Raw genomic sequence first — 113,844 nt, 5'->3', positions numbered from 1 at the left:
GCCCCAATGATTTCGCGTTCTACCGTGGGTACCTGCAGGGGCTGGACCTCGGGCGTCTGGCCGACCGCTATCTGGACAACGGTCTCGATCTGCGCCTGGTCCGTTCCCAGCTTCTCTGGATCGAAGAAGCGCTGGCGCGAGGCGTCAGGCGTCTGGCTACCCGTCCGCGATCCGGTGGCAGCGGCCAGGAGCGGATGCTCACCGAGTCGGCGTGGCTGGCCCTGATTCATGCACCGGCCGGGGAATCCGTCACAGCCAGGCAGACCCGCCAGCGCAGGCTGCTGCGGGCGCTTGACGCGCTCCAGCCGATGCTGCTGACGCGCCCCACTGCAGCCGATGCGGTGAGTGGCTGGCTCGCCCCGGCCATCGCCGCAAAGCTGGCCGATGCCGGCTGGCAGACACTGGGCGCATTGCAGGCTGCCGTGGGCGCGGGCGGACAAAGCTGGTACCGGCGCGTACCCGGCATCGGCGCGCGGACCGCGCGGCAGGTGGAGAGCTGGTTGCAGGAGCAGGGCGTCCATATCGGCGCGATGGCTGCGGTATTGGCGCCGGGGCCGCTCGAGTCGCTGCGCGCGCCGGGTGCGCGCGCCGATGTCAGGGCGATTCAGGGCTGGCTGGGCGGCTATTAGCCGGAAGGCGGGCACACCTGGCGCGCCTACCGGACGCAGGCCGAGCGGTTCCTGCTATGGACCCTGCACGCGCGAGGCAAGTCCCTGGCGACGGTGACGGCCGAGGATGGCGCCGCCTACATCGCGTTCCTTGCTGATCCGCAACCGTCCGCCCAGTGGGTGGGCCGGCGCGGCACGCCGCGCGATCGCCATGACTGGCGGCCTTTCGAAGGGCCGCTTTCGCCTGCCAGCATCCGTCACGCACGAAAGATCCTCAGCACGCTGTATGGATGTCTGATCGAGCAAGGCCATGCGCGCGCGAACCCGTTCGAGGTGTTGTCCCTCCCGACTGGCGGGGACGCCCCTCGCATCCAGGTTGCCCGCAGCTTCACTGAGCCGCAGTGGCGCTTCCTGCTGCGTCATGTGTCGAGTCTGCCCGCAGACGACCCGCGTGCCGCTCGGTTGACCTTCATGCTGCATCTGGCACATGCCTCGGGGCTGCGTATCTCGGAGCAGGCGGTGGCTACAGTCGGGCATCTGACGTGGAGCGGGCACTGGACGCTTGCGGTGCCGGGCCCCAAGCCGCGCCAGATTCCACTTCCCGAGGCGGTGATCGATGCCCTGCGTGGGCATCTGGCAGCGCGCGGGCTTGGGCGCGGATTCGAAAGCCTGCCGGCTGCGACGCCGCTGATTGGCCGCGTCAAGACTGGTGACGAGGGTGATGCGCTGTCGGTCGCGCAGATCGGCGCGATCTGGAAGCGGTACTTCGCCCAGGCCGCCACCTTGGCGGGGGGCGAGGATGATGCGGCGCAACTGGCCCAGGCCAGCGCGCACTGGATGCGGCACACGGCGGGTGCGCACGCCGTGGCGCGAGGCGTTGCGCTCGAGGTCGTGCAGCAGCAGCTTGGTCATGCGAGCCTGGACACGACGTCAATGTACGTGCTGGCCGCGTGATGGCCGGCAACCCGGCCTTCGTCGATTTCGTTCAGCCCGGCGCTCGAAAAATCTTACTTCGGTCAGCCCCCGACTCAGCGTAACCTGCCCCAATTCCGGGCGATCCGCACGAGAGGGAGCATTCGCATGACACGGGTGGGGCCGTGAACGAACTGATCGATATCGTCACGCCAACGCCGCCGTCGTGGATGCCGCAGACGGTGGGCTGGGCCATGGTTGGCGTCGTGCTGCTTGCCGGGGTGCTCTGGCTGGCCTGGAGGACCGCGCGACGCTGGTACGCCAATCGTTTCCGCCGGGCGGCGCTCAGGGAATTGACTGCCTTGCAGCAGACGGCGGATAGCGCCGAACAGGCCACGCTGCTCTTGTCGCTGGCCGAGCTGCTCAAGCGGCTGGCATTGGTCCAGTGGCCCCGGCACGCCGTGGCGGCCCTGTCTGGCCCGGCGTGGCGCGATTTTCTGCACACCCATGCAGGTGGCGCGGGCGATGCGGTACCGGCTCTCGCGGCGCTGATCGACGATGCCGAGTATCGCGGCGCGGCTACCCTGGCCCAGTGGCCCGAGGCACAGCTTCGGGCAACCCTTGGCGCATGCCGGATCTGGATCGCTGGCTATCGGCACGATGGGCACGATGATCACGTTTGAGTATCCCTGGCTGTTCGCGCTCCTGCCGCTGCCGTTGCTGCTCTGGTGGTGGCTGCCGCCATATCGCGAGGAAAGCGCGTCGGTCCGCTTGCCGTTTTTCGGGGAGGTGGCCAGTGCCGCTGGCCTGAAGCCCGCGCTCGGGGCGCACGTGCCACGGCGCAATCTCGTCCAGTTGCTGCTGGGGCCGATTGCATGGGGGCTGGTAGTCGTCGCGCTGGCCCGTCCGCAGTACCTCGAGCCGCCGCTGCAACGGACCCAGCCCGTGCGCGATCTGCTGCTGGCGCTCGATCTGTCGCAGTCGATGGACACGCGCGACTTCAAGACCCCGTCGGGCGTCCTGGAGCCGCGTGTCGATGCCGTGCGGCAGGTGGTGGCGGATTTCGTGGCGCGCAGGACCGGTGATCGCATCGGGCTGATCGTATTTGGCGATGCCCCGTATCCGCTGGCCCCTTTCACGCTCGACCACGCACTGGTGCGTGAACTGCTGGCCGATATGGTGCCCGGCATGGCCGGGGCCAGTACGTCGCTCGGTGACGCCATCGGCCTCGGTATCAAGATGTTCGACCAGAGTCACGCGCAGGAGAAGGTGATGATTCTGCTGACCGACGGCAATGACACCGCCAGCCGGATGCCGCCGGCTCAGGCGGCCGACATCGCGAAGACGCGCGGCGTGGTGGTCCATACCGTCGGCATCGGGGACCCAGCCACGACCGGCGAGCAGAAGGTCGACCTGGACGCGCTGAAGCACATTGCCAGCACCACCGGCGGCCGGTACTTCTTTGGCGCTGACCAAACCAGCCTGGCCTCCATCTACGCCACGCTGGACCGCGTCACGCCGCACAGGGAGAAGACACTGACCTGGCAGCCGCGCCGCGAATTGTTCATGTGGCCGCTTGGCGCCGCCGTGTTGCTGATGCTGTGCTACCAGTTGGCGATGGCGCTCTACGCGCGCTGGCTGGCGCGGGCGGCTGCGTTGGAATCGACGGCATGAGCGCGTACTTCGAGGCTCTGGCCGAATTCCATTTTCTGCGCCCCTGGTGGCTGCTGGTGCTGCTGGCGGCGATCTGGCTGCCCTGGGCCGTGCGGCGCCGTGGCGATATTCGCCGACGCTGGCGGGGTGTCATCGCGCCCCATCTGCTCAATGCGCTGGTGGTTGGAGAGACCCGCGAGCGCGCGCTGCGCCCGGTACATCTGTCGGCCTTGCTGCTGGCATTGGGCGCCATCGCGCTGGCGGGGCCGACCTGGGAGCGCGAACGGCCGCCGTTTCCGTCAGACAAGGCACCGCTGGTCATTGCCGTCGACCTGTCGCCGACGATGGACGCCATCGACGTGACCCCGACCCGGCTCGAGCGAGCCAAACTCAAGATCAAGGCATTGCTGGCCCGGCGCGACGGCGGGCGCACGGCAATCTATGCGTATGCAGGCTCGACCCATCTGGTACTGCCGCTGACCGATGACCCGACGCTGCTGCAGACGTTCGCCGATGCGCTGCAGACCCGCATCATGCCGGTGCCCGGCAAGGACACCGTGCTGGCCGTGCGGACCATCGACGCAGCGCTGAAGAAGGAGACCGTTCCCGGAACGATCCTGTTGCTGACCGATGGCGTGGAGCCTGCGGCGGTCGAGCCGCTTCATGCCTACGCCCGCTCGGCACGGACGCAAGTAGTGGTGTTGGCCATCGGGACAGCGGATGGCGGTCCGCTGCGCGGTCGCGATGGCACCGCGCCGGGGCTGGACTCAGCCACGCTTCACGCGCTGCGTGCGGCGGACATCGACGTTGCGACGCTGACCCCCGATGGCGATGCCGACGTGGCGTGGGTGCAGCGCCATGTGCGGCAGCACGTGGAACAGGCCGCATCGCCCGACACGGTGCGCTGGCACGACGTGGGCTGGCCCCTGACGATTCCGATCGCGCTGCTGGCGCTGCTGTGGTTCCGCAAGGGCTGGACGATCCGCTGGATCGTCGGCATCGGCGCGGCCGTGGTGCTGGCTGCGCCGCAGGCCGATCTGCGGGCGCAATCCACCACCGCCCCGCGAGCATGGCGCATGGCCGATCTCTGGCTCACGCACGACCAGCAGGGGCGGCGGGCGTTCGAACAGGGCAAGTCCGCGGAGGCCGCGACGCAATTCGACGATCCGATGTGGCGCGGCGTGTCGTGGTACCGCGCAGGCAAGTTTGCCGAGGCCGCGCGCGAGTTCGAGCACATCAGCAGTCCGGACGGGCATTTCAATCTGGGTAACGCGCTGGCGAAGCAGGGCAAGTATCAGGACGCCATCCCGCAGTACCGGCTGGTACTGCAGCAGCGGCCCGGCTGGGCGCCAGCGCAGCGGAACCTGGCGCTGATGCAGGAGTTGATCGAGCGCCAGAAGCAGAACGAGAAGCACGACGAAGAGGCGCCAGACATCAAGCCTGATCAGATCCAGTACGACGCCTCGACGCCACCGCCCCCTCCCGGCGGTGACAAGATGCAGAAAGGCCTCGCGCAGCAAAACGCGGAGATGTGGATGCGCGCGATTCAGACGTCCCCAACGGAACTGCTGGCGCGCAAGTTCGCGCTGCAGAGACAACAGGGGAAGCCATGATCGCGCGCCTGCTTTCCCTGATCGCGTTCTGTATGGCGGCACTGGCCCATGCGGCCGAGCCGGCGCCGATCGTTCGCGTCGAGGTTGGCGGCAACGGTGCCCAGCGTCCCGCCGTGGTTGGGCAGTCCGTCCAGATTTCGGTGACGATCCTGGCGCCGAACTTCTTCATGTCGGCGCCGGTGTTCCCGACGCTTCAGGTGGCTGGCGCCGTGATCACGATGCCCGACGATCGCGCCGTCAACTCGACCGAGACGGTGGGCGGCGTCAGCTATGCGGCGATCACCAAGACCTATGTACTGACTCCGCAAAGCGCCGGCGATTTCACGCTGCCGCAGCCGGAGATCCCGTTTACCTATGCGGGTGGCGACGGCAAGCCGCTCTCCGGCAGCGTCACGTTGCCACCCACGGTGATTCATGCCGGCGGGCAGGTTGGAAGTGGTGCGCCGGGCGCGGCATCCGGCGTGCAGGCAAATGTCGGCACGCTTCCGGCCGGACCGCTCCAGATCACGCAACAGTTCGATCGCCCGGTCACGGGCAAGGATGCTCACCTGCGCGCAGGCGATGCCGTGGTCCGGACGATCACGATCGTCGCGCCCAATGCGCCGGCCATGATGATCCAGCCGCCCGTGCTCGAGGCGCCAGGCGGGGTGAAGCTGTTCAGGGCGGATCCGAAGCTATCCGATGGCGTGGCCGGTGCCGGCGAGACCCCGGGCGGGCGGCGCGTGGAGCGCGTGACCTATGTGTTCGAGTCCAGCGGCACTCACACGCTGCCGGCGGTGACCGTGAAATGGTATGACCCCGCCAGCGGCAAGCCTTCCGAGGCTGTGGCCCCGGCCATTACGGTGGAAGTGGGCCGAGCTGGGGCGGGCCTGGGTCTTGCGCCGACCGGCGACCCGTTCAGTGGGGAGGACTGGTGGCCGGCCTGGCTCGACGGCAGGGTCTTCGCTGGATTGGTGGGGCTGGCCGTGATCGCCCTGGCGGCGTTCGGGCTGCGCAGGCGGATGCCGGCCTGGTGGCATACGCAACGGAAGGCCTGGAAGGCCGCCTGGCGCGAGTTGCGTGGCCCGCTGCCACCGCTCAACCCATAACCGGTCTGAGCGCTATTAAGAATCTTGTAAAAAATCATTCAGATCAGTCAATAAAATATTGCATTCCTTCGCCGAGCCAGGATGCTCATACTGCCCGAGTTCAGGATTGCACCGGGCAAGGAACACTGATGGCACGTAAACAGCAGGAAAGAGCGGCGGCCGCGAGCGCGGCGCCGTCATCGTGGCGGCGGCGCATGTGGCTGGGCACATTGGTCGTAGGGATGGCCGGGGCGGGCGCAGCCGGCACGGTCTGGTATAGCCGGCACAATGGGCAGGGCGTGGACCCCGCGTCGATTCGCGCGGGCGACGGCGTCAGCGGCCCGGCCGGCATGGTGCATGTCCCGGGCGGCGAATTCCTGATGGGTAGTGACCACAAGATGTCCCAGGCCAACGAGCGCCCGGCACACAAGGTACAGGTCAAGGCCTTTTGGATGGATCAGCACCACGTCACCAATGCCGACTTCCGCAAGTTCGTCGAGGCCACGGGCTACCTGACCACGGCGGAGCGCAAGCCGGACTGGGAGACGCTGAGGGTTCAGCTTCCGGCCGGCACGCCACGCCCGCCTGACAGTGCGATGGTCGCGGGCGGGATGGTGTTCGTCGGCACCAACAGCCCGGTGCCGCTGCGCGAATACTGGCGCTGGTGGCGCTTCGTACCTGGCGCGGACTGGCGTCACCCGACCGGCCCGGGCAGTTCCATCGAAGGCAAGGACAATCATCCCGTCGTGCAGGTCTCGTATGAAGACGCGCAGGCGTACGCCAAGTGGGCCGGCAAGCGTCTGCCCACCGAGGCCGAGTGGGAGTTTGCCGCCCGTGGCGGCCTGGAGCAGGCCACCTACGCCTGGGGTGACAAGTTCGCGCCGGATGGCCGGCAGATGGCGAATGTCTGGCAGGGCCAGCAGGTGCAGCCGTTCCCGGTGGTCAGCGCCAAGGCGGGCGGCGCGGCTGGCACCAGTGCTGTCGGCACGTTCCCGGGCAATGGCTATGGGCTCTATGACATGACCGGCAACGCCTGGCAGTGGGTGGCCGACTGGTATCGCGCGGACCAGTTCCGCCGCGAAGCCACGGTGGCGGCAGTGCTGCAGAATCCGACCGGCCCGGCCGATTCGTGGGACCCGACCGAACCTGGCGTGCCGGTGTCGGCGCCCAAGCGGGTCACGCGCGGTGGCTCGTTCCTCTGCAACGAGGACTTCTGCCTCAGCTACCGCCCGAGTGCCCGGCGCGGTACCGACCCGTACACCAGCATGTCGCACCTAGGCTTCCGGCTCGTGATGGATGACGCCCGTTGGGCAGAAGTTCGCAAGCAGCCAGCCGTGGCAATGGCCGCGGGCGGGCAGCAGAACGTGCAGAAATAACGCATCGAAGCGGCAAGCCGCAAAGCAGACATACAAGAGACGCACTGAACCGGAGAGAACCTGATGGAACACGCCCGCGCACCGTGGTTGCGACGCTGGATCAATACCGCGGTCGCGGCCCTTGTCATTGGCGCCACCGCCACCACGCTGGGTGGATGCGCATCCAGCGCGCCGCAGTCTGGCGGCACGCAGGAATCGGCGCAGACCGCCGTCAATGCCGAGGCGGCACTGCCGTCCTGGCGCGATGGGGCCACGCGCAAGACGATCATCAAGTTCGTGGCCGACGTGACGCAGCAGGGCTCGCCGACCTACGTGCCCCCGGCTGAACGGATCGCCGTGTTCGACAACGACGGCACGCTGTGGAGCGAGCAGCCGCTGTATTTCCAGTTCTTCTTCCTGCTCGATCAGGTCAAGGCGGCAGCGCCTTCACATCCGGAATGGAAGAACAATCCGGCGTTCAAGGCGCTGATGGCCAATGACATGGCCGGGCTCATGCGCGAGGAAAAGCGGTTGCTGCCCCTGATCACGGCGGCGAACAGCGGCATGACCGTCGACGAGTATGACCGCACGATTCGCGCATGGATCGATACGGCGCGGCATCCAAAGCTCAACCGGCGCTACACGGACCTCGTCTACCAGCCGCAGTTGGAACTGCTGTCGTACCTGCGGGCCAACGGCTTCAAGACGTATATCGTGTCCGGCGGCACGATCGAGTTCATGCGTCCCTGGACCGAGCGCGTGTACGGGATTCCGCCTGAGCAGGTGGTTGGCTCGACCCAGACAATCACCTATGACGTCCGCGACGGCAAGCCGGTGCTGATGCGTGGTCCGAAACTCGACTTCATCGACGATGGCCCGGGCAAGCCGGTCGGCATCTATCGCCAGATTGGCCGCCAGCCGATCCTGGCGGTGGGCAACTCCGACGGCGACCTGCAGATGCTGCAATACACGATGGCCGGCACCGGCGCGCGCCTGGCCATGCTGGTCCACCACGACGATGCCCAGCGCGAGTTCGCCTACGATCGCCAGTCGAAGATCGGCAAGCTCGACAAGGCGCTTGACGAAGCGACGACGCGTGGCTGGACCGTCATCAGCATGCAGAAGGACTGGGCTCAGATCTATCCCGCCGCGAAGCCGTGAGATGCCCCTTCAGGCTGCCCCCTCCGTTGACCCTTCAGTTGACACTTCAGTTGACCCTTGGGGTTGCCTTGCCAGCGCGGACGGAACAATACAAACCACAACACCAACAATAGCGGAGCCCTCGATTGGCAGACTTCACAGGCAACAAGCGCGGCAAGAAACGTGACGGCAGCCGACCGTAAGCTGGGGCAGGGGATGCGTGCGAAACGGCGGCCAGCCCAAGCATCCGAGCCTGCAGCCGTGCCGCGGTCGACCGCATGGCGATGGCCCGCGTTGCTGCTGATCCTGTCCGGCGCCGCGGGCCTGGTTTATCAGGTGCTGTGGATCAAGCAGCTTTCGCTGGTGGTCGGCGTCGAGGTGCAGGCGGTGACCACCGGTGTCAGCGCGTTCTTCGCGGGCCTGGCGCTTGGCGGCTGGCTGGTTGGCCGTCACGCCGATCGCAGTACCTCCGCCTGGCGGCTATACCTCTGGCTCGAAGTCGCCATTGCCTTGCTGGGCATTGGCGCGACGCTGGCGCTGGCTCATGCGGCGGCGCCGTTCGCATGGCTGCAGTTGCGCGCGGGGGCCGTGGCGTGGGCGCTTCCGGTGCTGCTGGTCGGCCTGCCCGCGGTCGCAATGGGCGGCACGCTGCCGGCGCTGCTCCGGGCGGTGACGCCCGCCGAGCACGAACTCGGTGGCCACGGCGGCCGGTTCTACGCGGCCAACACGGCCGGTGCCATTGCGGGCACGCTGCTCGCGGGGTTTGTGTGGATTCCTGCGTTCGGCGTCACGGGTAGCGCCTGCGCGGCAGCCGCGCTGAACCTGCTGGCCGCACTCGGCGCGTACTGGATGGTCCGCCGCGCCCCCAAAGCGACCACCCAGACCGTGCCACAGGCGCAAGTCGAGGCAACGCCAAGGACTGGGCAGCGCACACTGGCGCTCACGCTTTATGCCTTGGCCGGCGGTATCGCGCTTGGCTACGAGGTGGTCTGGTCGCAAGCCATTGTCCAGTTCCTGAGCACGCGCGCATTCGCGTTCGCGGTGATGCTTGCCACGTATCTGGCGGGCCTCATGCTTGGCAGTGCGCTGGTGGCACGCAAGGTCGATCGAGCCAGGGACCCTTGGGGTGTGTTCGCGGCGCTGGTTGTCGGCGCGGGGCTGGCGGGTCTGGTCGAATTCGCATGGCTGGGTGAATGGCTCCCGGCCGCCCAGTCCGTGGTGTCACAACGCGTGCTCGGCGCCACCGGCAGCCAGCTTGCCGCCATGTGCGCGAGCTTTGGCATGGCGGCATTTTGTATTGTGTTCGTGCCGACGGTGCTGCTTGGCGCGGCGTTTCCGTATGTCGTGCGACTCTCCGTCGATGTCTCGCGCCCCGGTTCAGGGCTCGGCGCCGTGCTTGCAGTGAATACGCTGGGCGGTATTGCTGGCTCGGTGCTGGCCGGCTTCGTGCTGGTGCCGTGGATCGGCGTGGTCCATACGCTCGGCGTGCTGGCCGTGGCGAGCGGCGTCGTGGCGCTGCTGGCTACCGCATTCGGCACCGGCGTGCACCGCTTCGCACGGGTGGCCGTGCCGTTGCTGGCCGTGGTGACCTTGATCGTGGCCGTGGTGACGCCGGCCGATCGGCTTGCCGCATTGCTGGCGCAGACGCGCGGCGGTGAACTTGTTTTCTACGAGGAAAGCCGCGGCGCCACGGTAGCCGTGGTCGAGCAGGGCAAGGCCCGTCAACCGTTCCGGCGGCTCTATATTCAGGGCGTATCGAATTCCGGCGATACGATGACGTCGCTGCGCTATATGCGGCTGCAGGCGCTGCTGCCCCTGCTGATCCACAACGGCGCACCGCGCTCCACCCTGGTGATCGGCCTTGGGACCGGTATTACCGCAGGCGCGCTGCTGCAGTATCCGGGGCTCGAGCATCGGGTAGTGGCCGAGTTGCTGCCCGCCGTGGTGCGTGCCGCGCCGAACTTCCAGGGTAACTACGGCGTGACTGGCGACAAGCGCGTCGACATCCGCTTGCGCGACGGTCGGCGCGAGCTGCTGCAAAGCGCCCAGCGTTACGACCTGATCACGCTGGAACCGCCGCCGCCGTCGGCCAGCGGTGTCGTGAACCTGTATTCGCGCGATTTCTATCGTCTCGCCGCGCAGCGTCTGGAGACGGGCGGCATTGTGGCGCAATGGCTGCCCCTGCCGACGCAGAATCCCGAGGACACCCGCTCGCTGGTGCGTAGCTTCCTCGATGTGTTTCCGCACGCCACGCTCTGGACCACCGAACTGCACGAGATGCTGTTGGTTGGATCATTGCAGCCGGTCACGCTTGACGTGGCGCGTATTCAGTCGCGTTTCGCCGATGCCGGGGTCAGCGCCGCGCTGCGGTCCGTCGGCGTGGCATCGCCCGCCGCCTTGCTGGCCACCTACGTGACCGACCGCACCGGCCTCGACTGGTTTGCCAGCGACGCGCCCGCCGTTACAGACGACCGTCCGCGCATCGAATACTCGGGCTGGGTGCGCAAGCAGTCGTTCCCGCCCGTGCTGGAGGAGTTGCTGAATCTCTCGTCCGAGCCGCAACTGCAAGGCGCGGACGACGCACTGCAAGTCGCCATCCGGCGCGAGCGGGCCAACCTGCATCTGTTCTATCGCGCCGGGCTCGATGCATACCGGGGCGACCGCCAGCAATGGCTGCGCGATATCACGCAGGTGATGCGCGAGGATCCGGGCAATCCGTACTACAACTGGTTCACGGGAGGCGCGCAATGAGCGCTCGCGACGATTTTCTGGCGCTGCAGGCACGTATGGGCGAAACCATTGTCGGCCAGGCACGCATGATCGAGCGGTTGTTGCTTGGGCTGCTTGCCGACGGGCACCTGCTGGTGGAAGGCCTGCCGGGGCTGGCCAAGACCCGTGCCATCAAGAGTCTGGCGAAGCATCTCGACGCGCGGCTGTCGCGCGTGCAGTTCACGCCAGACCTGCTGCCCGCCGACATCACCGGCTCGGACATCTATTACAGCGAAGGCGGCAAGGGCGAATTTCGCTTCCAGCCCGGTCCGCTGTTCGCGAACCTGATTCTGGCGGATGAAGTCAACCGTTCCCCGGCCAAGGTGCAATCGGCGTTGCTCGAAGCCATGGAGGAGCGGCAGGTCACCGTGGGCGGTAATACGCACCCGCTGGAACGGCTGTTCCTGGTCATGGCCACGCAGAACCCGATCGAGCAGGAAGGCACTTATCCGCTGCCAGAAGCGCAGATGGACCGCTTTCTGATGCACGTGAACGTTGACTATCCTGCGGCCGATGCCGAAGCGGAGATCATCCGGCTGGCGCGTGCCGAGGAAGAACCGGACACCCATCAGGGCGATGCCGGGAGTAGCGAAACTCGCATGTCCCCGGCAACAGTGTTCGACGCGCGCCGGCAAATCCACGAGATCAAGGTGAGCGAGCCGGTGGAGCGCTATATCGTCGCGCTTGTGCAGGCCACGCGCGAGCCCGCGCGTCTCGACGACGATCTGAAACGCTGGATCGAGGTGGGTGTGAGCCCGCGTGGTTCGATTGGTCTCGACAAGGTCGCGCGGGCGATGGCCTGGCTGCGCGGGCGCGACTACGTCACCCCCGAGGACGTGCAGGCGGTGGTGCACGACGTGTTCCGGCACCGGCTGATCCTCTCGTACGACGCCCACGCGGCGGGGGTCAGCGCAAACGCGGTCATCGACCGCCTGGTGCAGCGGGTGGCGGTGGCCTGAGGCCATCCGGCTCCGTTATGAAACCCGATACCGCCGCACTCGGCCGCTCGCCGGCCCAGCACAAGACGCTTCCGTCCAGCGCCACGCCCGGCGTCAATGTCGATGCGGCATCGCTGGCCGCGCTTGAGGCTGCTGCGCGGGACTTCCATTTCCTGTCGCGCCAGCCCGTGCACAGCCTGCTGTCGGGGCGCCACGGGTCACGCGTGCGGGGCCGTGGGCTGGCCTTCGAGGAATTGCGCCCCTACCTGCCCGGGGACGACGTTCGGACGATGGACTGGCGCGTGACGGCGCGAACTGGCAAACCACACGTACGGGTCTATGCCGAGGAAAAGGAACGCCCGGCGCTGGTGGTGGTGGATCAGCGCATCAACATGTTCTTCGGCAGCCGCCGTGCGATGAAATCGGTGGCGGCGGCGGAAGTGGCCGCGCTGGCCACGTGGCGAATGGTGGCAGAGGGGGACCGCGTGGGCGGTGTCGTCTTCGGCGACAAGGAAGTGACCGCGCTGACACCGCAGCGCAGCCAGCACGGCGTGCTTCACCTGCTTGGCGAATTGGCACGCCACAATCAGGCGCTGCGCGCGGACGCCCCGGCCAGCCAGGGCGCCAGCCAGTTGAACGCGGCGTTGCAACACGCGCTGCAACTGGCCCGTCACGACTATCTGGTTATCGTCATCAGCGACTTCAGCGGCAACGATGCGCAGACCCGCGACCTGATGCTCGAACTGCGCCGTCGCAACGACATGTTGTCGGTGCTGGTCTATGACCCGTTCCTGCTGAACCTACCCGACTCCGGTCACCTCGTGGTCAGCGACGGCGAACTGCAGGTGGAACTCGGCTTTGGCCGGGAGACGCTCCGGAGTGCGATTCACCGCTTCGCGGACGATCACAATGCGGCGCTGGTCGAGTGGCACAACGGGATTGGCGTGCCGCTGCTCCCGGTATCGGCAGCTGAGGATACGGCGCTGCAACTGCGCCGGCTGCTGGGATACCCTGCCGATGCGTCGCCGCGGCGCGGCAGGGCATAGAACGCAGCTTCGGGCCGGATGTGCAGTCCAAGCACCCTCAATTGGCCGTTATGACGGCGAAGCTCAACTGGCGGCGACTCCTGCCGAAAAACAAGCCGCATCTGGGTCAACGTCTGGGTCAACGTCTGGGTCGATTCCGCTGAGCTAGCAGTTCTCGATCAGCGTGTGGGCGATAACCGCAAACTGCGGCTACACTCGGCTCCAGTTTCCGATGACAATGCCTGCATTCCGAACCCTACACCCCCACGCCCAGCACTCTCATGTACGTCCCTGCCCATTTCGAAGAATCGCGCCCTGAGGCTCTCCATGCGTTGATGACCGCGTATCCATTTGGCACGCTGGTCACGCATGGCAGGAACGGTCTGGATGCGAATCACATTCCCTTCCATCTCGATCCCTCGCAAGGGCCGAATGGGATGCTGAAGGCTCACGTTGCCCGCGCCAACCCGGTCTGGCAGGACGTGGCGGACGGTGATGAGGTACTGGTGATCTTCCGCGCCGCTGATGCGTATATCTCGCCGAACTGGTATCCGAGCAAGCACGAGGCCCACAAGCAGGTGCCCACGTGGAACTACATGGTCGTGCACGCGCACGGTCGCATCACGATTCGCGACGATGAACGCTTCGTGCGCGGCGTCGTGGCCCATCTGACGCGCACGCACGAGGCCACGCAACCGAGGCCGTGGAAGATGTCCGACGCCCCGTCGGATTTCGTCGACACGATGCTCAAGGCGATCGTCGGTATCGAGATCGAGATCACGCGACTGGAAGGCAAGTTGAAGCTGAGTCAGAACAAGGAAGTGCGCGACATCCGTGGCGCGGGCACGGCGCTGGCCGAGCAGGGCAGCACAACGCTCGGCGAAGCGATGCTGGCCCGCGCAGATGCCAAGGAGCGGGGCGAGACCCAGTAATTCCCGGGCCTTCCACCCTTTGCCTTCCGCCTCTCAGCGTCCCGTCGCGTACCGGGGCGCGGGAGTGTTGGTCGATAGCAGGCCCGCCATCGCCTGGCGCGCGCCTTCATACGCATTCCATTGCTCGATCGCGTGCAGCGGTGGAATCGTCACCAGCTCGCCACGATCGAAGCCTACCAGCGCCGCATCGACCATCGCTTCAGCCGGCATGACGATCGCCTTGTCGAGATGTTCGATCGGCAGGCCACCGGTTTCCCAGAAGTCCGTGGCGGTCGCCCCCGGCAGTACCGCCTGCACGCGCAGCCCCTTGGCCGCGAGTTCGTGATGCAGCGACTGGCTGAATGCCAGCACGAACGCCTTGCTGCCGCCGTACACCCCGTTCAGGATTTCGGGCGCGATGCCGACGATCGACGAAATATTGATGATCGCGCCACGGCCGCGCGCGACGAATCCCGGCACGGCGGCATAGGTCAGGCGCGTCAGCGCGGTGACGTTGAGGTCGATCATCCGGTTCATGGCATCGACATCGCTGTCGAGCAGTGGCGTGTGCGTGCCGACGCCTGCGTTGTTGACCAGCAGCGTGATGCTGGCGTCCTGCCGCAGCTTTTCCTCCACCCGTGCGAGCGATTGGCGGTCGTTGAGATCAGCCGGGAAGACTTCGACCACGCGCTGCGTATCGTCAGTGATGCGCCGGGCCAGGGTGTCGAGCTTGTCGCGATTGCGGGCGACGAGGATCAGGTCATAGCCGCGGCGTGCCAGACGGTCTGCGTAGATGGCGCCGATGCCCGAGGATGCGCCGGTAACCAGGGCCGTGCCGAGATGAGTTTGCGTCATGGTGTTCTCCTTGCGATGTCGTGCGATGGGGATTCGAAAATCGGGATGCGTTGAATCCATGCATTGCATCGTAAAGCGACTTGACCATGGCAGAAATGACGATTATGGTCATGTTTTAGGACATGGGTGCGACGAGGCCAATCATGCACAACATCGGCTTCCTGCTGACGGACGGTTTTCAGGTGATGGCGCTGGCGACGCAGAGCGTCTTCGAGTACGCGAATCTCGTGGCCGGCGAGCCTTTCTATCGCATCAGGAATTACTCGATCGACGGTGGTCCGGTCGTGTCTTCGCTGGGGATGACGGTAGAGACGCACGCGGCAAGCGCGCGCGTGGCCGTCGATACCTGGGTGCTGGCCGGCGTTGGCGACCCAGTCGCGCAGCCAACACCCGCACCGGTACTGGCGTTCGTGAGCAAGGCGGTGCCGCGCGCGCGCCGGACGGCGTCGATTTGCACGGGGGCGTTCATTCTGGCGGAAGCCGGTCTGCTCGATGGCCGACGCGCGACCACGCACTGGGCCTTCGCGCGCGACATGAAACGGCTCCATCCGGACATCAAGGTAGAGGACGATCGCATCTACATCGTCGATGGCGCGATCTGGACGTCGGCGGGCATGACGGCCGGCCTGGATCTGGCGCTTGCCATGGTCGAAAAGGATCTGGGCGCGGACATCGCGCGGTCGGTCGCCCACAAGCTGGTGATGCACCAGCGGCGCTCGGGTGGACAGTCACAGCACTCGGAGCTACTGGATATGGCGCCGAAATCCGACCGTATCCAGAGTGCGCTGGATTACGCGCGCAAGAACCTGAGCCAGGCACTGACGGTGGAGGAACTGGCGGAGACGGTGCATCTGAGCCCACGCCAGTTCAGCCGCGTGTTCACCGCGGAGACCGGGCAGTCGCCGGCCAAGGCGATCGAGAATCTGAGGCTGGAAGCGGCGCGGCTGATGATCGAACAGAGTCGCCACCCGTTGGAAGTCGTGGCGCGGGAGGCCGGCTTTCGAGACCGGCGCCATATGCGCGAGGCGTTCCTGCGGGGGTTCGGCGTGCCGCCGCAGGCGGTGCGGCGGGAGGCCCGTGAGTAGCAGGCGCTGGTGCCAGCGGCTCAGATGGCCGCGAGCGCCTCGATATCGAACAGTTCGATGCGCTTCCCATCCACGCGGATCAGGCCTTCGCGCTGGAAGCGGGAGAACGTGCGGCTGACCGTTTCGAGCTTGATGCCGAGGTAGCTGCCGATTTCCTCGCGGGTCATGCGCAGCGTGAAGTCGCGCGAAGCATAGCCGCGTTCCTGCAGGCGACACGACACGTTGATCAGGAATGCCGCTACACGCTGTTCCGAAGTCATGCCCGACAGCAGGATCATCTGCTTGGACTCGCGCAGGATCTCGCGGCTCAGCATCCGGTGGAAATGCTGTTGCACGCTCTTGACGTCGCGGCACAGTCCTTCGAGCGGTGAGAACGGCAGCACGCAGACGGCACTGTCTTCGAGCGCAATCGCGTCGCAGTCATACTCGCCTTCGCCAATCGCCCCAAGGCCGACCGTTTCTCCCGGCAGGAAGAAGCCGGTGACGTGCTCATGGCCGCCAGCGTGGGTGGCCACGGTCTTCAGCGATCCCGACCGGACGGTGTAGAGGTTCTGGAATTTGTCGCCGGAGCGGTACAGGTATTCGCCACGATGCACCATGCGCCAGTGGCTGACCACGGCTTCCAGTTGCGGAAGCTCCTCCGGTTCGAGAGACGAGGCGATGCAGAGGCGGCGCAGGCCGCAATCCATGCAGCGCGCCTGGAAATGCCGCGTCGTGCTCGGCGCGTGCGCATGTCCGGTGCATTCCCCATCCATTCCTGCTTCGACGGTTGACCCCTCTACCACTTCATACATGATGCTCTCCCCTGGGGCCGTCAGGCGTTCACCGCCAAATCAAGGTTCTTTGATCTGAATAACTCCCCATCTGCGCGGAAGTATGCCTTGTGATCGGAAAGGCTGAAATCAGCGTCGGCTGATACCTGTGTCAGGGTCTGGAGTGCGCGTGTAAGGGTTACCTGACAGGTCGGGCTTTGCCTACGCGCAGCACAGGTGCTCCCGATAGCCGAGGCAAGGTAGTTCGCCTTCGATTGAGTCCTCCTTCAGACGGTTGATTGCCGCGACTTGTACCGACAATGTTTGGTTTCCTGGCCGTCATGTATTTGACTTGAGGCAAGCGCGGAGCATCTTTGGCGATTAAAGTGCACAAGACGGTATCCATTCTTGCCGCCCGATCGCCCCCTTGCCTGGAGCCCCCATGGATTTCAAGACCATTCTCGTCGATCTTGCCGCTGATCCGGCGCGCGATGCGCGTCTGGATGCCGCGCTGACGCTGGCGTCGCTGTTCACCGCCCGGGTCGTCGGACTGACCGCCACTGGCACCTTGCTGGATCCATTCCGGAGCGCCGGCGAGGAGACCGCGCGTTATCAGCAGATGCGCGCCGACATGCTGCGCAACCTGAAACAGGCCGATGCCGCTGCGCTCGATGCGGCAGTGGCGCGACGTGGGCGGGGCATCGAGATTTCACACGTGGTGGTCGAGCAGGAGGCGGGCTGGGCGCTGACCTCGCGCGGTGTCAGCAGCGATCTGATTCTGCCGGCGCCGCCGTCGCTGGCGCAAGATACGCCGGCGCTGATGGCCACTTCCGCCGAGTATGTGCTGCTGAACTCTGGCCGTCCGATTCTGGTGATACCACCTGGTGGCAGCCTGGTGCCGGGCGGCACCGTCGTGGTGGCCTGGGACGGGCGGCGCGAAGCCGCGCGCGCTATGAGAGATGCGTTGCCGCTGCTGGCACTGGCATCGCGTGTGATCCTGCAGGTGGTGCTCAGCGGCGCGGGGCCGAACGAGCATGGCGCGGCCGAGGCCGTGCGCTGGCTGGCCGATCACGGCGTCAGCGCTTCGCTGCGTATCGACGAGGCCGCGTCGCCAGCTGACAGCCTGATGCGCGTGACGCGCAACGAGGCAGCCGATCTGCTGGTGACCGGCGGCTACGGCCACTCACGGCTCGGCGAACTCGTGATGGGCGGAACCACGCGCACGCTGCTGCGCAACGCACCGGTGCCACTGCTGATGTCGCATTGAAGCGCGTGGTACGTACTGTTTTGCCATCGTTTCAAAGCCAGTGAGCGGCTACGGCAATACTGACAACACCGCTACTGACGACGCCAACACCAACATCACAGACCATGCACATCCAGTTCCTTGGGGCAACGGACACCGTGACCGGTTCGCGCTTTCTGATCGACACCGGAGAAGCGCGGGTGCTGATCGACTGCGGACTGTTTCAGGGCTACAAGGCCCTGCGGCTACGTAACTGGGATCGCTTTCCGATCAGCCCGGAAAGTCTCGATGCCGTGGTGTTGACACATGCGCATATCGACCACAGCGGCTATCTGCCCCTGTTGGTGAAACGCGGTTACAAGGGGCGCGTGCACTGTACGACGGGAACCGCGGAGCTTTGCGGCCTGCTGCTGCCGGACAGCGCCCATCTGGCGGAAGAAGACGCCAACTATGCCAACCGCAAGGGGTATTCGCGTCATCAACCGGCGCTGCCGCTCTATACCGTGGCGGATGCCATGCATGCGCTGGAACATCTGAAGCCCGCGCCTTACAGCAAGCGCGTGACAATCGCACGCGGTGTGGAAGCGGAGTTTCATCGCGCGGGCCATATTCTTGGCTCGTCCAGCGTGACGATCCATGCCAAGGGCCGGCGCATCCTGTTCTCCGGCGACCTCGGCCCGCAGGACGACATGCTGATGCGGCCGCCGGAGCCGCCCACCGCGGCGGATTACCTCATCGTGGAATCGACTTACGGTGACCGCCTGCACCCGGAGGGCGATCCCATCGAGCTGCTGGCCGATATCATCCGCAAGACCGTTGCCCGGGGCGGCAGCGTGATCATTCCCGTCTTTGCGGTTGGGCGCGCCCAGTTGCTGCTGTATTGCCTCTACCGGCTGCGCCAGCGACGGCGCTTTCCCGATGTGCCCATCTATCTGAACAGCCCGATGGCCATTGACGCCACGCGGATTCTCACCGAGCACACGGACGAACTGCGCATCGACCCCGAAACGTGCGCGGCTGCTTGTTCGGTGGCGATTCCGACCCGGAGCATGGAGGAGTCGATCCGCATCAACCGGGTGGATCAGCCGAAAATCATCCTGGCCGGTAGCGGAATGTTGACCGGCGGGCGCGTGGTGCATCACCTTGAATCGTTCGGGCAGGACCCGCGCAGCACTTTTCTGCTGGTGGGGTTCCAGGCGGCGGGAACGCGGGGGGCGACGCTGGCGTCCGGTCAGCGCACATTGCGTATGCACGGGCGCGAAGTCGAACTGCGTGCTTCAGTCGAACAGATTCGCCATTTCTCGGCACATGCCGATGCGGATGGGCTGATGGACTGGATGAGTGCCATCGGGACGCCGCCACGGCAGACGTTCATCGTCCACGGCGAGCCCGGTGCCGCCGATGCGCTACGCCAGCGCATCGAGCATTCGCTGCATTGGGATGTCACGATGCCCGAGTACCGGGGTATCTATCCGCTCGACTAAGCGCCCGACTAAGCGCTCGACTAAGCGCTCGACTAAGCGCTCGACTGAGCGCCCGAGCAAGGGGTGTCGGCGCGGCTAGTAGGAAAAGAGGGTGGGAATCGTGGCGTGGCGCAGCACGGTGTCCGTCACGCCACCCAGCAATTCCTCGCGCAGCAGTCCCCGGCCATATGCGCCACAAACCAGCAGGTCGGCCCGGCGCTGGCCGGCGATGGCAAGCAGTGACTCGCCGATATCGGCCGATCGTTCCAGCACCATCTCGACCATGCTCGCGTGCACGCCATGCCGAGCCAGCCAGTTTGCCGCGTAGGCGGGCGGGGAGAGCTCGGCCTTGCGGCGCGCGTGCGGAGGAATGCAGGACACCACGTCGACCTGGGTGGCGCGCTTGAGCAACGGCAACGCGTCATGCAGCGCACGCGCGGATTCGCGGGTACCGTTCCAGGCCACCACGATCGAGCTATAGGGGAAGGTGGAGGCGTCCGGCAGCGGCCCTTGAGGAATGACCAGCACCGGGCGGCCACTCGAAAGAATGGCCGTCTCAACGAAGTGCCGGGCTACCTCGCTGTCGGTGTTCAATCGGTCCGGCTGGCCGACGATCAGCAGGTCGGCCAGCCGGCCTTCGCACTGGATGGCGTCGGTGGGTGCGCCCTCGCCGACGCGCCAGTCGACGGCAAACGTCGCGGCTTCGGTGGCGATATCGAAGGCTTCCCGGGCGGCTTCACATGCGGCGCCAAGATCCGGCTCGTAGGCCTGGCGCTCGCGGCGGCCGTCCGCAGTGCGGTAGACCCACGCTGGCTCGTCCGCGCTTAGCGAGAGCAGGCCGATCAGCGTGGCGTTAAACGATCCGGCCAGCGCCACGGCATGACAGAGCCGGGCCTCCACTGATTGCGAGGCATCGACGTGGACCATGATCGCCGAGATGTCCATGTGGTCTCCTGAAAAAGCAAGGCGCTTCGGCGCCATTTGGGTCTCAAATGTATGCGTGATGTGCCGCGTATGGTTGCGACAGATCAAGAGCGCCTGATTCGGTGGGCTCGGGTCGTCTTGCGATACATCAACCATGGAGCCTTGGCACGTCCTATGCTGGGTCAGTGAGGGCACGTGGCCCGGACTGAGGAGACCGATATGTATGAACGCATCCTGGTTGCCGTGGATGGCAGCCCGTCTTCCGACCTGGCCATTGCGCAGGCAGCCGGGCTGGCCAAGGGCATGGGCGCGGAGGTGAAGGTCCTGTTCGTGGTGGACGAGGGCGAAGTGTTCCTTGAGGCAGGTTTCGTCAATCCGCAGGACATCCTGAATGGGCTGACGGACTTCGGCAAGAAGGCCCTGGCTGCCGCCGCTCGCCGTCTCCAGGACGCTGGCGTGCGGTTTCAAACCGAACTGGCAGAGAAGTCGGCGGTGCCGGGTGACATCGCCGGCGCGATCGTCGGCTATGCCGACCGCTGGCCAGCCGATGTGATCGTGATGGGTACGCGCGGCCGACGCGGTGTGCGCCGCATGATCATGGGTAGCGTCTCTGAAGGTGTGGTGGCCAAGACCAGCAAGCCGGTGCTGCTGATTCGCGGCGAGGCGGCCTGAACGACGGGGCTGTGGCTGGGGGTCACGACGCTATAGCTTGTCTTCGTCGCCGAACAGCCTCGCCTCGATCGCATAGCGGACCAGCGCGGCGTCGCTGCGAAGCTGGAGTTTTTCCATCAGGCGCATCTTGTAGGTGCTGACCGTCTTGGCGCTGACGCACAGCGCGGCGGCGATCTGCGTGAGCGACTCGCCGTCGACGATGCGCCGGAAGACCTCGAGTTCACGATCCGACAGGCCCTCGTGCGGCGCATCGGGCTTTTCCTGCAGGCCCAGCGCCAGCTTTTCGGCCATGGCGGGGCTGACGTAGGTGCCGCCCGCGGCCACCTTCCTCAGCGCCTCCACCAGTTCTGTCGCCGCGCTTTCCTTGGTCAGGTAGCCAGCCGCGCCGGCACGGAAGGCGCGGACCACATACTGTTCCTCCGCGTGCATCGTCAGCACGAGGATTCGTAGTGCCGGATGATCGGTCCGCAGCTGCCGGATCAGTTCCAGCCCGTTCCGGCCGGGCATCGACAGGTCCAGCAGGATGACATGCGGCGACAGCTCGCGCACGAGTTGTGGCACTTCGGTACCGCGGGCTGCTTCGCCAACCACCTCGAAGTCGCTGGTGCGTTCGAGGATATGGCGCAATCCGTTGCGCACCACAGTGTGATCGTCTGCAATGATCACGCGAATCATGCCTGGGTCTCCTTGCAATCCGGATGACCCGGAAACGTGACGACGAGTTCGAAGCCCTCGCCGGGCGAATGTTCGATGGACACCGTGCCACCCAGCAGGCGTGCCCGTTCCCGGATCCCAAGCAGGCCGAACGAGCGTCGCGCGCCGTCCTTCGGCTGGCCGTTCCAGCCGCGCCCGTCATCGTGCACGCGCAGCACGTACTGGTCGTGATCGTGGTTCTGGTTCGGGTTCTGGTGCGTCAGCGTTACCCAGGCCTCGCTGGCGTCCGCATGATGCACGACGTTGTTGAGCGCCTCCTGGACGATCCGGAACACAGCGGTGGCGGCTTGTTCGGTGACGTCGATCTCCTCGGGGGTCCGCGTGCTCACCGGAATCGCGTAGCGCCGGCTGAAATCCTTGGCCAGCCAGTCCAGCGCGGCAGCGAGGCCCAGTTCATCGAGCAACGCGGGCCGCAGATCGGATGAAATCCTGCGCACGGCGGCGATGGTTTCGTCGATGACAGTGTGCATGGCGCTGACCTGTCCGAGCGCACGCACAGCGCCGCAGTCGGTACGCAAGTCGGTCTCCAGCATCACCAGATCCATTTTCAGCGCGCTCAGGCGCTGGCCCAGATCGTCGTGAAGCTCGCGCGCGACGCGTCGCTTTTCGTCCTCGCGCGCTGCCAGGATGCTGTCCGACAGCGCCTGGAGTTCCTCGCGGGACCGCTGCAGCGCAGTCTCGGCACGCACGCGAGCGGTGACGTCGCGCAGCATGACCGTAAAAAGCTTGTGTCCGGCACCATCGGAGGTCTGCGAGATCGACGCTTCGATCGGGAATTCGGTTCCGTCCTGACGCAGGGCGTGCAGCGTGAGCTGGCGCCCCATCTGCCGGTCGGAAACACCGGTCACGCCAAAACGCGTGACGTGCGCCGCATGGGCAGTGCGGAAACGGGCAGGGATGAAATCGCCAAGGGGGCGGCCCATGGCCTGTTCCGCCGGCAAGCCAAACAGCTTTTCCGCCATCGGGTTGAACAGCACCACGCGCTGTTCTTCGTCCACCGAGATGATGGCTTCCATCGACGAGCGGATGATTCCCGCCAGCCGTGTTTCGTTTTCGGCGATTCGCCGGTCGCCATTGTCATCGGTGCCCGTCACGGCTTCCGGCCCCATTCCCAACTCCTGTCCTGGATTCGTGGTCGGTGGCGGGCGACTTGCTGCTCCAGCCAGAATCTGTATTCGTAATTATGCGATGAAACATGGGGGTGGCGCCACGCGTGTGCCCAATATCCATCGAGCAAGCGCTATACCGGTTTCGTGCCCGGAGTACAAGCAATCCGGGCTCCGGCAGCGTCAAGCGTGCGTCATGGGTGAATCAGGAGGATGCGAATGCAGCAGGAACGCAGTTTCGGACTCAGTAGAGATCGTTGTTACCAAATCGGGGTGGCGATTGATTATTGACGCCTTGGTATTTCATTTTCTTATTTCGGTCTATTAATACGATATCGGGCGATTTTTATCGTGGGAGATATTGTCGCCAATACCCCCTCAAGGTGATCACGCTATACCGCAGGGCCGACATTCATCACTTGGTGCAGGCGGAAGGCTGGACAGTGGAAGACGATAGCGTTGCGGTGCCTCCGACGCAGATCACCAGCCATGGGTTTGCTTCCATGATCAAGCTATTGCGATAAGAAAAGTTATCGCAATGGCATGGGTAAATGTTAAGATTCCGCCATGACGAATCGCCCGACCGCCACGCACATGGACTTTCCCGACGCCGCTGCCCTGGCCGCCCTGCGAGCCTGGCATGCGGGACTTTCCACGCGTGACGCGGTCTCTCGGTATCTGGACGATGCGCGGGCCACGGGCCAGTCCTCGCGCGGGATGGTGAGCAAGATTCGCCGGCAGCTTGCCGCCTATGCGCGCTACCGGCTGCGTGAAGATCTTGCGCAATTGTTCGAATTCCCGGCCGCCGAACGGGCGGCGAAGGGTAGGGAAGCAGACCACGCAATCGAAACACTCCGTGGCTTGCCGCCTCCAGCACCGGCGATTTCCGACGATATCGGCCTGTGGCTGGCACCGACTGCCGTGGAGGCCCTGCGCGCTTGCGACATTCACACGCTGGCTGACCTCACTGTGCGAATCCCGCGCCGGCGCCAGTGGTGGCGCGGCATTTCCGGGCTGGGAGTGGCGGGCGCCAGGCGAATCGAGGCGTTCTTCGCCGGCCATCCGCAACTCACGGCTCGCGCGCGGGCGCTAATCGAAGCCGAGCCGCGCGGCGTGATCGTGCCCTGGGAGAAGATGGGGCGACTGCCGCATGAGGTGGACGGCTCGCTCGGCCAGTTCCGCGCGCCGCGCGAGACCTCCACGCTGAACGCGGACAACGACTACGCGGCTGTGCAAGCGTGGCTGGGGTTGCACGAATCGCCGTCTACGCTGCGTGCCTATCGCAAGGAAGCCGAGAGGCTGATCCTCTGGGCGATCATCGAGCGCGGGCGGCCGCTGTCGTCGCTGACCACCGAGGACGCCACGGCCTACCGGAACTTCCTGCGCCAACCCGCGCCGCGCGAACGCTGGGTAGGGCCCGCCCGGCCGCGTGGCGCCACGGATTGGAAGCCGTTTGCTGACGGGCTGTCGCCACGCTCGGCAGCCTACAGCCTGCAGGTGCTTGGGGCGCTGTTTCGCTGGCTGGTGCAGCAACGCTACGTGCTGGCCAACCCGTTCGCCGGCATCAAGGTGCGGGGCGGCGCCAAGACGGCCGCGCTCGATGTATCGCACGCGTTCTCCGAAGGGGAATGGCTGCTGACGCGCAGCATCGCGGATGGCCTGGAGTGGTCATACGGCTGGGAAGCCTCCGCCGCCCAACGGCTGCGCTTTATCCTGGATTTCACATACGCGACGGGACTGCGGGCGAGCGAACTGGTCGGCGCCACGCTGCGCAATGTCGAAACCGACGTGCACGGCGATCACTGGTTGCGGCTGGTGGGCAAGGGCGCGAAGGCGGGCAGGGTGGCGCTGCCGACGATGGCCCGCAACGCGCTTGACCGCTATCTGGTTGAGCGGGGCTTGCCGGTGACACGCGCCCTCTGGGACCCGACGACGCCGATCGTCGGCAATCTAGGTTCCGACGAAGCCGGCGGCATCACCGGCGCGCGATTGTGGATGGTGATCAAGCGCTTCTTCGGCACCGCCGCCGACCAGCTCGAAGCCGAACGCCCGGCCACCGCCGAAAAGCTGCGCCGCGCCAGCCCACACTGGCTGCGCCATACGCACGCCACCCATGCGCTGGCGCGCGGCGCGGAACTGACCACGGTGCGAGACAACCTGCGCCATGCGTCGGTCTCGACCACGTCACTGTATCTACATGGCGACGATGTGAAGCGTGCCAGGCAGATGGACGACGCGTTCCAGTGACGGCTAACAGACACGTGCCGGCCATGTGACGGATGGCTCGAACGCGGACAGCGGTATTCCCAAGCCTGGCCCCCGGGGCATCGCCCAGATTGCATCAGATTGCGTCAACGCAAACGGCGGGCTGCTTCGGTGCTCTAGCCTGACGGATCATTCCGCCTGCTTGTCGAGCCTCCTCATGTCGCATTCCGAGATTCCCTGCGCGGCCACTGCGCTGCGCGACCAGCTGTTTGTCAGCGGTACCGATCTGTTCGCGCTGGGTCACTACCCTGGCAATCCCGTTTACCCCGGTGCGTTGATGCTCGATCGCATGTTGATCATGGCCGCGGCGCTGGCCGGTCAGGCGTTCGGCCAGGAGGCCTGGGCGCGGCGCGTGAAACGGGTTCAGTACCTCGGCGTGGTCGTGCCCGGAGATGTCGTCGGACTTGATGTGTCCATCGTCGAGCGCGACGGCGATCAGGTTACGTGTCTTGCCGTGGCGCACGTTCAGGGCAATGCGCGTGTGCAAGCCACGATCGTGTGCGTGCCGAACGCGGAGCCGGTTTCGGCGCCGCTCGAATGTGACGTTGCCAGCGAGGCACCGGCGCTGACGCATCCCGACATCGCCCGCCTGCTGCCGCATCGCTACCCATTCCTGCTGCTGGACACCGTGCGCAGCTTCACTCCGCGTGAGCACATCCTGGCCACGAAGGTCATCAACCGTGAATCCCCGATTCTGGGGGCGCACCCGCCCGCCGCATATCCGGCCTCACTGGCGATCGAGTCGTTCGGCCAGGCCGGCGTCACGCTGTTCTGCCTGAGCCAGGACAACGCCTCGCCGGCGCAGGTGCTGGTCGGGCTGATGCGCGACGTTACCGTGCATCGGACCATTCCCTACGACACGGTACTGACGCTGGATGTCCGCATCGACCGCCTGCGCTCCAATGCCGTGATTTTTGGTGGTGACATCCGGATCGGCGAGGAGTCCGTCATCCACGTAGGCAGTCTCGTGGTCATGATCGGACCGGAGCAGCCCTTGGCGGGCGCGTAGTCAGCGCTCAGCGCGGTGCCCAGCCGCCCGGCTCAGGTGTCGCGCCGACCGCTCCCGTGGCCAGGGCCAGCGCGGCTGCCGCCGATAGCGCGCCACTGTAAGCGTCGGCCGATGCATTCCGCGCCAGCAGTAGCTGGTTCTGGGCCAGGTTGGCATCCGTGACCGTGCCGACGCCCTTGCGGTAGGCCGCGAACGCGGCGTCGTACGTGATCTGGGCGGCGTCGGCCAGGGCCTTGGCGGCTTCGTATGCCGCAAGGCTGGTTTCGAGCGCGCTCTGACTGACCACAACCTGCCGCACCGATTCTTCCTTGGCCCGCGTGAGTTTGGTCGACGCGCTGTCGGCGTCGTTGCGCGCCTGCGTCAGCACCGCCGACCGCAGCCCGCCGTCGTAGATCGGCACGGTAATGCCGAGGAACACGCTGGCGCCATAGCGGTAGCCATTCAGGTTCACGGTTGGCGCCTGCTGGGCCACCGAGGGGATCGCCGTAATCGAAGACCCGCCCGACGCATACGACGTGAACGCCGACATGAACACCTTGGGCAGGAATTCGGCTTCGGCCGCCTTGACCTTGGCCTGGCTGGCCCGCTCGATTGCGTAGGCGCCCAGCACGTCGGGTCGCCGCGCGATGGCTGATTCCACGATCTGCTCGACGGAGCTATGCAGCGCCGGCGACAGCGGACGGACTGGCATCTCGGCGATACGCGGCTTCGACAATGGCGAGATGCCGATCGCGGTGACCAGCGCCAGGTAGGCATCGGTCTCCGCGCCCCGCGCCTGCACCATCGCCAGGTTGGTCTGCGCGCGGTTCTGTGTGGCCTGGGCAACTTCCACAACGGTACCGATACCGCGCTGAAAGCGGGACTTGGCGGCTGCCAGCACGGCATCGGCGTTTTCCATGGCCTGCTGCACGGTGCCCGCGCGGGTGCGCGCTGCCTGATAGCGGTAGAACGCCACGCTGACGTCGTGGATGATGCGCTGGTGGGCGGCCGTGAACGCAATGTTTGCCGCGAGCGAAGTCTGTTCGGCGGCTTCGACAATGCCCGCGCGCTCGCCGAAATCGAACAGCAGCCATTGCAGCGACAGCACGCCCACGCCGCCGTGGCCAGACGAATTTGTGCCGACCGATCCGAGTGCGCCCGATACCGAACCGTGCCCATTCTGGTAGCCGCCCAGCGCGGAAGCGGAGATCTGCGGCAGATAGCTACTCTTCGCGATCCCCGCAGCCAGCGCGGCGTTGCGTGCATCGTTCCAGGCCACGCGTGTTATCGGATTCGCCGATTCGGCCATGTCGATCAGCTCGGGCAACGTGTAGGGATACGCCGGATCGAGTGCCGCTGGCGGTGTGATCGACGCCAGCGCCGAATTGGCTGGCAGCCGGTAGTCGGCCGGCTTGCCGGTGTTGGCCGTTGCGGAGGGCTTGCCCGGCACGAGTTCTCCGGATGCCGTGGTCGTAGGCTGCCACGGACGATCGGGCTGCTCCGGCGCAAGGTCGAGCGACGCCGTCGCGCAACCGGCAAGGCTGGCGCCGAGCAGCATCAGCGGGAAAATCGGTAATCCTGTTCTAGGCATGCAACGGTGATCCGGTGGCGGCGGCCGGCGGATCGTCCTGGCGCGGAGCGGCGAGATGCCGGTCAACCAGGGCGAGCAGCGCGTCGCGCGGGGAATGCTGCGGAGAAAGCGGGGCCGCGCTTGTTACGGGCGCGTGGCCATCCATGCGAACGGCCTGCAGACGTCGATCGACCTCCGGATCGCCCGGAAATCGCTCCGCCAGCAGAAAAAGCGGACCGGCTACGGCGTCCAGCGTTGCCAGATGGCGCTGGCGGGCCTCGATCCAGTCAGTGCCGGGGCCGACCAATGCCGGCTCATATCTGGCCAGGATCAGGTCCTGCGTGATGGCGCCATGCAGCGCCAACGCGGCGGCGGCGTTTTGCCGCTGTGCTTCGCGCCGCGGCGTGGCAATTAGTTGCCGCCATTGCCGCACCATGTCATGGAGCGCGGCTTCGATCCGCCCTGAAATGCTGACCGGCCAGATGCGCGTGAAGACCAGGAATGTCACCAGATTGCCGATCACGATGCCGATGGTCCGGTCCCGCGCAATCGTCAGGTCGTAGCCGGGTCCGGCTCCCTGAATCACGCAGAGGTAGAACGCGAACGCGATCTGGAAGCCCGCATACGAGATACGGGGCGACCCCTGCGCGACCCAGGCGGCTACCCATGTGCCCGTGAAGACCAGCATCAGGAGCCCACCGACGGAATCGATCGACGGTACGACATAGACCAGCGCGGCAGTGCCGATCAGCGCGCCGATCAGGCAGCCAGCCAGCCGCAGCGAGAGCTTTTCGACCGTTTCGGCCGCGGTCGACAGCGATACCAGGTAGACCGTGATGAAGCAGGTATGGATGCCAGGCCAGTTCAGTTGCTGGTAGAGCACGTAGCAGAACATTGCCGCGCCGGTGGTCTTGAGCGCGTAGCGGATGTGCTCGGGATTCGTGAAGGCATCCGCGCTGAGGAATCCGCCTTTTTTCTCTTCCGTTGCGTTGGGGGCCTCGGCGAGGGCCGCGTTGGCCTGTGCGCTCGGTGCATCCGCATCGGTGAAGCCGACGATGGCGTCACGCAGTTCCACGGCGATGGCCTGCTGCACTGGCGCGAGCGATTCGAGCGCGGGAAGCGCCAGCGTGATTTCCACCGGGTAGCCGCCCGCCTGGAGCATCGCCGCCATCTGATCGAGCGTGTCCGCAATCGGGGTGCGGAAGGCGGCCGGCAAGCGGGCGTTCGGCTGCCGGAGCGCCATGTCGGCGGCGATCAGAATGGCCGTGGTCGACGCGGCGGCCCGTCGCAGCGCCGCAAGGTCTTCGGCGCGGGACAGCCCCTCGATCTTCGCCAGCTTCAGCCACATGCCGACGGGTTGCGTGCCGTCGCGCAGCAGCGGGACGAGCATGGCCGGGGCGGCGTCCTCCTGTCGCAGGCTGGCAGCAGCCATGCGCAGGCAATGGGCGAGCCGGTCGCCCGCCAACCGGCGTGGCGAAGGTCCCATCACGAGATTGACCGCTACATTCACGCCAATCGGAATCGCTACCATCAGCCACGCGTAGAGCAGGGCGCGCGTGGCGGCCTCTCCGCCCGGGACCAGTCCGAGTTCATCGAGCCCGAAGCCGATGATCATTGCCACGATGGCGCCGATCGGCCGAAGCTTGCTGGCCGACGTGAGAAACAGCAGCGCGGCCGACAGGACGGCCATGAAGGCCAGCCGCCGCAGCGAATCGTCGACACTGAAGTTGGCCAGCACGATCACCAGGCCAATGATCAGGCTGACCAGCACCAACGCTGCCACACTCATCACGATGCTGACGGTGCGATCTTCCCGGTTGATGAAGAAGATGACGTAGGCAGAGATAGCGGCTTCCGGCGTGCCGTAGATGGCGGTGACGAGCACCGTCAGCACGCTCGCCACGGTGATACGGGTGGTGGCGGCCGCCCGGCCGGGCGTCGGCGCGAGCAGGGCGCCGATGTCGCCCAGGCCGAGGCGCAGCTTGTCAGCGGCAGGCTGCGCCATGCCGGATCTCGACGTTTGCGCTGGCGCCGGCGCGGGCCAGCGTCTCGGGCGGATCTTCGAGCCGGATGCGAACCGGGAAACGCTTGGCGACGCGTACCCAGTTCACCGAGGCCTGCACGTAGGGCAGCGAGCGCGGCAGGTTGAGCCGTTCCGTATCGGTGATGCCCGCGCCGATGCCGGTCACGGTGCCGCGTATCGCCTTGCGCCGGTCGATCATCGAGTAGACCGTGGCGCAGTCGCCGATATGAATATCGGCTAGCGATGTCTCCCGGAAGTTCGCCACGGCAAACCATTCGCCGGTATGAACGAGCAGGAACAGCGACTGGTTTGGAATCACGACTTCACCGGCCAGCACGGAGAGCCCGGTGACGCGGCCTTCCTGCGGGGCATGGACTACGGTGTCCTGCAACGCGCGCTGGGCGATTGCGAGCGCGGCTTCCCGGGCGTGGACCGCGGCGATGGCGTCGTCGTCGTTGCCGATGGCTTGCGTGGATGCCGAGTGCTGGACGTTCGCCTGCTTGAGCGAGACCGCCGCGTCATGCTGCGCCACCTGGGCCTGGTCGAGCTGCTGCTTTGGCACGTAGCCATCGGCGGCCAGCGGGCGCAGGCGTTCCACCGTGCGTGCCGTCAAGGCGTAGTTTTGCGCCGCGCGCGTGGTCTGCTCGGAGGCGATCGACGCGGCCGCGCGTTCGCTGACGATCGTGCGCCGCCGCGTGCCGAGGCCCGCCTGCGCGAGTTCGAGGTCTGCCCGCGCCTGGTCCACCGCCAGCTTGTAAGGCACAGGGTCGATTTCGAATAGCACGTCGCCCTTGGCTACGTGCTGGTTCTCGGTGACGGCGATGCGGGCGATGCGTCCGCCTACCGGCGAGGCCACATGAACGACATCGGCGTCGAGCGTGGCATCGTCCGACGACGGATGGTGCACGGTGCGCTCATAGGCATAGACGGAAAGCAACACGGCCACCAGCACGATGGCCAGGGTAATGACCCGGCCGCGCAGCGGCCCCTTTTGAACGCCGGCCATTTTCATAGGAGATGCCCCGTACCGATCAGCCAGACGATCTCGGCGATGATCAGGCCAATTGCTGTATTGACAATTAATTGGGAACGAACAGTTTCCGCCCAACCGGTTTTCACGAACACGCGGTACGAAACCACGGCGCCGAAAATACCGATGACGGCGCTTAACAGCCACAATGGAAAATAAGCGCCAAACAGGCCGACCGAAGGCGCTCCGGCGCATCCTTCAAGTAGACAAGTCAACGTGCCGATAATGGCCATGCGAGCCCGAAGCCCAAGCCGGGCAACGGTTTTCGGGGAAAAAGCACCGGGCATCCGCATCACTCGGGAAGCCGATGGGCTGATGTATCAGCAAATTCAGGAAACTGGCGAGCGGAATACCGGGGACCGGTTGTAGACGTGGACAGTTCAGAGGTCATGGATAGCGTCGCTCACATGCATGAAACCGAGACAAAATCGGCTCAGGCAATATAACAGCGCACATTGACGCTTGTCCAAAGGTGATTGATTGGTAATTCGAACAGGGCACTCGAACGCTTGCAACAGATACGGCGGTAGAGTAAGGGCCAACAGGCACGACCAGGGAAGACAGGGAAGAATCAAGGGCAGACTGCAATGCGAAGGGAAATTCTGGCAAATGAGATCGAGCTGGGACAGCCACTGAAGTCGGCGTTGGTCGATGAACTGGGCTTTCCCGTGGCGGATGAGGGAACCGTCTTCCAGACCGGGGACGAAGTTGCGCTCGTGCTGCAGGCGGGACGTTGTTTCTGGGCGGACGACATGGCGCCGCTCAGGCCGGACGAGCCATCGCCCCCATGGGCCGGCGGTTACGGGCTGCTGGTCGGCACGCTGCTGCACGTCAAGCGACCGGGCGATCTGGAACGCGCCTGGGTGAGCCGCTTGATCGGTTTCAACGATGACGCCGTGTTCGTGGCGTGGCCCGGCCTGGCCGGCATGTCTGCGGAGCCCTGCGACGGCGATCTGGTGCTGGTCCGCGGTTTCACGGGCACCAGCATCCACAGCTTTTCGGCACGTGTCCGGGCGACTTCGCGCACGCCGTTCCCTTATTGGATGCTGACGGACATCAGCCATGTCGATGCCCGTGAAATGCGTGGCAGCATCCGTGTGCCGGTCCGGCTGGCGGGACGAATGTCCCGTGTGGACGGGGCCGAAGCCCCTCAGACCGTGCTGATCACGGACCTGAGTACCGGCGGCGTGTCGGTTTCCACGGCCAACGACGCGCTGACCGCGCCGGGCTTGCAGGTGCGGCTGGCGTTCACGCTCCGCACCGGGGGGATCAAGTCGACCTTCTCGTTGGAGGGCTGGACGCGGCAGGACCCGAATGCTGGCGCCGCCGCACCGTACCATAGCGTCGGCGTGGCGTTTGACGGCTATGGCGAACGCGAGGCGCTGCTGCTGCGCTCCTTCGTCCACGAACAGTTGCTGGAAAGCGCGACCATGCGTCCGGCAAAGCTGGCGAAGGACTAGCCGCCGACGGGGCGGCCGGTGGCGGCCGGTCGGGGCTCAGGCAGTCAGGCCGTCAGGCTGTCAGGTACGCCTGCGCCAGCCGTACCCAGCAGGCGGCGCCAAGCGGCAGCACCTGATCGTTGAAGTCGTAGCCGGGGTTATGCACCATGCAGCCGCCGAATTCGCCTTCGCCGTTGCCGAGGATCAGGTAGCAGCCCGGGACTTCATTGAGCATCCAGGCGAAATCCTCGCTGCCGTTGAGTCCCTTCGGGGCTTGCGTGACGACGTTCTCCGTCCCCACGAGATCGGTGCAGATCCGCTGCGCCAGTCGGGTTTCGGCTTCGGTATTGACCATGGGCGGGGTGAGCTGGCGGTAGTCGATGTGTGCCTCGACGCCGTGGGCCTGCGCGGTCAGGCTGACAATCTCGCGGATGCGCTGCTCCACCATCGCCCGGGTTTCCGCGCGCGCCGCGCGCACGTTGACGCCCAGAGTTACCGATTCGGGGATCACGTTGTGGGTGGCGCCGCCACGAATGAAACCGATCGACACGACGGCGGTGTCGTCTGGCGCCACATTGCGGGCTACCACGGTTTGCAGTGCCGTCACGATCGCGGCGGATGCCGCAATCGGATCACGCGCGCGGTGCGGCATCGCCCCATGCCCGCCCACGCCCTTGATGGTGATGTCGGCCACGTCGGAAGACAGGCTGACCGGCCCCGGCAACACACGGAAACTGCCCGCCGGCACGCCCGGCATATTGTGGAGCGCAAAAACCGCGTCGCAGGGGAAGCGCTCGAAGAGCCCGTCTTCGATCATCGCGCGCGCGCCGCAGAGGTTCTCTTCGTCAGGCTGGAAAATCAGGTTGAGTGTGCCGTCGAAGCTGCGGCTGTCGGCCAGCGCTTTCGCCGCGGCCAGCAGGATCGCGGTATGCCCGTCGTGTCCGCAGGCGTGCATCTTGCCGTGGTTGCGGCTGGCATAGGGCAGGCCGGTGGCTTCGACAATGGGCAGCGCGTCCATGTCGGCGCGAATGCCCAGCCGGCGCGCGCCGTTGCCCAGTTTCAACTGGCCTACCACCCCGCTCTTGCCGATACCCGTGTGGACGTCATAGCCCCAGCTCTGCAGCAGGTGCGTCACCAGCGTACTGGTGGCGCCGACTTCGAAGCCGAGTTCGGGTTGGGCGTGAATCTGACGACGGATGTTGACGAAGGTCTCGGCGTCGATGTCGACCGGAGGCAGCAGATGGGGCAGCAGTTGAAAGGGCTGGAGCGTGGGTGCTTTGGTCATGTCAGGGTTCCTTGCGGGGAAAGGGGCTAGCGGGTGCTGGCGGATGCTGGCAGGTCAGTGGGTTTCGCGCACTTCGCGCAGGGTCAGCACGGTCAGTAGTGTCACGGCGCTGCAGGCCATCATGTAGAACGCCGGGGACAGCTGATTGCCGGTGCGGGCCAGCAGCCAGGTGACGACGAACTGGCACGAGCCGCCGAACACCGTGACGCCGATGGCGTAGATCACCGACAGGCCGCTGGCCCGTACCTTGATCGGCAGCATCTCCATCATCATGAGCAGCAGTGGCGTCGTTCCCAGATACAGGCTCGCGGTCAGCAGCGCGGAGAGCGACAGCACCAGCGGCACGCTGGGGTAGTGCGTCATCAGCCAGAAGGCCGGATAGAGGGCCACCACGGTGGACAGGATGGAGGCGACCACCAGCGGTTTGCGGCGCTGGAGGCGGTCGGCCAGCCAGCCGGAGCAGAGCGACGCGGCAAAGCTGGTCAGACCCGTGACGCACCCTGCCAGTAGCGATAGCGAGGCCGGGAGGTGCAGTTCCCGGATCATGTAGGTCGGCATGAAATAGATCACCAGATACGTGCCGACGGTACCGCCGATGATGGTGAGGACGCCTTTGGCCACCAGGGTGCCGTGTTCGCGGAACAGCGTGCCGAGCGGGCTTGGCGCATGGGTCTCGGCCGTGTGCGTTTCGTCCAGATGCGATCGGATGTAAAAGCCAACAGGCGCAATCAGCAAGCCCAGGAAGAACGGCACGCGCCATCCCCAGCTCTGCAGCGCTTCCGTCGACAGGCTGCCGTACAGCACCGCCGCTGTCAGCGCGCCGCACAGGGCGGCGATGCCCTGGCTGCCAAGCTGCCAGCTCACACGAAATCCACGCCCGCGGATACCGCCAGCCTCCATCAGCATGGCGGTGGAGGCACCGATCTCGCCGCCCAGCGAGAAGCCCTGGAGCAGACGCCCCGCCAGAATGATCAGCGGGCCAAGCAGGCCCGCCGTGGCGTACGTCGGGGCCACCGCCAGACAAAGCGTTCCAACCACCATCAGGCCGATGGTCAGCGTCATGGCAGCCTTGCGCCCGTGGCGGTCGGCATAGTTGCCGATCACGAAGCCGCCCAGCGGCCGCATCACAAAGCCGATACCGAACGTTGCCACGGCCAGCAGCAGCGAACCGTAGGCGCTCTCGGAGGGGAAGAACAGCTTGCCGATCATGAGCGCGAAGAAGCTGTAGACGGTGAAGTCATACATTTCCAGCGCGTTGCCGATGGAGCAGGCGGCGATCAGCCGGGCCTGGCTGGTTCGTCGTGGCTCGGCAGCAGCCGGTGCGGGGGAAAGAGCCGGCTGCAGGGTGACGTCATTCATCGGTGGTCTCCGAGGGTGGGGGACGGGCTTCTGTGCAGGAACCCTTGGCGATGAAGTATTCGGGGAAGTCGCGAACCTACAAAATCGCAAATATTCATCCCGATAACCAAATAGAATCACCGTCATAACCAGTGTTCACCGGCTATCGGGGAAAGCCCGGAAGTGCTGGCGCGAGCGACCGGACGCATGGTGCACCGCACAGGCGCGCGAAGCACCTGATGCGCACCTGATGCGGGCATGGTCCGGTCGGGACGCCGCAGCGGGCGCGGAGAAGAGGGGAGACCAGGCGAACGTGAAGCTACATCAACTGCGCATTCTGCTGGCCGTGGCGCAGCACGGCAGCATCCACGAGGCGTCACGCGGGCTGCATATTTCGCAGCCCGCGCTATCCAAGGCCATCGCTGAACTGGAGCGAGAGCTTGGCGTCACGCTGCTGTCCCGCTCCGTGCGCGGTGTGAGTCTGACTGCGTACGGGATGGCGCTGGTCAAGCGCGCCACCGTAGTCGAGCAGGAACTGCGACACGCGCTGGAAGACATCGAATCCATACGCGGCCATGCGGAAGCCGAACTCAATATCGGGTTTACCGCCGTGGCCTCCAGTGGCCCGCTGCCCGATGCCATGGCGGCGTTGCGCAAGCGCTTTCCCAATGTCGCCTTGCGTGGCTTCGAGCAGCGCCCGCAGCAGATTCAGGAGGGGCTGCGGGAGGGGCGGCTTGATCTCGGGCTGATCTCCACCAATAGCGGGCCGGGAGCGGGCGGACTCCAGTGGGAGTCCTTGTTCTCGGTGCCGATGCGTCTGGCCGTGCGGCCGGGCCATCCACTACGGCGTGTCCGCCGGCTGCGTCCGCTGCTGGATGCCGACTGGCTGGTGCTGGACCCGCTCGATGACCCCGGCAGCCCGATATCAAGCCTGATGCGATTGCACCGACTGGAAATACCGCGCCGGGTCGTGCAGAGCGCATCCAATCTACTGGGGCTGCAGCTGGCCACCAAGACCGACCTTATCAGCATGTGGTCGGACTTCGTTTTCCGGGGCACTGGCGGGCCATTGCGCATGGACCCCGGTTCGCTGGAGGTGCTAGCGATGGAAGACGAACTGCCGGACTTCAACGTCTACCTGGTCTATCGCTCGATGGACCTGATGACGCATGTCTGTGCCGAGTTCAGCAAGGAAATCAGGCACTTTGCCGAGGGCTATCGTCCTCGATGGGCGAGATAGGTTGCATGCCGCGCTGCCGGTACTCGCCGGGCGCGACGCCGGTCCATTTCTTGAATGCGCGGTGGAAGGTGCTCAGCTCGGAAAAGCCCAGCCTCAGCGCCACCTGTTGCAGCGACAGGCATGAGTGCTCGAGCATGCCGATCGCCGCGTCGCGGCGCAGGTTGTCCTTGATGTTCTGGTAACCGCGGCCTTCATCGCGCAAGCGACGGCTCAGGGTTTGCGGTGTCAGGCGCAGCATCTGCGCCATCTGCTCCAGCGACGGCAGCTCGTCATCCAGGTGGGAGCGCAGGTGCAGCCGGATGCGTTCCGCCAGGCAGCTATTGTCGCGATAACGCACCAGCAGCTTGTGCGGGGTCTCAAGCAGGAATTCGCGCAGGCCAGCGGGATCCTGCATCACTGGCAGCCGCAGCCAGGCGGCATCGAAGTGCAGGGCCGTGCAGGACTGCCCGTATCGGACCGTCGTATTGAAGATGCGCTCGGTGTCGGTCAGCGCCTGGGGCGGGCCCGAACCCAGATCGACGCGCGACAGGGGTACACGCCGTGCCACCAGCCAGTTGATCAGGCCGTAAGCATGGAACGCGAAGGTCGACTTGGCGAAGATCTGGCACGGCGAGGCCGGCGCATGCCCGTGCAATATCAGGGAAGCGGTCTTGCCATCGGGGCTGAGGTGCAGCCGTGGCGTGAATTCGTCGATATGCAGCCGGTATTGGCGCAACCCGGCCTGGATGGCTTCTTCCAGGGTGGCGCTATGGATCATTGCGCCGGCCGCCTGGGCGAAGACGCCGGGAGGCACGGGGCGGCTAAGCAGGCCCCACAGTTCGTCGCGCGTGGTGCGGCGCAGCGTACGGATCAGCGCGGCGTACTGGTCCTGGGTCACGCGCGCGTTCGGCGACGCCAGCAGCGCCGGAGAGATCGCGGCGCGCCGCAGCAGGGCATCGATGTCGAATCCCAGTCGGCGCACCCCGAGCAGGATCTGGTCGACATGATGGATGGCGATGGTATGGCGGGCTGGCGTTGCCGTTGCCGCAAGCGGGGCGATGATGGTGCCGGTAGTGCCGGTAGTGCCAGTAGTGCCAGCCAATGCCGGACCCGGTACAACGGTGCTGCGCTGCTTGCCCGGCACGGGGTGCCGGTGAGCGGGAGTGGCAACGATGTGCATGAGTCTCCTCGTCGTGTAGGGCAGCTCCGGAACCCTGCCGCGCGCAATGGCGGCATGCCGGGCTGATGCGGACCTTACCGCGCCCGGTTCGCGCCACACAATCGGGATTTGCCAAAGCCTGCCTTCCGTCTGAACGATTCGGCCAATGATTTTGGGTTGTCTGGTCATTGTCCAGACCGTGCCGGATCACGCACTCTCTCACTATGCAGAAGTCCGGAGCCGGGCGGATCGCCGCCGGCATCGCCGGACTCGGCAGCGACCCGGGAAAAAAGGACAACAAGAAAGGAGACAACCACATGCTGGCAAATCGCCGGAGTGCATTGCTGCGTCTTGGCACCGGAGCGCTGGCGCTGGCAGGTGCCTTTGCTGGCCTGTCTGGCGCCGGTACCGCCATGGCCCAAGGGGCTTTCCCGTCGAAATCCGTGCGCCTTGTGGTGCCGTTCCCGGCAGGCGGGGCTACCGACGTGCTGGCGCGGGCGATTGCCGATGGCCTCGGTAAGGCCTGGAAGCGCCCGGTCGTGGTGGAGAACCGCCCCGGTGCCAGCGGCATGATCGGCGCCGATGCCGTGGCCCGTGCGGAGCCGGACGGCTACACCGCGCTGCTGACCATCACCACGCTCGTGCAGGCGCCGAGCCTCTACACCAAGGCGCCCTTTGACCCAGTCAAGGACTTCGCGGCGGTATCCGAGCTTGGCACCACCAACCTGGTGTTTGCCATCAACAGTAGTGCAGTGCCGGCCACCAGCCTGAAGGAATTTATCGCGCTGGTCCGTGCCAAGCCCAAGCAGTACTCCTTCGGATCGTTTGGCACAGGCTCGAGCGGCCATCTCTACGGCGAGATATTCAACGAATCCGCCAACCTCGACATGATCCACGTCTCCTACAAGGGCGAGGCGCCGGAGTTGAACGACTTGCTCGGTGGCCAGGTGCCATCCGCGGTGATCTCGGTAATGGGCGCCAAGCCCCACGCCGCGTCCGGGCGTCTGCGCGCGCTTGCCGTGACCGGCGCGTCGCGCTCGCCCCAACTGCCTGATGTGCCGACCTTCAAGGAGAGCGGCGTTTCCGGGATGGATTCGCTGGGCTGGTTCGGCCTGCTGCTGCCAGCCGCCACGCCGCGGCCGATCGTCGAGAAGTTCTCTGCCGACGTCAACAAGGTGTTGGCAGACCCCGCGGTGCGTATGCGCATGAACGACATGGGCGTGATCCTGACCGGCAGCACGCCCGATGCCTTTACGCAGACCGTGCAGGCCGACTATGCCCGCTGGGGCAAAGTGATCCGTACCCACAACATTCGTCTTGATTGAGCCTTTGCCTGACATGAAGTCCGCCAGTACATCCCAGCCTTACCGTTCTCCCGCCTGGCCTGCCGGCCTGCCTGGCACGCTGCATGTGCCGCAGACCAGCCTGTTCCACAACCTGGAAGTGGCCGCGCGGCGCTATCCCGGCAAGACGGCGATCCAGTATTTCGGCACCGCGATCACCTATGCGGAACTGCTGGATGACGTCGAACGGATGGCCGGCTATCTGCAGCAAAGCTGCGGCATTCAGCCCGGGGATAGGGTAGTGCTTTACAGCCAGAACGCCCCGCAGTTCATCGTGGCGTACTACGCCATCCTGCGTGCCGAGGCGGTGGTCGTGCCAGCCAATCCGATGTGGCTGGAAGCCGAACTGGAGCATGTGGTTGCCGATAGCGGGGCGGTGGCCGCGTTCTGCGGCAGCGAATTGTATGAGCGCGTCGCGTCGCTGCATGGCAAGGCGCTGCGTCATGTGATCACGTACCACTACGCGGGGATGCTGCGCGACGATGGTGGCCTGCCGGTTCCGGCCTGGCTGCGCGAGCCTGCTCCCGCGTCGCGCGCGGCCCCAGGTGGCGCCATGCCAGTGGACTGGGACACCGCGCGCAATGCTGGCCAGCGTCCGCGCGCGCACGAGGCTGGCTACAACACGCTTTGCATGCTGGCATATACCTCCGGCACCACGGGCAATCCCAAGGGCTGCATGCATACCCACGGCACCATGATGAGTTCCGCGGTGGGCTCGCAAGTCTGGCGCAGCAGTTCGCCGGAATCGGTGGTGCTCGCGGTGGCGCCGATGTTCCACCTGCTGGGCATGCAGAACTGCATGCATTCGCCGATCTACCTGGGTGCCACCGTGGTGCTGATGCCGCGCTGGGACCGCGCGCTTGCCGCCGATCTGATCGAGCGCTACCGCGTCTCGGCCTGGGGCGCGCCGCCGGCCATGCTGGTGGACTTTTTCGCGCAGCCCGATGTGGCCCGGCGTGACCTTTCCAGCTTGGCTTTTCTGGGTGGCGGTGGCGCGGCCATGCCCGACGCGGTGGCCAATATGTTGCAGGAACGCTTCGGCCTGCCGTACGTCGAGGCCTATGGCATGACCGAGACCGCGTCGTTCCTGCTGTCCAACCCGCGCCAGAAGCCCAAGCGTGAGTGCCTGGGCATTGCCACCTTCGGCGTGGACGCCCGCGTGGTGGACCCCGAATCGCTCGCCGAACTGCCGCAGGGCGAGATCGGCGAGATCGTCGTCCACGGCGGTCAGGTGATGCAGGGCTACTGGAACAACCCGCAGGCCAATGCGGAATCCTTCATCGAAATCGCCGGCAAGCGCTTTCTACGCACCGGCGACCTCGGTTTCATGGATGAAGAAGGCTATTTCTTCATGCGCGACCGCCTCAAGCGCATGATCAACGCGTCCGGCTTCAAGGTCTGGCCGGCCGAGGTGGAAAACCTGCTCTACGGCCACCCGGCCATCCACGAGGCCTGCGTGATCGCCGCGCGCGATGAGCATCGCGGCGAAACGGTCAAGGCCGTGGTGGCGCTGCGCCCCGAATCGCGCGGCACGCCGGAGGCCGATGCGGAACGCATCATGGCCTGGTGCCGCGAGCGTCTGGCGGCCTACAAGGTGCCGCGCATCGTCGAGTTCGTGGACGCGCTGCCCAAATCGGCCACCGGCAAGATCCTGTGGCGCGCGCTGCAGGAAGACGCCATGCGGGCATAGGGGGGGGAGGCCGGTGTATCCGGCGTATCCGACGTATCCGGCGTACCGAATCCAGTTCTTGAGAGAGACAGCTTCATGCAAACGAGCAGACGAACCTGGCTGGCGCAAGCCGGCACCCTGGCGGGCGCCGCCATGCTGGGCGGCGTTGGCCAGGCACTGGCCCAGCCCAGCTACCCGAGCAAGCCGATACGGCTGGTCGTGCCGTATCCGGCCGGCGGCGGCACCGATACTGTGGGCCGCATGATCGGCCAACGGCTGGCCGAAGCCTGGGGCCAGCCCGTGGTCGTTGACAACAAGCCCGGCGCCAGCGGCATGCTCGGCAACGATACCGTGGCCAAGGCCGCGCCCGATGGCTACACGGTGCTGCTGGCCATCACCGCGCTGATCCAGTCGCCCAGCCTCTACAAGCGTATGCCGTATGACGTGAACAAGGATTTCACGCCGGTCTCGCTGATTGCCAAATCGTCCGACCTGTTTGTCGTGCCCAACCGTGTTCCGGCCAGCACGCTACGTGAATTCATCGCGCTGGCCAAGGCCGGCAAGCTCAGTTACGGTTCATACGGCAACGGGACTTCGTCGCATCTGCACGGCGAGCTCCTACGGCAGCAGACCGGCGTCGAACTGACACATATTCCGTACAAGGGGGCTGCGCCCTTGCTCAACGATCTGCTCGGCGGCCAGGTGGATTCGGCTTTCGTCGATGTGACATCGGCGTATCCGTACCTGACCAGCGGCAAATTCAAGATCCTGGGCATTACCGGTACCCAGCGCTACAAGGCGATTCCGAACGTGCCGACGTTCGCGGAGCAGGGTTTGCCTGGATTTGAGCCTAGCGGATGGTTTGCGCTGTTCCTGCCCGCCAATGCGCCGAAAGACGTGACCAGCCGTATGGCCGCCGAGGTGGCGCGGATCGTCAAGCTGCCTGAAATCAGCCAGAAGCTGGCGGGTATGGGCCTGCAACCGGTCGGGTCGGCGCCGCAGGAACTGGCGGCGGTGGTCTCGGGTGATATGCCCAAGTGGGCCAAGATCGTGCAGGACGCCCATATCCAGCTCGACTGAACACCGTCGGATCACGCGCGGTTTATCGGACACGTTCCGATGTTTGGAGGAGAGGTCCCAGCCCATGGCCGCCAGTGGCCCGTGGTGGCTTTTCCAGCAATCAGACGCGAGGTCGTGCACGACCTCGCGTGCGAACGCCTCACATCCGCGCCGGGAAGCGGCGCATCGTTGAAGATCGCGCGAAATTCCAGGGGTTTGCCAGTTGGCACGATATCGCGGGGCAGGGTCTTGCCCTGAAACGTCTTTTCGCTGCCGATCAGGCGCGCGTAGACCATTGGCTTCACCACGCCAATGCGGTGCCGTGTCCAATTCTTGACGACGTATGACGATTCGGTGGCCAGTGCTGTTTCGCCTTGGCGCAGCATTTGTTTGGTCACGTCCCAGGCATTTCATATGCCGTATGCGACACATGTGGCGGTGTCTCTAGTAACGTTCTTTCTTCGTAAGTGAGAATAAGTTACATTTGCATCTGATGCGAATCCGAAATTCCTGAACCGCCGTGCAGCACGGCGGTGCCCGCCGCAGTGTCTATGTTCACCAGGTTGCCTCTTCTACTTGCCGTTTTTCCTGCCTATCAGGCTTGGGATCTCAATCAGCTCGTCCATAGCGGGGCGCCGTCAGTTGGCGGCGTATGTCCTGGAAGACCTGATGACACCCGCTGCGGTGAGATGAGGTAGTCGTGATGGATCCAGGTACCCGTTCGCAGGTCGATGTCCTTTACAGCCGGCATCACGCATGGCTGCAAGGCTGGCTGTTGCGAAAGATCGGCAATGCATGCGATGCGGCGGACATCGCCCAGGATGTATTCGTCAGGGTGCTTCACAGGAAAGTCGTCGAGATCCGTGAGCCGCGCACCTACCTGGGCACCATTGCCAATGGGCTGGTCATCGATTTCTGGCGGCGGCGGGAACTTGAGCAAGCATGGCTGGAGACGCTGGCTCAATTGCCGGAAGCACATACGCCATCGCCCGAAAGCCGTCTGCACTTCCTGCAGACGTTGATCGAGATCGATCAGATGCTCGATACGCTGAAGCCGAACGCGCGCACGGCATTCCTGCTGGCGCAGCTCGACGGCCTGACTTGCCCGCAGATCGCGGAGCGCATTGGCATGTCGCTGGCGACCGTCGAGCGGTACATCAGCCAGGCGCTGCGCCGATGCTACGCGTTGCAGTTCGGCGCTTAGCAACCGGCACAAGCACAGGGCGCAAAGATGTCCAGTTCGCAAGCCGATTTGCCGTCAGAAGTCATTGATGCGGCCATTGATTGGGCCATCCGCCTGCTGTTCAATGAACCCAGCGACGAGATGCGCCAGCGCTTTCTGGTCTGGGAGGGCGCGGATCCCCGGCACCGGCTGGCATGGCAACGCATCCAATCACTACGCGATGGATTCCCCCGTGTGCCGGCGACGCTGGCTGTGGAGACGCTCCGCAACGCCGAGACCATTCGCGGCCGCCGCCAGGCAGGGCGCCGCCAGGCGATCAAGTTGCTGGCTCTGGGTGGCGTATCGGCGTTTGGGTTGTCCATGGCCTATCGCGAATCGCCATGGAGAAGCTGGGCCGCCGACGTGCATACCGGCGTGGGCGAGCAACGCAGGCTGGCGCTGGAAGATGGCACGGTCGTCGTGCTCAACACCGAGACCGCCCTCGATATTCGCTTCGATGGCCAACATCGCGACGTGTTGCTTCGGCGTGGCGAGATTCTGGTCACGACTGGGCACGACGGCGACGCAGCGCGGCCATTCCGTGTGCAAACGCCGTTCGGCGCGATGCGCGCGCTCGGAACACGTTTCGCGGTGCGGCTCGAAGCGGATCGCGCGTGTGTCAGCGTGCAGCAGGGCGCGGTCGCGCTGCACGACGGCAAAGCGCCATCGCAAGCCGTTGCCACACCGGGCACGACCTGGACGATGACGCAGGACACGAGCGCATTGAGCGATGCCGCCGCGCTGTCGCCCGACAGCTGGGCCAACGGGCTGCTATCCGGCAGCAACATGCGCCTGGCCGACGTGCTTGCGGAGCTGGCCCGCTATCGCCACGGGCGCATCGATTGCGATCCCGCCGTGGCGGATCTGGTCATCTCGGGTGCGTACCGCATCGACGATACGGATCGCACGCTGCGTTTTCTGGAGAAGGCGCTGCCAATCCGGGTGTCGTACTTCACGCGCTACTGGGTTCGCGTCGGGCCCAGGGTGCATGCCTGAGACAGGGTGATGTGAAAAAAATCGAGATGAATTGAGGGGATTGGGCGACCTGTCCGGCTTGGATTGTAGGAACCCTCTTCAATCCGCTCTGGACTTCGCAACCATGTCGTCACACCGATCCCGCCATCTGTCATCCCGCACCAGCACCCAGTCCGCATGCCTCCCTTCGCCCAAGCCACTTGCTGCCGCGCTCCATCAGGCGATGCTCTGTCTTGCCGTCGGCTCGGGTGGCATGTCGATCAACGCCATCGCGCAGACTTCCACGGACAAGGCTCCGGAAACCACCCTTCCTGCAGTGACGGTGAGCGCCGTGGCCGCCAGTGATTCCACCGATCTCCCGGCAGCCTATGCGGGCGGGCAAACCGCGCGCGGCGGCCGCCTCGGGATGCTCGGCAACCGTGGCAGCCTGGATACCCCGTTCTCCACCACCAGCTACACGGCCCAGCGCATCGAGGATCAACAGGCCGTGACCCTGGCCGACGTGCTCAACGCGGACCCTTCGATTCGTTTCACCGGCCAGACTGGCGGTGTCACCGACTCGTTCATGATTCGCGGCTTCCCGATCAATGAAGGCAACCTGTCGGAAGTCGCGTTCGACGGCGTGTATGGCGTTTCGCCGAACTACCATCTCTTTCCTGAATACATGGAGCGCGTCGAGGTCCTCAAGGGGCCGGCCGCGATGCTCTACGGGATGTCGCCCAACAGCGGTGTGGGGGGCGTGGTGAACCTCGTTCCCAAGCGGGCGGGTGCCACGGACCTGACACGCTTCACGCTCGACTATGCGTCGGACGCCCAAGTGGGCGGGGCCGTTGACTTGAGCCGTCGCTGGGGCAACGACAAGGAGTGGGGCGTTCGCTTCAATGGCTTGCACCGCCAGGGGCCCACGCCGCTGGACGACCAGAAGTCACGCAGCGAGGTGGCGGCCGTATCGCTTGACTATCACGGCGACCGTCTGCGGGCATCGCTCGACCTGATCGAGCAGTACCAGTGGATCGATGCGCCGACGCGCCCGTTTCTGGTGGCTCCTGGCATCGAAGTGCCGGCGGCACCCGATGGTCGGCGTAACGTCACGCAGCCTTGGGGATGGTGGAAGTCCAACGACGTCTCGACGCTGTTGCGCGTCGAATATGACGTGGCGGACAACGTCACTGTCTATGCCGATGCCGGCGGGACGCGGTCCGACGTGTCCCGCCTCTCGGACCAGACCCCGACAATCCTCAACGCGGCAGGCGATACTTCCGCCGCAGTGCAAAACTGGAGGTTTCAGATCAACCGGATGTCGTTCGATACCGGCGTGCGCGCGAAGTTCGACACCGGTCCGGTCAAGCATGCACTTGCGTTGCAGGGCAATCTCTATTCGGATCGTATTGCCAACGCCAACGTCGCGGGAACGCCGGTCCGCTCGAATATCTACCACCCGGTGGTGAGCCCCGAGCAGTCGATCGCGCCGCCGAGCTTTGTTCCAAAGGTGTCGGATTCCACGCTCTCCGGCGTAGCCGTGGTCGACACGGTCAGCACCATGGATGATCGCGTGGCCCTGACGCTTGGCTTGCGGTATCAACAGGTCGAGTCGAACAACTACAACACCGCAACCGGCGCAAAGTCGTCCTCGTATGACGAGAACGCTGTGACGCCGCTGGCCGGCATCGTCTTCAGGCCATGGCGCAATGTTTCCTTCTATGCGAACTATGTCGAGGGGCTGAGCAAGGGTGATATCGCACCGGCCACTGCTTCGAATGCAGGTCAGGTATTCGCCCCCTACAAGACGAAGCAGCAAGAGGTCGGCGTCAAGGTCGATGCCGGATCCATCATGGCCACGCTGGCAGCCTTCCGCATGACCAAGCCGAGCGGCCAGTTGTTCGGCACGGTTTACGCTGTGGACAGCGAACAACGAAATCAGGGGCTGGAGCTGACTGTCTCTGGCGAAGTGGTGCGGCGTGTTCGGCTGCTGGGCGGCATTACCTGGCTGGACGGCAAGCTGACCAAGACCAATAGCACTGCGACGCAGGGCAACCGGCCGGTGGGCGTACCGGACTTCATGGCCAATCTTGGCGCCGAATGGGACCTGCCCTGGCTGCAGGGCCTGACGTTGACTGGCGCGCTCAACTACACGGGTCGCACCTACGTCAACCAGGCCAACACGCAGTCGGTGCCGTCGTGGACCACCGTCGACGTTGGGGCTCGCTACCGGACGAAGGTGTCGGGCAAGACCACCACGTTCCGGGCCACGGTCATCAATGCCTTCGACAAGCATTACTGGTCGGGCGTGGCTTCTTACAGCACGATCTCGCAGGGCGCACCGCGCACGTTCCTCGGCTCGGTGACGGTGGACTTCTGATGCAGGGTCGATGCAGATAGGCTGCCGCCAGATCCTGGTTGGGATCATCCTCGCGACGGCTATCATCCTGGATGCCCGGGACTGTCCGGCAGCTGGTTCCGTGCAACGGGCGGCGGCCGAGGCTCGCACCTACTCGATACCACCCGGTCCGCTGGACGTGGTGCTCATACAGTTCGCCACGGCATCGAAGATGGACCTGGCCTTCGATGCCGACGCGCTGCGGAAGCTGCACAGCGCGGGGCTGACGGGGCCGCATACGATTGCCGACGGCATCAGGATCCTGCTCCACGAGACTGGCTATTACGCCGTCGACCTGCGCGATGGAGGGTATCTGATTCGCAAGACCTCTGCCGTCGACACGCAGGCGGAAGCCGCGCAGACATTGCCCACGGTGACTGTAGTCGGCCAAGCCTATCGCGCTGATGTGTCGCAGGGCACGGAAGCCGGTCATGGAATCGCCGGCACCGTGAATCTGGGAGCCTTGGGAAGCATAGGCGGCATGGACTCGCCAGTCAGTACCCGGGTTTTCGACGCGCGCGAGATCCGGGACCAGCAGGCGTATAGCGTGGCCGATGTCGTGGATAACGATGCTTCGGTACGCTCGGTCAGCAAGCCGGGCGGCATTCTCGACGCCTTCACGATTCGCGGATTTCCGTACAGCAACGGCAACTTCGGTGAAATTGCGTTCGATGGCGTCTACGGCATCGCGTCCAACTATCGCGTTGCGACGGGGTACGTCGAGCGGGTGGAGCTGATCAAGGGCCCCGCCACACTGCTCTACGGCATGTCACCTGGCGGCAGCGTGGGCGGCGCCATCAACATCGTGCCGAAGAGGGCAGGGGACGCGGACGTGACCGAGGCTGCTGCGGACTATGGCTCGTTGTCCCAGTTTGGCGCGAACATCGATGTGGGCAGGCGCCTCGGCGGCGACCGTGCGTTCGGCATTCGCTTCAATGGTGGCTACCGCGGTGGTGATACCGCTCTGGACAACCAGCATCGCGATGCCGGCTCAGGGGCGCTGGCTTTCGACTATCGCGGCAGTCAGTTGCGCGCGAGCCTCGATGTCATCGCCCAGTATGAGCGGATATCGGCGCCGTTCCGGCTGCTGCATATCGTTGCGGGTATCGACGTGCCAGCGGCGCCGGACGGCCATCGCAACATATCTCAGCCATGGGAGTCTTCGGAAATCCATGATGGCGCGACATTGGCGCGGGTTGCCTACGACGTTGACGAGAACACGCAGGTGTTCGCCCACGTCGGAGGTGGCCGCACACGCGTGGCGCGCGTTTTCGCCATCACGCCGACGATCATCAACGAGGCGGGAGACGTATCCGTATCCGATACGAACTACCGATTCGACGTGGCACGCACTAGCGCCGAAGCCGGTATGCGATGGCGGGTTGCCATCGGCCCGATGACGCATCGTATTGCACTGTCGGCCAGCGGCTACAGGGACCGGCTCAATCGCGGACTCGTGAGCTCTGCGATCACGTCGCTTACCAATCTCTACGATCCGGTGCCGCTACCTCCCCAGTCGATTGCCGATCCCGCCAGCGTGCCCAAGGTGTCGTCGACGTACCTGACAGGGTTGTCCCTAGTCGACACGGTATCGACAAGGGATGAGTCCTTGCAGTTGACGGCCGGATTTCGCTATCAGCTCATTCGTTCCGACAACTTCAACCCGGAAGGCGTTGTGATCGAGCACTACGATGCGGGTGCGTTAGCCCCTCTGCTCGGTATCGTGTTTAAGCCGAACCAGGCCGTATCACTCTACGCGCACCGCATTGACGGACTCAGCAAAGGAGATGTCGCGCCGACAAGCGCGGCAAACGCAGGGGAGGTGATGGCACCTTACCGTTCTACCCAGTACGAGGCCGGGGTCAGGCTCGCGCGGCAAGACCTTGAAGCGACCATCAGCGCTTTCCAGATCAGCAGGCCTGTTGGCGTGATGAGTGGGGCGAGTTTTGCGGTCGACGGCGAGCAGCGTAACCGCGGACTGGAACTTGGCGTACGACACGAGTTGCTGCCCGGCGTGCGCGTCAACGCCGGTGCGATGTGGCTCGACGCGACGATCTCGGGGAGTCCAACGCTGTCTGGAAAGACCCCGGTCGGCGTGCCATCGTGGCAACTCAATCTTGGCGCGGAATGGGACGTCCGCCAGATTCCAGGCCTGACGCTGGTCACTGCCGTCTCTAGCAACGGTGCGCAGTATGTGGATGCGGCGAATACTCAGCTTGTGCCATCGTGGATTCGCTGGGACCTGGGAATGCGATATCGCGTGAGTGGCGCGCGCTACCCCGCGACAGTGCGTCTTGCCATTCGCAACGTTCTGGGAAGACGAGGATGGGCCGCCGTTGATGCCTACGGAGGGCTGGCTCAAGCTGATCCACGGGTCGCATTGGTCTCAGTAACTGCCAGCTTCTGATTGTCAGTTACCAATGGGACATCAACCTAAGCCCACCCGCCAGGCTTGCCTAATGTCGCGACCATATGCAGCTTCCTCAATCAAATAGTTGCCCCATCATTCATTTAACATAATATACATTATATGTATTTGATGGGCCGACCGATCCGCTTGGAATCAGTCAGCCCACAGCGCACGCTTCGTCAGGCGAAGCGCAAGGTCATGGCGCGGCGGGCAGGTTTAAAAAGCTTCTGGAGCTTCGAGTACATCGACTCGTTGGCTGGGTTGTACGCTGTTTCGAGCAACTTGATCGCCTCAAGCGGCTTCATCCCTGCGGCGCTGCCCAGGGCGATTTCTTCGGTTGCTGTCAAGGCGGACCCACGGCCTACAGCGTTGTCCACCCTGCGGAGGTCCACGCCAGCGGCCTCTGCAAGTGCACGATAGCTATTAAACCCCCCTCGGAGTTTAATAAATTCAATCGCCTCTTTTACACTCATTTTGAGTCCTCCTGCTATACTTAGATCACACTCAGATTGAGTGAATGACTCACTCAAGTTGAGTCGAAGTGTAGGGCCAAATGCCCAAGGTGTAAACCGTTGCCCGGTGGGTCCGGGTTTCCAAATGTAGCGAGGGGAATCTCATGAAATTCAAGGCGCAAATTTTTGTGATTAACCGTAAGGATTGGTCGTTCGATGGCAAGTCAGGCACTACCTACTCGGCGCAAATGCTGATCACGTCCGCCCGCGAAGAGGACGGCAAGATGGTCGAAGATGTGTTCGTGGCTCGCCTGAAGGTGCCCGAGCACATGAAGAACACCCAGCCGGGTGAATACATCACCGAACTCGTGCCGTTCGCTGACGGCAACGGCAATCTCGATTTCCGCGTGGTGGCGCTGGTGCCGTTCGGTCGTCCGGCGGCAAACGGCAAGGCTCCGGCATCGGCGGCGGCGTAAGAAAACCCCTCGTGTCTCGCAGCGATGAATTGCGGGTGACAGGCCGGAACAGCACGGCCAATTTTTCGTAAACGAGGGGTCGGATATGCGTACGTACAAGTTTGCGGCAATCGTTTTTGTTCCGGGCGGCCAGCGGTCATTTGAGGTCGATGCGCCGGATTCGGACACGGTTCGGGTAGCGGTTGAAATGCTGCTGGAACAGCAGGGGTTCAAAGGCCCGTTCGAAATGGTGATCAAGGGCGGACGGGGGTCGTAATGCTCGCAATGGTGACGGTGCTTACGGTGGTCGCGGTGGTCACGGCGATTCAACTGGGTTGGTGGGCAGCGGATGTCCTCGCATCGTCGCTGCTCGGGAATGTGTGGGGGTCATGATGTACGGGCTGTCTCTGGATGCGCTGATTCTCGGCTGTGTGGTGTGCCTGATGTTCGCGGCGGGGTTCATCGGTGGACGTCTTAGGTAGCTTGTGGTCGATGCTCTGGCCGGTGGCACTGGTAGCGGTCGCATACAGGCTCGCGCTGGTGCTGCTGGTCAAGCTCTGGCGAGACATAACGGGGTCGCTATGACGCAAGTCATTCTGTACTGCCTGATCGCGTGGGGGATGGGATACGCCTCGGGCTTCTGGATCAAAACGGCACAGCGGGCATTCGAGGTGCTGGATTGAGGTTGTACGGCTGGTGGACCGTCTCCACCGTCTTTTCTCGGGAGTGCATATGCACAAGCTGAAGCAACTGGCCATTTCGGCCAAACAGAAGTCGGCCCGCCTCGGTGCGGCAGCCATCGGTACCGCCCTCGTGGCGAATCAAGCCTTCGCGCAAACGTCGGGTGATGCGGGTCTGGATGCGATCAACGGTCTGAGCGACAAGGTCAAGAGCTACACCGGTGCCGCTCTGTCGGTGGCCGTGCTCGCGGCGGGCGCATGGTGGGGCATCGCCATGATGAAGAAAGCGTTCGGCAAGGCGAAGTAAGCCATGCGGACCTACCGTGTCGCACTGCTCGGGGGCTTCCTGCTCTGCCTCAGCGCGTGCGGCACGGTCCTTGACCCTCAGGCGCATCGCTACAGGTGTGCACCGGGCGACTGGTGCGTGGACGGCGGCAAGAGCCTGCACGACCTGTCTGCAAGCGGGGGTTGGGGGTGAACGGGAGATATATCTCCCCTAGCTCGTAGGGCTTGTGGATATGTGGTCAGGCCGCGTGCCTGTGGGCAACTGGTGGGAAACGGCAGTATCGTTTTCCACCAGTTGTCCATAGGCCGAAGAGCGGCGAACCCGAAGGGCTGTCCATATATCCACACGCCTCCTGCGGCGCGGGCAGTACCGCCACCGGCTCCCGCCTGCGGCTGGGAAGTGAATTGGAACAATTCGCTTCCCGGTCGTAGGCGAAACGGTCCACCTGCTGAGGGCGTCGGACAGCGTGAGGGAAGGGGAAATCGTTTGGCACAAACGGTTTCCTCTTTCCTCACGCGATCACTACCAGCCTTTCACCTGCCTGCGGTTCTGCGCCGCTCGCACTGCTGACAGGGCTAGCCTGCGAGTGGTAAGTGAATTGGCACAATTCGCTTACCAGTCGTAGGCGGGGCTTCACGGTTTCCCTGCTGCTAGAGCCCGCCAGCATAAGGAAAGGGGAAATCGTTTGGGACAAACGGTTTCCTCTTTGCTTATGCGTCCACTACCCTCCTCTCTCCTGCTTGCGATACTGCGGCGCATTCCTGCCCCCTCGGGCCTTCTCCCTCGCATCCTCTCCCTGCCTCGGATCGTGTTCGATCTGCTGCTGGCTCCGGTGCTGATGACCGTCTCCGTGCTTGCGTCTTTACTGCTGCCCATTCAGGCACACGCGCAAGCGGCTGGCGGCGCGGTGGTGGACTATGCCTATCAACGCACCATGTCTCGCATCGTCGCGGGCTCTGCTGCCGGTCTGCAAATGTCGAGCCCGACGACGATGAACATCATTAACGCGGGCAAGGTCGTGGGCTCCTTCGCGGTCACGGAAAAGCGCCTGATTGATCTGGCGACGTTGGCGAAGTATGCGAGGGCGTCAACCGTGCCGGGGATCATCGCGCTGGCTGGGACTGAGTTGCTGGCCTATGGACTCGAAAAGTGTGCCGATGGCACGTGGTGCACGCGAGAGGCAAACAAGCCGAATGGTTCTAATGTCGATTGGGGCTCTACGGGGTGGATGACTGCGGGCGGCGCTTCGTGTACGTCTTACAGTTGCTCGGCGGAGGCAGCATGTAGAGCTGCGCCGAACATCGCGAACGGGAAGTATCCGCTTCTGAAGTACATCGTTCTGAATGGCGGCACACAGGCATACTGCTACTCGCGAAATGCTGCTGATAACCCGCTCTCTGAAGGCGGATGGGGGCTGATTCAGCGTCAGTCCAGCTACGTCGATCCTCCGGGCTCGCTAGTGCCAGCATCGGATGCCAATATTGAAACCGCGTGGAAAGGTGCATTCCAGGCGAAGCCGTTCCTGCAAGAAAAGGTCTGGGGCTTTGAAGATCAGTCCACACAGAATCAACAGTGGGCGGATGCGCTGGCACAGCTTGCAGCGGTTGCTGCGCCTTCGACGGTCACGGTAGCTGATCCGACTACCAGTACGACCACGCCGACGGGTACAACCAAGGTCGATCGTTCGTGCACCTACGCTGCTTCCGCGAATGCGGATGCCGGATCGCAAAAGGACAAGCCTGCGTCTGTCGGCGTCACGTGCACCACTACCACTACTGCGCCTGACGGCACTGTCACGCAGCAAACGACGAAGACGGATGCATCGCCGCAGGGCGGCCAGACTGTGCCGCAGAAGGTCGATATCGATACGTGCGGGCTGCCCGGTAAGCCTGCGTGCAAGATCGATGAGACTGGCACCAAAGCGCAATCCGATGTCGATACAGCGTTGCAGCAGCGGTCCTCGGACATGGATTCGCGGCTGAGCATCACGCAGCAGGCGGCGAATGATTCGTTGTCGGAAGTCGAGCGCAAGCATGACTCCGTGCACATCTTCACTCTGTTCAACGTGTTTCCGACTTTCGCAAGCGAACAGTGCGAGAACCCGACCGTGCCGGGTGTTGTGGGTGGCTCGCTACCGGTGGACATCTGCACGTACTACTACATGCTGAAAGATGTAATGGGGTTCGGGGTCGCGCTGTTCGTGCTGATCGATTCCGTACAGGTGGTTCGTGAAGCTGTGAAGGTGTAACCATGCCAATCCTCTCCGGTCTGTTGCTGATGCTGTTCGACTTTCTCGTGAAAGTCTTTCTCAAGTTCTTCGACATCAAGAAAGCGTGGGTGCTGGCAATCACAGTGATTACGCTGGGGCTGCTGTGGGGCACTTACTCGCTGGTGATGACGTGCATCAGTTCGTGTGTGCCATCTGCGCCCGGTGGGTCCACGCTCGGGCCATTCTTTCGCATGGGCTGGGGGCTGGTTTTCAACGGCGTCACGATGATTTCGATTTCGTGCTGGATCGCGGTTGCTACTGGGGCGTCGCTGTATGTCTGGAAGAAAAAAATTCTGGATCAACTGATAAAGATGGTGTGAAGGGTGAGGGGGTCAATCATGCAAGAGAGAACGAAAGCGGTGCTTGCGATACGGGTGGCGTGCGTGGCGGCAGTGTGCGTCGTGCTGGCGAACTACCTGCTCGACGCGGCAAAGGCGTGCAAGCTGAACAGAGGGCTTTTCATGATCGATCAGCAGACAGGCACGTCATGGTGTGTCCCGTATCAAACGCTCGGCGGCGGGCTGTTGCTGCTGAGCCTGTTCCTGATTGCTGTCGGCGTGCTGCTCGCGTTCTCAAAGGGGGAGTGATGAGCGATTACGCTCTGACAGGCAAGAAAGGCACCGGCAAGAGTTCCGGCGCGGTGCGACAGATTCAAGCTCGGCTGCGCGCTGGTCAACGTGTCGCAACGAATCTGAATATCCACATGGATCACCTTATGCCCGCTCACTCGCGGGCATTTGTCATTCGGCTACGCGACAAGCCTAGTGCCCACGATCTGTTCTCGCTCGGCTCGGGCAATCCGAAGATCAAGTTCGATCCCATCGTTGATACGGACCCCAAGAGCAAGACCTATGGCCAGTGCATCGGCACGACCGATCCGCAGATTCTTGACGGCTTTGATGAGAACGAAAACGGGCTGCTGGTGCTGGATGAAATGGGAACGTGGCTGAACTCGCGTTCGTTTCAGGATGCGTCACGCGCTCCGGTGCTTGACTGGCTCGCGCACGGTCGAAAGTTCGGCTGGGATGTGTTCTACCTGATGCAGCACATCAATCAGGTGGACAAGCAATTGCGCGAGTCCTTCATTGAGTACTGCGTGCGCTTCCATCGCTTGGACAAGATCAAGATTCCCGGTGTGTCTGCGGCGACGCGGCTTATCACGGCGGGGCAGTTCAAGGGGCAGTTTCCCCGCTTCCATATCGGTGTGATGCGCCTTGGTTGCGATCCCGCGGGGATGGTTGCTGATCGATGGGTGTTCCGCGGCGGGAACATACACAAGGCGTACGACACCACGCAGGTCTTTCAGGAATCCTATCCGCATGGCACGTTCTGCTATCTCTCGCACTGGCACCTTGAGGGCTGGAAACATCCTGAGGTGGTTCCTATCGGCTGGCGTGCGCTCAACTGGATGCGCAAGTTCTGGCAGCCTTCGGTTGGCTCGTGGTCCATCAAAGATCGGCAATTGGTTGCGGCGGTGTACGCCCGTGAGAAAAGCCCACAGAAGCGTCAAAAGCTGTTTGAGGTACTCGCACGTCAACAGGCGCAAATGAATCGCGCTGGGGCGCGTCTCGTGGCTGCCGGTGGCTCTCTGGCCCCTACCCTTCCCTCTCTCAAAGATCAAATGGAGGTGGTGCGGCGGAGCCTCAAGCGTGGGGCGGCGTGACGGGTGCCGGCCGCAGGCCGGCGCGCGGCGCGGCGGCGCGCGCTATTCATATCAATAACACATAAGAAAACACACACCACCGGGGTATAGCGTAGCCCCAAAGAAAAGCCCGGCAACAGCGGCAACTGTTCCGGGCGCGGTCCACAAACGTAACTTGATAGAGCGAAGCTATGGACGAGGCAATTGTAGGTCAGGATTGGGAAACCGGCGAGGTATTCCGTGAAGGGATCACGGTTCGGGTGCGGCATATGACCAACGGTCAGGTCGAGATCAATGGCTTCCCGACCACTGCATGGCGTCGTATCAACGATGCACGGTTGCGCGGTCAGCAGCTAGGCACAAAACGAGGTGAGTCTGAGCATCGCGAACGGAATGAGGATATCTCCGTGCGTCGGGCCACTCAGCAGATTCGATTGCGGTGCAAGCAGATCTGCGCGAATAGCATGATCACGCTCACCACACGCGAGAACATCCAAGAAATCGAGCGGTTCTATCCTCTGTGCAAAGAGTTCTTTCGTCGGATGCGTCTGCATGGTGAGTTCCACTACGTTGCGGTGCCTGAGCGTCAGAAGCGTGGCGCATGGCATTTGCACGTAGCCTGCCAGGGCAAGGTAGCCAAGCGTCTGATTATCGCTGTATGGCTGCGCGTCGTCGGCGGCAAGGGCAACGGTTATTGCCACGTGTCGAACCCGGGCCGGTCGGATTCGCAGCGAGGTAATGGTAAGCGGTGGGAATCGCACCGGCTGGCGGCCTATATCTCGAAGTACATCGCAAAAGATGTGTCGGGGCGCGAACTGAACGACAAGCGGTATTGGACGTCACGGGGCATTGTGGTGCCGGAAAAGCAGGATTGGGGCACGTGGATCGATCATCCGTCGATGTATGACGCTGCGCGGCCAGTTCTCGAGTATCTGCAAGGCGTTGCCGGGCTCGATGATCTAGTTGCTCACATCAGTGTCAAGGGCAACTCATTCTGGTTCGCCACGGGGCCAAGGTTTTTCGGTCCAATGCCACCGGCTATCGAGCCAGTTGCTTGACGATGATGAGTATCACAGAAAAGATGGCACCCCATAGGATGATCGCCCCGGCTGGGGACGGTCTCGTGGTAGACCAGCGTCGCGGTCTGGCTTGGATGTGTGGCGCAGGCGTTGGCTGTTGTGGCTGCTGCTCTGGTTTGCGCCATTTCGCGTCGCGTTTCTCGTTGTGCGCGGTTCGCTGGTTATAGCGATCTCGCCACCAGTCGCGGTCGTAGATACCCATCGTTCCCCCTCGTTTTGGCGCCTAGAATAACTCAAGCTGTTTTGTTCTATACAAAACGAGGTCATAAGCCCATCGGGGGACTGGGCGGTGTCCGGCTTTCCATCGGCGGATAGTTCTGACGTGTCTACCCGTCCAACGTGCTATAACATCTTCTGGGAAACCTGCGGTAATGGCCTTGAATTCGGAAGCGAATACGTGGCGGCTTGCTGTACGGAATTTCATCGACCCTGTGGACTGCGTGTTGTACTTTTTGTCCACTATGGTATCTGACCCGGAAAGCCTTGCTAGGTGCGGCTCTCCGGGTCTTTTTATTGCGCCGTCTGTATAATGATTCTAAGTATTGTGTGTGTCAGCCACAAATAGTAATGTCCCATTTGAGACAAATAGAAATGTCCTAGTCCTAGTCCTAGTCCTAGTCCTAGCCGAGGCTGGCATGCTTGCGGCTTCCCGTCTGAGCAAGACCGGAGGCTGCCATGCCGATGCCCGAGACCATCACGATGACGATGCGCGAACTCGACCGATTCAAAGTCATCGAGGCCGTCGTGCGGGACGGCCTGATGGTCTGGCGTGCCGGCGCCTGCGCGGCATCAGTTCGATGGCGGTGGCCAACGCGTTTGCACCCGCCTCCATGGCCGACATCAACGCGCACTTTGGCAAGGTCTCGCGCAGCGATCTCGACGCCCACCGGTCGTTGCGCGGCGACGAGGATCTGACGCGAATCCTCAGCTCGCGCGTGGCGCAAGGTCTCCCAGAGACTCACGCCGCGGTACGCCAAGGTGATGTACCTGCTTGAGGATTTGTCCGAACATCGCCGACTCATCCATCGCTGCAACGCCATGTCTCCCTTCTATCGGGAACGAGCGTGCTGGTAGAAGCCGCGACGGGAGGCGTATGCGTGCTTGCTGAACAACCGCATCACCCTGCCCTTCTCTGCGGATCCGGCCACCCTTGGAATTGGGTGCTGCGTCGAATGGCCCGAGCATGACAGTGTCGAGCGATGGTCAGTTGCAAGACATTGCTTCAGGCTCATCACGCAGGTGACTGGGAAACGGTCCGCCGAGAATGGCGAAGAAGTATTACATTTAAAGCTGACGCTGTACCAGAACGCGGCGGACTACGCGAAGGCGAACAATATCGCGCTGGGCACGGCGCTGACCCAGACGCAGATCGGGGCGCTGGACAAGCCGATGCTGTGGTACGTCGAGCAGTCGGTGCCAGACCCGAGCTGCAACACGGTGATGAGCACCGTCTGTCCGATGGTGAGCACGCTGGTGCCGCAGGTGTACCTGCCCGATGACTACGCGCAGGCACTGGCGACCCCGAACGGGGGCGTGATCGCCGGCAAGGACGTGAGCCTGGATATCGCCGGCAACCTCCGCAACAGCGGCATGGTGACCGCCAGCGACACGCTGACGGTGAAGGCGGCAAGTCTGGATCTGGCCCCGAACGTGGTCGATGTCGGCACCTCGGCCTACCGCGTCCAGGGCGGGTACATGGAGTACTTCGGCACGCAGGTGCAGCCGGGTGGCTTCCTGAGCGCGGCGAACCTGGATATCCAGGTAGGTGCGATCCATGCGGTGAACGACGCGCTGCGCGTCACCAACGCGGATGGGACGGTCAACCAGGCGGCAACGAATGCACTGATCGGGTCAAGTCCGTGGGGCGCCAGCCAGGAAGCACCGGGCATCTGGACGAAATGTTCGTGGCGCTGCGCGCTTCAAGACCTGGTGTGTCTTCGCCGGTATCACCCAGAATCCGTCCGCGGTCCATTGAAGGGCCGTCAATCTCATCCGCATTGCGGACCACAACCATTAACGTGACAAAGTCATTGCGCGGAGTATGGTCTAATAGCGCCACACGACTCTCGGTTGGACCAAGAAGTCCAGACCGCTCGGCGACACTATCTCGTGGTGTATCGTCCTGTAAGACGCCAACTGCGCGTCCGTCGTGTGAGCCCCCTTTCAAACCTGGCGATCGAATGCATTCCGTACAGATCCACAGCGCCAACCGCCAACATGCCAAGCATGTTGCGAGCGCGTGTACCTGTGCGCATCTGCGCGACTCTGCTATTCCGCAAGTGATTGCCCAACAGGCTTCCCTTCTCGCCGTGCTTCATTTAGCCGTGCGGGAAGCCAGGGACTAAATCGCAGTCCATCTGATCTTCCTGGCACGGCATCTTGCTCTGGGGGATGCGAGCGTTCGAAGGTGGCCTGCTGCTTGATGTGCAGGCCGACAACTGGCCGCTCGCCCTCACCTCGATCAATTACCGAACCCAAGCCGGCTTCGATCCAAATCGGGTACTTGTCGCCTGTCATATGACGAGGGCGGAATCTGCTCGCCGTGCGACGGCCCGAGCAGGATTGCGAGCGGCGACTTCATCGCTATGGAACTCTCTCAAAACCTTATCAAGGCCAAACGCCCCTGCGCGGATGGATACAAATGGTTTCTGCGCAATCGCGACGGTGGTAGCGACTATCAACGCCTGCTCGATGCGCTGGTTCGCGCGGATCGCGTTGCCGATGCCTGCTGGCTGCTCCAGCAGTTTGGCCCGACCGATGCGGTGCTCATGCTGAATGCGCTTGACGCAAAGGCGTTGGTCTTCGCCGGCACAGTGATTGTGAAGGGAAGCGTCGACATCGAATCTGTGATCCGGGTCGGACACAGCATCCGTGTCGGCGCGGGCATCCGGGCGGGTACTGCGATAGTGGCCGGTACGGATATCGACTGCGGGGGGAATGTCTACAGCGGTGGCTCCATCGAAGCTGGCGACGATATCAAGGCCAGTTGGGGAGTCGAGGCCGAAACAAGGATCGATTGTGGCGGCAATCTCCGCGCCGGTTGGTATGTCACTGCCGGCGAGCGCATATCGACGCATGGCAACCTGTTCGCTGGAGACGGCATTACCGCGCAAGGCGCTATCCATTGTGGCCGTGGCATCAGGGCTGGCGAAAGCATTGATGGACAGCACGACATCATTGCCGGCTGTGGCATCGAGGCTGGCGGTGCCATTCACGCCGGTCAGCACCTGGAAGCTGGATGGGGTATCAAAGCCAAAGGCTCCATCGTTGCCGAAGGGGCCATCAAGGCGGGCGAGGGAATCCAAACCGAGGAAGATATCCTGACCGGCGCAGGCTATGGCATTTACGCGGGCCTGAATGTGCGCGTCGACGCCTGGGAGGATTGCGCCCGTATCATTGCGCGGCAAAAACCGACCGAGTTGATTAGCGGAAGCTGGGGCCCCCGCTGAGGCCGGGCGCCGATCTGCAGGCATGTCATCCGTGCGTCCCTAGCGCCGCAGGATGACATGCGTGGCCTTTTCGGAGGCCACGGACTCAACGCACGTGTATCCCAACGCTCTCAAGTCGATCCCTTCGAACAGCGATTCTCCCTGGCCAAGCAGAACCGGCGAGATGGCGATGTGCAGTTCGTCGATGAGGCCGTCGCGAAGATACTGCCTGATCGTCTCCGGACCGCCGCCAATCCGCACGTCCATGCCGGCTGCGGCCTCGCGGGCGCGGTCGAGGGCCTCGCGAATGCCGCCTGTGATGAAGTGGAACGTTGTACCGCCCTTCATCTCGACGGAGGGCCGCGGATGATGGGTCAAGACGAAGACTGGAACGTGATACGGGGGACTGTCGCCCCACCAGCCGTTCCAGTTCATGTCCGGCCAGTCCCCGCGAATGGGCCCGAACATGTTGCGCCCAAGAATCCAGGCCCCGACATTCTGAAAGCCGCGCGCGGCGAAGTCATCATCAATCCCGGTCGTGCCGTCGTCCTTGCCGAACAACGATCGCTGGAACGTCCGTGTCGGGATGAGCCACTGATGGAGCTCCGTCCCGCCAATGCCTAGCGGATTGTTAATGTCCTGATTCGGACCCGCTCCGTATCCGTCGAGCGAGATGGTAAAGCCGTTAACGCGAACGCGTGCCATCGTTTGCCTCCGTTTGCCACCGTTTGGACGCCTAAAACGAAATCCGGGGCCCAGACAACGGATGTCGACCATCAGATACCGCGCCGCGCCATCCGCCTCGCCAAGCTACCGCGACTCCTCGACCGGCACAAGGATCGTGTCGCCAATCGCCACCAGCTTGCGCGCATTGTCCTCTCCCAGCGCATACAACTCGGCCTTGGTGAAGACCTGCTTTCTGCCCGCTTTTACCACCTTGCCCTGGGCGATAAACCGATGTCCAACCGCCGGCGCGAGGCAACTCACGGCGATGTGGGATGCCAGGACACGGCCGGAAACCGTTGCGGCGGCAAAGCCGCATACGGTGTCGAGCAAGGCCGAGATCAGCCCGGCGTGCAGGAAGCCGGAATATTGCGCCATGTCTTCGGCGCGCCAGTCCATCCCCAATTCCGCTTCACCGTCGCCCGCGCGCAGGACCTCGAAGCCGGCCCATCGGTTGAAAGGCGCAGTGGCGCTGATTTGCTGAATCAAGGCAAGCTTGTCCTGATGTTCCATGCACGTTCTCCTCGATATTATGTAGACCACTCTATATAATTCAATGAAGGAAAACAAGGCAAGGACCCGAACGACATGTCAGCAGCCGCCAAGCATCGTGATGCGATCGTGCAGAGTGCCGTCGCGCTTTTTCGGAAACAGGGTTATGCGGGCACCGGTCTGAGCGACATCCTTGGCGCAAGTGGCGCGCCAAAGGGGTCGCTTTACTACTACTTTCCGAACGGGAAGATCTCGATCGGCGTGGCGGCAATCGAGTTTGCTGGCAATAAGGTCGCGGCGACGCTGGAGGAGTTGGCGCGCCAATCTGACTCGCCTTCCCGCCTGATCACGCAGTATTGCGGACTGCTTGCCGGCTGGATGAAGCAATCCGAGTTTCGGGACGGCTGCCCGATCACGACCACGCTTCTGGAACTCGCGCCGGAGCACGAAGACATCCGGCAGGCCGGCGAGGCGGCATTTGGCGCGTGGGCCTGCATCATCGAGCAGGCGCTGCTTCGAAGCGACGTGGAAGCGTCGCGGGCGCACCGCCTTTCCTGCATGGCAATGGCCACGATCTCGGGAGCGCTGGTCCAGATGCGCGTGCAGAAGAGCGCCACGCCTTTGCTGGATGCCGCAGCCGAGCTCGGGCTGCTATTTGAGACGGCCGTGCCGGATCGACGGCCAGGTTGAGCGCATGAGCCCCCTGCCCTGCGCCCTTCCGCGGTCAAATCAACCTGCCGACGCCGACCAGGCCGTGTCCTTGTCCAGCGGGTACACCGGCCTGGAGACATTGCGGAACGGGAACATCTCATAGCGCGAACTGGTCACGCCTTCGCTATCGCATTCGATCACTGACTTCGCGATCGGCACGAAAACCGGCCTGCAATACATGCGCGACTTCAGGATCAGGAACCGTGCGGCGTGAGGGTCCACGCCGATATGGGTGAAGATGCCAAGGTCCCAATGCTCTTGCGGCGTTTCGGTGACGATGACCTTTGCCGCACCGGTATCGAGCAGCACCGTGCGGCCCATCCGGATGCGCTGGCCCGTATATGTCGGGCCGGAGATGACGTATTCCCCGTCGCTGATCGCGGTGACCTTGCCGGATAGCGGCTTTGATTCCGGATACACGCTGAGCTGCGGCGCGGCCACCTTGTCGCCGACGTTGAGCGTGACGCTTGCTCCCACGCCTGCCGCGATCAGTTGGGCCACGGCTTCCGGGTCGCACACCGGGCCGACTGCGATGCCATCCAGGCCCTGGGCCAACGCCTCGTGCAGAACGGCCATGTCGTCGCAGGTGCCGCCCGACATGCAGTTGTCACCATGATCGAGGAGCAGCACGGGACGGTGCTCGGCGGTGGCGTTCGCCGCAGCCGCCGCCATGGCGATGGATGTCGGCAACGGATCGGGTCGATACGTGAAGCCTTCGCGCTCTTCCCAGATCTGCGCCGCGATGCGCTCGGCCACCTCGTCCGCCTTCCGGCGATCGCCATCGCCCACCACGATCACGCTGATGCACGGCGCCGGAATGTCGGCCAGACCAAAGCCGGCCAGGATGGATACCGCCAACATGCCGCCCTTTTCCGCCTCCTTGGCCAGTGCCACCGCCCGTTGCATGGCCCCTTCGTCGGTACGGCTGCGCAGGGTATGGGTAACAAGCGGCGGTCTGCGCCACGCCATGACGGGACGCACGCGCCCCGCGATCATCTCCAGAAGCAGGCGGCCAGCATGTTCACCCGTTTCGTACATGTCGATATGTGGATAGGTCTTGAAGCTGACGGCAATGTCGGCATGGTCGATCAGGGGCTGCGTGATATTGCCGTGCAGATCGAGCGCAACCGCAATCGGCGCGTCGGGCAGGACTTGCCGCAGGCGCTGGAGCAGCTCTCCTTCGCCATCGTCGCTGTTCTCCGCGACCATCGCGCCGTGCAGATCGAGCATCACTGCATCACAGCCCGCCGCCGCCGCGACGATCGTGTCCGTCAGGTGCGTATAGGCGTCAGCGGCCACACGGCCACTTGGGTTCGCGCCGGCGATCACCGGCACCACGATTTCCGCGCCCACCGCTTCGGCGAGGTCGATGAACGCGCCGGCTGCGGTGCGCGTGCCCTTGGCGGCCCGATACCCCTGGGCTCCGTATCGTGGGCTGAAGGACTCAAGTGGTGTTGCCACCGGCGAGTACGTGTTTGTTTCGTGATTGAGTCTGGCGATCAGAATCTTCATGGGTGTCCTGAATGATCGGAATGACGTCGACGATTACCGATTGGCCGCATCGAGCATGGCATGAAGCAGCACGTTGGCCCCCGCCTCCAGATGCTCTGGTTTCGCATCCTCGATCTCGTTGTGGCTGATGCCGTCCTTGCAAGGCACAAAAATCATAGCGGTCGGGGCCACGCGCGCGAGATAGACGGCGTCGTGGCCAGCGCCGCTGATGACGTCCATCTCCGAATGGCCGATCCGTCCGGCGCCCGCGCGAATGGCGCGGATCAGCCGCTCGTCGAATGGCTGCGGCGGGAAGTAGACAACCTGCTTGACATCGATCGAGACACCGTTACGTACCGCCAGTTCGCGTGTCTGGGCCAGGAACGTGTCGTGCATCGAGGTCAATAGATCGTCGTCCGATGCGCGAAGATCGACGGTCATGTTGACGCGTCCGGGAATCACGTTGCGGGAGTCGGGATGGACCGTCAGGCAGCCTACGGTACCGCGCCCGTGCGGCGGATGGTCCAGCGCGATACGGTTGACGATGCCGACCAACTCCGAAGCGGCAAGCAGCGCGTCCTTGCGTAGCGCCATCGGCGTCGGTCCCGCGTGGGCTTCCATGCCCGTGATGGTGACGTCGTACCAGCGCTGCCCCAGTGCGCCAGTCACGACGCCGATCACGGTGTCGTGTGCCTCCAGCACCGGCCCCTGTTCGATATGAGCCTCGAAGTACGCGCCGGGCCGGGGTTCGCCAATCGGTGCCGAGCCCGCATAGCTAATGGCCTCCAGGGCATCCTTGACGGAGATGCCCTCGCGGTCGGTCTGCACCAGCAAGTCCTTGAGGACGAATTCTCCGATGAACGCGCCAGATCCCATCATCACGGGCACGAACCGAGATCCCTCTTCATTCGTCCAGACTGCCACTTCGAGCGGGGCCTCCGTGACAATGTCGCGGTCGTTGAGCGTCCTGAGGACCTCGATGCCGGCGAACACGCCGTAGTTCCCGTCGAACTTGCCGCCTGTCGGCTGGGTGTCGATGTGGCTTCCGGTCATGACGGCCGGCAGGCTGTCGTTGCGGCCACGCCTGCGCGCAAAGATATTGCCGATGGCGTCGACGCGGATCGTGCAGCCGGCCGCTTCGGCCTCCTTCACGAAGAAATCCCTGCCCTGGCGGTCCAGATCAGTCAATGCAAGACGGCAGACGCCCCCTTTGGGGGTCGCGCCAATCTCGGCAAGGCGCATCAGCGTGTCCCACAGGCGGGAGCCGTTGATGCGCACATCATGTCCGATGCCGGCAGATGCTTGCGTGTTGCTCATGCTTTCTCCAGTGCGATGGCGGATCAGACGGTAAGGCCGACGCCGAGGTACTTGTCCTTGACCGCGTCGTTGCGGCGGAACTCCTCGTTGCCGCCGGTGTAGACCACCCTTCCCTGCTCGATCACCACATGCCTGTCAGCAAGCTGCATGCAGACCTCAAGGTTCTGCTCCACCAGAAGAATGGGGACGCCCGCGGCCTTGATGACCTTGAGCTGTGCGACGATCTCTTCGACGATAACCGGGGCCAGACCCTCCACGGGCTCGTCGAGCATGAGCAGGCGCGGATGATTCATCAGGGCCCGGCCGATCGCGAGCATCTGCTGCTCGCCCCCGGAAAGCTGCGCGCCACCATTGCGGCGCCGCTCGCGAAGACGCGGGAAAATCCGGTAGACATCCTCAAGCTGCCATGGCGACGCCTTCCTTGCCGCCAGCTTCAGGTTCTCCTCGACGGTCAGCAGCTTGAAGATGCCCCGGTGCTCCGGTACGAAGCACAGGCCTTCGCGCGCGATCCGGTGCGGGGCCATTCCCGCAATGTCCTTGCCATGAAACAGCACACGCCCGCCGCGTGGGGGCACGATGCCGGCAATTGCCTTCAAGGTTGTCGATTTGCCGGCGCCGTTGCGGCCCAGTAGCGTGACCAGTTCTCCGTCGCCAATGGCAAGGGAGACGCCTTGCAGTACATGGCTCTTGCCGTAGTAGCCATGAATATCCTGTACGTCGAGCATCATCCCTTGCCTCCGGTGATCATGTTGCCAAGGTAGGCCGCCCGGACTCGGGGGTCGCTACGCACGTCGGCTGGCGCGCCCTCCATCAGCACCTTGCCCTGCTGCATCACGGTGATGGTGTCCGAGATATCCATCACGATGTCCATGTTGTGTTCGATCAGCACGACGGTATGGTCCTGGACCAATCCACGTATCAACCGCTTCATCGCGCCCAGATCGTCCACGCCCATGCCGGAGGTCGGCTCGTCGAGGAACACGGCGCGGGGACGTGCCGCCAGCGCCATGCCGACCTCCAGCCGCCGTTGCTGGCCGTGCGAGAGCACGCCGGCAGCGGAGCCCGACACATGAGTGAGTTCAAGCCGCTCCAGCACATGGTCGACAACCTCGGCGCAGGCGAGGTCGCCGGCCGGCAGACGCCATCCATTCATCGCCTTGCGGGGCGAGGTGCCAAGCGCCGCCAGCCGCAGGTTCTCGCGGACGGACAGGTTGGGGAACAGGCTGGTTACCTGAAAGGACCGGGCGATGCCGCGCTGGACCCGCTGATAGTCGGCCTCCGCCGTGACATCCTTGCCCTCGAACACGATTCGCCCCGCGCTGACTGGCCGCGTGCCGGTCAGCATATGGAACAGGGTTGTCTTGCCCGCGCCATTGGGGCCGATGACGGAATGAACGGTCCCGGGCATCACCCGCAGGTCGACCCCGCCCAGCGCCATGAACTTCCCGTATTGCTTGACGATGCCTGTGGCTTCAAGAATCGGCGTGCTCATGCGCGCTCCTCCTGGGTGGATGCGGCGCCCGTCACACCTCGCAGGCGTGCCGCGATGGTCGATCCCAGGCCCCACAATCCGCGCTGCATGAACAGGCTGACCGCGATAAGCAGGAAGCCCAGAAGCATGAGCCAGCGCGGCCAGAGTGTGGACAGCCAGTCCGCCAGCAGGACGTAGAACGCCGCGCCGAGCACCGAGGCGAAGATATTGCTGGTGCCGCCGATCACCGTCATGATCAGGATCATTTCGCTCGCGTGGTAGTCGATGTTCGCCAGCGGCGCGATACCTGTCAGCATGGCGTGCAAGGCGCCGGCAAGCCCCGTCACGGCACCGGAGATCACGAATGCCAGCAGTTTGAAGGCCCGGGTGTTGTAGCCGACGGCAAGCGCCCGTTCCTCGTTGTCGCGAATGGCCAGCAGCGTGCGGCCGAGGACGGATTCCGTGACGCGCAGAACGAGTGCGAAGACGATCAGGAACAGCACCGCCACGAATCCGTAGAATCCCCACGACGACGTCAGATCGATCAGGGCATGCCCGCCGATGGAAATCGGGGGGCGTGGGATGTCGAGCAAGCCGTTGTCACCGCCGGTGATGCCGGGCGCCGTGTAGGCGAGGAAGTAGAACATCTGCGCGAACGCCAGCGTCAGCATCACGAAATACGTGCCGCGTTGACGGATGGAGAACCACCCTACCAGGGCTGCGGTCGCCGCGCCGATCACCACGGCACCCAGCAGGGCCACGGGCATCGGCAGGCCGCCGGCACGTGTCAGCGCCAGGCCAACCGCATAGCTTCCCAATCCAAAGAAGATCCCCTGGCCGAACGACAGCAGACCCGTATACCCGAGCAGAAGATTGCAGGCCATGGCAGCCATGCCATAGATCAGGACTTCGGTCGCCAGCGTGCCCGAACGCATCGTCAACGGGAGCAGCAGCGTGACGCCCAGCGCTAGCCACCAGTAGCGGTAGCGAAACAACCATTGTCTGCTTGACGCCATCATCCCCTCCCAAGCAGGCCGTGCGGACGCAGCAACAGCACCGCGGCCATGGCCACATAGATCATCAGCCGGGCACCTTCCGGCCAGAGCGTGCTCATCAGGCTTTGCACAATGCCAACAAGCAGGCCACCCACCAGGGCGCCGGTGAAGCTGCCCATGCCGCCGATCACGACCACGATAAAGGCCACCCCCAGGGCTTCCACGCCCATGAACGGCTCGGCACCCCGGATTGGCGCGGCCAGGACGCCCGCGATGGCGGCAGTCCCCGCGCCGAGCGCGAACATCAGGCTGAACAGTCGGAAAACATTGATGCCAAGCAGCGAGACCATTTCCGTGGATTCACTGCCAGCGCGAACGGCACTGCCGATGCGGGTGCCTTCGAGCAGCCACCAGAGCGCAACGGCAAGGAGGGCCGTGAAGCCGATCACGAAGAGACGGTATTTCGGATAGACGAAATCGCCCCACATCACCACGCCTTGCAGCACATCGGGAGGCGGTACGTCGACGCCTAGCGGGCCCCACCCGACAATGATGAGTTCCTGGACCGCCAGGGCCAGGCCGACCGTGATGAGGATGTGGAATTCGTGCGGCTGCGCGTAGACATAGCGAAGCATCACCTTTTCCGTGAGCCATGCCAGCGCGCCGATGATGATGGGCGCCAGGATGAGCGCCGCCCAGAAGTCCAGGCCGAACTGGAGCGCCTGGAAGCACAGGTAGGCGCCAAGCGCGTAGAACGCGCCGTGGGCGAAATTCACGAAACGCAAGAGACCGAAGACGATCGACAAGCCTACTGCCAGCAGGAAGTAGAGCATCCCGATGCCAACGCCATTGATGACCTGCAACAGATAGACGTTCATAAACCGTGCGAATGAGGGAGACCGCCAGACCGCGGCGGCGCGGTCCGGTGCATCGAATATGACTTGAGATGTCCGCGGTCAGAACGACCGCGGCTTCGCCCGGCTTATGCCATCTTGCACTGCGTCTGATCGAGCGGCAGGAATGCCTTGCCGACGCTCACGATCTCGGCAAAGTCATCCTTGTCCTTCATCTTGGACTTGGCTTTGCCCTTCAGCAGATAGTAGTTCTTGAGTACCTGATGGTCGCCGGCCCGGATCTCTTCGGGACCCGTCAGGCCCTCGTACTTCAGACCTTCCAGCGCGGCCACCACGGCCTTCGGGTCGGCCGAGCCTGCCTTGATCATGCCGTCCACCAGGATCTTCGTGCAGATATACGAGCCGGCAAGGCTGTAGTTCGGATTCGCCTTGAACTTCTCATTGGCGCGCTTGACCAGATCGCGGTTCAGGGGTGTGTCCACGCCGTGCCAGTACTGCGCGCCGAAGTAGACGCCTTCGCAGAGGTCGGCGCCGAGCGATTCGAACTGTTCCAGACCCGACGCCCAGGCGACGAGGATGGTGCAGTTCTTCTTCATGCCGAAGCTCACGGCCTGCCGGAGGGTGTCCGACGACTGCGAGCCGAAGTTCAGGATCAGCAACACATCCGGCTTGGCGGCCATCGCGTTGGTGAGGTAGCCGCTGAATTCCTTCTCCGTTAGCGCGTGATAGCTGTTGCCGACGTGCTCGATGCCCTTTTCCTTGAAGATGGCCTTGGCTGCGGAAAGCAGTCCGTCGCCAAACACATACTGGGGGGTGATCGTGTACCAGCGCTTGGCCTTCGGCATCGCTTCGATCAGCGGTCGCACCGTGCGCTCGATCGCGCCATAGGTGGGAACGGACCAGCGGAACGTGGCCCGGTTGCAGTCCTTGCCGGTGATTTCGTCGGCGCCAGCGGTCGTCACGAACACGCCGCCAAGCTTCTCCGCTTCCTTGCCCATGGCAAGCGACTCCGAGGACAGGATGCCGCCGGCAAAGTAGCGGGCGGCTTTCTGCTGCGCCAACTCCTGCACCTTTCTGACCGCCGTGGCTGGCTTGCCCTCGGTATCGAGGACGCTGTACTGCAACGGTCGTCCCAGGACCTTGCCATATTGCTCCACGGCCAGTTTCATGCCGAGATCCGCGAACTTCCCGTTCGCCGCAAACGCGCCGGACATCGGCACGGGACACCCGAGCTCGATGGCCTCCCCGGCTGCCAGGACACTGCGTGAATAGGTCACTACGCCAGGGACTGCCGACACGGCGGCCAACTTGGGGTCGCCTCAGAAAACGGAAAATAAAGCACGCTAAGCCGGTTGCAGCGGTCGTAGCGGCCTGAACTTGCCCGCGCCGATCTTGGCGCTGCTGCGCCAGAGGTAATCGCCGGTGAGGTTGATGTGCTCCCAACCGAGCGGCGACAGGTACTGCAACAGCGCGTCATCAACGGCATGGCCGTTGCCACGCAGCGCGTGCGCAGCCCGTTCCAGATAGACCGTGTTCCACAACACGACGGCAGCCGTTACCAGATTGAGGCCGCTAGCCCGGTAGCGCTGCTGCTCGAAACTGCGGTCGCGGATTTCACCCAGGCGGTTGAAAAACACTGCCCTGGCCAGCGCATTGCGCGCCTCGCCCTTGTTCAGGCCGGCATGCACGCGGCGGCGCAGTTCCACGCTTTGCAGCCAGTCCAGGATGAACAGCGTGCGCTCGATGCGGCCCAGCTCGCGGAGCGCCACGGCCAGGCCGTTCTGGCGTGGGTAGCTGCCGAGCTTTCGGAGCATCAGGGAGGCCGTCACCGTGCCCTGCTTGATCGAGGTGGCCAGCCGCAGGATTTCGTCCCAATGGGCGCGGACGTGCTTGATGTTGAGCGTGCCGCCGATCATGGGTTTCAGCGCGTCATAGGCGGCGTCGCCCTTCGGGATGTAGAGCTTGGTGTCGCCCAGGTCGCGGATGCGCGGCGCGAAGCGGAAGCCCAGGAGGTGCATCAGGGCGAAGACGTGATCGGTGAAGCCCGCCGTGTCGGTGTAATGCTCCTCGATCCGCAAGTCGGACTCGTGGTACAGCAGGCCGTCGAGCACGTAGGTCGAATCGCGCACGCCGACGTTCACGACCTTGGTGTGAAATGGCGCGTACTGGTCAGAAATGTGGGTGTAGAACGTCCGCCCTGGGCTGCTCCCGTATTTCGGGTTGATGTGGCCGGTGCTCTCGGCCTTGCTGCCGGTGCGGAAGTTCTGGCCGTCCGACGATGAGGTGGTGCCGTCGCCCCAGTGCTCGGCGAAGGGATGGCGGAACTGTGCGTTGACCAGATCGGCCAGCGCCGCCCCGTAGGTTTCGTCGCGGATGTGCCAGGCTTGCAGCCAAGCCAGCTTGGCGTAGGTCGTGCCGGGGCAAGACTCCGCCATCTTGGTCAGGCCCAGGTTGATCGCGTCGGCGAGGATCGTGGTCAGCAACAGGTTCTTGTCTTTGGCCGGGTCGCCCGATTTCAGATGCGCGAAATGCCGAGTGAAGCCCGTCCATTCGTCCACCTCCAGCAGCAGTTCGGTGATCTTGACGTGCGGCAGGATCATTGCCGTCTGGTCGATCAGCGCTTGGGCGGTGTCGGGTACCGCCGCGTCGAGCGGCGTGATCTTCAAGCCTGACTCGGTGATGATGGCGTCCGGCAGCTCGTTGGCCGTCGCCATACGGTTGACGGTGGCAAGCTGTGTTTCCAGCAGCGTCAGCCGGTCGTTCAGGTACCGGTTGCAGTCGGTGGCCACGGCCAGCGGCAATTCGCTGGCCTGCTTGAGGCTGGCGAATTTCGCGGGCGGCACCAGGTAGTCCTCGAAGTCCTTGAACTGGCGCGACCCCTGCACCCAGATGTCGCCGGAACGCAACGCGTTCTTCATCTCCGACAGCGCGCACAGTTCGTAGTAGCGCCGGTCGATGCCGGTGTCGGTCATGACCAGCTTCTGCCAGCGCGGCTTGATGAACTCGGTCGGCGCGTCGGCGGGCACCTTGCGGGCGTTGTCGCTGTTCATGCCGCGCAGCACCTCGATGGCGTCGAGCACGTCCTTCGCGGCGGGAGCGGCCCGCAGCTTGAGCACGGCAAGGAATTCCGGCGCGTAGCGGCGCAGCGTGGCGTAGCTTTCGCCGATGCGGTGCAGGAAATCGAAGTCCTCGGGCTGCGCAAGCTTCTGCGCTTCGGTGACGCTCTCGGCGAAGGCATCCCAGGACATGACGGCCTCGATGGCGGCGAACGGATCGCGGCCCGCCTGCTTGGCCTCGATCAGCGCCTGGCCGATGCGGCCGAACAGCCGCACCTTGGCGTTGATCGCCTTGCCGGACGCCTGGAATTGCTGCTGATGCTTGTTCTTGGCGGCGTTGAACAGCTTGCCCAGGATGCGGTCGTGCAGGTCGATGATTTCGTCGGTGACGGTGGCCATGCCCTCGATGGCAAGCGCCACCAGGGTGGCATAGCGTCGCTGCGCCTCGAACTTGGCCAGGTCGGCGGGCGTCATCTGGCCACCCTCACGGGCGATCTTGAGCAGGCGGTTCTGGTGCACCGACCGCTCGATGCCAGAAGGCAGGTCGAGCGCCTGCCACGCTTTGAGGCGTTCGATGTGTTCCAGCATGTGCCGCGAATTCGGTTTGACGGGCGATTGGCGCAGCCAGGCCAGCCAGGTCGTTTTGCCGTTGTCCCGACGCTTGAGCAGATCGTCGAGGCGGCGGCGATGCGCGTCCGACAGCGGTTCGGCCAAGGCATCGTAGATGCGCCGGTTGGCGCGGGTGATTGCTTCGGCGCTCGCCCGCTCGACGGCGTTGAGGGCAGGCAGAATGACCGACTGCTGCCGCAGGTGCTCGATCAAGGTGCTGGCCAGCACGATGCCCTTGTCGGTCTGCAAGGCCATCTCGGTCAGCAACTGGACGGCCTGCCGGTAGTGGCCCATGGTAAAGGGCTGGAAGCCGAACACCGTTTGCAGTTCGACCAGGTGCTCGCGCCGGGTCTGCTCCCGCTGCCCGTATTCGTCCCAGCTTTCGACGCTGACCTTGAGCTGGTCGGCGACCAGTTTCAACAAGGGCGGAAACGGCGGCTCATCGACGCCCAGGATGACACCAGGAAAGCGCAGGTAACAGAGCTGCACGGCGAAGCCCAGCCGGTTGGCCGGGCCGCGCCGCTGCCGGATGATGGAGAGGTCGGTTTCGCTGAACGTGTAGTGACGGATCAACTCATCCTTGGTGTCCGGCAACGCCAGCAGGCTTTCGCGCTCGGCGGCGGACAGGATTGAACGACGTGGCATATTTACTGATCCGTTCTCAAGTATTGATACAGGGTTTCGCGACTGATTCCGAATTCACGAGCCAGCTTGGTCTTTTGCTCGCCAGCCTCGACACGTTGGCGCAGTTCGGCAATACGCTCAGACGACAGGGATTTCTTCCTGCCACGGTAGGCCCCGCGCTGCTTGGCGAGCGCGATGCCCTCGCGCTGCCGCTCGCGGATCAAGGCGCGTTCGAACTCGGCGAACGCGCCCATTACCGACAGCATCAGGTTCGCCATCGGCGAGTCCTCGCCGGTGAAGGTCAAATGCTCCTTAAGGAACTCGATGCGTACGCCGCGCTGGGTGAGGCCCTGCACCAGGCGGCGCAGGTCGTCGAGGTTGCGCGCCAGACGATCCATGCTGTGCACCACGACCGTGTCGCCTTCGCGCACGAAGGCGAGCAGCCGTTCCAGTTCGGGCCGCCGTGTGTCCTTGCCCGACGCCTTGTCGGTGAACACTTTATCCACCTGGATCTGTTCGAGCTGCCGTTCTGGGTTCTGGTCGAAGCTGCTGACGCGGACGTAACCGATGCGCTGACCGTGCAAGGTATCCTCCTGAGGGAAATGTGTCAGGAAGAAATCTATGACCCTTGACGGCGTATGTCAATCAATTCGGAAGGCAACTCTATTCTGACGATTTAGCGCCGGATGGTCTGACGCCAAGTTAGGGTATAGCTCAGACTGACATTATTATTGTTGCGCCGCCGCAAAGAAGGTAAAATGCCTTTTCCCAAAGAATCAGCAAGCCAACTATCGGAGTTCCTACCCGTGTAAGCCTCTTTCTCGCTGCGAGCCAGCTTCAATACACACCACGCTCGCACGAGGCTGCACGTCCGATTCACTGCGTCTTGCTGGCCCTGGATTACTCGGGGTTCGTTCTCTATTCCGCTGGCCGGGAAGACGCGCTTGCGTTCGCCCCAACTGCCACCACTGGCTGGCAACCACAACGGAATAGAAGAATGATGAAATCCTTACGCCAGGACTGGCTTTCCAATGTCCGAAACGACTTACTAGCGGGCATCGTCGTCGCGCTAGCGCTCATCCCCGAGGCAATCGCCTTCTCGATCATTGCGGGCGTTGATCCGAAGGTCGGTCTTTACGCCTCATTCAGCATTGCCGCGATCATTGCCTTTGCCGGTGGTCGCCCTGGCATGGTGTCTGCGGCCACAGGTGCAATGGCGCTGCTGATGGTGACCTTGGTCAAAGACCACGGCCTGCAATATCTGCTGGCTGCCACCGTGTTGACCGGCGTACTGCAAATTCTCGCGGGGTGGCTCAAGCTGGGCGCATTGATGCGCTTTGTCTCTCGCTCGGTCATCACCGGCTTCGTCAATGCGCTGGCCATCCTGATCTTCATGGCGCAGTTGCCCGAGCTGACCAATGTGACGTGGCACGTTTATGCCATGACGGCGGCAGGTCTCGGCATCATCTACGGCTTTCCCTACATCACCAAGGCCGTGCCGTCGCCGCTGGTTGCCATCGTCGTGTTGACCGGAGTGGCGATCTTCCTCGGCCTCGACATTCGCACTGTGGGCGACATGGGCAAACTGCCTGACAGTCTGCCGGTGTTCCTGCTGCCTGATGTGCCGCTGAACCTCGAAACGCTCAAGATCATCTTCCCTGTCTCGGCCACCTTGGCGGTCGTCGGCTTGCTGGAATCCATGATGACGGCTTCCATCGTCGATGACCTGACCGACTCCAACAGCAACAAGAACCGCGAATGCGTGGGTCAAGGTGTGGCAAACATTGCTACCGGCTTCCTCGGCGGCATGGCAGGTTGCGCCATGATTGGCCAGTCGGTCATCAACGTAAAATCCGGCGGTCGTGGCCGACTCTCCACGCTGGCCGCTGGCGTGTTTCTGCTGCTGATGGTGGTGTTTATCGGTGACTGGGTGGCCCGCATTCCGATGGCCGCACTGGTCGCGGTGATGATCATGGTGTCTATCGGCACCTTCAACTGGGCCTCGATCCGCAATCTGCGCGAGCACCCAAAAAGTTCCAGCATGGTGATGCTGGCCACCGTGGTAGTGACGGTTGGCACCCACGACTTGGCCAAGGGCGTGCTAATCGGAGTGCTGCTGTCGGGCTTCTTCTTCGCGCACAAGGTGGGCCAGATTCTGCGCGTCACCTCTCGCACCGAGGACGAAGGCCGCGTGCGCACCTACACCATTACCGGCCAAGTGTTCTTTGCCTCGGCGGATCGCTTCATCAATACCTTCGACTACAAGGAAGTCATCGAGAAAGTGCGCATTGACGTAAGTCGCGCCCACTTCTGGGACATCACCGCTGTTAGCGCCTTAGACAAGGTGGTCATCAAGTTCCGCCGTGAAGCCACCGAGGTCGAAGTCATCGGCTTGAACGAGGCCAGCGCCACAATGGTGGACAAGTTCGCCGTGCATGACAAAGACGGTGCCGAAGACATGCTGATGGGCCACTGAGAGGAAACAGGATCATGAAGAACGAAAACAAAGTGCTGGCCTGCGTGGATCAATCCCACTTCGCCGATTACGTGGCCGACTACGCCGCATGGGCCGCTCGCCGAATGGACGCGCCGCTGGAGTTTCTGCACGTCATCGACCGCCACCCCGAGCAGGGATCGGGCGAAGATCACAGCGGTGCCATCGGCATTGACGCCCAGGAAAATCTGCTGACCAAGCTCACCGCCGAAGACGAGGCCCGCACCAAGAATGCTCGCGAGCAAGGCCGCATCTTCCTGAACCGACTGCGCGAACGGGCCACCGCTGCCGGTGCCGCGCTGGTCGATGTTCGCCAGCGGCACGGCGAACTTGAAGCAACGCTGGCCGAACAGGAAGACGGCGTGCGCCTGCTGATACTCGGACGCCGTGGCGAAGCCGCAGAAGCCACACAGCGCGACTTGGGCCGCAATGTGGAGCGGGTGGTACGTTCGCTGCACAAACCGATCCTGACCGTGACCGAAGGCTTCAAAGAGCCGCAGCGCGTGATGATCGCCTTCGACGGCGGTGTCGTGACCCGGCGTGGCGTCGAAATGGTCGCTGGCAGCCCGCTGTTCCGAGGTTTGCCTATCATCCTGCTGATGTCGGGGAAGAAAAGCCAGGATGCACCCAAGCAGCTTGATTGGGCCAAGACCACCTTGGAATCGGCTGGCTTCGACGTCACCGCCTCACTGATCCCCGGCGATGCGGAAAGCATCATCGCCAAGACGGTCAAGGAGCAGTCCATCGACATGCTCATCATGGGCGCATTCGGTCACTCGCCGCTGCGCACTTTGATGTTCGGCAGCAAGACCGCTGACCTGCTGCGTTCCTCGACCATCCCCACGCTTCTACTGCGATAGCGAAGGAGTCGCCTCAATGGACATGGAACAGTTCCGCGCTCGACTGCTGATCGAGCAAAGGGAAACCGTTGAGGCAATCCAGCAGGCTCAACAGTCCGCCGCGCCGGTCGAGCTGGATCAATCCTGTGTCGGTAGGGTGTCGCGTATCGACGCCCTCCAACAACAGGCTCTTGCCCAAGGATTGCGGGAGCGGCTGACCATTCGCAAGCGCAAGGTCGAAGCTGCGCTGGCCCGCCTCGACTCTGGCACCTATGGGCTGTGCTGCGCCTGTCACAGTGATTTGGAGCCGGAACTGTTGAACGCCGATCCTGCTGTTGTGTTCTGCCAGGAATGCGCGACAGCGCGTCAATGACAAAGCCGTATTGATGCCCAACGGCGGAGCCGTTTTGCCTTAACGTGCTTTATTTTCCGTTTTCTGAGGCGACCCCAAGTTCAACGAAGACCGCACCGCGCACGTGGTGCCGCGCGTGGCGGGCGTTGTCGAATCGGTGTCCGCCAACCTTGGCCAGCGTGTGAAGAAAGGCGACCTGCTGGCGGTGTTCGCCAGCACGCAGTTATCGGATCAACGTAGTGAGTTGCTCGCCGCGCAGCGGCGCCTAGAACTGGCGCGCACTACCTACACCCGCGAAAAGAAGCTCTGGGAGGACAAGGTTTCCGCCGAGCAGGACTTCCTTGCGGCACGTACCGCGCTGCAGGAAGCCGAAATCGCCGAGCGCAACGCCGCCCAGAAACTGACCGCCATTGGCGCGAAGCCCAGCGCCCGTGCCATCAACCAGTTCGAGCTGCGCGCCCCCTTCGACGGCATCGTCGTCGAAAAGCACCTGGCACTCGGCGAAGCCGTCGCGGCGGAGACCGCGGTCTTCACGATCTCCGATCTCAACACGGTCTGGGCCGAGTTCGTCATCGCGCCAAAGGACCTCGGGCATGTGAAGCTGGGCGAATCGGTACGTATAGCTTCTGCTGCATTCGATGGCGAGGCGGAAGGCAAGGTCTCCTACGTCGGCGCCCTGCTCGGCCAGCAAACCCGTACCGCCACGGCCCGCGTGACGCTGTCGAACCCCGAGATGGCATGGCGCCCGGGTCTGTTCGTCACCGTCAGCGTGGCCACCGGCGACGCCGAAGCCCCAGTGATCATCGAAGCGGATGCGGTGCAGGTCGAGAACGGCCAGAAGCAGGTATTCGTTGAGGCGCCGGGAGGCTTCCTCGCCCGGGCGATCAAGACGGGCCGCACTGACGGCAAGCGCATCGAGATCGTCGACGGCCTGGCCGCCGGCGATCGCTATGTGGCGGGCAACAGCTTCGTGCTCAAGGCCGAACAGGGCAAGGGCAGCGCCGAGCATTCGCACTGAACGGAGAGTCATTCATGTTCGAACGTATTCTCCGCTTCGCCATCGCGCAGCGATGGCTCGTGATGCTGGCGGTCCTCGGCATGGCCGGGCTCGGCATCTACAACTACAGCCGCCTGCCGATCGACGCCGTCCCGGACATCACCAATGTCCAGGTACAGATCAACACTTCGGCGCCCGGTTACTCGCCGCTTGAAACCGAGCAGCGCGTCACCTATCCGCTTGAGGTCACCATCGCCGGCCTGCCGGGCCTGGAGCAGACCCGTTCGCTGTCGCGCTACGGCCTGTCCCAGATCACGGTGATCTTCAAGGACGGCACGGATATCTACTTCGCGCGCCAACTCGTCAACCAGCGCATCCAGGAAGCCAAGGACAAGCTCCCGGAAGGCGTGGTGCCTGCCATGGGCCCCATTTCCACCGGCCTCGGCGAGATCTACCTGTGGACCGTCGAAGCCGAGCCGGATGCGCGCAAGCCGGATGGCACGCCATACACGCCCACCGACCTGCGGGAGATCCAGGACTGGGTCATCAAGCCACAGTTGCGCAACGTGCCCGGCGTTACCGAAATCAACTCGATCGGCGGCTTCGCCAAGGAATACCTGGTAGCGCCAAGCCCTGAAAAGCTGGCCTCGTACGGCTTCTCGCTGCAGGACGTGGTGCAGGCGCTCGAACGCAACAACACCAATGTCGGCGCCGGCTATATCGAGCGGCGCGGCGAGCAGTACCTGGTGCGCGCGCCCGGGCAGGTCAAGTCGACCGACGACATCGGGGACGTCATCGTGGGCACCGCTCAAGGCTTGCCGATCCGTGTCCGTGATCTTGCCGAAGTGGACCTTGGCCGGGAGCTGCGCACCGGCGCCGCCACCGACAACGGCCGCGAAGTGGTACTGGGTACGGTCTTCATGCTGATCGGCGAAAACAGCCGCGCGGTATCCCAGGCCGTAGATGCGCGCATGGCCGTGATCAACAAGTCCTTGCCGGCAGGCATCAAGGCGGTCACCGTCTACGATCGGACCAATCTCGTCGACAAGGCCATCGCCACCGTCAAGAAGAACCTGCTCGAAGGCGCAGTGCTGGTGATCGCCATCCTGTTCCTGTTCCTCGGCAACCTGCGCGCGGCGCTGATCACCGCCATGGTGATCCCGCTGTCGATGCTGTTCACGTTCACCGGGATGGTGTCATACAAGATCAGCGCGAACCTGATGAGCCTGGGCGCGCTCGACTTCGGCATCATCGTCGACGGCGCCGTGGTGATCGTCGAGAACTGCGTCCGCCGTCTGGCTCATGCGAAAGAGCGCCTGGGACGCCCGCTGACACGCGCCGAACGCTTCGAGGAAGTGTTCGCGGCCGCGAGCGAGGCACGCCGGCCACTGGTTTATGGCCAGCTCATCATCATGATCGTCTACATCCCGATCTTTGCGTTGAGCGGAGTGGAGGGCAAGATGTTCCACCCGATGGCGATGACCGTAGTGCTGGCACTGATTGGCGCGCTGATCCTCTCCGTGACTTTCGTGCCGGCAGCCGTGGCGCTGTTTATTGGCGGCGGCGTCGAGGAAAAGGAAAACCGCATCATGGGCTGGGCTCGCCGCGGATACGAGCCGGTGCTCAAGCGCGCCCTGGCCAATACGCCGGTGGTGCTCGCTGGCGCGGGCATGGCGGTGCTGCTTAGCGGGCTGGTGGCGCTGCGCCTCGGGAGCGAGTTCATCCCCAACCTGAACGAAGGCGATTTCTCGGTACAGGCGCTGCGCATTCCGGGTACGAGTCTGACGCAGTCGGTGGCGATGCAGCAGCAGATCGAAACGCGCCTCAAGGCAACCTTCCCCGAGATCGAGCGCATTTTCGCGCGCACGGGTACCGCGGAGATCGCATCGGATCCGATGCCGCCCAACATCTCGGATGCCTACATCATGCTGAAACCACGCGACAAGTGGCCAGATCCCTCCCGTTCCCGCGAGTCGCTGCGCGCCGCGATCGAAGGCGAACTGGAGAAGATTCCGGGCAATCGCTACGAGTTCTCGCAGCCGATCCAGTTACGCTTCAACGAGCTGATTTCAGGCGTGCGCAGTGACGTGGCGGTCAAGCTGTTCGGCGACGATAACGAGGTGCTTGATACCACGGCGCAGCGCATCGCCAAGGTCCTGCAGACCGTGTCCGGCGCCACAGAGGTCAAGGTCGAACAGACCACGGGTCTACCGGTGCTGACCGTCGACGTCGACCGCGCCCGCGCGGCACGCTACGGGCTGAACATGATCGACGTTCAGGACACCGTCGCCATCGCCGTGGGCGGCCGCGACGCCGGCGTGTTCTACCAGGGCGACCGCCGCTTCAACATTGGCGTGCGCCTGCCGGAAGGCATTCGCGCCGACGTGGAAGCGCTGCGACGTCTGCCTATCCCCCTGCCCAAGGGCACCAACGCGGCAACGAGCTACATTCCGCTCGGCGAGGTCGCCACGCTGACCATTGCGCCAGGTCCGAACCAGATCTCACGGGAAAACGGCAAGCGCCGCATCGTCATCAGCGCCAATGTGCGGGGACGGGATCTCGGCACGTTCGTCCCCGAAGCCGTGGCGGCCATCGACGCGCGCGTGAAGATCCCCACCGGCTACTGGATTGCCTGGGGTGGCACATTCGAGCAGTTGCAGTCGGCGACGGAACGGCTCCAGATCGTCGTGCCCGTGGCGCTGCTGATGGTATTCGTACTGCTGTTCGCCATGTTCGGCAATGTGCGCGACGGGTTGATCGTCTTCACCGGGATTCCGTTTGCATTGACCGGTGGCGTCCTGGCCTTGTGGATGCGCGGTATTCCGTTGTCGATCTCCGCGGCGGTGGGCTTCATCGCGCTCTCCGGTGTGGCGGTGCTCAACGGACTGGTCATGCTCTCGTTTATCCGCTCGCTGCGTGAGGAAGGCCGATCGCTCGACGATGCCGTGTTCAACGGCGCGCTGACGCGGCTGCGCCCGGTGCTGATGACGGCGCTCGTGGCATCGCTCGGATTCGTGCCGATGGCGATTGCCACGGGCACCGGCGCAGAGGTGCAGCGGCCACTGGCCACGGTCGTGATCGGCGGGATATTGTCATCCACCGCGCTGACGCTGCTGGTACTACCGGTGCTGTATCGCTGGGCCCACGGGCGATTGGCGAGCCGCTGACATGACTGCCCCCTCTTCCGCGAACGCGGGAGAGGGGGCAGGAGAAAACCGGAGAAATGGAAAGAGGCGGAAAGAGGCGGGTGACGACGGCTTGGCCGCTCACCCGCAATACGTCAGTGCGTCAGTGTTCGCAGTTGACCATCCACGTCATGCCGAACCGGTCGACGAGCATCCCGAACCCCTCGGCCCAGAATGTCTTCTGGTAAGGCATGAACACCTGACCACCTTCGGCCAGCGCATTGAATATCCGCTGACCCTCTGCATTCGGCACGTCGCCCACCGACATCATGAAGCCGGAGAACGCGGGGGTCTGCCCCTCCCGGCCATCCGATGCCATGAACTGGCTGTCTCCCACCTGGATATTCGCGTGCATGACTTTCTCGGCCCAGGCGGGCGATGGCTTGGGCTGCCCTTCGGGCGCGTCCTTGTAGCGCATCATAAACGTCACTTTGGCGCCCATCACCTTGCCGTAGAACGCCATTGCCTCGTCAAATCGGCCGCCAAAATCGAGATACGGTTGCACCTGCATGTCGGTCTCCTTACGTGGAGCGGGCATATCCCGCGAGCCGACTATTATGCGCCTGCCCTACTGACAGCTTTGTCAGGAAAGTCGAGTTCGAACGTGGTTTGTCCGTCCACGCTGCGCACGGACACGCTGCCGCCATGCAGCCGCATGATGGTGTCGACAATGGCAAGGCCGAGGCCGGTGGATTTGGCCGAGTCGCGACGTGACGGATCGCCGCGATAGAAGCGTGCGAAAAGGTGCGGCAGCGCCTCCGGCGTGATCCCGGGGCCGCCGTTCACCACGCTGATGGCGGTATGGCCGGGCTGTCCACGTGACACGGCCAATTGCACCGTACTGCCCGCAGGCGCGTGACGCAGCGCGTTGTCCAGCAGATTGATGATGGCGCGCCGCAGCAACGGCTGGTCCGCAGTCACCGTGGCCGCGCCGGTGACGGACAGCGTCAGGTCGCGGTCGGCGGCCACAGCTTCGAAATACTCCGCCACCTTGTCCAGTTCCGCCCGCGCATCGAGTGGCCGCGCCCCGAGTGCAACCTGTGCGTTGTCGGCGCGCGCCAGGAACAGCATGTTTTCGATCATGCGCGACAAGCGCTCGTACTCCTCGAGATTCGACTCAAGCAACGATTCATACTCCGCCGCCGTGCGTCGCTGGGCCAGCGTGACCTGCGTCTGGCCCACGAGGTTACTGATCGGCGTGCGGAAGTCGTGCGCCAGATCGGCCGAGAACGTGGAAAGCCGCGTGAAGCTGTCCTGCAGGCGCGCGAGCATACCGTTGAACGCGCCCGCCAGATCGCGCAATTCCTCCGGTGCGCTGCCTACGTCGAGGCGCGTCGCCAGTCGGCTCGTGGTCACGGCCGCCGCATCGCTCGCCATCCGCCGCAAGGGCCGCAAGCCACGCCGTGCCAGCAGGAAACCGAGGGCCGCCGCCACGATCGCACCGCACAGCACCGCCACGAGCAACCGGCTGTGATACTCGCGCATCAGCGCCACGCGATAGCCCGCATCGCTGAGCACGACGATCTCCACAGTCTGACCGGAGTCGCCAATCTGGCCCAACGCGACGATGCCGCGTGACGGCACGCCATTGCGTGGATACCAGGTCTGCAATTGGGTCGTATCGGGCGCCGTGGCGAGCGGCAGCACGCGCAGATCTGGAACCCGTTCATTACGCGGGTTGAGCGTGACCAGCGGATCGCCGCCCAACGTGCGGACCACGAGCACCAGCCCTTCGTGCCCCATGGCGATATCGGCAAATCGGTGTGTGTCCGCGCGAATTTCGGCCTCACTGCCAACTTCACGCAGCAGATGCCGCACCAGCAGCACCTCGCCTACCAGCTCGCCTTCATCGCGCGCCTGCAACTGGTTACCCAGCGAACTCGACAGATACGTTGCCACGCCAACCAGCACCGCCGCCGTGGTCAGCCCATAGGCCAGCGCCAGCCGCGTGGTAAGCGATGCCGGCATTGCGGCCTGCAGCTTCGACAGCAACCGCATCATGCCTCGTCGAATTCGTCGAGCACGTAGCCCATGCCGCGGCGGGTATGGATCAGCTAGTTCGGGAACGGGTCATCCACCTTGGCACGCAGGCGTCGGATCGACACGTCCACGACGTTGGTGTTGCTGTCGAAGTTCATATCCCAGACCTGCGACGCAATCAGCGAGCGTGACAATACCTCGCCACGGCGCCGCGCCAGCAATTGCAGCAGCGCGAACTCCTTCGAGGTGAGGTCGATTTTCTGCCCCGCGCGGGTCACGCGGCGGCGGATGGTGTCGATCTGCAGGTCGGCCACCTCGATGAATTCGCTCTCGCGCAGCGGGCCACGCCGCAGGATCGTCCGGATACGCGCCACCAGTTCGGCAAAAGCGAACGGCTTGACCATGTAGTCGTCTGCGCCCAGTTCCAGCCCCTTGAGCCGATCGGACAATTCGTCACGCGCGGTCAGGCACAGCACGGGCGTGTCCTTGTCCCGGCGCAGTTCGCGCAATACCTGCCAGCCATCCATGCCGGGCAGCATCACGTCGAGCACGATCAGGTCATAGTGCTGCTCGCGTGCGTGGGCCAGCCCATCCACGCCGTCGCGGGCCAGATCGGCCACGAAGCCCGACTCGGTGAGTCCCTTGAGCAGATAATCACCGGCCTTCGGCTCGTCTTCGACAATCAGGATGCGCATGTTGGTTCACTTCCAAGCCGGCTTGGTACCGGCCCATTATTCGAGGTTCTGGATATAGACCGAGACACTAGCGGAGCTTTGCCACGAATTGGCGAACATTGCACGAATGTCATCTTGATATAGCCATTTTGCAACCGTTAGAGGCAGTACAATGCTGCAACTGCTCAACACAGGCAGTTCTAGCCCCTCGCAAGCCCCCAATTTCCTCGATGAAACGCCCGTTCTCCGGTCTCCTGTTGTGCCTTGCCTCACTCGCGCTGCCTGTCCAGGGCGCGGCTGCGGCTGATATGGCGGCCTGCGAATTGACGGAAGCAATCGGCCTGTCGATGCCCGAGCGGCACGCGGCGATCAAGATTGAAGCGGAAGCGGAGATTGGCCCGTTGAACGGCCTCAATGGAATGCAGGCCCAATGCGAGATAGGCCAGATGGGCCCCGCGCGAGGGCTGGAGGATGACCTGCCAGTCTGGCAGGATGCGCGACCCGCCGTTGATGCGCCGAATCACCCCGGCAAGCAACCGGGCGCCGCCGCCAGCAATGCGATGCTGTTGCAGGAATTACCACCCGCGGCGATGCAGTACCAGCGTCATGCGCAGCCGCTGGCTATTACCGCCTTCACATCCCTGCCGAACCTGGGCGGTTTCAAGTCCAAGTGCAACAAAAACTCAATGCACTAAATCCGGCTGCTGGGCCAGCCGCGCCAAATGCTCGGCATAGACCTCGATGGGCTTGCGCCACCCCAGAGTCATCCTGGGCCGTCCATTGAGCTCATCGGCCACAGCGTCCAACTGCTCCTGGCTGTAGCCACTCAGATCAGTCCCCTTGGGGAAGTACTGGCGCAAGAGCCCATTGGTGTTCTCGTTGCTCCCCCTTTGCCAGGGACTGTAGGGGTCGCAGAAGTACACCTTCATGCCTGTGTTCTCGCTGAGCTGGCGGTGCTCGGCCATCTCGCTGCCCCGGTCGTAGGTCAGGGTCTGGCGCATCGGCTGGGCTATTGTCTTGAGCTTGTCGCTGAAGGCTTGCAGTACATGCGCCGCTGTGGCGGGGTTGGGGTGTGGCAGCTTGACCAGCACCACCAGACGGGTGGTGCGCTCGACCAGCGTGCCAATCGCACTGGCGTTAGCCTTGCCTTTGATCAGATCACCCTCCCAGTGGCCGGGCAACTGGCGATCCTCGATCTCGGGTGCTCGCACATGGATGCTCAGCAAGTCTTGCGTCTCCTTGCGGCGATCCTTTCCCCTGGAGCGGGGCCAACGTTTGGCGTGGGCCATGCGCAGGCAGGACACCAGCTCCTTCTTGAGCTCTCCCCGGGGCTGGGCGTAGATGCAGGTGTAGATGCTTTCGTGTGAGGCTTGCAAGCGGCGATCCTGTGGGTGAAGACGCTGGAGTTCGTTGGCGATTTGCTGGGGCGACCACTTGTGGCGCAGGTAGTCGCAAACCAGCGGGAACAAGGGCCCTTGGCGGTGCAGCTTGGGGCTGGGACGGGCTTGGCGTTTGCGATTGTCACTGCGCTGCTGGGCGAACTTGGAGGCGTAGCCCTTGCCGCCTGCATTGCGATTGCACTCGCGGCTGATAGTGCTCTTGTCACGCCCCAGGGCCCTGGCTATGGCGCTGAGGCTTTGCTTTTGCTGCAGCCCCAGGGCTATCGCATGGCGTTCGGTCTCACTCAACTGCTGGTAATTTTTCTTGGTCATCTTGGCCTCAATTCTCGGTGTTGCACTTCGGAATTGAGGCCGCCCTGACTGCCGAGCGTTGCTGACGCATCCGGCCAGCCAATGATGCCGATACACCAGGCGCCCATGCGCCCAGTGGGGTATCGCATTGCTACTCGACGCGATAGAAGTCGATCGACTGCCCGGCATTGACCGCGCGTTGCAGCCAATCAGGGTATTCCCCATTACCGTCCCAGGTTTGCCCCATGGCGTTGCGGTACATCACACGCGGCGGCACTTCCGGCGTCGGCGTTGCGGCTTTCGCAACGGCGTCGGCCTGATCGGCAACTTCGATATGCGCATCGGCAAAACAGCCTGCCTCGACCAGGTCTTCGAACGTCAGGCCATGACGCTCCATCTGTTCGTGGACCCACACCACCGCGGCTTGTTTGGCTGACTCAGACTCGGACATGACTCATCGTGCGCGCCTGTCGACATGGCTGGACAGGCTGGAGAAAGGAAATTCTTGGGGGACGGCCCGCGCAGCGTGCATTGCGAACCAGATTGAGATTCTACAGGTTGTTTGGCGTGGATTTGTCGCCAAGGCCGAATTCATTGTCCGGTCGGCATCCTGTCCCGCAATCGTATCGCATTGCCTCGGACAAATGACATCAATGTCATTCAAGGGTCATGTTCGCGTCGGGACCCGCCCTCTAAACTGCATTCCAAGGTCGCGCAACGACCGATCAGACTCTCCAGCAAGCCGTGAACAACCCGTAACCCATATCACGAAGAGGATTCCAAGATGCGAACCATCAAGCAAGCCCTGCTCTACACTGCCCTGACCGCCACCCTCGCCAGCGCCGCCGGCTTGGCCAACGCCGCGCCGCGCAGCGCGGATCCGTTCACCGACGGCGCGCGCGTCACCAATCGCGATGGCCTGGTCGAGCGCACTGGCACACGCGATCCGTACACCGATGGTGGCCGCGCCATCCACGATCCGCGCAGCCCGTACACAGACGGCGGCTTCAGCGCAACGGGCAAGCGCGACGTGTTCACCGACGGGGCCTGATACAGGATGTCGCTCGATGCGTGACGTGTCATGACACGCTCACGCATCGACATCGGCCAGCGCCAGCTCCGTGAATTGCGCCGCAGGCATCGGCCTGCCAAGTAGATAGCCCTGCAACGCATCACACCCCAGACCTGCCAGGAACGACCGCTGAGCGGTCGTTTCCACGCCCTCAGCCACTACCTGCAAATTCAGCGTTCGGCCCAGCGCCACGATGGCCGATACGATCGCGGCATCCTCGCTGTCTTCCGCGAGATCGCGCACGAATCCCCGGTCGATCTTCAATTCGCTCGCTGGGATGCGCTTCAGATGCAGCAGGCTTGAATATCCAGTACCGAAATCATCGATCGCAATCCGCACGCCCATCTCGTCGAGCTGGGTCATGATCGCGAGCGTGGTCTCCACATCGCGCATGGCGGTGGTTTCCGTAATCTCGAGCGTCAATCGTCTTGGCTCGACCTTATGCCGCGCTAACGCCTCGGCTACCGACTCGACCATGCCCGCATGGCAGAACTGCAGCGCGGAAAGGTTGACCGCCATCGACCAGTGCGCGTGCCCCATGTCGTGCCATAACGCCAATTGCCGGCACGCCTCGTTGAGTACCCACGTCCCGATCGGCACGATTGCCCCGGTCTTCTCTGCCAGCGTGATGAACTGGTCCGGCATCAGCAGGCCCTGCACGGGATGATTCCAGCGCAGCAGCGCCTCGGCGCCTACCAGCACATTGTCAGCAGCCGAAAACTTCGGTTGATAGTGCAACTGCAATTGGCCGTTTCTCAGGGCCGCCCGCAAGTCCTGGATCAGCATCTGCTGCGCCCGCGCCTGATGGTTCATCGACCGCTCGAAGAAGTAGCTCGCGTTCCGGCCTGATGCCTTCGCGTGGTACATCGCGGCGTCGGCATTGGTCATCAGCGCGTCCTGATCCTGTCCGTCGACGGGGTAGATCGCAATGCCGATGCTGCCTGAGACGTGCACCATGTGGCCTGCCACATTTGCGGGCTCGCGCAGCACGTCGATCAGCTTCCCGGCGACGACACCCGCATCCTCAGGTTCGTCGACGTGCACCAGCAGCACGAACTCATCGCCACCGACACGCGCGATCGTATCTTCCGACGAAACCGATGCCCGCAGCCGATTGGCGATCTCCACCAACAGCCCGTCGCCGACCTGGTGCCCGTAGGTATCGTTGACGCCCTTGAATCCATCCAGATCGACGAAAAGCACGGCAAAACGGCCATGGTGCCGGGCCGCTGCCTGAATCGCCAGCGTGAAACGGTCTTCCAGCAGCACGCGGTTCGGCAGATGGGTGAGCTTGTCGTGTAGCGCCAGGAATTCCAGCTCTTCGTTCGCGACGCCCAGCGCGTCGGCCAGCACCGCCGTGCGCATTTCCAGGCGCATGTCGAGCACCGAGGTAATCAGCGCCACGGCCAGGACGCAGATCGTGATCACGAGAATGGGCAGCGCCAGCGTATTGCCCTGCAGCCCGCCGCCCGCTGCGCCACACACACTGCCGATAGGAAACCTCGCCGCGGCCATGCCGGTGTAGTGCATCGCCGCGACGGCGCCGCCCATCACCAGTGCCGCTCCAAAGCGCAGTTGATGCACGCGCGGCATGTGCCGCCGCAATCGGAAGGCAATCCAGAGCGCCGCCCCGGATGCCCCCACGGCGATCAGGATCGACAATAGAAACAACCACGGGTCGTACTGAATGCCCGGTTGCATGCGCAATGCCGCCATGCCCGTGTAATGCATGCTGGCTACGGCCCCGCCGAGCACCAGCGCGCCAAGCGCCAGCCGCCTGCGCGGCAGATGCTCCAGGCAGACGAGCCGCAGCGCGAATGCCGAGGCAACAACGGCGATCAGCAGCGAGACAGCCGTGATGGCGGGGTCGTAGCCCAGCGGAATCGGCAGGCTGAACGACAACATGCCCAGGAAGTGCATCGACCAGATGCCAAGCCCCATGGCCACTGCCCCGCCGGCCAGCCACAGCCGCGCATAGCGGCCGCTCGCGGTGGAGATGCGCCCTGCCATGTCCAGCGCGGTATAGGAAGCGAGAACGGCGACAATGACCGAAAACAGGACGAGTAACGCGTCGTAACTGGCGGGAAACATGGTGGGGGCGATGACTTCGAATGGGGCGATGACTTCGAGGTGGCGGCATTCTGACATCGACCGCCACTGCCCGCAAACGACCTATACTCTTGCCTCTCTTCGAAGTCACGGAGCAAAGTCATGCGGGTTGCATTCCTCGGGCTCGGCGTCATGGGCTACCCCATGGCCGGCCATCTGGCCGCCAAGGGCCATGACGTCACCGTTTACAACCGTACGGCAGCCAAGGCGGAGCGCTGGGTCCAGGCCTTTGGCAAGCACGGTGGCAAACAGGCAGCGACGCCGGCGCTGGCCGCAGTCGACTGTGACATCGTTTGTGCCTGTGTTGGCAATGACGATGACCTGCGCGCGGTCATGACGGGGCCAGATGGCGCGTTCCAGCACGCGGCGCCAGGCACTATCTTCGTCGACCACACCACCGCCAGCGCCAGCGTAGCGCGCGAACTGCACGAGGCCGCACGCGAGCGCGGCTGCCATTTCATCGATGCACCCGTTTCGGGCGGACAGGCTGGCGCCGAACAGGGCATCCTGACTATCATGTGCGGGGGCGACCCGGAAGCGTTCCAGCGCGCCGAGCCCGTCATCGCCGCCTATGCCCGCGCCGTCACCCGCATCGGAGAGAGCGGGGCCGGCCAGTTGGCCAAGATGGTCAACCAGATCAGCGTCGCCGGCCTGCTGCAGGCGCTTTCCGAAGCCATCGCGTTTGGCGAGCACGCCGGGCTGGACATGCGCGTGGTGCTCGACGTCATCAGCAAGGGCGCGGCGTCATCGTGGCAGATGGAAAACCGTGGCCCGACGATGCTCCAGAGCAAATTCGACTTCGGTTTCGCCGTGGACTGGATGCGCAAGGACCTGGGCCTGTGCCTGGACGAAGCCCGCCGCAATGGCGCCACGCTGCCGGTCACATCGCTAGTCGACCAGTTCTATGCAGACCTGCAACAAATGGGAAGCTCGCGAGACGACACCTCGTCGCTGATCAAGCGCTTGCGTCGCTCGTGACCCGTGCTCCGGCGCGCGGTGCCTGCCGTATCGAGACAGGAATAGACTGACCGTCCGACCATCCGACCGTCCGACAAACACCTACACCGCTTTCAGCACGCGCCCGAATGGTGAGCGGCCGGCCCGCACCTATGCTTGATGCGTGATGGAGGTTTCCGCTTCCTGGCCGGCGGGCAGGGTCGGTCAGGACGGCGCGGCATCGTCCGTAGATGGGATGGAGATGCCGCCACGCGCCGCACCATGGCGCCAGTTGCTGTTCTCCGCTTGCGGCAGCCATCAACGATGGCAATACATCGTCATCGCGGCATGGCACTGCGGGTTGATGCGACGGGCGGCATGATGCGGTACGTGGGAGTCACACCATCGCCAAGCCCTGGTGCGTCGCGCACCAGGGCTTCTTCATTTCTACGTCCGCCTGATTTTCGGCCTTGGTCTCAAGCTCAGTAGGACTTCGGCAATCCCAGCACCCGCTCGGCGATATGGCACATGATCAGCTGTGCGCTGACCGGTGCGATACGCGGGATATAGGATTCGCGCAGATAGCGCTCGACGTGGTATTCCCGGGCATAGCCCATGCCACCCAGCGTCAGCACGGCGGTCTGACAGGCCTGGTGCGCGGCCTCGGCGGCCAGATACTTCGCCGCATTCGCCTCGGCGCCGCACGGCTTTCCATTGTCGTAGAGCCAGGCGGCCTTCCACACCATCATGTCGGCCGCTTCCAGCGCCATCCACGCCTGGGCCAGCGGATGCTGAATCCCCTGGTTCTGGCCGATCGGCCGCCCGAACACCGTGCGCTCGCGCGCGTAGCGCGTGGCCGCCTCCAGCGCGGCGCGGCCAAGGCCTACCGATTCCGCGGCGATCAGAATGCGTTCGGGGTTCAGGCCATGCAGGATGTACTCAAAGCCACGGCCCTCCTCGCCGATACGATCCTCCGCGGGCACCATCAGGCCGTCGATGAACAGCATGTTCGAATCGACCGCGCCCCGCCCCATCTTGTCGATCTCGCGTACCTCGATGTGGTTCCGGTCCAGCGTCGTGTAGAACAGGCTCAAACCCTGGGTCGGCTTGGCCACCGCATCTAGCGGCGTGGTACGCGCCAGCAGCAGCATGCGCGATGCCACCTGCGCCGTCGAAATCCAGATCTTGCGGCCGTCCACGCGATAGGCGCTGCCGTCGGCGGTGCGCACGGCCTGCGTCTTCAGGTGCGTGGTATCCAGCCCGGCGTCAGGCTCGGTCACGGCAAAACATGCCTTGTCGCGCCCCGCGATCAGCGGCGGCAACGCGGCGGCCTGCTGGGCCTCGGTGCCGAACACCACCACCGGATTCAGGCCGAACACGTTCATATGGATCGACGATGCCCCGGAGAAGCCTGCACCCGACGCCGAGACCGTCTGCATGATCAGCGCCGCTTCGGTGATCCCCAGCCCCGCGCCGCCGAACCGTTCGGGCATGGCGATGCCCAGCCAACCCGCGTCGGCCATCGCCCGATGGAAAGCCTCGGGAAACTTGTGCTCGCGGTCGAGTTCAGCCCAGTACTCGGCTCCAAAATCGCTGCAAAGCTGCGTCACGGCCTCGACGATCGCGTTCTGCTCAGGTGTCCTTTCGAAGTTCATCTATGTGTCCTCTTATTCCGGCTGGATGCCGGCGTCCTTCACCAGCTTGTTCCACTTCACCAGTTCGCTGCCCACAAAGCCCGCGAACTGCTGTGGCGTCTGCCCGAAGGCTTCAAAACCAAGCGCTTCAAACTTGGGCGCCACTTCCTTGCTCGCGGCGATCTTCGACAGCTCGCGGTTCAACCGGTCGACGATCGGCTGCGGCGTCTTTGCCGGCGCGAAGACGCCATTCCACGAGGTGATGTCGAACCCCTTCAACTCGGGTGCATCCCCGATCGGAGGCAGGTCCGGCAACAGCCGGCTGCGCTGCGCCGTGGTCACCGCCAGCGCCCGCATCCGGCCCGCCTTGACGTTGGCGATACCAGCGGCGACGTCGACGAACATCATCGGCACCTGACCCGCAATCACGTCGGTCATGGCCGGCGGGGTGCTCTTGTATGGCACGTGCAGCAGATCGATCTGAGCCATACGGGCCAGCGTGGCGCCTGACACGATGCCGGTGCTGTTGCCGCTGGCGTATGACATGCCCGGATGCGACTTCGCATAGGCAATCAGCTCCCCGACGGTCTTGACCGGCAACTTCGGATTGATGACCAGCATGAACGGCAGGTTCCCCATGCGCGCGACCGGCGTGAAATCCTTGATCGGGTCGTACGGCAGCTTCTTCATCAGCGAAGGGTTGGCCGAATGCGTCGTGTTCGTTGTCATGAACAGCGTATAGCCGTCGGGAGCGGCCTGCGCGACGATTTCCGCCGCGATCGAGCCGTTCGCCCCCGGACGATTGTCGACGATCACGTTTTGATTCAACGCATCGCCCAACTCCTTTGCCGTAATGCGCGCGACCGCATCGGTACCGCTTCCCGCCGCGAACGGCACAACCAGGCGGATCGGCCGGCTTGGATAGGCGTCATTGGCGCTCGCCGGCAGCGAAATCGCGGCAGCGGGCAACGCCAGGATGGCAGCGGCCAGCGTGCGCCGAATGCGGAAATTGGGCATGGTGTCTCCTCGGTTTTCTTGTCGGCGGCGGGCGCCGCCACGCTTCGATACGTACTGTGTGCTCACTCGGGCCGGATCACGCGATCGGGCGACTCTTCATATGGCGGGGCATAGACGACGAGCAGCTTGACCGGTTCGTCGCTGATCACCGTGAAGACGTGCATCGCGTCGGCCGGAAAGAAGCAGCAGTCGCCAGGACCAAGCTCCTGCGCGTGGCCATTGACCTCGGCACGCGCGCGCCCTTCCAGGACGTAACAGACCTGCTCAATGCCGGGATGCGCATGGGGCAATGCGCCCTTCCCCCGTTCGATGGTGCCGTGGATGACTTCAAGCTGCGTGGCGCCGACGTTTTCGCGGCCGATGATGCGGCGATTCAGTGTGCCGACGTGATTGGCGGGGTGATATCCGGCGACGTCCTCGGTGCGGACGAAGTAGACGGGCGATGCGGTCATGGGTGGGCTGTCTCCAACTTCGAGCCCGCCGGGCACAGTGCACGCCGGTCAGACTCTGTTTTCATGTTTGTGAAACAGATTTTATCCCCATGAAAAATACCGTCAACTAGGGATTGCTCCGGATCTGACGTCTCAGCGCCCGCATGACCGCGCAAACCGGGGGCAGCCACTATCCCTATTCGACAGGATCAAATTCCTCCCTTGGCCTGCCTGCGCGCCGTGCACTAGACTGCTCTCACAAAAAAAGCATGACCGTTCAGTTTTATTCGCTTGGTGCATCCGCGCCATGAGCCATCGTCATGACGCTTGCATCCGGGTCGACCTCGAAGTGCAACCGGAAGGAGACAATGCATGGAATCGAAGAACGTTCCGCACGTGGCCGAATTACTGCGCGACGCGCCGAAAAACTGGGGCAAATGGGGATCTGACGACGAAGTCGGCTCGCTCAACTACCTGACCCAGGCCGAAGTGCTGCGCGGCGTGGCAGCCGTACGCTCGGGCAAGACCTTCACGCTGCAGATCCAGATGGGCAACCCGAAGGGGGATCCGGTCTGGCCCGGCCGCTCGCAGGCGCGTCGTCTGAACGTGATGGACAAGGGCCACTACCTGTGCGGCAAGGCGCCGATCTTCCCGGGGCAAGGCGAGTACGCGGACGACATGATGATCATGTACCTGCAAGGCTCCACCCAGTACGATGCCCTCGGCCATGTCTGGTACGGCGACCAGCTCTGGAACGGCTATGACGCCAAGTCGACCATCGGCGGCATGGAAAAAGCCAGCGTGCTGCCCATCGCCGAACGCGGCATCGTCGGCCGTGGCGTGCTGATCGACATGGCGCGCCATCGCGGCAAGGCCGTGCTCGATCCCGGTGAGACCTTCACCCACCTCGACCTGCTGGCCGCAGCCGAAATGCAGGGCGTGCGTATCGAAAAGCATGACATCGTCATCATCCGCACCGGCTGGATTGGTTCCTTCTACGAGCGCGATCAGGCTGAGTTCTACAAGAATTTCATCGAGCCGGGTCTGACCTACAGCCCTGAACTGGTGGAGTGGTTCCACAAGATGGAGATCCCGAATCTGGTCACCGACACCATCGCCAACGAGGTCACGGTGGACCCGGTCTCTGGCGTGGCGCTACCACTACACAATGCGTTGATGCGCAACCTCGGCGTGACGCTGACGGAAATCGCACAGCTTGACCCGCTGGCCACGGATTGCGCCGACGACGGTCAGTGGAGCTTCCTCTATACCGCCGCGCCGCTGAAGGTCGTGAACGGCAGCGGAGCACCGGTCAATCCGGTCGTCATCAAGTAGGCGGAGGCAGGGGTTCTTCCACCCATGCGTCCGCCTGCTTGATGACCGCGGACGCACCCTGCCACGCGCGGCGGCACGCATGGTGTGCCGCCGTTCCACTTTCCGGAGACACCATGACGCCCTATGACCGCAAGCCCTGGCTGTCGAGCTACGAGCCGGGCAAGCCCCACGCGATCACGCCCGAGTTCACCGACGCGCTGAGCCTGTTCCGTGCCGCGGTAGCGCGCGCGCCGTCGCTGCCAGCCATTCTCTACTTCGACGGCAGCCTGAGCTACGCCGAACTCGACACGCAATCCGACGCGCTCGCCTGCGCGTGGCAAGACCGCGGCATCACGCGCGGAGAACGCGTGGCCATTTACCTGCAGAACATCCCGCAGTTCGTCATCGCTCTGGTGGCGACGTGGAAGCTGGGCGCCATTGCCGTGCCCGTCAACCCGATGAACCGCGCGCGCGAACTGCGCGTGATCCTGGCGGATTCGGGCGCTCGCCTGCTGGTTTGCTCCGAGACTCTGTACGTCGATATCGTCCGCCCCCTGCTTGCCGAAGAAGCCAATGCGGAAAACGGCGTGCTGCCTCTGGTGATGACGACATCCGAACTGGAGTACCAACGGCGCCACGACCCACGGCTGTTCGCCAATACGAGCCGACAGGAGACACCGGGCGCGGAATCCCTGTCGGCAGTGATCGCAGCCAACGCCGGCCGCCATCCTCCGCCAGCGGCGCTGGGGCCGAACGACATCGCCATGCTGGTGTACACCTCCGGCACCACCGGCGTGCCCAAGGGCGCGATGAACACCCACGGCAACGTAGCCTTCAACGCCCAGGTCTACCGCGACTGGATCACGCTGGGCGAAGGCGAGCCCATCCTCGGCGTCGCGCCCCTGTTTCATATCACCGGGCTGATCGGCCATATCGGCGCCGCCTTCATGTGCGCCGCCCCGCTGGTGCTGGCCTGTCGCTTCGAACCGGGCGTGATGCTCGACACGCTGCGCGAACATCGCCCCGCCTTCACCATCGGCGCCATCACCGTGTTCATCGCGCTGATGAACCACCCGAACGCCACGCGCGATTGCTTCGCGTCGCTGACCAAGATCTACTCCGGCGGCGCGCCGATTCCGCCCAGCGTGGTGGAGGCCTTTCGCGAGCGCTTCGGTCACTACATCCACAACGGCTACGGCCTGACCGAGACCAACTCGCCAACGCACGTGGTGCCGCGCGGGGTCGAGGCGCCTGTGGACCCGGCCTCCGGCACCCTTGCCGTGGGCGTGCCGGCCTACAACGTCGAGTCCTATATTGGCGACGACGAAGGCAAGCCGATGGCGGTTGGCGAAGTCGGCGAGATCATTTCGCGTGGGCCGATGATCGTGCCGGGATACTGGAACAAGCCGCAGGAGAGCGCCAAGGCCATCGTCGATGGTTACTTCCGCACGGGGGATGTCGGGTTCATGGACGAACGCGGCTGGTTCTACCTCGTGGACCGCAAGAAGGACATGATCAACGCCAGCGGCTACAAGGTCTGGCCACGCGAGGTGGAGGACGTGCTGTACACCCATCCCGCCGTGCGGGAGGCCGCCGTGGTTGGCGTACCTGATGCCTACCGTGGCGAGACGGTGAAAGCCGTGGTCAGCCTCAAGCCCGGGACGAACGTCACGCCGGAAGAACTGGCGGAGTACTGCAAGGCCCGGATGGCGGCGTACAAGTATCCCCGCGTGGTGATGATCATGGACGAGCTTCCCAAGACCGTTACCGGGAAGATCTTGCGACGGGAGTTGCGGGGGTAATCATCGGGTTTTGGCTTTGGTCTTGGACGGTGCTACTCGATCGCCATCGGGTAGCACGCCGTCTGAATCCATGCATCGGCCACCGACCCCCTGGATAATCCCTCATCCTTGCGTGGATCGAGAGCGCCAGGGGCGCTCCTCGCCGTAGACTTGGGGCGTTCCGACTGCCGAGCGTCCGCATGAACCGCCTGATCTCAAGCCTTTGTCTGCTAGCAATCCTCACGCTGCCTGGATGCGGGAGCGTCGAGCCAGCCAAAGAGCCCGAAGCACCCGTCGACGCGGGTAAGCTGGCTGCCGGCGGCCCCACCGTCACTATCGAAGAGGCATACAGCCTTCTCGGAGGTATGCCGTCCGCGGCCTGCACCGGCACGACGTGCGTCCTGACAGCGCCGGGACGGGATACCTATCGGTGCGCGGACGGCGTCTGCACGAAAGGAAACGCACCGACCCGCTGAAGTCCGGCGCGGAGCAGCGGTACGACTGAAGAGAACCGCAGGCAAGGTTTGCCAGGCGAATCGGTGCTCGCTGACCCTTAGAACCCGCCGCCACGCTTCTGCTCGTGCTCACGTTGGCAGGCCGTGCACCGTTTGGCCGTCGGGTATGCCTGCAGTCGCTCGAATGGAATCGGCTCCTCGCACTCGCGGCAGATCGCATAGGAGCCGAGCGTCATCCTGCCGCGCGCGGCCGCGATGTCTTCCAGTTCCACGCGGTAATGCTCGCGCATCGCATCGGCCTGCCGCTGACCGATCTCCCGATCCGCGACGTCCGTTTTGTCGCCCGGATCCTGCCGCTCCAGCGGCGCTCGCGGCGTGGCGCCGGTACCCAGTGCGGCACGCGCGCGGGCTTCTTCTACGTCGAGCATTGCGGCCAAGGTGGCAAATTGTGCGGAAGTCAGTGCATTCATGGAGGGGCTCCTTGTAGGGTGTGAGAAGCAAAATGCCCAAGGGGCATCTTTTCAAGATATGCCTCGACGTGCGTATCCATCTGCTCCCAGATCAAGAATGACGGCGGTATCCGGTGACACTGGTGACATATTGCCAGCGCCGCGACTGCCTGGCAGGCATCGCGGAGGCATGAAGGGGCGCTATCCGCCCGTTACGCACGCATGCAGCCTGCTCCGTCAGAAAAACCTGACAATCCACGCGATACGACTGACGACACTCTCAGTGCACCCTGCTTTCGCGAGCGATCGGCGGACGCGATACTCGCCCGATGATTTCGCGTACCAACACCGACCGACTGACTGTGTATCTGGTCGAAAGAACGCCGTCTGTCAGGCGCAGGCAGTTGCGCCTGCTGGCGTCCCTGGACGGTCTACGTGTGGCCGGCGCCGGACACGATGCGCAAGCCCATCAAACGGAACTGGTAGACCTCCAGCCGGACGTCGTGCTGATCGGCCTGAACGCCACGGAGAACACACCTCTGCCGCGAATCCGCGCGCTCGCGATCGCCTTGCCGGCCAGCACGCTGATCGTGCTGGCCAACGAGGGCACACCGCAGATGCGCCGCGCGTGCCTGATGGCTGGCGTGGCCCACTGCTTCGACAAGACGCTCGAGATTGTGGAACTACGCAACCTGCTGCTCGCCATGGCGAGCACGGCACGGCAACACCGGCAACGATAACCCCCTGAATTCCTACTGACCGCAAGGACGCCCATCATGCACCAGCACATTCTTGTCGCCGTCGACGATAGCCCCTGCGCGCGTCGCGCCCTGAACGAAGCCGTCGGCCTTGCCAGCGCGTTTCACGCAAAGCTCGAGATCCTGCACGTCATCGACTACAGCTTCCTGCAGTACGACTTCGGCTATGGCGATTTCACCGAGCTACGCCCACAGTTGACGGCAGCCGGCGAATCGCTTCTCAAGGAAGCTGGCGAGATCGCCGGGGCTGCCGGGCTCGAGCATCACGAAACCCTGATCGACGATCTGGCGACGATGGGCAACATCGCGGACCGCGTCAACGGCTATGCGCGAAGGTGCAGCGCCGATATCGTCGTCATCGGCACGCATGGCCGGCACGGCTTGAAGCGCATGCTGCTTGGCAGCGTCGCCGAAAGCCTGGCACGCGATTGCCCGGTCCCCGTTGTCCTGGTGCGTGACGACTCCCCCGCCAGGACCGCTGAACGCCCGGTCGCCCAGAAGTAAGGCTGTGGGACGCGCGGGACGGGACTCACCGCCCCTCCCGCGCTTCCAGCAAGGCCCTTTCGATGACATCCCGGATCTGGCGGGCCAGACCATCCATCCGCTCCGCCGGCACGCCCCCGTATCCGAGCACCAGGCCGTTGTAGTCCGGTGCCGAGCCCGGCAGACAGAACCTCGACAGCGGGCGCAGCACCAGCCCTTGCGCGCGGCCGATGCGGCTGACTTCGGTATCGGCCACCGGCACGTCCAGTCGGGCGGAAAGGTGCATGCCGCCCGCGCCTCCCGAAACCGTCACCAGCCCGTGCAGATGGCGCGTCATCGCATCGTGCAGCGCGGCACGCCGGGCGGCGTAGAGTTGCCGCATCCGCCTGAGGTGGCGCGTGAAATGCCCTGCCTCGATAAACGATGCCAGCGCGAGTTGCTCGGCCACTCGTCCGCGCAGCATGAGCGCGCCGGCCGTACGGTGGATCACCGGCGCCAATGCCGGCGGGACCACCATGAAACCGATCCGCAGCGCCGGGAACACCGTCAACCGGACCTTGCCCGCGGCCACGACATCGCTCGGCCTGCTCGGGGTGCCGGTGTTCGGCGTGGCGTGTTCGGCGATCGCGCTCGGCGAACCCATCTCGCTGCAGCTCATCGTGGCGATGGGGTTGATTCTGGGTGGGATCGGGGTAGGGACGATGGGCGGGGGAAGACAAAGGGGGTGATGTCCCCCCTTTGTCCCCGGCGCCGTCAGTCGACCTTCACGTTCAGTTCACCCACGACACCCGCCCATTTGGCCAGTTCCGCCTGGATAAACCGCCCGAGATCGGCCGGGGAACTGGCGACGGGCGTCGCGCCCTCGTCATTGAAGCGCTGCACCAGCTTTGGCGAGGCCATTGCCTTGCCAATTGCCTTGTTCAGCGAATCGATGATCGGCTGCGGCGTATTGCGCGGGGCCAGCAGCGCGTTCCAGGTATTGATCTCGAAGTTGCCATACCCCGGTACTTCACGCATGGCGGGAACATCCGGCAGTTGCGCGGACCGGTCCCGGGTGGTCACTGCAATGGCCCGCAGTCGGCCGGCCTTGACCTGAGGCAACGCGCCAGGCAACGTCGCGAAGCTCATCTGCGTCTCGCCGGCAATCACCGACGTATTGGCAAGCGCGCCGCCGCGATACGGCACATGCACAAGCTTGGCACCTGCACCCTGGGCGAACATGGCGCCTGCGAGGTGCACCGGCGATCCGTTCCCGCTCGACGCATAGTTCAGCTCACCCGGTTTCTTCCGGGCCAGCGCCACCAGATCGGGCACCGATTTCACCGGCAGGTTCGGGGTCGTGATCAGCACCAGCGGGATCGATGCCACCATGCTGATGGGCGCAAATCCGTTGACCGGATCGTAGCCAAGCGATTTCTTGTACAGGGCCGGGTTGATGCCGTGGCTCGACACCGTCGCCATGAACAGCGTGTAGCCATCGGGCGCGGATTGCTGCACGTACGCGGCGGCGGCATTGCCGGCCGCGCCGGGCCTGTTCTCGATGATCACCGATTGCTTCAGCTCGGCAGCCAGTTGCTCGGCCAGGGCCCGTGCCAGGATGTCCGTGGTGCCGCCAGCCGCGTAGCCCACGACGATCTTGACGGGCTGCTGCGGATACTGCGCGGCAGCATTCTGCGCCGTGCCCAACCCGCCCACGATCATCGCCGCTGCAAGAGCAAGAATCGGCCTCTTGTTCATACATGTCTCCTGTAGTTTTATATGTTCGCCACGTCCGGCGCGGCGATACTGCCGGGAGCCGTGGTCTCCCGGGACGCGCGCTACTTCCCGGTGAAAACCGGGCTGCGTTTTTCAGCGAAGGCGCGCTTGCCTTCGCGATAGTCGTCGCTGGCGAAACACTGCATGACCAGTTGCTGCATGGCCGCGATGTCGACTTCCGGACCAAGCTGCTGCAACTGGCGGATCATGCGTTTGCCGGCGCGCAGCGTCAGCGGCGCATTCGCGGCGATCTGGTCGAGGCGGACCTGGAGCGCGGCATCGAGGTCCGCCGCATCCGGTGTATCGGTCACGTGATGGATCAGTCCGAGGGCCTTGGCTTCGGCAGCCGCGTAGCGGTTCGCGGTCAGGAAGATCTCGAGCGCATTGGCCGCCCCGACCGTGGTCACCAGGTTGCGGATAGCGGTCAGCCGGTACCCGAGCCCGAGCTTGCCAGCCGGAATCGCGAAGGTGCTGTCGGCCGATGCGATCCGGATATCGCAGCACAGCGCGATGTTCATCCCACCGCCAATGCAATAACCCTTGATGCGTGCCAGCGTGGGCTTGGCATAGTCGTAGAGCGCGAGCTGCGCGGCCTCTGCAACCTGCTCGTAGGCCGCCACGGCTTCGTCGCCCGAGCGCAGCTTGTCGAACTGGGAAATGTTGGCGCCGCTCACGAAAGCGCGTTCGCCAGCGCCGGTGAGCACGACCGCGCGGATGTCGTCGTCCTGCTCGAATGCTGCCAGCGCCTTGGGCACCGCCGCCCACATATCGAAGGAGACAGCGTTGTGGCGCCCGGGATCGTTGAAGGTGATCCAGCCTGTGTTGCCCCGCTTATCCACGAGCAAGGCATCGGTAATTTCGCCTTCCAGAATGCGTGTGCTGTTCATGTTGCCTTTCTTGGCCGTCTGGCCCGGTGTCGTTCGATTCCGTTGGTCAAATGCCGGCGCATGGCCGTGCGTGCCGCTTCCGCATCGCCAGCTGCGATGGCATCGAAGATGGCGTGGTGTTCGTTTTCGACTTCCGCGATACGCGCCGTCCCCGTCGATCCGGTTCGCAGCGTACGCACGGCGTCGTGCAATACATGGCTCAGATGCGCCATCAACCGGATGAAGTACGGGTTGTTGGTGGCGTTACCCACGGCAAGGTGGAAATCGAGCGCGCTATCCGTGCCCTTCTCCAGGTCCCCGCCCGATTCGTCGACCTTCGCCAGCGCGACGCGCAATGCCTCGAGTTGCGTATCAGTGCGATACATCGCCGCCAGCGCCGCCGCGCCCGATTCGATCTCGACCCGCAACTGGAAGACATGCTCGAGCGCATCCTTCTCCATCAGTTCATCGGTGACGATCTCGAAATTGCGCTGCCCAATACCGTGGGCCACGAACGAGCCGGTGCCGCGCCGCGTTTCCACGTAGCCCGACAGTTTCAGCCGGGCGATGGCCTCCCGCACGACGTTGCGGCTCACGTCGAACGCCGTGGCCAGTTCGTGCTCCGTGGGCAACCGTTGGCCATGCGCCAGCGAGCCGTTGAGAATGCGCTGGCGAATCTGGTGCGCGATCTCGTCGGGCAGGTTGTCTGGCCGGCGCAGGCTCGTGAATCCGCGGGCTTCGGTATCGAATGGGGCCTTCATCTGAATCTCCGTCATGTCTTGCGCCCCGGTGTCGGGGACATTCATGCCGGATATGTTAGCGCCCAATCAGATGACACCCTGCGCGGCGAGCGCCTCGACCTTCGCCGCGTCCAGACCAAGCAAGGCGCGATAGACGTCAAGGTTGTGTTCCCCGCTTTCCGGAGCCGGCGCCAGTTTCCCCATCGGCGTGCGGCTCAGCGTCACCGCCTGGCCTACGACCGAAATCGGCCCGAGCGTCGGATGATCGATGGGCTGGCTCATGCGCAGATGCTCCACCTGCGGATCGGCGAATGCTTCCTTCATATTGAGAATCGGGCCGCATGGCACGCCTTCCTCGTTCATGCGCGCGATCCATTCCTGCGTCGTGCGGGTACGGGTGCGTTCGGCAATCTCCGCGCCCAGTGCCGCGCGATGGCGCGCGCGCAGCGGCACGGTCCGGAACCGCTCGTCCTGCACCAGTTCGGGCGCGCCCAGTACGTTGCAAAGGCGGGCGAAGATGTCGTTGCCCATGGCGGCGATGTTCATGTGACCGTCCGCCGTGGGGAAGACGCCGGTCGGGCTGCTGGTCGGGTGATCGTTGCCGCTCTGGCCCGGCACTTCGCCATTCATCAGCCAGCGCATTGCCTGGAAATCCATCATCCACAGCTGCGACTGCAGCAGCGAGGTCTGTACCCATTGCCCCTGCCCTGACACCTCGCGCTCCAGCAATGCCACCATCACGCCGATCGCGCAGAACAGGCCCGCGGTCAGATCGGCAACCGGTATGCCCGCGCGCATCGGTCCCCGCCCGGGTTCGCCAGTCACGGACATCATCCCCGAGATGCCCTGCGCAATCTGGTCCAGGCCCGGACGGTCGTGATACGGCCCATCCTGGCCGAAGCCGGAAACGCTGCCGTAGACAATGCGCGGATTCACCTTGCGCAGCGACTCGTAGTCGATGCCGAGCTTGAATTTCACCGAGGGACGGTAGTTCTCCACCACCACGTCGGCCTTGCGCACGAGGTCAAGAAACAACGCGCGACCTTCGGGATGCTTGAGGTTCAGCGTGATGCTCTGCTTGTTGCGATGCGTGTTCTGGTAGTCGGCCACCTGCGCCGAGCCACCGGGCCGGTCGTCGGGCGCCAGCCCCGGCTCTTCGATCTTGATGACGTTCGCGCCCCAGTCAGCAAACTGACGCACGGCAGCCGGGCCCGAACGCACGCGCGTCAGGTCCAGCACGGTGAAGCGGGAAAGCGGTCCAGATCCCACAGTTGTCTCCAATGTCTTTGCTCGGCGTTCGCGGATTGCCGATGTTGTTAAGTAGGATGTTGGACATCCTATCTATAAAACAAGAGGGAGCAAACGGGGTTAACCCGCTCATGGCTGGTTTGCAGATCGAATCAGGAAAGGGAATGCAAAGATGGCCGAGGCGCGCCCGGCCCGCTCTGCGTCAGGACGCCTAAGCCCCGAGCCCCTCGGCCACCAGGCTGGCAAAGACCTCCGTCAGCCGCGAACTGGCGAGATGGCCCGCATGAGCCAGGCGCACCTCCACGGCGATCGCCGGCACCAGCGGCACCACCGTCAGGGCCTGGCCGAACACGCGCGCGGCGTACGGATTGACGATACCGATGCCGGCACCCTCGGCCGCAAGCCGGCAGATCGTGCTCGAATAAGTGGTTTGCAGCGTCGCGGCCGGTTCCGCCCCGGCTTCTTGCAGCGCCTGCCAGAGCGCGACACTGAGTTCGTCGTCCGCGTTCAGGGTCAGCAGCCGCTGGCCCGACAGGTCCGCCGCGCGAATCCGCCGCCGCGATGCCATGACGTGCCCGGGATGCATCACGCATACGGCGGGTGACCGGTGCATGACGCGGATATCGAACTGGGGATGGTCGAGCCGCCCCGTGGCCAGCACCAGATCGAATCGTCCGTGCAGCAGCCCTTCGCCAAGCTGGTGGCTGCCGACGGTCTGCAGGTCCACCGATACATCGGGATGCCGCTCGATAAAGCGCGCCACGATACCGGGCATCGGCCCCAGACCAAGCGTCGGCGTGCAGCCGAGCCGAAGCAGGCCCGTACCGGAACGGCGCAGCAGATGGACCTCCTGCCCGATACGCGCCAACCCCTGGAAATGCCCCTGTACGGTTTCGAACAGCCGCTGCGCCTCGGGCGTGGGCCGCAGCCTGCCCTTTTCCATATCGAACAGTTTCAGGTCGGTACCGGTCTGCATCTGCGCCAGCACCCGGCTCACCGACGGCTGCGTGGTGTGCAGCATGGCGGCGGCGGCCGTTGTCGTGCCACTCAGCATCACGGCGCGAAAGACCTCGATTTCACGGAAACTTGGCGCGCGCGGCATATGGACTGGCTTCGATGGGGGGTCACCGAGTGTATATCAGCGGCGTATAGGGTCCGCGCAAATTTGAATTATCCGGCATGGCTGCCCGCGCCTACACTCCTGCCATCGTAGACACGCACAGAACATCCCGGAGACATCGAATGCCACGCTTTTCCCGTTGCCTGCCCCTCATTGCCGCGCTGCTGGGCACGGTCGTGCCGGCCATCGCGCATGCCGCATACCCCGACCACGCACTGCGCCTGATCGTGCCATTCAGTGCGGGCGGCAGCTCGGACCTGCAGGCGCGGATGCTGGCGGACAAGCTTGGCAAGCTGTACGGCCAGCCGGTGGTCGTGGAGAACCGCCCCGGCGCGGGCGGTCATATCGGCGGCAAGGCCGTAGCCGACGCCGCACCCGACGGCTACACGCTGCTGCTTGGCTCTATCGGCCTGCACGCCACCTATGGCACGTATCCGAAACTGAACTACGACCCGTCGAAAGACCTGAAGGTGGTGACGGTGCTCGCGGAGATGCCGCACGTCGTTCTGGTCAACCCGAGCATCCAGGTAACGAACCTCAAGCAACTCGTCGACGCGGCGGCAAAGCGCCCGGATGGCATGACGTTCGGCTCGGCCGGCGTCGGATCGTCGGTGCACATGATTGGCGAACTGTTCAAGGTCACCACCGGCGCGCATCTGACCCATGTGCCGTACAAGGGAAGCTCCGCGGCCATCGCCGACCTGCTGGGCGGGCAGATCGACATGATGTTCGAGAACCCGCCGACCACGCTCGGGTACATCCGCTCGGGCAAGTTGCGCGCGCTGGCCGTGACCGGCAAGACCCGGCTGCCAGCCTTGCCGCAGGTGCCAACGGCCGCCGAGGCCGGCGTGCCGAACTTCGTTGCCACATCCTGGACCACTGTCGCGGTCAGCGCGAAAGTGCCCGACGCGATCGCCGACAAGCTCAATGCCGACATCCGCTCGATCGTCGCATCGCAGGAATTCCGCTCGGCGCTCGCCGAGCAGGGCATGACGCCGGTTGGCAACACCCGCGACGCCGCCACGACATTCATTGCCGGCGAGAAAGCCCGCTGGGACCAGGTCATCGCCAAAGCCCGGCTGACCGCCCAATAATCGACAGCCCAATAACCACAACGCCAACCTCATACCGATTCCACGCCCATCAAGCCGGCTGACCATGCATCACGACAAGATCGAACACCATCCCCTGCCGTGCCGACGGCTGGGTGACGGCGAGCTCCATCACTTCTTCGGCTACTACAACAAGAGCACCTGGGATCGCACCGACCGCTACGTGCTGACGCAGCGCGTGCCGATGGCCGATGCGGACCTGCACCCCGGCCTCATCGCCGAGATCGGCTTCTTCGATACCCAGGACGACGACCGCTTCCAGAAGGTCGGCCAGACCACCGCATGGAACTGGCAGATGGGCGCTCAACTGCAGTGGCTCGATGGCGCGCCCGGCAGGCAGTTGATCTACAACTGCCGCACCGACGACGAATCCGCCTTCTATCCGTGCCTCGGCGCGGTCATCCATGACGTCGCCAGCGGTGTTTCGCGCCCGCTGCCGATGCCGGTCTACGTGGTGGCGCCGGACAGCCGCTACGCGCTGTGCGTCGATTACCGCAGGCTTTACGTCACGCACCAGACCATCGGCTACAGCGACGAGGCTTCGCTGCGGGCCCTCCCCCAACTGGATCTGGCCCCCGCGAGCGATGGCATCCATGTGATGGACCTTGCGACCGGCATGTCCCGGCTGATCGTCAGCTACGACGCACTGCGCAACTTCCATCCGGTCCCATCGATGGACAAGGCAATCCACTGGGTCAGCCATATCGAAATCAATCCGTCGTCGTCGCGCGTGCTGTTCCTGCACCGCTGGACGGAGCGGGTCGAGGACGAGACCTGCTTCCTGCATCGGCTGATCACCGTGAACCCTGATGGCACCGATATGCGGCTGCTCGAATGCTCGGACCACCCGCTGCCGCAACTGGCGGCAGATTTCGATCCGAATGCGGTGGGTACCTTCGACTACGAGAAATCGGAGTACCAGATCTCGCATCCGCTGTGGAAGGACGACACCCACATCATCGTCTGGGGCCCGCACGCCGGCAGCATCCACTATCACCTGTACGAGGACCGCGCGGACGGCGAGGTCACGGTGATCGGGGCCGACGTCCTGACCGAGAACGGCCATATGACGTTCTCCCGCACGCATCCCGACTGGCTGCTCAGTGATACCTACCCAGACGCGCAGACCAATGAGCGCATCCTGTTTCTGTATCACGTGCCCAGTGGCGTGCGCCACGACATCGGTTCGTTCTACACGAGCCCGACGCTGAAGAAGGAAAACCGCTGCGACCTGCACCCGCGCTGGAGCCGCGATGGCAAGCGCGTGTGCATTGACTCGATCCACGACGGCAACCGGCAGATGTATGCGCTGGATGTCGCCTCGCTGGTCGATCCCGCGTAAGCATCGGCCGAAAGCATTGCCCAAAACGGGGGTAACGGCGGTAACGGGGGTATTTCGGCCACTTGTCCGCTACACTGCGGCGCAATGCCGTCGATCCAGCCCCCGCGCCATGCGCCTGCGTCACCTTGAAATCTTCCATGCGGTCATGCGTACCGGCTCGCTGAGCCGGGCCGCCGAACTGCTCTTCATCTCCCAGCCCGCGGCCAGCAAGGTGCTGGCCCACGCGGAACGCGACCTCGGCTTCAAGCTGTTCACCCGCGCGCACGGCCGGCTGCTGCCCACGCGCGAGGCGCAACTGCTGCACGCCGAAACGGTGCATCTGTTCGCTAACCTGGAGAACGTGCGCCAGCTCGCGCGCAACCTGCGACGCCATCCCGAGGGCCATCTGCGCATTGGCTGCCTGCCGAGCCTGGGCCTGAGCCTGATCCCGCAGGCGGTGCGAGAGTTTCGCCAGCGCTGCCCCGGCGTCTCGCTGGAAATCGAGACACGGCATGGCGACGAACTGCAAGGCCTGGTGATGTCGCGCGAACTCGACATCGCCGTGGTCTTCGACCCGGCCCCGCGCCCGGGCGTGACATCGAGCGCTCTCGGGCAAGCGGAAGTCGTCTACCTCGGCCCCGCCTCGAACGCACCGCCGCATGGGCCGGTGCAACTGGCCGCGCTCGACGATCAGCACTGGATCGGCATCGGCAACAGCGACCCGCTGGGTGGCCTGATCGCCCAGGCCTTCCGCGATCTCGGGCTGGAGGAGCGCACGCCGATGATCGAGGCGCGTACCTATTACGTGGCCGCCGCGCTGGCGGAGTGCGGCGTCGGCTACGCTCTGGTCGACCATTTCACGGCACAGTTCTCGCAGCGCGCTAGCGGCGAGGAACTGCTGATCCGCCCGCTGGAGCCCGCCCTGTCGGTGGGCGTGGCCGCGATCTACGCGGACGGCGCGGCGTCCTCGCACGCCCACGACACCCTGCTGGCGATCCTCGGATCCCAGTTCGAGGCGGCGCTGCCGGGCCGGCCTGAATAACCTCAGGTTATAGGGTATGCGCTAAAGGTCATTTGAACCCTACCCCGCTCTCGTCAACACTGTCGCCTTGCCCGCAGTTGCGGGCGGCAGGTCATTTTCAAGGTTGGGGAGAGAAACATGCGGGTATGCGTACTGGGTGGCGGAGTGGTTGGCGTCGCGAGCGCCTACTATCTGGCGCGCGAGGGGCATACCGTTACCCTGCTGGAAGCGCGCGACGAACTGGCACAGGAAACCAGCCTGGCCAATGGCGCGCAACTCAGCTACAGCTACGTGGCGCCGCTGGCCGACCCGGCCGTGCTGCCCAAGCTGCCGGGATGGCTGCTCGACCGCAACTCGCCCCTGCGTTTCGTTCCTCGCCTTGATTGGCGCCAGTGGACCTGGTGCCTCGAGTTCCTGCGTGCCTGCCGCACCGGCGTGGCCAAGAAAGTCACCGCGCAGTTGCTCGGGCTGGGCCAGCTCAGCCGCGATGGCGTGCATGAACTGGTCGAGCGCGAGGCGCTGCACTTCAACTATCAGCGCAACGGCAAGCTGGTGGTGTATCGCGATCCGGTTGCCTTCGACGGCGCCCGGCGGCAACTGGAATATCAGGCCTCGCTTGGCAGCCGCCAGCAGGCGCTGGACGCCGCGGCCTGCGTGGCGCTCGAACCGGCCTTAGCATCGGTGCAGCACAAGCTGGCCGGCGGCATCCACACCCCTAGCGAGGAAGCTGGTGACTGCCATGCTTTCACCGTTGGCCTGGCCGCGGCCGCCACGCGCCGTTTCGGCGCGAGCTTCCGCTGCGGTACGCGGGTGACGGGGCTGCGGCACGCAGGGCGACGCGTGGTGGCCGCGCGCACCGATGCGGGTGACATCGAGGCCGATGCCTTCGTGGTCGCTGCCGGCATGCAAAGCGTGCCGATGCTGGCGCCGCTTGGCGTGACGTTGCCACTGTATCCGCTGACCGGCTACAGCCTGACCGCGCCGACGCAACCGGGCCACCATCATCCCCCTGCCATCAGCGTGACGGACCTGCACTACAAGGTGGTCTACGCCCGTCTGGGCGAGCGGTTGCGCATCGCCGGCATGGTTGACCTGATTGGCCGCCATCCGCGTGCCGATGCACGTCGCGTCGCCCTGCTGGCCCGGCAGGCGCGCGAAACCTTCCCGGACGGCGCAAACTTCGACGCGGCAACCTCGTGGTGCGGCGGCCGTCCTGCCACGCCCGACAGCAAGCCGCTGATCGGCGCCACGCCGTACGACAACCTGTGGCTCAACACCGGTCATGGCGCGTTGGGCTTCACGCTGGCCTGCGGCAGCGCCGCGCTGCTCGCCGACGCCATGGCCGGCCGCCCCTCGTCGCTGGATGCATCGGCGTTCGCGCTGATGCGCTAATGCGCTGACGCGCTGATGCCGGGCCAACATCGCTTCCCCTCACACCGATACCCGCAACACACCATGAAACAGATCATCGATACCGGCCTGCCTCGATCCGCTGCTCCCGTCGAATGGGCGGTACTGGGCAACGGCATCCTGTTCACCACGCAGATCCCGACCGGCGCCGACGGCAACGTGGTGGAAGGCGGCATGGAAGCGCAGGCGCGCCAGACGCTGCAGAACCTGAAGCAGACGCTGGATGCGGCCGGTGGTAGCCTTGCCGACCTGACCCAGGTCATCGTCTACGTGACCGACCGTGCCGATCTCGCCGTCTTCAACCGGGTCTATGCGGAGATGATTCCGGCACCCTATCCCAACCGCGCGGCCATCGTGACCGTGGGTTTCGGGCGGCCCGAGATGCTAGTCGAGATCCTCGCCTACGCGGCACTCGGCTGAGTCGCCCCCGCGCCAACGCTTATCTCCGAAGGACTGATCCCATGCCATCCTGCGACCTGTTGTTCACCAACGCCACGTTGATCGATGGTACCGGCGCCACACGTCGTACCGGCGCACTGGCCGTGACGGACGGACGCATTGTCGCGCTCGGTGACTGCTCCGGCTGGCAGGCCGCGCGTACCGTCGACGCAACCGGCCATGTGCTGGCGCCCGGCTTCATCGACGTGCACACGCACGATGACAGCGCCCTGCTCAGCACGCCTGCAATGGCGGCCAAGACCAGCCAGGGCGTGACGAGCGTGATTGCCGGCAACTGCGGCATCAGCATCGCGCCGCTAACACCGACCCACGGCCTGCCGCAGCCGCTGATGCTGCTGGGCGAGGTCTCGGACTACCGCTTTCCCTCCGTCGCCGACTACCGGCGCGCGCTGGAGGCCTCGCCACCCAGCGTCAACGTCGGTCTGCTGGTGGGCCACAGCACGCTGCGCGCGGGCGCGATGACCGATACCACGCGTGCCGCCACCGCCGAGGAAATCGAGGCGATGGCCGCGATGCTCGACCAGGCGCTGAGCGATGGCGGCCTGGGCATGAGCACCGGCCTCAGCTATCCGGCAAGCCGCGCGGCGCCAACCGCCGAAGTGGTGGCCCTGGCGCGCGTGACCGCGCGTCACCCGGGCGCGATCTACACCACCCATATGCGCAGCGAGCGCGACCAGGTCATCGAGGCCGTTGGCGAAACGCTGGAGATCGGCCGCGAAGCCGCGCTACCTGTCGTGATCTCGCACCACAAATGCATCGGGCGCAAGAACTTCGGCAAGACCACCGTCACCCTGAGCCTGATCGACAAGGCGCTGGCCACCCAGGACGTATCCCTCGACGTCTACCCCTACACGGCCAGCTCCACGGTGCTGCTGCCCGAGTTCGTCGGCGAGGCGGAACGGATCATCGTCACGAGTTCGCAGCCGTATCCCGAGCAGGCACGCCGGGACCTGTCGGCCATCGCCGCCGACTGGAATGTATCGCTGGAGGAAGCTGCCGCCCGGCTCGGACCGGCCACCGCGATCTATTTCCAGATGGATGAGGGCGACCTGCGCCGCGTGCTCTCTCACCCGCGCACGATGATCGGCTCGGATGGCATTCCCGGCCCTTACCCGCACCCACGGCTCTGGGGCAGCTTTCCGCGCGTGCTCGGCCACTACGCCCGCGAACTGGGCCTGTTGACGCTCGAAGACGCCGTGCGCCGCATGACGTCGCTGCCAGCCTCGGTCTTTGGTCTGCCCGGGCGTGGGGTGCTGGAAGTGGGCTACGCCGCCGATCTGGTGCTGTTCGATCCCGAACAGGTGATCGACCGCGCCGACTACACGCAGCCGTGCGAGCCGTCGGCCGGCATCGAAGCGGTCTATGTCAACGGCGTGCAGGTCTGGGGCCCGGATGGCGCCACCGGCGCTGCCGCCGGACAGTTCCTGCGCCACTGAGCCGGACGACCCGACTACCGGCCCGCCGCCCCCGACAACATCCATCCTGACAAGAATCATGAGGAGACCCAACTTGAAACGCAGACACTTCCTTCTGGCGCCCGTCCTCGGCGCCATCGCGCTGGGCACCGCCACGCTGGCGCACGCCGCCTATCCCGACCGGCCGATCACGCTGGTCATCCCCTTTTCCGCCGGGGGTCCGACCGACGTCGTGGGGCGTATCGTTGCCAGCAAGGCTTCGGAGATCCTGGGCCAGCAGATCGTGGTCGACAACCGCGTCGGCGCGGCCGGCACGATCGGCATGAATGCAGTGGCGCGCGCCAAGGCCGATGGCTACACGCTCGGCCTCGCCACGGTCAGCACGCACGGCACCGCGCCGCATCTGCTGGCCAAGCCGCCCTATGACCCGGTCAAGGACTTCACGCCGGTCGTCAATCTGGTCAGCAGCCCCAACATCCTCAGCGTGCACCCCGGCTTCCCGGCCCGCACGCTGAAGGAGTTCGTGGATTACACGAAGAAGCACCCCGGCAAGGAAAGCTACGCCAACGCCGGTGCCGGAGGCATCAACGACCTCGGCATGGCCTGGTTCCTGCAACTCAACGACGCGAACATGATCAGCGTGCCCTACAAGGGCTCGGCGCCGGCGCTCAACGATGCAATCGGCGGCAACGTCAAGGTCATCTTCGACAACTTCCCGTCGTCCCTGCCATTCATCAAGGCGGGCAAGCTGCGCGCGCTCGCCATCACCGGCACGCAACGCAACGACAAGCTGCCCGACGTCCCGACCTTCGCCGAGCAGGGCTACAAGGACTATGACGTCAGCGCCTGGTATGGCGTGGTAGCGCCGGCAAAGTTGCCGCCGGAGGTTCGCACCCGCCTGGTGGAGGCCTTCCAGGCGGCGCTGGCCGATGCCAACACGCGGCAGCGCCTTGTCGATGCCGGCGCCTTCCCGGTCTCGGTCGGGCCGGATGCCTTTGCCCGCCAGATCCGTCAGGAATACGAGCGTTGGGGCACGGTGATCCGCAAGGCTGGCATCACGCCGCAGTAAGCCTCGCAAACATCGCAGGCACAGGGACGGGAGCGGGCAGCGCCGGCAGAGGCCTGCCCGTCCAGCAATACAAGACAACACAAAGATAAGACGAGAGCAGGCAGGAGCCGTCACATGACATCAGTAGCAAGCAAAGCCCCCACTTCCTCAGACCTGCAGCCGAGCCGGCGCATCGCGGCGATCGCGGTGTTCGTGGCGGGTCTGGCAATCGCCCTGTACACGCACCTGGCCATGCCCGGCGAGACGAGCCTCTGGGGCCTGACGCCCGTGCTCGTGTTCGCCATCATCGCGCTGCTCGGCGTTGACATCGTGCTGTCGACCATCGCCGCCATCGTGCTCGGCGCGATCATGACCGGCACGACGCCGGTGGGCATGGGCAAACTGCTGGCCGACTCGCTCGGCTCCTTTATCGCGGTTGTCGGCCTGATCATCGTGCTGGGCGCCGGCGTGGGCGAAGTGGCCTCGCGCACGGGCGCCGCCGAGCAACTGGTGCGCGCCATTGTGCGGCGTATCGGCTTGTCCAATCAGGTACGCGTGCGCCTCGGCATCATGGTCACCTCCACGCTGATCTGCGGCGCGCTGGGCACGCTGGCCGGCGGTAACGCCATCATTGCCGCCGTGGTGATCCCGATCGCCGCGGCGGTGCGCCTGTCGCCGCCGGCGGTGGCCGCGCTGTTCCAGACCGCGGGTTCCGCCGGCCTGGTGCTCGGACCGTTCACGCCCAACGTCGTGACCGTGCTGGGGCTGACCGGCCTGAGCTACCCGGAATACCTGATGGTGGCCGGCATCCCGATGGCGGCGGCCACGCTCGCCAGCGGCTGGTTCATGTCGGGCCGCATCCAGAAGATGACCGAGGCCGAGCACCAGTACGACGAAGCCAAGAACGGCATCGCCGCGTTCGACCTGTCCGCCACGCCACCGCGCACGGCAGTACGCGCCGCATGGGCGTTCTGCCTGACCATCATCGGGCTGGCCACGGCCGGCGTGATCGTCAAGGCCGGCTTTGCCTTCGCCATCATCGTCATGGTGTCGCTGGCCGCCACCACCGGCCTGGCCGGCGGCATGGGTCCGCGTGCCATCCTGCAGGCGATGTATGCCGGCGCAGGCAAGCTGATCTGGATCTTCTTCCTGTTCTGGCTGTTCAACCCCGTGCTGGTGCTGGTGGACAAGCTCAACGCCTACCACGCACTGCTCGATATCGCCAGCCCGCACCTGGCAGGCATCGGCGGCGCCATGCTGTGCGTGATCATCCTGTGGTTCAACGTGATCGGACACATCCCCGGCGCGGCAGTCGCGCAGATGACCTTCACGGCCAAGATCTTCGGCCCGCTGCTGGCCGCCGCCGGCGTCGGCCCCGCGGCCACCACCGCCGTGATCCTTGGCAGCTCGCAGATCGACTGGTTCGGCCCCTTCCCTACCTCCGACATGTTCGGCCAGATGGGCCTGGCCCGTTCGACCCAGCTAAAGTACATGCTCTACAACGGCTGGGCGGTGATCATCGTGAATCTCTGTCTGTTCTCTGGGCTGTTCTTCTTGCTGGTCTGAGGAGGCGATATGGAACTCGTGGCATTTCCGCTAGGTAGCCGGATTCCCGATGCGGCCGCGCTTCGCGCGCGGGTAGAAACCGCGCTGGCACCGCTGCTGGCCGGCACGCAGGCACGCGTCGCGATCAGCCTGCGGCTTGCCGATGGCAAGGTGGTGCTGGAGCGCGAGGCCGAGCGCGTGCAGCCATCGGCCAGCATCATCAAGCTGCCGATCCTGTTCACGCTGCTGGAACAGGTGGCGCAGGGTCATCTGCAGCTTGAGCAACGCTTCTCTCTGGACGGACTCGAGCGCGTGGGCGGTACTGGCATCCTCAGCCAATTGCCCAGTGTCCAGAGCCTGACGCTGGCGGAACTGGTGCGGCTGATGATCGTGCTGAGCGACAACCTGGCGACCAATGCGCTGATCGAATTGCTCGGCTTCGAGGGCGTGAACGACTGGTGCGATCGCGCGGGACTCGGGCAGACGCGGCTGCAGCGTCGCATGATGGACGCCGCCGCGCGCGCCGCAGGGCTGGACAACTTCACGAGCGCCAGCGACGCTGCGGCCCCGCTGTGCTGGCTGCTGCGCGATGGATCGTTGCCAGCCCCGCTGCGTGACTTCGCACTAGGGCTGCTGGCCGATCAGCGCGAGCGCGCCCATTTCGGCGCGGCGCTGCCAGCCGGTGCCATGCTGGCCAACAAGACCGGACAGTTGCCCGGCCTTCGTCACGACGCCGGCATTCTGACCGTAGGCGCCTACAGCGTCGTGCTGGCCGTACTGGCCGACGGTTTCACCGACGCGCGCACCGCGCAGACGCTGCACGGTGGCGATGGCGCGCAATGGCTGGCCGAAGCGGCGCGGATCGTGGCGCAGGCGCTTGCCGCGCAGCAAGACGAGAACGGAGCGGAATGATGCGGATAAAAGTCGCTGCCATCCAGATCGACAGCCGGCAGGACCGCGAGGCTAACCTGGCGGCACTCGAACACTGGATTCTTGCCGCCGCGTCGGACGGCGCGAAACTGATCGTTACGCCGGAGTACAGCGATGTCCGCGGCGATGCCAACGCGCTACAGGCGGCCGCCAGCGCGGTTCCGGGCCCGGTCTCCGAGCACATCTCCTCGCTGGCGCAACGCACCGGTTGCTGGATTCATCTGGGCTCGATGCATGAACGCCTGCCAGGCGAGACCCGCCTCGGCAATAGCGGCATCACGTTCGCGCCAGATGGTGGCATTGCCGCACGCTATCGCAAGGTGCACCTGTACGACGCCGTGGTGAATGGCAAACCCTATCGCGAGTCAGCCGACTTCGCGCCGGGGGACGGCCTGCATACCGTGGACGCTGCCGGCCTGACCCTGGGTCTGAGCATCTGCTACGACCTGCGCTTCGGCGAGCTGTACCGGACCCTGCGCGCACGCGGCGCCAACGTGCTGCTGGTGCCCGCCGCTTTTAACGTGCACACCGGACGCGACCACTGGGAGACGCTGCTGCGGGCCCGTGCCATCGAAAACCAGTGCTACGTGATTGCCGCCGCGCAGATCGGCGGCCCGGGACCCGCCCTGCCCTGCCTGGGGCGCAGCATGATCATTGACCCCTGGGGCACCGTGCTGGCCTGTATGCCGGACACCACCGGCTTCATCACCGCCGAACTCGATACAGAGCGCGTGGCCGGCCTGCGCGAGGCGCTTCCGGCATGGGAGCATCGACGCACGGATCTGTACTTCGGCGGCATTCAGAACTCAGGCTGAGCCCTGGCCCCGCGTCCAAGAGACGCCATCAAATTGGGGCGAAGCGGCTCTGGCTGAACGCCCGGCTGCGGACAGTACAAGTACGCCAGAATCGCTTTGATCGTGACTCTAGGCCCGCGCGCACTTGATAACGGTGTCAAGCGTGCGCGTGGTGATGTCCTTCCCGAACGAGCGCTCAAGCAGCGTCATGAATACCGGTCCTTTCTTCGGATCCGGCAAATATGCACTGAAGACTTCCGCCGCGCTGGCCTTGATGATGCTGGCGCCATCGCGCTCGATTGGCAGTGTGATTTCGGGCGCCACCGGACTGCGGAGAAAGGTGACGACCCGCTTGGCCCCGGGCGCCAGGTCAAACTCGGCAAATGGATCGGCCTCGATCAGGTCCCGGAGATAGCCGGCGGGCCGAATGAACGTGCCGAAGCTATGACCCAACTCGGCGTGCATGGCCTTCTCGGCGCGTCGCTCCAGCGCTGTGGTGGACGCCGAACGCGCGTCGAACACGACGTTCCCGCTGGACAACAACGTCCGAACCTCGGAGAAACCCGCTGCTTCGAAGCAATGCTTAAGCTCGGGCATCCGGGCGTTCATCGGACTGACACCGCGAAGAAAGGCGACGTATCGGGGCATGGTGATCTCTTGATGGCTGCCGGGCAGCCGCTCACGAATGGCGTGACACGCAGTCTACGCCCACCAGGCCCACTTCCGGCGGCGTCGCGCCACTAAAGGCGCGGGACATCGCCCGTTGCATGCGATGCCCGCCGAGTATCAGATCAATTGTCGGATCAGTCGACGAATCAGTCGACCTGCGCGCCGGAAACTTTCACCGCTTCGGCCCAACGCTTGCTCTCGCTATCGATGAATGCCGAGAACTCCTTCGGTCCTTCGTTGACCGCGTCGCCGCCCAGGTCCTCGATGCTGGCACGCGTGGCGGGCTCCGCCACGATGCGCGTCACGTCCTCGTTGATCTTCTGACGCAGGCCGGGCGGCATGGTCGCCGGGCTGAAGAGACCGAACCACGTGGCCGCCTGGAACGGCAGGCCAGCCTGCGTAAACGTCGGCACACTCGGCAACGTCGGGCTGCGCTTCGAATGGGCCAGCGCAATCGCGCGGAGCTTGCCGGATTTGATATGCGGCAGCGCCGATGACAGCGTGACGAACGCCATCTGCACCTGCCCGCCCATCAGGTCGGACAGCATCGGCGCATCGCCCTTGTAGGGGACATGCGTCAGCTCCAGACCAGCCTTCGACTTGAACAGCGCGCCCGCGAGATGCTGCGGTGAACCGTTACCGGGCGAGGCATACGTCGCGCCCGGATGGCTGCGCGCGTACGCCAGCAGTTCGGGGAGATCCTTGGCGGGGACGGTCGGTCCGACCACGAGCACCAGCGGGACAATCGCCGACAGGTTGATCGGGGCGAAGTCCTTGACCGGGTCGTAGGGAAGGGACCGATACAGGCTACTGCTGATGGTATGGGCCGCGGTCGTCATGTAGAGGGTGTAGCCATCGCCCGGAGACTTCGCCACGAAGCCCGCGCCGAGCACAGTCCCAGCGCCGGGCTTGTTCACGACGACGACG

Annotated in this window: 102 protein-coding genes and 2 pseudogenes (2 of these 104 only partly in view); 60 read left to right on the top strand and 44 right to left on the bottom strand. The window is 64.2% G+C overall.

The features are described 5' to 3' along the window. The 12 genes from RMET_RS34255 to RMET_RS23300 all read left to right on the top strand — a co-directional run. On the top strand, positions 1–629 hold the 3' portion of the coding sequence (locus RMET_RS34255; protein ID WP_231138570.1) for a phage integrase family protein. 79 nt of this gene lie to the left of the window's left edge; only the last 629 of its 708 coding nucleotides appear in the window; its start codon lies off the left edge, out of view; its stop codon occupies positions 627–629. Between the two features lie 93 nt (positions 630–722). After that, complete coding sequence (locus tag RMET_RS34250; protein WP_231138569.1) at positions 723–1,562, top strand: tyrosine-type recombinase/integrase; 840 nt, start codon at positions 723–725, stop codon at positions 1,560–1,562. A gap of 143 nt (positions 1,563–1,705) precedes the next feature. Further along, positions 1,706–2,203, top strand: a complete 498-nt coding sequence (locus tag RMET_RS23345; protein WP_011518991.1) for a DUF4381 domain-containing protein — start codon at positions 1,706–1,708, stop codon at positions 2,201–2,203. Then, positions 2,190–3,194 (top strand): vWA domain-containing protein, encoded by a 1,005-nt coding sequence (locus tag RMET_RS23340; RefSeq protein WP_011518990.1) that lies wholly within the window; start codon positions 2,190–2,192, stop codon positions 3,192–3,194. Before RMET_RS23345 ends, RMET_RS23340 begins: the two co-directional genes overlap by 14 nt. Further along, on the top strand, positions 3,191–4,786 hold the full coding sequence (locus tag RMET_RS23335; RefSeq protein WP_011518989.1) for a VWA domain-containing protein: 1,596 nt from the start codon (positions 3,191–3,193) through the stop codon (positions 4,784–4,786). The genes RMET_RS23340 and RMET_RS23335 overlap by 4 nt, the downstream gene beginning before the upstream one ends. After that, positions 4,783–5,874 carry a BatD family protein gene (locus RMET_RS23330; protein WP_011518988.1) on the top strand — a complete coding sequence of 364 codons (1,092 nt, stop codon included), beginning with the start codon at positions 4,783–4,785 and terminating at the stop codon, positions 5,872–5,874. The genes RMET_RS23335 and RMET_RS23330 overlap by 4 nt, the downstream gene beginning before the upstream one ends. 128 nt (positions 5,875–6,002) lie before the next feature. Continuing rightward, a complete protein-coding gene (locus RMET_RS23325) occupies positions 6,003–7,229 on the top strand; it encodes a formylglycine-generating enzyme family protein (protein WP_011518987.1) in 1,227 nt (408 codons plus the stop codon). Between the two features lie 63 nt (positions 7,230–7,292). Continuing rightward, entirely contained in the window at positions 7,293–8,369 is a 1,077-nt protein-coding gene (locus tag RMET_RS23320; RefSeq protein WP_011518986.1) for an HAD family hydrolase, read from the top strand. Positions 8,370–8,564: 195 nt separating this feature from the next. Beyond that, a complete protein-coding gene (locus RMET_RS23315; RefSeq protein ID WP_011518985.1) occupies positions 8,565–11,099 on the top strand; it encodes a fused MFS/spermidine synthase in 2,535 nt (844 codons plus the stop codon). Next, positions 11,096–12,076: an AAA family ATPase gene (locus RMET_RS23310; RefSeq protein ID WP_011518984.1), complete on the top strand. Its 981-nt coding sequence runs from the start codon at positions 11,096–11,098 to the stop codon at positions 12,074–12,076. The genes RMET_RS23315 and RMET_RS23310 overlap by 4 nt, the downstream gene beginning before the upstream one ends. A 17-nt stretch (positions 12,077–12,093) precedes the next feature. After that, complete coding sequence (locus tag RMET_RS23305) at positions 12,094–13,101, top strand: DUF58 domain-containing protein (RefSeq protein ID WP_011518983.1); 1,008 nt, start codon at positions 12,094–12,096, stop codon at positions 13,099–13,101. 260 nt (positions 13,102–13,361) lie between these two features. Next, complete coding sequence (locus tag RMET_RS23300) at positions 13,362–14,012, top strand: FMN-binding negative transcriptional regulator (RefSeq protein ID WP_011518982.1); 651 nt, start codon at positions 13,362–13,364, stop codon at positions 14,010–14,012. A 33-nt stretch (positions 14,013–14,045) separates the two neighbouring features. Here the strand turns inward: RMET_RS23300 and RMET_RS23295 are convergent, their stop codons facing one another. Further along, positions 14,046–14,846, bottom strand: coding sequence for an SDR family NAD(P)-dependent oxidoreductase (locus RMET_RS23295; RefSeq protein ID WP_011518981.1), 801 nt, complete (start codon positions 14,844–14,846; stop codon positions 14,046–14,048). Between the two features lie 143 nt (positions 14,847–14,989). Here RMET_RS23295 and RMET_RS23290 point away from each other — a divergent pair, with 143 nt between their 5' ends. Beyond that, the gene (locus RMET_RS23290) at positions 14,990–15,931 is read left to right on the top strand and encodes a GlxA family transcriptional regulator (RefSeq protein WP_011518980.1); all 942 of its coding nucleotides are present in this window, start codon (positions 14,990–14,992) and stop codon (positions 15,929–15,931) included. Positions 15,932–15,951: 20 nt separating this feature from the next. Here RMET_RS23290 and RMET_RS23285 read toward each other — a convergent pair whose 3' ends face one another. Next, positions 15,952–16,725 (bottom strand): helix-turn-helix domain-containing protein, encoded by a 774-nt coding sequence (locus RMET_RS23285; protein WP_011518979.1) that lies wholly within the window; start codon positions 16,723–16,725, stop codon positions 15,952–15,954. A gap of 400 nt (positions 16,726–17,125) precedes the next feature. Here RMET_RS23285 and RMET_RS23280 point away from each other — a divergent pair, with 400 nt between their 5' ends. Then, the gene (locus RMET_RS23280) at positions 17,126–17,950 is read left to right on the top strand and encodes a universal stress protein (protein WP_011518978.1); all 825 of its coding nucleotides are present in this window, start codon (positions 17,126–17,128) and stop codon (positions 17,948–17,950) included. Positions 17,951–18,054: 104 nt separating this feature from the next. After that, entirely contained in the window at positions 18,055–19,413 is a 1,359-nt protein-coding gene (locus RMET_RS23275) for an MBL fold metallo-hydrolase RNA specificity domain-containing protein (RefSeq protein ID WP_011518977.1), read from the top strand. 75 nt (positions 19,414–19,488) lie between these two features. Here the strand turns inward: RMET_RS23275 and RMET_RS23270 are convergent, their stop codons facing one another. Further along, positions 19,489–20,337 carry a universal stress protein gene (locus RMET_RS23270; RefSeq protein WP_011518976.1) on the bottom strand — a complete coding sequence of 283 codons (849 nt, stop codon included), beginning with the start codon at positions 20,335–20,337 and terminating at the stop codon, positions 19,489–19,491. 198 nt (positions 20,338–20,535) lie between these two features. Between RMET_RS23270 and RMET_RS23265 the strand changes: the two genes are divergently transcribed. Beyond that, positions 20,536–20,988, top strand: coding sequence for a universal stress protein (locus RMET_RS23265; protein WP_011518975.1), 453 nt, complete (start codon positions 20,536–20,538; stop codon positions 20,986–20,988). A gap of 30 nt (positions 20,989–21,018) precedes the next feature. Here RMET_RS23265 and RMET_RS23260 read toward each other — a convergent pair whose 3' ends face one another. After that, positions 21,019–21,663, bottom strand: a complete 645-nt coding sequence (locus tag RMET_RS23260; RefSeq protein WP_011518974.1) for a response regulator — start codon at positions 21,661–21,663, stop codon at positions 21,019–21,021. Next, on the bottom strand, positions 21,660–22,811 hold the full coding sequence (locus RMET_RS23255) for a sensor histidine kinase (RefSeq protein WP_011518973.1): 1,152 nt from the start codon (positions 22,809–22,811) through the stop codon (positions 21,660–21,662). Before RMET_RS23255 ends, RMET_RS23260 begins: the two co-directional genes overlap by 4 nt. A gap of 564 nt (positions 22,812–23,375) precedes the next feature. Here RMET_RS23255 and RMET_RS23250 point away from each other — a divergent pair. Both RMET_RS23250 and RMET_RS23245 read left to right on the top strand, forming a co-directional pair. Next, a complete protein-coding gene (locus tag RMET_RS23250) occupies positions 23,376–25,055 on the top strand; it encodes a site-specific integrase (protein ID WP_011518972.1) in 1,680 nt (559 codons plus the stop codon). 175 nt (positions 25,056–25,230) lie between these two features. Further along, positions 25,231–26,082 carry a beta-hydroxyacyl-ACP dehydratase gene (locus RMET_RS23245; RefSeq protein ID WP_011518971.1) on the top strand — a complete coding sequence of 284 codons (852 nt, stop codon included), beginning with the start codon at positions 25,231–25,233 and terminating at the stop codon, positions 26,080–26,082. A gap of 7 nt (positions 26,083–26,089) precedes the next feature. Here RMET_RS23245 and RMET_RS23240 read toward each other — a convergent pair whose 3' ends face one another. Genes RMET_RS23240 through RMET_RS23225 form a run of 4 tightly spaced genes read right to left on the bottom strand, consistent with a single transcriptional unit; the run spans position 26,090 to position 30,917 of the window. Beyond that, positions 26,090–27,652, bottom strand: a complete 1,563-nt coding sequence (locus RMET_RS23240) for a TolC family protein (protein ID WP_011518970.1) — start codon at positions 27,650–27,652, stop codon at positions 26,090–26,092. Continuing rightward, positions 27,645–29,636 carry an FUSC family protein gene (locus RMET_RS23235; RefSeq protein ID WP_011518969.1) on the bottom strand — a complete coding sequence of 664 codons (1,992 nt, stop codon included), beginning with the start codon at positions 29,634–29,636 and terminating at the stop codon, positions 27,645–27,647. Before RMET_RS23235 ends, RMET_RS23240 begins: the two co-directional genes overlap by 8 nt. Continuing rightward, positions 29,617–30,666, bottom strand: a complete 1,050-nt coding sequence (gene mdtN, locus RMET_RS23230; RefSeq protein ID WP_011518968.1) for a multidrug transporter subunit MdtN — start codon at positions 30,664–30,666, stop codon at positions 29,617–29,619. The genes RMET_RS23235 and mdtN overlap by 20 nt, the downstream gene beginning before the upstream one ends. Continuing rightward, entirely contained in the window at positions 30,663–30,917 is a 255-nt protein-coding gene (locus tag RMET_RS23225) for a YtcA family lipoprotein (protein ID WP_008643890.1), read from the bottom strand. Before RMET_RS23225 ends, mdtN begins: the two co-directional genes overlap by 4 nt. 354 nt (positions 30,918–31,271) lie before the next feature. Between RMET_RS23225 and RMET_RS23220 the strand changes: the two genes are divergently transcribed. Beyond that, entirely contained in the window at positions 31,272–32,144 is an 873-nt protein-coding gene (locus tag RMET_RS23220; protein WP_011518966.1) for a flagellar brake domain-containing protein, read from the top strand. A gap of 52 nt (positions 32,145–32,196) precedes the next feature. On the opposite strand, the gene RMET_RS23215 is transcribed toward RMET_RS23220, so the two are convergent. Both RMET_RS23215 and RMET_RS23210 read right to left on the bottom strand, forming a co-directional pair. After that, complete coding sequence (locus RMET_RS23215) at positions 32,197–33,408, bottom strand: M20 aminoacylase family protein (protein WP_011518965.1); 1,212 nt, start codon at positions 33,406–33,408, stop codon at positions 32,197–32,199. Positions 33,409–33,462: 54 nt separating this feature from the next. Further along, entirely contained in the window at positions 33,463–34,767 is a 1,305-nt protein-coding gene (locus tag RMET_RS23210; RefSeq protein WP_011518964.1) for an MFS transporter, read from the bottom strand. 292 nt (positions 34,768–35,059) lie between these two features. Between RMET_RS23210 and RMET_RS23205 the strand changes: the two genes are divergently transcribed. Further along, positions 35,060–35,986, top strand: coding sequence for a LysR family transcriptional regulator (locus tag RMET_RS23205; protein WP_011518963.1), 927 nt, complete (start codon positions 35,060–35,062; stop codon positions 35,984–35,986). On the opposite strand, the gene RMET_RS23200 is transcribed toward RMET_RS23205, so the two are convergent. Then, entirely contained in the window at positions 35,943–37,145 is a 1,203-nt protein-coding gene (locus tag RMET_RS23200; RefSeq protein ID WP_011518962.1) for an AraC family transcriptional regulator, read from the bottom strand. The two genes, RMET_RS23205 and RMET_RS23200, sit on opposite strands and share 44 nt — an antisense overlap. Positions 37,146–37,441: 296 nt before the next feature. Between RMET_RS23200 and RMET_RS23195 the strand changes: the two genes are divergently transcribed. The 3 genes from RMET_RS23195 to RMET_RS23185 all read left to right on the top strand — a co-directional run bounded on the left by RMET_RS23195 (position 37,442) and on the right by RMET_RS23185 (position 41,216). After that, a complete protein-coding gene (locus RMET_RS23195) occupies positions 37,442–38,449 on the top strand; it encodes a tripartite tricarboxylate transporter substrate binding protein (RefSeq protein WP_029309969.1) in 1,008 nt (335 codons plus the stop codon). Positions 38,450–38,462: 13 nt separating this feature from the next. Then, positions 38,463–40,157 carry a long-chain fatty acid--CoA ligase gene (locus RMET_RS23190; RefSeq protein WP_011518960.1) on the top strand — a complete coding sequence of 565 codons (1,695 nt, stop codon included), beginning with the start codon at positions 38,463–38,465 and terminating at the stop codon, positions 40,155–40,157. Between the two features lie 75 nt (positions 40,158–40,232). Continuing rightward, positions 40,233–41,216: a Bug family tripartite tricarboxylate transporter substrate binding protein gene (locus RMET_RS23185; RefSeq protein WP_011518959.1), complete on the top strand. Its 984-nt coding sequence runs from the start codon at positions 40,233–40,235 to the stop codon at positions 41,214–41,216. Positions 41,217–41,227: 11 nt separating this feature from the next. Here RMET_RS23185 and RMET_RS23180 read toward each other — a convergent pair whose 3' ends face one another. Further along, positions 41,228–41,593, bottom strand: coding sequence for a hypothetical protein (locus tag RMET_RS23180; protein ID WP_152560230.1), 366 nt, complete (start codon positions 41,591–41,593; stop codon positions 41,228–41,230). A 305-nt stretch (positions 41,594–41,898) separates the two neighbouring features. Here RMET_RS23180 and RMET_RS23175 point away from each other — a divergent pair, with 305 nt between their 5' ends. From RMET_RS23175 to RMET_RS23160, 4 genes are all read left to right on the top strand, one after another. After that, positions 41,899–42,399, top strand: a complete 501-nt coding sequence (locus tag RMET_RS23175; RefSeq protein WP_008643876.1) for a sigma-70 family RNA polymerase sigma factor — start codon at positions 41,899–41,901, stop codon at positions 42,397–42,399. A 27-nt stretch (positions 42,400–42,426) separates the two neighbouring features. Beyond that, positions 42,427–43,413: a FecR domain-containing protein gene (locus tag RMET_RS23170; RefSeq protein WP_011518958.1), complete on the top strand. Its 987-nt coding sequence runs from the start codon at positions 42,427–42,429 to the stop codon at positions 43,411–43,413. A 103-nt stretch (positions 43,414–43,516) separates the two neighbouring features. Next, on the top strand, positions 43,517–45,751 hold the full coding sequence (locus tag RMET_RS23165; protein WP_011518957.1) for a TonB-dependent receptor: 2,235 nt from the start codon (positions 43,517–43,519) through the stop codon (positions 45,749–45,751). A gap of 10 nt (positions 45,752–45,761) precedes the next feature. Beyond that, positions 45,762–48,176, top strand: a complete 2,415-nt coding sequence (locus RMET_RS23160) for a TonB-dependent receptor (protein WP_011518956.1) — start codon at positions 45,762–45,764, stop codon at positions 48,174–48,176. 182 nt (positions 48,177–48,358) lie between these two features. Here RMET_RS23160 and RMET_RS23155 read toward each other — a convergent pair whose 3' ends face one another. Continuing rightward, positions 48,359–48,652: a hypothetical protein gene (locus RMET_RS23155; RefSeq protein WP_029309971.1), complete on the bottom strand. Its 294-nt coding sequence runs from the start codon at positions 48,650–48,652 to the stop codon at positions 48,359–48,361. Between the two features lie 143 nt (positions 48,653–48,795). Between RMET_RS23155 and RMET_RS23150 the strand changes: the two genes are divergently transcribed. From RMET_RS23150 to RMET_RS23120, 8 genes are all read left to right on the top strand, one after another. Next, positions 48,796–49,107 (top strand): hypothetical protein, encoded by a 312-nt coding sequence (locus tag RMET_RS23150; protein ID WP_008648342.1) that lies wholly within the window; start codon positions 48,796–48,798, stop codon positions 49,105–49,107. Between the two features lie 85 nt (positions 49,108–49,192). Further along, the gene (locus RMET_RS33705) at positions 49,193–49,363 is read left to right on the top strand and encodes a hypothetical protein (RefSeq protein ID WP_155877868.1); all 171 of its coding nucleotides are present in this window, start codon (positions 49,193–49,195) and stop codon (positions 49,361–49,363) included. A gap of 455 nt (positions 49,364–49,818) precedes the next feature. Then, complete coding sequence (locus tag RMET_RS23145; protein ID WP_029309972.1) at positions 49,819–50,073, top strand: hypothetical protein; 255 nt, start codon at positions 49,819–49,821, stop codon at positions 50,071–50,073. Positions 50,074–50,860: 787 nt separating this feature from the next. After that, positions 50,861–52,300 (top strand): hypothetical protein, encoded by a 1,440-nt coding sequence (locus tag RMET_RS23140; protein WP_029309973.1) that lies wholly within the window; start codon positions 50,861–50,863, stop codon positions 52,298–52,300. Between the two features lie 2 nt (positions 52,301–52,302). Then, complete coding sequence (locus RMET_RS23135; protein ID WP_011518954.1) at positions 52,303–52,641, top strand: hypothetical protein; 339 nt, start codon at positions 52,303–52,305, stop codon at positions 52,639–52,641. An 18-nt stretch (positions 52,642–52,659) separates the two neighbouring features. Beyond that, the gene (locus RMET_RS23130) at positions 52,660–52,908 is read left to right on the top strand and encodes a hypothetical protein (RefSeq protein WP_035833450.1); all 249 of its coding nucleotides are present in this window, start codon (positions 52,660–52,662) and stop codon (positions 52,906–52,908) included. Continuing rightward, entirely contained in the window at positions 52,908–53,984 is a 1,077-nt protein-coding gene (locus RMET_RS23125; RefSeq protein WP_011518952.1) for a zonular occludens toxin domain-containing protein, read from the top strand. The genes RMET_RS23130 and RMET_RS23125 overlap by 1 nt, the downstream gene beginning before the upstream one ends. Positions 53,985–54,154: 170 nt before the next feature. Continuing rightward, positions 54,155–55,021 (top strand): rolling circle replication-associated protein, encoded by an 867-nt coding sequence (locus tag RMET_RS23120; RefSeq protein ID WP_011518951.1) that lies wholly within the window; start codon positions 54,155–54,157, stop codon positions 55,019–55,021. A gap of 641 nt (positions 55,022–55,662) precedes the next feature. On the opposite strand, the gene RMET_RS33700 is transcribed toward RMET_RS23120, so the two are convergent. Continuing rightward, positions 55,663–56,082, bottom strand: coding sequence for a hypothetical protein (locus RMET_RS33700; protein WP_155877866.1), 420 nt, complete (start codon positions 56,080–56,082; stop codon positions 55,663–55,665). A 61-nt stretch (positions 56,083–56,143) separates the two neighbouring features. On the opposite strand from RMET_RS33700, the gene RMET_RS34460 reads away from it, so the two are divergent. Further along, entirely contained in the window at positions 56,144–57,064 is a 921-nt protein-coding gene (locus RMET_RS34460; RefSeq protein WP_011518949.1) for a metalloendopeptidase with exotoxin activity, read from the top strand. Positions 57,065–57,627: 563 nt separating this feature from the next. Then, positions 57,628–58,491 (top strand): hypothetical protein, encoded by an 864-nt coding sequence (locus RMET_RS23105; RefSeq protein ID WP_011518948.1) that lies wholly within the window; start codon positions 57,628–57,630, stop codon positions 58,489–58,491. Between the two features lie 39 nt (positions 58,492–58,530). Here RMET_RS23105 and RMET_RS23100 read toward each other — a convergent pair whose 3' ends face one another. Next, positions 58,531–59,175, bottom strand: a complete 645-nt coding sequence (locus tag RMET_RS23100) for a dihydrofolate reductase family protein (RefSeq protein ID WP_011518947.1) — start codon at positions 59,173–59,175, stop codon at positions 58,531–58,533. A gap of 105 nt (positions 59,176–59,280) precedes the next feature. Further along, positions 59,281–59,706, bottom strand: a complete 426-nt coding sequence (locus tag RMET_RS23095) for a PaaI family thioesterase (RefSeq protein ID WP_011518946.1) — start codon at positions 59,704–59,706, stop codon at positions 59,281–59,283. A gap of 75 nt (positions 59,707–59,781) precedes the next feature. Between RMET_RS23095 and RMET_RS23090 the strand changes: the two genes are divergently transcribed. Next, positions 59,782–60,375 (top strand): TetR/AcrR family transcriptional regulator, encoded by a 594-nt coding sequence (locus RMET_RS23090; protein ID WP_011518945.1) that lies wholly within the window; start codon positions 59,782–59,784, stop codon positions 60,373–60,375. Positions 60,376–60,414: 39 nt separating this feature from the next. Here the strand turns inward: RMET_RS23090 and RMET_RS23085 are convergent, their stop codons facing one another. The 9 genes from RMET_RS23085 to RMET_RS23045 all read right to left on the bottom strand — a co-directional run bounded on the left by RMET_RS23085 (position 60,415) and on the right by RMET_RS23045 (position 71,397). Further along, the gene (locus RMET_RS23085) at positions 60,415–61,908 is read right to left on the bottom strand and encodes a M81 family metallopeptidase (RefSeq protein WP_011518944.1); all 1,494 of its coding nucleotides are present in this window, start codon (positions 61,906–61,908) and stop codon (positions 60,415–60,417) included. Between the two features lie 33 nt (positions 61,909–61,941). Next, entirely contained in the window at positions 61,942–63,204 is a 1,263-nt protein-coding gene (locus RMET_RS23080; RefSeq protein ID WP_011518943.1) for a Zn-dependent hydrolase, read from the bottom strand. A 23-nt stretch (positions 63,205–63,227) separates the two neighbouring features. Beyond that, on the bottom strand, positions 63,228–63,932 hold the full coding sequence (locus tag RMET_RS23075) for an ABC transporter ATP-binding protein (RefSeq protein ID WP_011518942.1): 705 nt from the start codon (positions 63,930–63,932) through the stop codon (positions 63,228–63,230). Continuing rightward, entirely contained in the window at positions 63,929–64,696 is a 768-nt protein-coding gene (locus RMET_RS23070; RefSeq protein WP_008643515.1) for an ABC transporter ATP-binding protein, read from the bottom strand. The genes RMET_RS23075 and RMET_RS23070 overlap by 4 nt, the downstream gene beginning before the upstream one ends. Then, positions 64,693–65,691, bottom strand: a complete 999-nt coding sequence (locus tag RMET_RS23065) for a branched-chain amino acid ABC transporter permease (protein WP_011518941.1) — start codon at positions 65,689–65,691, stop codon at positions 64,693–64,695. The genes RMET_RS23070 and RMET_RS23065 overlap by 4 nt, the downstream gene beginning before the upstream one ends. After that, positions 65,691–66,548, bottom strand: coding sequence for a branched-chain amino acid ABC transporter permease (locus tag RMET_RS23060; RefSeq protein ID WP_011518940.1), 858 nt, complete (start codon positions 66,546–66,548; stop codon positions 65,691–65,693). Before RMET_RS23060 ends, RMET_RS23065 begins: the two co-directional genes overlap by 1 nt. A 104-nt stretch (positions 66,549–66,652) precedes the next feature. Then, on the bottom strand, positions 66,653–67,831 hold the full coding sequence (locus RMET_RS23055) for an ABC transporter substrate-binding protein (protein WP_011518939.1): 1,179 nt from the start codon (positions 67,829–67,831) through the stop codon (positions 66,653–66,655). Positions 67,832–67,867: 36 nt separating this feature from the next. Then, complete coding sequence (locus tag RMET_RS23050; RefSeq protein WP_001138070.1) at positions 67,868–70,834, bottom strand: Tn3 family transposase; 2,967 nt, start codon at positions 70,832–70,834, stop codon at positions 67,868–67,870. A 2-nt stretch (positions 70,835–70,836) separates the two neighbouring features. Further along, a complete protein-coding gene (locus RMET_RS23045) occupies positions 70,837–71,397 on the bottom strand; it encodes a recombinase family protein (RefSeq protein WP_003124096.1) in 561 nt (186 codons plus the stop codon). A 413-nt stretch (positions 71,398–71,810) separates the two neighbouring features. Here RMET_RS23045 and RMET_RS23040 point away from each other — a divergent pair, with 413 nt between their 5' ends. From RMET_RS23040 to RMET_RS23020, 5 genes and pseudogenes are all read left to right on the top strand, one after another. Further along, positions 71,811–73,289, top strand: a complete 1,479-nt coding sequence (locus tag RMET_RS23040; RefSeq protein ID WP_011518938.1) for a SulP family inorganic anion transporter — start codon at positions 71,811–71,813, stop codon at positions 73,287–73,289. A gap of 14 nt (positions 73,290–73,303) precedes the next feature. Beyond that, on the top strand, positions 73,304–74,167 hold the full coding sequence (locus RMET_RS23035) for a universal stress protein (RefSeq protein WP_011518937.1): 864 nt from the start codon (positions 73,304–73,306) through the stop codon (positions 74,165–74,167). 16 nt (positions 74,168–74,183) lie between these two features. Then, positions 74,184–74,519: a TraR/DksA family transcriptional regulator gene (locus RMET_RS23030; protein ID WP_011518936.1), complete on the top strand. Its 336-nt coding sequence runs from the start codon at positions 74,184–74,186 to the stop codon at positions 74,517–74,519. A 67-nt stretch (positions 74,520–74,586) separates the two neighbouring features. Beyond that, positions 74,587–75,516: pseudogene (locus tag RMET_RS23025) on the top strand (efflux RND transporter periplasmic adaptor subunit); the annotation flags it as partial. A gap of 14 nt (positions 75,517–75,530) precedes the next feature. Continuing rightward, positions 75,531–78,662: a CusA/CzcA family heavy metal efflux RND transporter gene (locus tag RMET_RS23020; RefSeq protein WP_011518935.1), complete on the top strand. Its 3,132-nt coding sequence runs from the start codon at positions 75,531–75,533 to the stop codon at positions 78,660–78,662. Positions 78,663–78,783: 121 nt separating this feature from the next. On the opposite strand, the gene RMET_RS23015 is transcribed toward RMET_RS23020, so the two are convergent. Genes RMET_RS23015 through RMET_RS23005 form a run of 3 tightly spaced genes read right to left on the bottom strand, consistent with a single transcriptional unit; the run spans position 78,784 to position 81,355 of the window. Then, on the bottom strand, positions 78,784–79,191 hold the full coding sequence (locus RMET_RS23015; protein WP_008646756.1) for a VOC family protein: 408 nt from the start codon (positions 79,189–79,191) through the stop codon (positions 78,784–78,786). A 44-nt stretch (positions 79,192–79,235) separates the two neighbouring features. Continuing rightward, positions 79,236–80,678 (bottom strand): heavy metal sensor histidine kinase, encoded by a 1,443-nt coding sequence (locus tag RMET_RS23010; RefSeq protein WP_011518933.1) that lies wholly within the window; start codon positions 80,676–80,678, stop codon positions 79,236–79,238. 56 nt (positions 80,679–80,734) lie between these two features. After that, complete coding sequence (locus RMET_RS23005; RefSeq protein ID WP_011518932.1) at positions 80,735–81,355, bottom strand: heavy metal response regulator transcription factor; 621 nt, start codon at positions 81,353–81,355, stop codon at positions 80,735–80,737. Between the two features lie 209 nt (positions 81,356–81,564). On the opposite strand from RMET_RS23005, the gene RMET_RS23000 reads away from it, so the two are divergent. After that, positions 81,565–82,029: a hypothetical protein gene (locus tag RMET_RS23000; RefSeq protein ID WP_011518931.1), complete on the top strand. Its 465-nt coding sequence runs from the start codon at positions 81,565–81,567 to the stop codon at positions 82,027–82,029. Here RMET_RS23000 and RMET_RS22995 read toward each other — a convergent pair. Together RMET_RS22995 and RMET_RS22990 are read right to left on the bottom strand one after the other, a co-directional pair. Then, a complete protein-coding gene (locus RMET_RS22995; RefSeq protein ID WP_011516271.1) occupies positions 82,018–83,046 on the bottom strand; it encodes an IS30-like element IS1088 family transposase in 1,029 nt (342 codons plus the stop codon). The genes RMET_RS23000 and RMET_RS22995 overlap by 12 nt on opposite strands. A 130-nt stretch (positions 83,047–83,176) precedes the next feature. Then, a complete protein-coding gene (locus RMET_RS22990) occupies positions 83,177–83,476 on the bottom strand; it encodes an H-NS family nucleoid-associated regulatory protein (RefSeq protein WP_011518930.1) in 300 nt (99 codons plus the stop codon). A gap of 333 nt (positions 83,477–83,809) precedes the next feature. On the opposite strand from RMET_RS22990, the gene RMET_RS22985 reads away from it, so the two are divergent. Continuing rightward, positions 83,810–84,076: a hypothetical protein gene (locus RMET_RS22985; protein WP_011518929.1), complete on the top strand. Its 267-nt coding sequence runs from the start codon at positions 83,810–83,812 to the stop codon at positions 84,074–84,076. A 39-nt stretch (positions 84,077–84,115) separates the two neighbouring features. On the opposite strand, the gene RMET_RS22980 is transcribed toward RMET_RS22985, so the two are convergent. Continuing rightward, positions 84,116–86,188, bottom strand: a complete 2,073-nt coding sequence (locus tag RMET_RS22980) for a putative bifunctional diguanylate cyclase/phosphodiesterase (protein ID WP_029310033.1) — start codon at positions 86,186–86,188, stop codon at positions 84,116–84,118. A 120-nt stretch (positions 86,189–86,308) separates the two neighbouring features. Here RMET_RS22980 and RMET_RS22975 point away from each other — a divergent pair, with 120 nt between their 5' ends. Next, a complete protein-coding gene (locus tag RMET_RS22975; protein WP_011518927.1) occupies positions 86,309–87,184 on the top strand; it encodes an NAD(P)-dependent oxidoreductase in 876 nt (291 codons plus the stop codon). Positions 87,185–87,624: 440 nt separating this feature from the next. Here the strand turns inward: RMET_RS22975 and RMET_RS22970 are convergent, their stop codons facing one another. From RMET_RS22970 to RMET_RS22960, 3 genes are all read right to left on the bottom strand, one after another. Then, on the bottom strand, positions 87,625–88,797 hold the full coding sequence (locus RMET_RS22970; protein WP_011518926.1) for an acyl-CoA dehydrogenase family protein: 1,173 nt from the start codon (positions 88,795–88,797) through the stop codon (positions 87,625–87,627). Positions 88,798–88,809: 12 nt separating this feature from the next. Continuing rightward, a complete protein-coding gene (locus RMET_RS22965) occupies positions 88,810–89,793 on the bottom strand; it encodes a Bug family tripartite tricarboxylate transporter substrate binding protein (RefSeq protein WP_011518925.1) in 984 nt (327 codons plus the stop codon). Between the two features lie 62 nt (positions 89,794–89,855). Then, the gene (locus tag RMET_RS22960; RefSeq protein ID WP_008646773.1) at positions 89,856–90,245 is read right to left on the bottom strand and encodes a cupin domain-containing protein; all 390 of its coding nucleotides are present in this window, start codon (positions 90,243–90,245) and stop codon (positions 89,856–89,858) included. A 351-nt stretch (positions 90,246–90,596) separates the two neighbouring features. Between RMET_RS22960 and RMET_RS22955 the strand changes: the two genes are divergently transcribed. Further along, positions 90,597–91,559 (top strand): cyclase family protein, encoded by a 963-nt coding sequence (locus tag RMET_RS22955; protein WP_011518924.1) that lies wholly within the window; start codon positions 90,597–90,599, stop codon positions 91,557–91,559. 113 nt (positions 91,560–91,672) lie between these two features. Next, positions 91,673–93,340: a class I adenylate-forming enzyme family protein gene (locus RMET_RS22950; RefSeq protein WP_011518923.1), complete on the top strand. Its 1,668-nt coding sequence runs from the start codon at positions 91,673–91,675 to the stop codon at positions 93,338–93,340. A gap of 532 nt (positions 93,341–93,872) precedes the next feature. Here the strand turns inward: RMET_RS22950 and RMET_RS22945 are convergent. Then, positions 93,873–94,244 (bottom strand): TraR/DksA family transcriptional regulator, encoded by a 372-nt coding sequence (locus RMET_RS22945; RefSeq protein WP_011518922.1) that lies wholly within the window; start codon positions 94,242–94,244, stop codon positions 93,873–93,875. A 308-nt stretch (positions 94,245–94,552) separates the two neighbouring features. On the opposite strand from RMET_RS22945, the gene RMET_RS22940 reads away from it, so the two are divergent. Beyond that, entirely contained in the window at positions 94,553–94,963 is a 411-nt protein-coding gene (locus RMET_RS22940; RefSeq protein ID WP_011518921.1) for a response regulator, read from the top strand. 36 nt (positions 94,964–94,999) lie between these two features. Continuing rightward, positions 95,000–95,485 (top strand): universal stress protein, encoded by a 486-nt coding sequence (locus RMET_RS22935; protein WP_011518920.1) that lies wholly within the window; start codon positions 95,000–95,002, stop codon positions 95,483–95,485. Between the two features lie 25 nt (positions 95,486–95,510). Here RMET_RS22935 and RMET_RS22930 read toward each other — a convergent pair. The 6 genes and pseudogenes from RMET_RS22930 to RMET_RS22905 all read right to left on the bottom strand — a co-directional run. Then, positions 95,511–96,008, bottom strand: a pseudogene (locus tag RMET_RS22930) (PLP-dependent aminotransferase family protein); the annotation flags it as partial. Between the two features lie 209 nt (positions 96,009–96,217). Next, on the bottom strand, positions 96,218–97,201 hold the full coding sequence (locus RMET_RS22925; RefSeq protein ID WP_011518919.1) for a Bug family tripartite tricarboxylate transporter substrate binding protein: 984 nt from the start codon (positions 97,199–97,201) through the stop codon (positions 96,218–96,220). A gap of 80 nt (positions 97,202–97,281) precedes the next feature. Next, entirely contained in the window at positions 97,282–98,106 is an 825-nt protein-coding gene (locus tag RMET_RS22920; protein ID WP_011518918.1) for an enoyl-CoA hydratase, read from the bottom strand. Then, on the bottom strand, positions 98,103–98,846 hold the full coding sequence (locus tag RMET_RS22915) for a FadR/GntR family transcriptional regulator (RefSeq protein WP_029309591.1): 744 nt from the start codon (positions 98,844–98,846) through the stop codon (positions 98,103–98,105). Before RMET_RS22915 ends, RMET_RS22920 begins: the two co-directional genes overlap by 4 nt. Positions 98,847–98,912: 66 nt before the next feature. Next, the gene (locus tag RMET_RS22910; protein ID WP_008647518.1) at positions 98,913–100,094 is read right to left on the bottom strand and encodes a CaiB/BaiF CoA transferase family protein; all 1,182 of its coding nucleotides are present in this window, start codon (positions 100,092–100,094) and stop codon (positions 98,913–98,915) included. Between the two features lie 190 nt (positions 100,095–100,284). Continuing rightward, the gene (locus tag RMET_RS22905) at positions 100,285–101,175 is read right to left on the bottom strand and encodes a LysR substrate-binding domain-containing protein (protein WP_011518916.1); all 891 of its coding nucleotides are present in this window, start codon (positions 101,173–101,175) and stop codon (positions 100,285–100,287) included. 140 nt (positions 101,176–101,315) lie between these two features. Between RMET_RS22905 and RMET_RS22900 the strand changes: the two genes are divergently transcribed. The 10 genes from RMET_RS22900 (at position 101,316) to RMET_RS22855 (ending at position 112,269) form a co-directional block, all read left to right on the top strand. Beyond that, positions 101,316–102,287, top strand: a complete 972-nt coding sequence (locus RMET_RS22900) for a Bug family tripartite tricarboxylate transporter substrate binding protein (RefSeq protein WP_011518915.1) — start codon at positions 101,316–101,318, stop codon at positions 102,285–102,287. A gap of 64 nt (positions 102,288–102,351) precedes the next feature. Further along, positions 102,352–103,647, top strand: coding sequence for a hypothetical protein (locus RMET_RS22895; RefSeq protein ID WP_011518914.1), 1,296 nt, complete (start codon positions 102,352–102,354; stop codon positions 103,645–103,647). Between the two features lie 109 nt (positions 103,648–103,756). Next, positions 103,757–104,668, top strand: a complete 912-nt coding sequence (locus RMET_RS22890; protein ID WP_029310035.1) for a LysR family transcriptional regulator — start codon at positions 103,757–103,759, stop codon at positions 104,666–104,668. A gap of 93 nt (positions 104,669–104,761) precedes the next feature. Further along, the gene (locus RMET_RS22885) at positions 104,762–106,039 is read left to right on the top strand and encodes a D-amino acid dehydrogenase (protein ID WP_152560245.1); all 1,278 of its coding nucleotides are present in this window, start codon (positions 104,762–104,764) and stop codon (positions 106,037–106,039) included. 63 nt (positions 106,040–106,102) lie between these two features. After that, positions 106,103–106,477, top strand: a complete 375-nt coding sequence (locus tag RMET_RS22880; protein ID WP_029309585.1) for a RidA family protein — start codon at positions 106,103–106,105, stop codon at positions 106,475–106,477. 41 nt (positions 106,478–106,518) lie between these two features. Continuing rightward, positions 106,519–107,952 carry an N-acyl-D-amino-acid deacylase family protein gene (locus tag RMET_RS22875; RefSeq protein WP_011518910.1) on the top strand — a complete coding sequence of 478 codons (1,434 nt, stop codon included), beginning with the start codon at positions 106,519–106,521 and terminating at the stop codon, positions 107,950–107,952. A gap of 58 nt (positions 107,953–108,010) precedes the next feature. Next, complete coding sequence (locus tag RMET_RS22870; RefSeq protein WP_011518909.1) at positions 108,011–109,000, top strand: Bug family tripartite tricarboxylate transporter substrate binding protein; 990 nt, start codon at positions 108,011–108,013, stop codon at positions 108,998–109,000. A gap of 114 nt (positions 109,001–109,114) precedes the next feature. Next, positions 109,115–110,545: a hypothetical protein gene (locus tag RMET_RS22865; protein ID WP_017511058.1), complete on the top strand. Its 1,431-nt coding sequence runs from the start codon at positions 109,115–109,117 to the stop codon at positions 110,543–110,545. A gap of 9 nt (positions 110,546–110,554) precedes the next feature. Further along, positions 110,555–111,436, top strand: a complete 882-nt coding sequence (locus RMET_RS22860) for a serine hydrolase (RefSeq protein ID WP_011518907.1) — start codon at positions 110,555–110,557, stop codon at positions 111,434–111,436. Then, positions 111,433–112,269 carry a carbon-nitrogen hydrolase family protein gene (locus tag RMET_RS22855; RefSeq protein ID WP_011518906.1) on the top strand — a complete coding sequence of 279 codons (837 nt, stop codon included), beginning with the start codon at positions 111,433–111,435 and terminating at the stop codon, positions 112,267–112,269. Before RMET_RS22860 ends, RMET_RS22855 begins: the two co-directional genes overlap by 4 nt. Before the next feature lie 108 nt (positions 112,270–112,377). Here RMET_RS22855 and RMET_RS22850 read toward each other — a convergent pair whose 3' ends face one another. Together RMET_RS22850 and RMET_RS22845 are read right to left on the bottom strand one after the other, a co-directional pair. Further along, the gene (locus tag RMET_RS22850) at positions 112,378–112,896 is read right to left on the bottom strand and encodes a DUF1697 domain-containing protein (RefSeq protein WP_080710370.1); all 519 of its coding nucleotides are present in this window, start codon (positions 112,894–112,896) and stop codon (positions 112,378–112,380) included. Positions 112,897–113,063: 167 nt separating this feature from the next. Continuing rightward, a protein-coding gene (locus RMET_RS22845) for a tripartite tricarboxylate transporter substrate binding protein (RefSeq protein WP_011518904.1) crosses the window boundary here: on the bottom strand, positions 113,064–113,844 show its 3' portion. 203 nt of this gene lie beyond the right edge of the window; 781 of the gene's 984 nt are visible here — the last part of the coding sequence; the start codon falls outside the window, past its right edge; the stop codon is at positions 113,064–113,066.

Origin of the sequence: Cupriavidus metallidurans CH34, from assembly GCF_000196015.1 — a bacterium.
GTDB lineage: Bacteria > Pseudomonadota > Gammaproteobacteria > Burkholderiales > Burkholderiaceae > Cupriavidus > Cupriavidus metallidurans.
This window is presented reverse-complemented; position numbering and strand designations above follow the sequence as displayed.

What these genes read in the sequence shown, in the direction of transcription:
- RMET_RS23340 (WP_011518990.1), top strand. Translation starts at nt 2,190, where the DNA reads ATGATCACGTTTGAGTATCCCTGGCTGTTCGCGCTCCTGCCGCTGCCG.
- RMET_RS23335 (WP_011518989.1), top strand. Translation starts at nt 3,191, where the DNA reads ATGAGCGCGTACTTCGAGGCTCTGGCCGAATTCCATTTTCTGCGCCCC.
- RMET_RS23330 (WP_011518988.1), top strand. Translation starts at nt 4,783, where the DNA reads ATGATCGCGCGCCTGCTTTCCCTGATCGCGTTCTGTATGGCGGCACTG.
- RMET_RS23325 (WP_011518987.1), top strand. Translation starts at nt 6,003, where the DNA reads ATGGCACGTAAACAGCAGGAAAGAGCGGCGGCCGCGAGCGCGGCGCCG.
- RMET_RS23320 (WP_011518986.1), top strand. Translation starts at nt 7,293, where the DNA reads ATGGAACACGCCCGCGCACCGTGGTTGCGACGCTGGATCAATACCGCG.
- RMET_RS23315 (WP_011518985.1), top strand. Translation starts at nt 8,565, where the DNA reads ATGCGTGCGAAACGGCGGCCAGCCCAAGCATCCGAGCCTGCAGCCGTG.
- RMET_RS23310 (WP_011518984.1), top strand. Translation starts at nt 11,096, where the DNA reads ATGAGCGCTCGCGACGATTTTCTGGCGCTGCAGGCACGTATGGGCGAA.
- RMET_RS23305 (WP_011518983.1), top strand. Translation starts at nt 12,094, where the DNA reads ATGAAACCCGATACCGCCGCACTCGGCCGCTCGCCGGCCCAGCACAAG.
- RMET_RS23300 (WP_011518982.1), top strand. Translation starts at nt 13,362, where the DNA reads ATGTACGTCCCTGCCCATTTCGAAGAATCGCGCCCTGAGGCTCTCCAT.
- RMET_RS23295 (WP_011518981.1), bottom strand. Translation starts at nt 14,846, where the DNA reads ATGACGCAAACTCATCTCGGCACGGCCCTGGTTACCGGCGCATCCTCG.
- RMET_RS23290 (WP_011518980.1), top strand. Translation starts at nt 14,990, where the DNA reads ATGCACAACATCGGCTTCCTGCTGACGGACGGTTTTCAGGTGATGGCG.
- RMET_RS23285 (WP_011518979.1), bottom strand. Translation starts at nt 16,725, where the DNA reads ATGTATGAAGTGGTAGAGGGGTCAACCGTCGAAGCAGGAATGGATGGG.
- RMET_RS23280 (WP_011518978.1), top strand. Translation starts at nt 17,126, where the DNA reads ATGGATTTCAAGACCATTCTCGTCGATCTTGCCGCTGATCCGGCGCGC.
- RMET_RS23275 (WP_011518977.1), top strand. Translation starts at nt 18,055, where the DNA reads ATGCACATCCAGTTCCTTGGGGCAACGGACACCGTGACCGGTTCGCGC.
- RMET_RS23270 (WP_011518976.1), bottom strand. Translation starts at nt 20,337, where the DNA reads ATGGACATCTCGGCGATCATGGTCCACGTCGATGCCTCGCAATCAGTG.
- RMET_RS23265 (WP_011518975.1), top strand. Translation starts at nt 20,536, where the DNA reads ATGTATGAACGCATCCTGGTTGCCGTGGATGGCAGCCCGTCTTCCGAC.
- RMET_RS23260 (WP_011518974.1), bottom strand. Translation starts at nt 21,663, where the DNA reads ATGATTCGCGTGATCATTGCAGACGATCACACTGTGGTGCGCAACGGA.
- RMET_RS23255 (WP_011518973.1), bottom strand. Translation starts at nt 22,811, where the DNA reads ATGGGGCCGGAAGCCGTGACGGGCACCGATGACAATGGCGACCGGCGA.
- RMET_RS23250 (WP_011518972.1), top strand. Translation starts at nt 23,376, where the DNA reads ATGACGAATCGCCCGACCGCCACGCACATGGACTTTCCCGACGCCGCT.
- RMET_RS23245 (WP_011518971.1), top strand. Translation starts at nt 25,231, where the DNA reads ATGTCGCATTCCGAGATTCCCTGCGCGGCCACTGCGCTGCGCGACCAG.
- RMET_RS23240 (WP_011518970.1), bottom strand. Translation starts at nt 27,652, where the DNA reads ATGCCTAGAACAGGATTACCGATTTTCCCGCTGATGCTGCTCGGCGCC.
- RMET_RS23235 (WP_011518969.1), bottom strand. Translation starts at nt 29,636, where the DNA reads ATGGCGCAGCCTGCCGCTGACAAGCTGCGCCTCGGCCTGGGCGACATC.
- mdtN (WP_011518968.1), bottom strand. Translation starts at nt 30,666, where the DNA reads ATGAAAATGGCCGGCGTTCAAAAGGGGCCGCTGCGCGGCCGGGTCATT.
- RMET_RS23225 (WP_008643890.1), bottom strand. Translation starts at nt 30,917, where the DNA reads ATGGCCATTATCGGCACGTTGACTTGTCTACTTGAAGGATGCGCCGGA.
- RMET_RS23220 (WP_011518966.1), top strand. Translation starts at nt 31,272, where the DNA reads ATGCGAAGGGAAATTCTGGCAAATGAGATCGAGCTGGGACAGCCACTG.
- RMET_RS23215 (WP_011518965.1), bottom strand. Translation starts at nt 33,408, where the DNA reads ATGACCAAAGCACCCACGCTCCAGCCCTTTCAACTGCTGCCCCATCTG.
- RMET_RS23210 (WP_011518964.1), bottom strand. Translation starts at nt 34,767, where the DNA reads ATGAATGACGTCACCCTGCAGCCGGCTCTTTCCCCCGCACCGGCTGCT.
- RMET_RS23200 (WP_011518962.1), bottom strand. Translation starts at nt 37,145, where the DNA reads ATGCACATCGTTGCCACTCCCGCTCACCGGCACCCCGTGCCGGGCAAG.
- RMET_RS23195 (WP_029309969.1), top strand. Translation starts at nt 37,442, where the DNA reads ATGCTGGCAAATCGCCGGAGTGCATTGCTGCGTCTTGGCACCGGAGCG.
- RMET_RS23190 (WP_011518960.1), top strand. Translation starts at nt 38,463, where the DNA reads ATGAAGTCCGCCAGTACATCCCAGCCTTACCGTTCTCCCGCCTGGCCT.
- RMET_RS23185 (WP_011518959.1), top strand. Translation starts at nt 40,233, where the DNA reads ATGCAAACGAGCAGACGAACCTGGCTGGCGCAAGCCGGCACCCTGGCG.
- RMET_RS23175 (WP_008643876.1), top strand. Translation starts at nt 41,899, where the DNA reads ATGGATCCAGGTACCCGTTCGCAGGTCGATGTCCTTTACAGCCGGCAT.
- RMET_RS23170 (WP_011518958.1), top strand. Translation starts at nt 42,427, where the DNA reads ATGTCCAGTTCGCAAGCCGATTTGCCGTCAGAAGTCATTGATGCGGCC.
- RMET_RS23165 (WP_011518957.1), top strand. Translation starts at nt 43,517, where the DNA reads ATGTCGTCACACCGATCCCGCCATCTGTCATCCCGCACCAGCACCCAG.
- RMET_RS23160 (WP_011518956.1), top strand. Translation starts at nt 45,762, where the DNA reads ATGCAGATAGGCTGCCGCCAGATCCTGGTTGGGATCATCCTCGCGACG.
- RMET_RS23155 (WP_029309971.1), bottom strand. Translation starts at nt 48,652, where the DNA reads ATGAGTGTAAAAGAGGCGATTGAATTTATTAAACTCCGAGGGGGGTTT.
- RMET_RS23150 (WP_008648342.1), top strand. Translation starts at nt 48,796, where the DNA reads ATGAAATTCAAGGCGCAAATTTTTGTGATTAACCGTAAGGATTGGTCG.
- RMET_RS33705 (WP_155877868.1), top strand. Translation starts at nt 49,193, where the DNA reads ATGCGTACGTACAAGTTTGCGGCAATCGTTTTTGTTCCGGGCGGCCAG.
- RMET_RS23145 (WP_029309972.1), top strand. Translation starts at nt 49,819, where the DNA reads ATGCACAAGCTGAAGCAACTGGCCATTTCGGCCAAACAGAAGTCGGCC.
- RMET_RS23135 (WP_011518954.1), top strand. Translation starts at nt 52,303, where the DNA reads ATGCCAATCCTCTCCGGTCTGTTGCTGATGCTGTTCGACTTTCTCGTG.
- RMET_RS23130 (WP_035833450.1), top strand. Translation starts at nt 52,660, where the DNA reads ATGCAAGAGAGAACGAAAGCGGTGCTTGCGATACGGGTGGCGTGCGTG.
- RMET_RS23125 (WP_011518952.1), top strand. Translation starts at nt 52,908, where the DNA reads ATGAGCGATTACGCTCTGACAGGCAAGAAAGGCACCGGCAAGAGTTCC.
- RMET_RS23120 (WP_011518951.1), top strand. Translation starts at nt 54,155, where the DNA reads ATGGACGAGGCAATTGTAGGTCAGGATTGGGAAACCGGCGAGGTATTC.
- RMET_RS33700 (WP_155877866.1), bottom strand. Translation starts at nt 56,082, where the DNA reads ATGGCGTTGCAGCGATGGATGAGTCGGCGATGTTCGGACAAATCCTCA.
- RMET_RS23105 (WP_011518948.1), top strand. Translation starts at nt 57,628, where the DNA reads ATGGAACTCTCTCAAAACCTTATCAAGGCCAAACGCCCCTGCGCGGAT.
- RMET_RS23100 (WP_011518947.1), bottom strand. Translation starts at nt 59,175, where the DNA reads ATGGCACGCGTTCGCGTTAACGGCTTTACCATCTCGCTCGACGGATAC.
- RMET_RS23095 (WP_011518946.1), bottom strand. Translation starts at nt 59,706, where the DNA reads ATGGAACATCAGGACAAGCTTGCCTTGATTCAGCAAATCAGCGCCACT.
- RMET_RS23090 (WP_011518945.1), top strand. Translation starts at nt 59,782, where the DNA reads ATGTCAGCAGCCGCCAAGCATCGTGATGCGATCGTGCAGAGTGCCGTC.
- RMET_RS23085 (WP_011518944.1), bottom strand. Translation starts at nt 61,908, where the DNA reads ATGAAGATTCTGATCGCCAGACTCAATCACGAAACAAACACGTACTCG.
- RMET_RS23080 (WP_011518943.1), bottom strand. Translation starts at nt 63,204, where the DNA reads ATGAGCAACACGCAAGCATCTGCCGGCATCGGACATGATGTGCGCATC.
- RMET_RS23075 (WP_011518942.1), bottom strand. Translation starts at nt 63,932, where the DNA reads ATGATGCTCGACGTACAGGATATTCATGGCTACTACGGCAAGAGCCAT.
- RMET_RS23070 (WP_008643515.1), bottom strand. Translation starts at nt 64,696, where the DNA reads ATGAGCACGCCGATTCTTGAAGCCACAGGCATCGTCAAGCAATACGGG.
- RMET_RS23065 (WP_011518941.1), bottom strand. Translation starts at nt 65,691, where the DNA reads ATGGCGTCAAGCAGACAATGGTTGTTTCGCTACCGCTACTGGTGGCTA.
- RMET_RS23060 (WP_011518940.1), bottom strand. Translation starts at nt 66,548, where the DNA reads ATGAACGTCTATCTGTTGCAGGTCATCAATGGCGTTGGCATCGGGATG.
- RMET_RS23050 (WP_001138070.1), bottom strand. Translation starts at nt 70,834, where the DNA reads ATGCCACGTCGTTCAATCCTGTCCGCCGCCGAGCGCGAAAGCCTGCTG.
- RMET_RS23040 (WP_011518938.1), top strand. Translation starts at nt 71,811, where the DNA reads ATGATGAAATCCTTACGCCAGGACTGGCTTTCCAATGTCCGAAACGAC.
- RMET_RS23035 (WP_011518937.1), top strand. Translation starts at nt 73,304, where the DNA reads ATGAAGAACGAAAACAAAGTGCTGGCCTGCGTGGATCAATCCCACTTC.
- RMET_RS23030 (WP_011518936.1), top strand. Translation starts at nt 74,184, where the DNA reads ATGGACATGGAACAGTTCCGCGCTCGACTGCTGATCGAGCAAAGGGAA.
- RMET_RS23020 (WP_011518935.1), top strand. Translation starts at nt 75,531, where the DNA reads ATGTTCGAACGTATTCTCCGCTTCGCCATCGCGCAGCGATGGCTCGTG.
- RMET_RS23015 (WP_008646756.1), bottom strand. Translation starts at nt 79,191, where the DNA reads ATGCAGGTGCAACCGTATCTCGATTTTGGCGGCCGATTTGACGAGGCA.
- RMET_RS23010 (WP_011518933.1), bottom strand. Translation starts at nt 80,678, where the DNA reads ATGCGGTTGCTGTCGAAGCTGCAGGCCGCAATGCCGGCATCGCTTACC.
- RMET_RS23005 (WP_011518932.1), bottom strand. Translation starts at nt 81,355, where the DNA reads ATGCGCATCCTGATTGTCGAAGACGAGCCGAAGGCCGGTGATTATCTG.
- RMET_RS23000 (WP_011518931.1), top strand. Translation starts at nt 81,565, where the DNA reads ATGAAACGCCCGTTCTCCGGTCTCCTGTTGTGCCTTGCCTCACTCGCG.
- RMET_RS22995 (WP_011516271.1), bottom strand. Translation starts at nt 83,046, where the DNA reads ATGACCAAGAAAAATTACCAGCAGTTGAGTGAGACCGAACGCCATGCG.
- RMET_RS22990 (WP_011518930.1), bottom strand. Translation starts at nt 83,476, where the DNA reads ATGTCCGAGTCTGAGTCAGCCAAACAAGCCGCGGTGGTGTGGGTCCAC.
- RMET_RS22985 (WP_011518929.1), top strand. Translation starts at nt 83,810, where the DNA reads ATGCGAACCATCAAGCAAGCCCTGCTCTACACTGCCCTGACCGCCACC.
- RMET_RS22980 (WP_029310033.1), bottom strand. Translation starts at nt 86,188, where the DNA reads ATGTTTCCCGCCAGTTACGACGCGTTACTCGTCCTGTTTTCGGTCATT.
- RMET_RS22975 (WP_011518927.1), top strand. Translation starts at nt 86,309, where the DNA reads ATGCGGGTTGCATTCCTCGGGCTCGGCGTCATGGGCTACCCCATGGCC.
- RMET_RS22970 (WP_011518926.1), bottom strand. Translation starts at nt 88,797, where the DNA reads ATGAACTTCGAAAGGACACCTGAGCAGAACGCGATCGTCGAGGCCGTG.
- RMET_RS22965 (WP_011518925.1), bottom strand. Translation starts at nt 89,793, where the DNA reads ATGCCCAATTTCCGCATTCGGCGCACGCTGGCCGCTGCCATCCTGGCG.
- RMET_RS22960 (WP_008646773.1), bottom strand. Translation starts at nt 90,245, where the DNA reads ATGACCGCATCGCCCGTCTACTTCGTCCGCACCGAGGACGTCGCCGGA.
- RMET_RS22955 (WP_011518924.1), top strand. Translation starts at nt 90,597, where the DNA reads ATGGAATCGAAGAACGTTCCGCACGTGGCCGAATTACTGCGCGACGCG.
- RMET_RS22950 (WP_011518923.1), top strand. Translation starts at nt 91,673, where the DNA reads ATGACGCCCTATGACCGCAAGCCCTGGCTGTCGAGCTACGAGCCGGGC.
- RMET_RS22945 (WP_011518922.1), bottom strand. Translation starts at nt 94,244, where the DNA reads ATGAATGCACTGACTTCCGCACAATTTGCCACCTTGGCCGCAATGCTC.
- RMET_RS22940 (WP_011518921.1), top strand. Translation starts at nt 94,553, where the DNA reads ATGATTTCGCGTACCAACACCGACCGACTGACTGTGTATCTGGTCGAA.
- RMET_RS22935 (WP_011518920.1), top strand. Translation starts at nt 95,000, where the DNA reads ATGCACCAGCACATTCTTGTCGCCGTCGACGATAGCCCCTGCGCGCGT.
- RMET_RS22925 (WP_011518919.1), bottom strand. Translation starts at nt 97,201, where the DNA reads ATGAACAAGAGGCCGATTCTTGCTCTTGCAGCGGCGATGATCGTGGGC.
- RMET_RS22920 (WP_011518918.1), bottom strand. Translation starts at nt 98,106, where the DNA reads ATGAACAGCACACGCATTCTGGAAGGCGAAATTACCGATGCCTTGCTC.
- RMET_RS22915 (WP_029309591.1), bottom strand. Translation starts at nt 98,846, where the DNA reads ATGAAGGCCCCATTCGATACCGAAGCCCGCGGATTCACGAGCCTGCGC.
- RMET_RS22905 (WP_011518916.1), bottom strand. Translation starts at nt 101,175, where the DNA reads ATGCCGCGCGCGCCAAGTTTCCGTGAAATCGAGGTCTTTCGCGCCGTG.
- RMET_RS22900 (WP_011518915.1), top strand. Translation starts at nt 101,316, where the DNA reads ATGCCACGCTTTTCCCGTTGCCTGCCCCTCATTGCCGCGCTGCTGGGC.
- RMET_RS22895 (WP_011518914.1), top strand. Translation starts at nt 102,352, where the DNA reads ATGCATCACGACAAGATCGAACACCATCCCCTGCCGTGCCGACGGCTG.
- RMET_RS22890 (WP_029310035.1), top strand. Translation starts at nt 103,757, where the DNA reads ATGCGCCTGCGTCACCTTGAAATCTTCCATGCGGTCATGCGTACCGGC.
- RMET_RS22880 (WP_029309585.1), top strand. Translation starts at nt 106,103, where the DNA reads ATGAAACAGATCATCGATACCGGCCTGCCTCGATCCGCTGCTCCCGTC.
- RMET_RS22875 (WP_011518910.1), top strand. Translation starts at nt 106,519, where the DNA reads ATGCCATCCTGCGACCTGTTGTTCACCAACGCCACGTTGATCGATGGT.
- RMET_RS22870 (WP_011518909.1), top strand. Translation starts at nt 108,011, where the DNA reads ATGAGGAGACCCAACTTGAAACGCAGACACTTCCTTCTGGCGCCCGTC.
- RMET_RS22865 (WP_017511058.1), top strand. Translation starts at nt 109,115, where the DNA reads ATGACATCAGTAGCAAGCAAAGCCCCCACTTCCTCAGACCTGCAGCCG.
- RMET_RS22860 (WP_011518907.1), top strand. Translation starts at nt 110,555, where the DNA reads ATGGAACTCGTGGCATTTCCGCTAGGTAGCCGGATTCCCGATGCGGCC.
- RMET_RS22855 (WP_011518906.1), top strand. Translation starts at nt 111,433, where the DNA reads ATGATGCGGATAAAAGTCGCTGCCATCCAGATCGACAGCCGGCAGGAC.
- RMET_RS22850 (WP_080710370.1), bottom strand. Translation starts at nt 112,896, where the DNA reads ATGCCCCGATACGTCGCCTTTCTTCGCGGTGTCAGTCCGATGAACGCC.